The sequence below is a fragment of the Streptococcus infantis genome (assembly GCF_000963255.1).
In the GTDB taxonomy this organism is placed as follows: Bacteria; Bacillota; Bacilli; order Lactobacillales; family Streptococcaceae; genus Streptococcus; species Streptococcus nidrosiense.
Genome location: NZ_JYOV01000003.1, coordinates 1 through 115,343, shown reverse-complemented (window position 1 = coordinate 115,343; position 115,343 = coordinate 1). Strand labels below are relative to the sequence as shown.

General features: G+C 40.4%; 112 protein-coding genes, 2 tRNA genes, 3 rRNA genes, 1 other RNA gene and 6 pseudogenes (1 of these 124 running past the window's edge). 24 read left to right on the top strand and 100 right to left on the bottom strand.

Annotated features, from left to right (window positions below; all coding sequences use genetic code 11):
* The 7 genes and pseudogenes from TZ96_RS01295 to TZ96_RS01265 all read right to left on the bottom strand — a co-directional run.
* A protein-coding gene (locus TZ96_RS01295; protein WP_045762574.1) for a phage replisome organizer N-terminal domain-containing protein crosses the window boundary here: on the bottom strand, positions 1-347 show its beginning. Its footprint begins 511 nt before the window's first position; the window shows 347 of its 858 coding nt (coding positions 1-347); it begins with the start codon at positions 345-347; its stop codon lies off the left edge, out of view.
* A 10-nt stretch (positions 348-357) separates the two neighbouring features.
* Complete coding sequence (locus tag TZ96_RS01290; RefSeq protein ID WP_045762573.1) at positions 358-636, bottom strand: hypothetical protein; 279 nt, start codon at positions 634-636, stop codon at positions 358-360.
* On the bottom strand, positions 629-970 hold the full coding sequence (locus TZ96_RS01285; RefSeq protein WP_045762572.1) for a DNA-binding phage protein: 342 nt from the start codon (positions 968-970) through the stop codon (positions 629-631). Before TZ96_RS01285 ends, TZ96_RS01290 begins: the two co-directional genes overlap by 8 nt.
* A complete protein-coding gene (locus TZ96_RS01280) occupies positions 967-1,182 on the bottom strand; it encodes a hypothetical protein (protein WP_045762571.1) in 216 nt (71 codons plus the stop codon). The genes TZ96_RS01285 and TZ96_RS01280 overlap by 4 nt, the downstream gene beginning before the upstream one ends.
* Before the next feature lies 1 nt (position 1,183).
* Positions 1,184-1,693, bottom strand: coding sequence for a hypothetical protein (locus TZ96_RS01275; RefSeq protein WP_045762570.1), 510 nt, complete (start codon positions 1,691-1,693; stop codon positions 1,184-1,186).
* Positions 1,694-2,099: 406 nt separating this feature from the next.
* Positions 2,100-2,723: pseudogene (locus TZ96_RS01270) on the bottom strand (Rha family transcriptional regulator); the annotation flags it as partial.
* Between the two features lie 14 nt (positions 2,724-2,737).
* A complete protein-coding gene (locus tag TZ96_RS01265) occupies positions 2,738-2,938 on the bottom strand; it encodes a helix-turn-helix transcriptional regulator (RefSeq protein WP_000040966.1) in 201 nt (66 codons plus the stop codon).
* A 218-nt stretch (positions 2,939-3,156) separates the two neighbouring features.
* On the opposite strand from TZ96_RS01265, the gene TZ96_RS10895 reads away from it, so the two are divergent.
* From TZ96_RS10895 to TZ96_RS01225, 8 genes are all read left to right on the top strand, one after another.
* Positions 3,157-3,699, top strand: a complete 543-nt coding sequence (locus tag TZ96_RS10895; protein WP_239665537.1) for a helix-turn-helix domain-containing protein — start codon at positions 3,157-3,159, stop codon at positions 3,697-3,699.
* Between the two features lie 137 nt (positions 3,700-3,836).
* Positions 3,837-4,730, top strand: a complete 894-nt coding sequence (locus tag TZ96_RS01255) for a type II toxin-antitoxin system PemK/MazF family toxin (RefSeq protein ID WP_045762569.1) — start codon at positions 3,837-3,839, stop codon at positions 4,728-4,730.
* 329 nt (positions 4,731-5,059) lie between these two features.
* Positions 5,060-6,526, top strand: coding sequence for an ATP-binding protein (locus tag TZ96_RS01250; protein WP_045762568.1), 1,467 nt, complete (start codon positions 5,060-5,062; stop codon positions 6,524-6,526).
* A 131-nt stretch (positions 6,527-6,657) separates the two neighbouring features.
* Entirely contained in the window at positions 6,658-7,824 is a 1,167-nt protein-coding gene (locus TZ96_RS01245) for a tyrosine-type recombinase/integrase (protein ID WP_045762567.1), read from the top strand.
* A 171-nt stretch (positions 7,825-7,995) separates the two neighbouring features.
* Positions 7,996-8,940: a magnesium transporter CorA family protein gene (locus TZ96_RS01240; RefSeq protein ID WP_000815631.1), complete on the top strand. Its 945-nt coding sequence runs from the start codon at positions 7,996-7,998 to the stop codon at positions 8,938-8,940.
* An 11-nt stretch (positions 8,941-8,951) separates the two neighbouring features.
* Positions 8,952-9,626, top strand: a complete 675-nt coding sequence (locus TZ96_RS01235; RefSeq protein WP_006146142.1) for a DUF1129 domain-containing protein — start codon at positions 8,952-8,954, stop codon at positions 9,624-9,626.
* A 202-nt stretch (positions 9,627-9,828) separates the two neighbouring features.
* On the top strand, positions 9,829-10,092 hold the full coding sequence (locus tag TZ96_RS01230) for a SemiSWEET family transporter (RefSeq protein WP_000166358.1): 264 nt from the start codon (positions 9,829-9,831) through the stop codon (positions 10,090-10,092).
* Positions 10,093-10,242: 150 nt separating this feature from the next.
* A complete protein-coding gene (locus TZ96_RS01225; protein WP_045762566.1) occupies positions 10,243-11,280 on the top strand; it encodes a S66 family peptidase in 1,038 nt (345 codons plus the stop codon).
* A gap of 44 nt (positions 11,281-11,324) precedes the next feature.
* On the opposite strand, the gene TZ96_RS01220 is transcribed toward TZ96_RS01225, so the two are convergent.
* Genes TZ96_RS01220 through mutL form a run of 4 tightly spaced genes read right to left on the bottom strand, consistent with a single transcriptional unit; the run spans position 11,325 to position 15,128 of the window.
* On the bottom strand, positions 11,325-11,999 hold the full coding sequence (locus tag TZ96_RS01220; protein WP_045762565.1) for a CPBP family intramembrane glutamic endopeptidase: 675 nt from the start codon (positions 11,997-11,999) through the stop codon (positions 11,325-11,327).
* Positions 12,000-12,560, bottom strand: coding sequence for a DNA-3-methyladenine glycosylase I (locus tag TZ96_RS01215; protein ID WP_045762564.1), 561 nt, complete (start codon positions 12,558-12,560; stop codon positions 12,000-12,002).
* A 9-nt stretch (positions 12,561-12,569) separates the two neighbouring features.
* Positions 12,570-13,163: a Holliday junction branch migration protein RuvA gene (gene ruvA / locus TZ96_RS01210; protein WP_045762563.1), complete on the bottom strand. Its 594-nt coding sequence runs from the start codon at positions 13,161-13,163 to the stop codon at positions 12,570-12,572.
* A gap of 15 nt (positions 13,164-13,178) precedes the next feature.
* Positions 13,179-15,128: a DNA mismatch repair endonuclease MutL gene (mutL, locus tag TZ96_RS01205; protein WP_045762562.1), complete on the bottom strand. Its 1,950-nt coding sequence runs from the start codon at positions 15,126-15,128 to the stop codon at positions 13,179-13,181.
* 183 nt (positions 15,129-15,311) lie between these two features.
* Between mutL and tyrS the strand changes: the two genes are divergently transcribed.
* Complete coding sequence (gene tyrS / locus TZ96_RS01200) at positions 15,312-16,568, top strand: tyrosine--tRNA ligase (RefSeq protein WP_000546896.1); 1,257 nt, start codon at positions 15,312-15,314, stop codon at positions 16,566-16,568.
* Positions 16,569-16,645: 77 nt separating this feature from the next.
* On the opposite strand, the gene TZ96_RS01195 is transcribed toward tyrS, so the two are convergent.
* Together TZ96_RS01195 and TZ96_RS01190 are read right to left on the bottom strand one after the other, a co-directional pair.
* Positions 16,646-18,706 carry a heavy metal translocating P-type ATPase gene (locus TZ96_RS01195; RefSeq protein ID WP_000008777.1) on the bottom strand — a complete coding sequence of 687 codons (2,061 nt, stop codon included), beginning with the start codon at positions 18,704-18,706 and terminating at the stop codon, positions 16,646-16,648.
* 1 nt (position 18,707) lies between these two features.
* Positions 18,708-18,986 carry a DUF6110 family protein gene (locus TZ96_RS01190; RefSeq protein WP_000910910.1) on the bottom strand — a complete coding sequence of 93 codons (279 nt, stop codon included), beginning with the start codon at positions 18,984-18,986 and terminating at the stop codon, positions 18,708-18,710.
* Positions 18,987-19,137: 151 nt separating this feature from the next.
* Between TZ96_RS01190 and TZ96_RS01185 the strand changes: the two genes are divergently transcribed.
* Entirely contained in the window at positions 19,138-19,986 is an 849-nt protein-coding gene (locus TZ96_RS01185) for a putative RNA methyltransferase (RefSeq protein WP_045762561.1), read from the top strand.
* Between the two features lie 108 nt (positions 19,987-20,094).
* Here the strand turns inward: TZ96_RS01185 and TZ96_RS10890 are convergent, their stop codons facing one another.
* From TZ96_RS10890 to malQ, 3 genes are all read right to left on the bottom strand, one after another.
* Positions 20,095-20,301: a hypothetical protein gene (locus TZ96_RS10890; protein ID WP_045762560.1), complete on the bottom strand. Its 207-nt coding sequence runs from the start codon at positions 20,299-20,301 to the stop codon at positions 20,095-20,097.
* 269 nt (positions 20,302-20,570) lie between these two features.
* Positions 20,571-22,829 (bottom strand): glycogen/starch/alpha-glucan family phosphorylase, encoded by a 2,259-nt coding sequence (glgP, locus tag TZ96_RS01175; protein WP_045762559.1) that lies wholly within the window; start codon positions 22,827-22,829, stop codon positions 20,571-20,573.
* Between the two features lie 23 nt (positions 22,830-22,852).
* On the bottom strand, positions 22,853-24,370 hold the full coding sequence (gene malQ / locus TZ96_RS01170) for a 4-alpha-glucanotransferase (protein WP_045762558.1): 1,518 nt from the start codon (positions 24,368-24,370) through the stop codon (positions 22,853-22,855).
* A 418-nt stretch (positions 24,371-24,788) separates the two neighbouring features.
* On the opposite strand from malQ, the gene TZ96_RS01165 reads away from it, so the two are divergent.
* From TZ96_RS01165 to TZ96_RS01145, 5 genes are all read left to right on the top strand, one after another.
* Positions 24,789-26,060 carry an extracellular solute-binding protein gene (locus TZ96_RS01165; RefSeq protein WP_045762557.1) on the top strand — a complete coding sequence of 424 codons (1,272 nt, stop codon included), beginning with the start codon at positions 24,789-24,791 and terminating at the stop codon, positions 26,058-26,060.
* A 110-nt stretch (positions 26,061-26,170) separates the two neighbouring features.
* Positions 26,171-27,463 carry a sugar ABC transporter permease gene (locus tag TZ96_RS01160; protein WP_045762556.1) on the top strand — a complete coding sequence of 431 codons (1,293 nt, stop codon included), beginning with the start codon at positions 26,171-26,173 and terminating at the stop codon, positions 27,461-27,463.
* Position 27,464: 1 nt separating this feature from the next.
* A complete protein-coding gene (locus tag TZ96_RS01155) occupies positions 27,465-28,307 on the top strand; it encodes a sugar ABC transporter permease (RefSeq protein ID WP_004236955.1) in 843 nt (280 codons plus the stop codon).
* Between the two features lie 206 nt (positions 28,308-28,513).
* On the top strand, positions 28,514-29,314 hold the full coding sequence (locus TZ96_RS01150; RefSeq protein ID WP_045762555.1) for a DUF1189 domain-containing protein: 801 nt from the start codon (positions 28,514-28,516) through the stop codon (positions 29,312-29,314).
* A 9-nt stretch (positions 29,315-29,323) separates the two neighbouring features.
* A complete protein-coding gene (locus tag TZ96_RS01145; protein ID WP_045762554.1) occupies positions 29,324-30,310 on the top strand; it encodes a LacI family DNA-binding transcriptional regulator in 987 nt (328 codons plus the stop codon).
* 62 nt (positions 30,311-30,372) lie between these two features.
* On the opposite strand, the gene TZ96_RS01140 is transcribed toward TZ96_RS01145, so the two are convergent.
* The 13 genes and pseudogenes from TZ96_RS01140 to TZ96_RS01080 all read right to left on the bottom strand — a co-directional run bounded on the left by TZ96_RS01140 (position 30,373) and on the right by TZ96_RS01080 (position 40,583).
* Positions 30,373-31,314: a YitT family protein gene (locus TZ96_RS01140; RefSeq protein ID WP_045762553.1), complete on the bottom strand. Its 942-nt coding sequence runs from the start codon at positions 31,312-31,314 to the stop codon at positions 30,373-30,375.
* Positions 31,292-33,055, bottom strand: coding sequence for an aspartate--tRNA ligase (gene aspS / locus TZ96_RS01135; RefSeq protein ID WP_045762552.1), 1,764 nt, complete (start codon positions 33,053-33,055; stop codon positions 31,292-31,294). Before aspS ends, TZ96_RS01140 begins: the two co-directional genes overlap by 23 nt.
* A 148-nt stretch (positions 33,056-33,203) precedes the next feature.
* Positions 33,204-33,419, bottom strand: coding sequence for a hypothetical protein (locus tag TZ96_RS01130; RefSeq protein WP_045762551.1), 216 nt, complete (start codon positions 33,417-33,419; stop codon positions 33,204-33,206).
* Between the two features lie 18 nt (positions 33,420-33,437).
* Positions 33,438-34,079, bottom strand: a complete 642-nt coding sequence (locus tag TZ96_RS01125) for a CPBP family intramembrane glutamic endopeptidase (RefSeq protein ID WP_045762550.1) — start codon at positions 34,077-34,079, stop codon at positions 33,438-33,440.
* A gap of 9 nt (positions 34,080-34,088) precedes the next feature.
* Positions 34,089-34,802 (bottom strand): DUF3169 family protein, encoded by a 714-nt coding sequence (locus TZ96_RS01120; protein WP_241768460.1) that lies wholly within the window; start codon positions 34,800-34,802, stop codon positions 34,089-34,091.
* A gap of 55 nt (positions 34,803-34,857) precedes the next feature.
* A pseudogene (locus TZ96_RS01115) lies at positions 34,858-35,586 on the bottom strand (DUF3169 family protein).
* A gap of 7 nt (positions 35,587-35,593) precedes the next feature.
* Entirely contained in the window at positions 35,594-35,944 is a 351-nt protein-coding gene (locus TZ96_RS01110) for a PspC domain-containing protein (RefSeq protein ID WP_045762548.1), read from the bottom strand.
* Entirely contained in the window at positions 35,941-36,144 is a 204-nt protein-coding gene (locus tag TZ96_RS10885) for a hypothetical protein (RefSeq protein ID WP_045762547.1), read from the bottom strand. The genes TZ96_RS01110 and TZ96_RS10885 overlap by 4 nt, the downstream gene beginning before the upstream one ends.
* Positions 36,144-36,350 carry a helix-turn-helix transcriptional regulator gene (locus tag TZ96_RS01100; protein WP_001176235.1) on the bottom strand — a complete coding sequence of 69 codons (207 nt, stop codon included), beginning with the start codon at positions 36,348-36,350 and terminating at the stop codon, positions 36,144-36,146. The genes TZ96_RS10885 and TZ96_RS01100 overlap by 1 nt, the downstream gene beginning before the upstream one ends.
* 9 nt (positions 36,351-36,359) lie before the next feature.
* Positions 36,360-36,828, bottom strand: a pseudogene (locus TZ96_RS11075) (hypothetical protein).
* A 96-nt stretch (positions 36,829-36,924) separates the two neighbouring features.
* Positions 36,925-38,214: a histidine--tRNA ligase gene (hisS, locus tag TZ96_RS01090; RefSeq protein ID WP_045762545.1), complete on the bottom strand. Its 1,290-nt coding sequence runs from the start codon at positions 38,212-38,214 to the stop codon at positions 36,925-36,927.
* 80 nt (positions 38,215-38,294) lie between these two features.
* Positions 38,295-39,542 (bottom strand): transporter, encoded by a 1,248-nt coding sequence (locus TZ96_RS01085; RefSeq protein WP_045762544.1) that lies wholly within the window; start codon positions 39,540-39,542, stop codon positions 38,295-38,297.
* A 189-nt stretch (positions 39,543-39,731) separates the two neighbouring features.
* Positions 39,732-40,583, bottom strand: coding sequence for an Rgg/GadR/MutR family transcriptional regulator (locus TZ96_RS01080; RefSeq protein WP_045762543.1), 852 nt, complete (start codon positions 40,581-40,583; stop codon positions 39,732-39,734).
* Positions 40,584-40,714: 131 nt separating this feature from the next.
* Here TZ96_RS01080 and TZ96_RS01075 point away from each other — a divergent pair, with 131 nt between their 5' ends.
* Positions 40,715-41,284 (top strand): MptD family putative ECF transporter S component, encoded by a 570-nt coding sequence (locus TZ96_RS01075; RefSeq protein WP_045762542.1) that lies wholly within the window; start codon positions 40,715-40,717, stop codon positions 41,282-41,284.
* A gap of 219 nt (positions 41,285-41,503) precedes the next feature.
* Here TZ96_RS01075 and TZ96_RS01070 read toward each other — a convergent pair whose 3' ends face one another.
* The 15 genes from TZ96_RS01070 to tsaB form a co-directional block, all read right to left on the bottom strand.
* Positions 41,504-42,196 carry a methionine ABC transporter permease gene (locus tag TZ96_RS01070; RefSeq protein ID WP_004250431.1) on the bottom strand — a complete coding sequence of 231 codons (693 nt, stop codon included), beginning with the start codon at positions 42,194-42,196 and terminating at the stop codon, positions 41,504-41,506.
* A gap of 1 nt (position 42,197) precedes the next feature.
* Complete coding sequence (locus tag TZ96_RS01065) at positions 42,198-43,259, bottom strand: methionine ABC transporter ATP-binding protein (RefSeq protein ID WP_045762541.1); 1,062 nt, start codon at positions 43,257-43,259, stop codon at positions 42,198-42,200.
* Complete coding sequence (locus TZ96_RS01060; protein WP_045762540.1) at positions 43,252-44,625, bottom strand: M20 family metallopeptidase; 1,374 nt, start codon at positions 44,623-44,625, stop codon at positions 43,252-43,254. The genes TZ96_RS01065 and TZ96_RS01060 overlap by 8 nt, the downstream gene beginning before the upstream one ends.
* Positions 44,626-44,747: 122 nt before the next feature.
* Entirely contained in the window at positions 44,748-45,602 is an 855-nt protein-coding gene (locus TZ96_RS01055; RefSeq protein ID WP_000694516.1) for a MetQ/NlpA family ABC transporter substrate-binding protein, read from the bottom strand.
* A gap of 153 nt (positions 45,603-45,755) precedes the next feature.
* The gene (locus TZ96_RS01050) at positions 45,756-46,598 is read right to left on the bottom strand and encodes an amino acid ABC transporter substrate-binding protein (RefSeq protein ID WP_045762539.1); all 843 of its coding nucleotides are present in this window, start codon (positions 46,596-46,598) and stop codon (positions 45,756-45,758) included.
* Positions 46,599-46,700: 102 nt separating this feature from the next.
* Positions 46,701-47,024: an AzlD domain-containing protein gene (locus TZ96_RS01045; protein ID WP_045762538.1), complete on the bottom strand. Its 324-nt coding sequence runs from the start codon at positions 47,022-47,024 to the stop codon at positions 46,701-46,703.
* Positions 47,014-47,709 carry an AzlC family ABC transporter permease gene (locus TZ96_RS01040; RefSeq protein ID WP_045762537.1) on the bottom strand — a complete coding sequence of 232 codons (696 nt, stop codon included), beginning with the start codon at positions 47,707-47,709 and terminating at the stop codon, positions 47,014-47,016. The genes TZ96_RS01045 and TZ96_RS01040 overlap by 11 nt, the downstream gene beginning before the upstream one ends.
* 161 nt (positions 47,710-47,870) lie before the next feature.
* Entirely contained in the window at positions 47,871-48,545 is a 675-nt protein-coding gene (locus TZ96_RS01035; RefSeq protein WP_045762536.1) for a CPBP family intramembrane glutamic endopeptidase, read from the bottom strand.
* A gap of 120 nt (positions 48,546-48,665) precedes the next feature.
* On the bottom strand, positions 48,666-49,334 hold the full coding sequence (locus tag TZ96_RS01030; RefSeq protein WP_045762535.1) for a CPBP family intramembrane glutamic endopeptidase: 669 nt from the start codon (positions 49,332-49,334) through the stop codon (positions 48,666-48,668).
* Positions 49,335-49,345: 11 nt separating this feature from the next.
* A complete protein-coding gene (locus TZ96_RS01025; RefSeq protein ID WP_045762534.1) occupies positions 49,346-50,023 on the bottom strand; it encodes a CPBP family intramembrane glutamic endopeptidase in 678 nt (225 codons plus the stop codon).
* A 123-nt stretch (positions 50,024-50,146) separates the two neighbouring features.
* On the bottom strand, positions 50,147-50,815 hold the full coding sequence (locus TZ96_RS01020; RefSeq protein WP_045762533.1) for a CPBP family intramembrane glutamic endopeptidase: 669 nt from the start codon (positions 50,813-50,815) through the stop codon (positions 50,147-50,149).
* A 115-nt stretch (positions 50,816-50,930) separates the two neighbouring features.
* The gene (locus tag TZ96_RS01015; protein ID WP_045762532.1) at positions 50,931-51,794 is read right to left on the bottom strand and encodes an XRE/MutR family transcriptional regulator; all 864 of its coding nucleotides are present in this window, start codon (positions 51,792-51,794) and stop codon (positions 50,931-50,933) included.
* A 111-nt stretch (positions 51,795-51,905) separates the two neighbouring features.
* A complete protein-coding gene (gene tsaD / locus TZ96_RS01010) occupies positions 51,906-52,916 on the bottom strand; it encodes a tRNA (adenosine(37)-N6)-threonylcarbamoyltransferase complex transferase subunit TsaD (protein ID WP_045762531.1) in 1,011 nt (336 codons plus the stop codon).
* Positions 52,906-53,343 (bottom strand): ribosomal protein S18-alanine N-acetyltransferase, encoded by a 438-nt coding sequence (gene rimI / locus TZ96_RS01005; protein ID WP_045762530.1) that lies wholly within the window; start codon positions 53,341-53,343, stop codon positions 52,906-52,908. The genes tsaD and rimI overlap by 11 nt, the downstream gene beginning before the upstream one ends.
* On the bottom strand, positions 53,340-54,023 hold the full coding sequence (gene tsaB / locus TZ96_RS01000) for a tRNA (adenosine(37)-N6)-threonylcarbamoyltransferase complex dimerization subunit type 1 TsaB (RefSeq protein WP_045762529.1): 684 nt from the start codon (positions 54,021-54,023) through the stop codon (positions 53,340-53,342). Before tsaB ends, rimI begins: the two co-directional genes overlap by 4 nt.
* Positions 54,024-54,195: 172 nt before the next feature.
* Between tsaB and cibA the strand changes: the two genes are divergently transcribed.
* Complete coding sequence (gene cibA, locus TZ96_RS00995; protein ID WP_045762528.1) at positions 54,196-54,378, top strand: fratricide two-peptide bacteriocin subunit CibA; 183 nt, start codon at positions 54,196-54,198, stop codon at positions 54,376-54,378.
* Position 54,379: 1 nt separating this feature from the next.
* Positions 54,380-54,523 carry a bacteriocin gene (locus tag TZ96_RS00990; RefSeq protein ID WP_045762527.1) on the top strand — a complete coding sequence of 48 codons (144 nt, stop codon included), beginning with the start codon at positions 54,380-54,382 and terminating at the stop codon, positions 54,521-54,523.
* 368 nt (positions 54,524-54,891) lie between these two features.
* Here TZ96_RS00990 and TZ96_RS00985 read toward each other — a convergent pair whose 3' ends face one another.
* Positions 54,892-55,098 (bottom strand): hypothetical protein, encoded by a 207-nt coding sequence (locus tag TZ96_RS00985; RefSeq protein WP_045762526.1) that lies wholly within the window; start codon positions 55,096-55,098, stop codon positions 54,892-54,894.
* A 418-nt stretch (positions 55,099-55,516) separates the two neighbouring features.
* Between TZ96_RS00985 and TZ96_RS00980 the strand changes: the two genes are divergently transcribed.
* Together TZ96_RS00980 and rnjA are read left to right on the top strand one after the other, a co-directional pair.
* A complete protein-coding gene (locus TZ96_RS00980; protein WP_000639587.1) occupies positions 55,517-55,750 on the top strand; it encodes a DNA-dependent RNA polymerase subunit epsilon in 234 nt (77 codons plus the stop codon).
* Between the two features lies 1 nt (position 55,751).
* Positions 55,752-57,431, top strand: coding sequence for a ribonuclease J1 (gene rnjA / locus TZ96_RS00975; protein WP_045762525.1), 1,680 nt, complete (start codon positions 55,752-55,754; stop codon positions 57,429-57,431).
* 41 nt (positions 57,432-57,472) lie between these two features.
* Here the strand turns inward: rnjA and TZ96_RS00970 are convergent, their stop codons facing one another.
* From TZ96_RS00970 to TZ96_RS00935, 8 genes are all read right to left on the bottom strand, one after another.
* On the bottom strand, positions 57,473-58,510 hold the full coding sequence (locus tag TZ96_RS00970) for an aldose epimerase family protein (RefSeq protein ID WP_045762524.1): 1,038 nt from the start codon (positions 58,508-58,510) through the stop codon (positions 57,473-57,475).
* Positions 58,511-58,656: 146 nt separating this feature from the next.
* Positions 58,657-59,652 (bottom strand): tagatose-bisphosphate aldolase, encoded by a 996-nt coding sequence (lacD, locus tag TZ96_RS00965; RefSeq protein WP_045762523.1) that lies wholly within the window; start codon positions 59,650-59,652, stop codon positions 58,657-58,659.
* Between the two features lie 10 nt (positions 59,653-59,662).
* Positions 59,663-60,829, bottom strand: a complete 1,167-nt coding sequence (locus TZ96_RS00960; RefSeq protein WP_045762522.1) for an SIS domain-containing protein — start codon at positions 60,827-60,829, stop codon at positions 59,663-59,665.
* A gap of 99 nt (positions 60,830-60,928) precedes the next feature.
* Complete coding sequence (locus tag TZ96_RS00955) at positions 60,929-61,333, bottom strand: PTS sugar transporter subunit IIA (protein WP_000167443.1); 405 nt, start codon at positions 61,331-61,333, stop codon at positions 60,929-60,931.
* Positions 61,334-61,336: 3 nt separating this feature from the next.
* Positions 61,337-62,158 (bottom strand): PTS system mannose/fructose/sorbose family transporter subunit IID, encoded by an 822-nt coding sequence (locus TZ96_RS00950; protein ID WP_045762521.1) that lies wholly within the window; start codon positions 62,156-62,158, stop codon positions 61,337-61,339.
* Positions 62,145-63,050: a PTS mannose/fructose/sorbose/N-acetylgalactosamine transporter subunit IIC gene (locus tag TZ96_RS00945; RefSeq protein ID WP_045762520.1), complete on the bottom strand. Its 906-nt coding sequence runs from the start codon at positions 63,048-63,050 to the stop codon at positions 62,145-62,147. The genes TZ96_RS00950 and TZ96_RS00945 overlap by 14 nt, the downstream gene beginning before the upstream one ends.
* Before the next feature lie 26 nt (positions 63,051-63,076).
* Complete coding sequence (locus tag TZ96_RS00940) at positions 63,077-63,553, bottom strand: PTS system mannose/fructose/N-acetylgalactosamine-transporter subunit IIB (RefSeq protein WP_045762519.1); 477 nt, start codon at positions 63,551-63,553, stop codon at positions 63,077-63,079.
* Positions 63,550-65,337 carry a glycoside hydrolase family 35 protein gene (locus TZ96_RS00935; protein ID WP_045762518.1) on the bottom strand — a complete coding sequence of 596 codons (1,788 nt, stop codon included), beginning with the start codon at positions 65,335-65,337 and terminating at the stop codon, positions 63,550-63,552. Before TZ96_RS00935 ends, TZ96_RS00940 begins: the two co-directional genes overlap by 4 nt.
* 323 nt (positions 65,338-65,660) lie before the next feature.
* Between TZ96_RS00935 and TZ96_RS00930 the strand changes: the two genes are divergently transcribed.
* Positions 65,661-66,377 (top strand): GntR family transcriptional regulator, encoded by a 717-nt coding sequence (locus TZ96_RS00930; protein WP_045762517.1) that lies wholly within the window; start codon positions 65,661-65,663, stop codon positions 66,375-66,377.
* Positions 66,378-66,648: 271 nt separating this feature from the next.
* Positions 66,649-70,467, top strand: a complete 3,819-nt coding sequence (gene strH, locus TZ96_RS00925; RefSeq protein WP_045762516.1) for an LPXTG-anchored beta-N-acetylhexosaminidase StrH — start codon at positions 66,649-66,651, stop codon at positions 70,465-70,467.
* A gap of 46 nt (positions 70,468-70,513) precedes the next feature.
* Here the strand turns inward: strH and purB are convergent, their stop codons facing one another.
* The 26 genes and pseudogenes from purB to TZ96_RS00810 form a co-directional block, all read right to left on the bottom strand.
* Positions 70,514-71,812 carry an adenylosuccinate lyase gene (gene purB, locus TZ96_RS00920; protein ID WP_045762515.1) on the bottom strand — a complete coding sequence of 433 codons (1,299 nt, stop codon included), beginning with the start codon at positions 71,810-71,812 and terminating at the stop codon, positions 70,514-70,516.
* Positions 71,813-71,876: 64 nt separating this feature from the next.
* A complete protein-coding gene (locus TZ96_RS00915; protein WP_045762514.1) occupies positions 71,877-72,539 on the bottom strand; it encodes a hypothetical protein in 663 nt (220 codons plus the stop codon).
* Positions 72,540-72,558: 19 nt separating this feature from the next.
* Positions 72,559-72,645: pseudogene (locus TZ96_RS11095) on the bottom strand (hypothetical protein); the annotation flags it as partial.
* 154 nt (positions 72,646-72,799) lie between these two features.
* Positions 72,800-73,966 carry a hypothetical protein gene (locus TZ96_RS00910; protein ID WP_045762513.1) on the bottom strand — a complete coding sequence of 389 codons (1,167 nt, stop codon included), beginning with the start codon at positions 73,964-73,966 and terminating at the stop codon, positions 72,800-72,802.
* A 7-nt stretch (positions 73,967-73,973) separates the two neighbouring features.
* Positions 73,974-75,065 carry a 5-(carboxyamino)imidazole ribonucleotide synthase gene (gene purK, locus TZ96_RS00905; RefSeq protein ID WP_045762512.1) on the bottom strand — a complete coding sequence of 364 codons (1,092 nt, stop codon included), beginning with the start codon at positions 75,063-75,065 and terminating at the stop codon, positions 73,974-73,976.
* On the bottom strand, positions 75,052-75,540 hold the full coding sequence (purE, locus tag TZ96_RS00900) for a 5-(carboxyamino)imidazole ribonucleotide mutase (protein ID WP_045762511.1): 489 nt from the start codon (positions 75,538-75,540) through the stop codon (positions 75,052-75,054). The genes purK and purE overlap by 14 nt, the downstream gene beginning before the upstream one ends.
* 201 nt (positions 75,541-75,741) lie before the next feature.
* Positions 75,742-77,007 carry a phosphoribosylamine--glycine ligase gene (gene purD / locus TZ96_RS00895; protein WP_045762510.1) on the bottom strand — a complete coding sequence of 422 codons (1,266 nt, stop codon included), beginning with the start codon at positions 77,005-77,007 and terminating at the stop codon, positions 75,742-75,744.
* Between the two features lie 121 nt (positions 77,008-77,128).
* Positions 77,129-78,676, bottom strand: a complete 1,548-nt coding sequence (purH, locus tag TZ96_RS00890) for a bifunctional phosphoribosylaminoimidazolecarboxamide formyltransferase/IMP cyclohydrolase (RefSeq protein WP_045762509.1) — start codon at positions 78,674-78,676, stop codon at positions 77,129-77,131.
* Positions 78,673-79,377: a hypothetical protein gene (locus TZ96_RS00885; protein WP_045762508.1), complete on the bottom strand. Its 705-nt coding sequence runs from the start codon at positions 79,375-79,377 to the stop codon at positions 78,673-78,675. The genes purH and TZ96_RS00885 overlap by 4 nt, the downstream gene beginning before the upstream one ends.
* A gap of 3 nt (positions 79,378-79,380) precedes the next feature.
* Positions 79,381-79,935, bottom strand: a complete 555-nt coding sequence (purN, locus tag TZ96_RS00880; protein ID WP_045762507.1) for a phosphoribosylglycinamide formyltransferase — start codon at positions 79,933-79,935, stop codon at positions 79,381-79,383.
* Complete coding sequence (gene purM / locus TZ96_RS00875) at positions 79,935-80,957, bottom strand: phosphoribosylformylglycinamidine cyclo-ligase (protein WP_045762506.1); 1,023 nt, start codon at positions 80,955-80,957, stop codon at positions 79,935-79,937. The genes purN and purM overlap by 1 nt, the downstream gene beginning before the upstream one ends.
* A 36-nt stretch (positions 80,958-80,993) precedes the next feature.
* Positions 80,994-82,436, bottom strand: a complete 1,443-nt coding sequence (gene purF, locus TZ96_RS00870) for an amidophosphoribosyltransferase (protein WP_045762505.1) — start codon at positions 82,434-82,436, stop codon at positions 80,994-80,996.
* Positions 82,437-82,604: 168 nt separating this feature from the next.
* A complete protein-coding gene (locus TZ96_RS00865; protein WP_045762504.1) occupies positions 82,605-86,330 on the bottom strand; it encodes a phosphoribosylformylglycinamidine synthase in 3,726 nt (1,241 codons plus the stop codon).
* Between the two features lie 63 nt (positions 86,331-86,393).
* Positions 86,394-87,101 (bottom strand): phosphoribosylaminoimidazolesuccinocarboxamide synthase, encoded by a 708-nt coding sequence (purC, locus tag TZ96_RS00860; protein WP_045762503.1) that lies wholly within the window; start codon positions 87,099-87,101, stop codon positions 86,394-86,396.
* A gap of 168 nt (positions 87,102-87,269) precedes the next feature.
* On the bottom strand, positions 87,270-88,610 hold the full coding sequence (locus TZ96_RS00855) for a bacteriocin secretion accessory protein (protein WP_045762502.1): 1,341 nt from the start codon (positions 88,608-88,610) through the stop codon (positions 87,270-87,272).
* Between the two features lie 12 nt (positions 88,611-88,622).
* Positions 88,623-90,776 (bottom strand): peptide cleavage/export ABC transporter ComA, encoded by a 2,154-nt coding sequence (gene comA, locus TZ96_RS00850; RefSeq protein WP_045762501.1) that lies wholly within the window; start codon positions 90,774-90,776, stop codon positions 88,623-88,625.
* A 223-nt stretch (positions 90,777-90,999) separates the two neighbouring features.
* Positions 91,000-91,155 carry a hypothetical protein gene (locus TZ96_RS10825; RefSeq protein WP_198921486.1) on the bottom strand — a complete coding sequence of 52 codons (156 nt, stop codon included), beginning with the start codon at positions 91,153-91,155 and terminating at the stop codon, positions 91,000-91,002.
* Positions 91,156-91,365: 210 nt separating this feature from the next.
* Positions 91,366-91,542, bottom strand: coding sequence for a hypothetical protein (locus tag TZ96_RS10820; protein ID WP_186822188.1), 177 nt, complete (start codon positions 91,540-91,542; stop codon positions 91,366-91,368).
* Positions 91,543-91,596: 54 nt separating this feature from the next.
* Positions 91,597-91,776: a hypothetical protein gene (locus tag TZ96_RS00845; protein ID WP_045762500.1), complete on the bottom strand. Its 180-nt coding sequence runs from the start codon at positions 91,774-91,776 to the stop codon at positions 91,597-91,599.
* 286 nt (positions 91,777-92,062) lie between these two features.
* Complete coding sequence (locus TZ96_RS00840) at positions 92,063-92,230, bottom strand: class IIb bacteriocin, lactobin A/cerein 7B family (protein ID WP_001047582.1); 168 nt, start codon at positions 92,228-92,230, stop codon at positions 92,063-92,065.
* A gap of 8 nt (positions 92,231-92,238) precedes the next feature.
* Positions 92,239-92,439: a hypothetical protein gene (locus TZ96_RS00835; protein WP_045762498.1), complete on the bottom strand. Its 201-nt coding sequence runs from the start codon at positions 92,437-92,439 to the stop codon at positions 92,239-92,241.
* A gap of 27 nt (positions 92,440-92,466) precedes the next feature.
* On the bottom strand, positions 92,467-92,661 hold the full coding sequence (locus TZ96_RS00830; RefSeq protein WP_045762497.1) for a class IIb bacteriocin, lactobin A/cerein 7B family: 195 nt from the start codon (positions 92,659-92,661) through the stop codon (positions 92,467-92,469).
* A gap of 582 nt (positions 92,662-93,243) precedes the next feature.
* Entirely contained in the window at positions 93,244-93,480 is a 237-nt protein-coding gene (locus tag TZ96_RS00825) for an acyl carrier protein (RefSeq protein ID WP_000130002.1), read from the bottom strand.
* Positions 93,481-93,485: 5 nt separating this feature from the next.
* Positions 93,486-94,478: a phosphate acyltransferase PlsX gene (gene plsX / locus TZ96_RS00820; RefSeq protein WP_045762496.1), complete on the bottom strand. Its 993-nt coding sequence runs from the start codon at positions 94,476-94,478 to the stop codon at positions 93,486-93,488.
* Positions 94,475-95,245: a DNA repair protein RecO gene (recO, locus tag TZ96_RS00815; protein ID WP_045762495.1), complete on the bottom strand. Its 771-nt coding sequence runs from the start codon at positions 95,243-95,245 to the stop codon at positions 94,475-94,477. The genes plsX and recO overlap by 4 nt, the downstream gene beginning before the upstream one ends.
* Positions 95,242-96,411: a pyridoxal phosphate-dependent aminotransferase gene (locus tag TZ96_RS00810; protein WP_045762494.1), complete on the bottom strand. Its 1,170-nt coding sequence runs from the start codon at positions 96,409-96,411 to the stop codon at positions 95,242-95,244. The genes recO and TZ96_RS00810 overlap by 4 nt, the downstream gene beginning before the upstream one ends.
* A gap of 153 nt (positions 96,412-96,564) precedes the next feature.
* Between TZ96_RS00810 and TZ96_RS00805 the strand changes: the two genes are divergently transcribed.
* Positions 96,565-97,575 (top strand): YeiH family protein, encoded by a 1,011-nt coding sequence (locus TZ96_RS00805; RefSeq protein ID WP_045762493.1) that lies wholly within the window; start codon positions 96,565-96,567, stop codon positions 97,573-97,575.
* Positions 97,576-97,709: 134 nt separating this feature from the next.
* On the opposite strand, the gene TZ96_RS00800 is transcribed toward TZ96_RS00805, so the two are convergent.
* The 14 genes and pseudogenes from TZ96_RS00800 to tadA all read right to left on the bottom strand — a co-directional run bounded on the left by TZ96_RS00800 (position 97,710) and on the right by tadA (position 106,859).
* Positions 97,710-98,147, bottom strand: coding sequence for a CoA-binding protein (locus tag TZ96_RS00800; protein ID WP_045762492.1), 438 nt, complete (start codon positions 98,145-98,147; stop codon positions 97,710-97,712).
* A gap of 142 nt (positions 98,148-98,289) precedes the next feature.
* Positions 98,290-99,129, bottom strand: coding sequence for a class B sortase, LPKTxAVK-specific (srtB, locus tag TZ96_RS00795; RefSeq protein ID WP_045762491.1), 840 nt, complete (start codon positions 99,127-99,129; stop codon positions 98,290-98,292).
* 74 nt (positions 99,130-99,203) lie between these two features.
* Entirely contained in the window at positions 99,204-99,887 is a 684-nt protein-coding gene (gene abpA, locus TZ96_RS00790) for an amylase-binding adhesin AbpA (protein WP_045762490.1), read from the bottom strand.
* 300 nt (positions 99,888-100,187) lie between these two features.
* On the bottom strand, positions 100,188-101,156 hold the full coding sequence (locus tag TZ96_RS00785) for a ribose-phosphate diphosphokinase (RefSeq protein ID WP_000010179.1): 969 nt from the start codon (positions 101,154-101,156) through the stop codon (positions 100,188-100,190).
* A gap of 215 nt (positions 101,157-101,371) precedes the next feature.
* Entirely contained in the window at positions 101,372-101,866 is a 495-nt protein-coding gene (locus TZ96_RS00780; protein WP_045762489.1) for a beta-class carbonic anhydrase, read from the bottom strand.
* A 159-nt stretch (positions 101,867-102,025) separates the two neighbouring features.
* Complete coding sequence (locus TZ96_RS00775) at positions 102,026-102,721, bottom strand: TIGR00266 family protein (protein ID WP_045762488.1); 696 nt, start codon at positions 102,719-102,721, stop codon at positions 102,026-102,028.
* A 71-nt stretch (positions 102,722-102,792) separates the two neighbouring features.
* Complete coding sequence (gene radA, locus TZ96_RS00770) at positions 102,793-104,157, bottom strand: DNA repair protein RadA (RefSeq protein WP_075230442.1); 1,365 nt, start codon at positions 104,155-104,157, stop codon at positions 102,793-102,795.
* 10 nt (positions 104,158-104,167) lie between these two features.
* Entirely contained in the window at positions 104,168-104,683 is a 516-nt protein-coding gene (locus TZ96_RS00765) for a histidine phosphatase family protein (protein ID WP_045762487.1), read from the bottom strand.
* Positions 104,684-104,707: 24 nt separating this feature from the next.
* Positions 104,708-104,896 (bottom strand): annotated as a pseudogene (locus TZ96_RS10870) (cysteine hydrolase); the annotation flags it as partial.
* Positions 104,892-105,053, bottom strand: a pseudogene (locus tag TZ96_RS10535) (DNA repair protein RadA); the annotation flags it as partial. The pseudogenes TZ96_RS10870 and TZ96_RS10535, both read right to left, overlap by 5 nt.
* 10 nt (positions 105,054-105,063) lie before the next feature.
* Positions 105,064-105,603 carry a histidine phosphatase family protein gene (locus TZ96_RS00760; protein ID WP_045762486.1) on the bottom strand — a complete coding sequence of 180 codons (540 nt, stop codon included), beginning with the start codon at positions 105,601-105,603 and terminating at the stop codon, positions 105,064-105,066.
* A gap of 1 nt (position 105,604) precedes the next feature.
* A complete protein-coding gene (locus TZ96_RS00755; protein WP_000701995.1) occupies positions 105,605-106,048 on the bottom strand; it encodes a dUTP diphosphatase in 444 nt (147 codons plus the stop codon).
* A 213-nt stretch (positions 106,049-106,261) separates the two neighbouring features.
* Positions 106,262-106,359, bottom strand: an RNA gene (ffs, locus tag TZ96_RS10000) — signal recognition particle sRNA small type.
* A 32-nt stretch (positions 106,360-106,391) separates the two neighbouring features.
* Entirely contained in the window at positions 106,392-106,859 is a 468-nt protein-coding gene (gene tadA / locus TZ96_RS00750) for a tRNA adenosine(34) deaminase TadA (protein WP_045762485.1), read from the bottom strand.
* A gap of 308 nt (positions 106,860-107,167) precedes the next feature.
* Here tadA and TZ96_RS00745 point away from each other — a divergent pair, with 308 nt between their 5' ends.
* On the top strand, positions 107,168-107,707 hold the full coding sequence (locus TZ96_RS00745) for a hypothetical protein (RefSeq protein ID WP_045762484.1): 540 nt from the start codon (positions 107,168-107,170) through the stop codon (positions 107,705-107,707).
* 479 nt (positions 107,708-108,186) lie between these two features.
* Here the strand turns inward: TZ96_RS00745 and TZ96_RS00740 are convergent, their stop codons facing one another.
* The 7 genes from TZ96_RS00740 to TZ96_RS00710 form a co-directional block, all read right to left on the bottom strand.
* Positions 108,187-109,473 (bottom strand): adenylosuccinate synthase, encoded by a 1,287-nt coding sequence (locus tag TZ96_RS00740; protein WP_025171244.1) that lies wholly within the window; start codon positions 109,471-109,473, stop codon positions 108,187-108,189.
* 231 nt (positions 109,474-109,704) lie between these two features.
* Positions 109,705-109,941: a sigma(X)-activator ComW gene (comW, locus tag TZ96_RS00735; RefSeq protein WP_045762483.1), complete on the bottom strand. Its 237-nt coding sequence runs from the start codon at positions 109,939-109,941 to the stop codon at positions 109,705-109,707.
* Positions 109,942-110,323: 382 nt separating this feature from the next.
* Positions 110,324-110,397: transfer RNA gene (locus tag TZ96_RS00730), tRNA-Asn, on the bottom strand.
* A gap of 5 nt (positions 110,398-110,402) precedes the next feature.
* Positions 110,403-110,518, bottom strand: a 5S ribosomal RNA gene (gene rrf, locus TZ96_RS00725).
* Between the two features lie 78 nt (positions 110,519-110,596).
* Positions 110,597-113,500, bottom strand: a 23S ribosomal RNA gene (locus tag TZ96_RS00720).
* 125 nt (positions 113,501-113,625) lie between these two features.
* Positions 113,626-113,698 (bottom strand) — tRNA-Ala (locus TZ96_RS00715).
* Positions 113,699-113,748: 50 nt separating this feature from the next.
* A 16S ribosomal RNA gene (locus TZ96_RS00710) occupies positions 113,749-115,295 on the bottom strand.
* The 16S, 23S and 5S rRNA genes sit together here with 2 tRNA genes alongside, the layout of an rRNA operon.
* Between the last annotated feature and the right edge of the window lie 48 nt (positions 115,296-115,343).

The window sequence follows — 115,343 nt, the reverse complement described above, 5'->3', positions numbered from 1 at the left end:
ATATATGCCGCTTGATTTGTTTCTTGTTGTACCAAAGCTTTTGCTTGTGTTAACTCTGCGTTGTTCTCTTCATCAATTTGAATGAGACCGCACTTGGTAAAATAAGCCATAGTCATAGAAATATCGTCTTCAGAAACGTCTAATTTCAAAGCCAACTCTGCTTTTAGATTTTCTAAATATCCCTCATAGTATAAAATACAGTCACTTTCTAAACTTTCTAACATCAATCGGATATAAATCACGGTCATAGTATAACCGCCCGGAATATTTTTTAACCTCTTAATAAAAAGATTATCAAAAAATTTCTTATCAATTTTCAGCCAAAAGTAGATTTTAGTTTTTGCCATGTTTTACTCCTTATGATTCTTTATCAGCTCCCAGAAATATTAGGATATCATTGATTTTATAATAGATCTTCCTAGTATCTTCTAGTGGGGGCTGGTATCGTCTTAACCCAGCATCTTCCCACCTTTGCAAAGTCTTATATTTAATATCTAGCTCAATCATAGCTTCCTGGGCTGAGATTAACCCTGTCAGTCGAGGTTTGATTCTATCACGAACTTCAAGGTATTTTTCCACTACTTCCAGAATGCCATGAGTCAGGTCATGCTCACTTTCCTTGCTTAAACTAAACATATTCTTCCGCCCCCTTCAGTAGTTGCTTGTAGCTCTCTAAATCGGCATTCAAAAGGACAGTTAGGCGCTTCTGCTCCTCTTGTACTTGGTTATAGAATGCCTTTGCTCCATCCAGTAGCTCCTCTTTGTTAGCTGGGATAAAGTAGCCTCTGAAAGCTCCGTGACGTACCCCGATGATAGGAACACCGTAGCGCGTGATCAGACGGCTGATAATGTCCTGTACGGTTCTTTCTGCTAGCTTAGTGAGTAAGCTGATTTCTGCCCCTGTTATGGAGTTCTCAGCCCCCACTTTGATTAGTCTTAATACTCGTTTGTCATTCTCTGTCAGGCTCATTCAATTCCTCCCCATACGTCTACCCCTGCAAGCTGGATATATCGCCCATAATCAGGGTTTAAATCCTCGCTAGGTGTTTCTATCGTCTGTTTGCTTTCTCGCTCCATTTGGGCGCTTTTTTTGCGGTCTCGGTGGTTTAAATAAAGCAACAAGCCAATCAATACCACGGAAAAGATAACCGCCTGTGTATTGGTTAAATCTAGTTCATTCATGTTACCCCTCCTCATGAATCATCATGCCACGGGTGTACGCAATCGAACTTGTCCATAAGTCCAAGAGATTCTTTTTACCTCGTTTTTTCTTGGCAATATCAACTGCCAAAAGTTCCCATACATAATTTAATAATTGACTTTGATCCATAGGATAGTCATTCTCTTTAGTTATTTCCGCTAGATAAGTGTTTAAGAAAAGAAATCCATCAAATCTAGAAACTTGCTTTATAAAATCAGTGTTACCCCAATAATTTCCATAAAATGACCGTTCTTTCCACTCCAATTCTCCTATTACTTCAGCAATTACCCTCTGTTTCATCCTTTCCGTCTGTTCCTTTAGCGTTTGCTGTTGTTCATGGTATTCTGTGCTAGTTAGTTCATTATAAACATCATCCAAGTCATTCAACACCCTACTGATTGCTCTTTTAGCTATGATATTTCTAACCCCTGTAAGACTTCCTTGTATTTCTTCTAAATCTGTTGAAATAGCTTCTAATTTATCTGCTAACATGTTTTTTACCTCTGTTTCTATGTTTGTGTAATTGCCCTGATGGGCTTGTTCCTGTTTCGACAGCTTTTTAATGTCTTTCTTGCCTCTTACTACACCGACCGCCTCACGCTCAGACTCGCCAAAGTTTGAGAGCGTGGGGCTTTTTTGAGTTGTTTCTTATACATTGTTTCTTGTAATTGCTAGCCTCACGCTCAGAGTCGCCAAATTGAAAGCGTGAGAAAGTACCAGTTTAAAGAGTTGGCGCTCTCCGTATGGTCAAATTGCCCTAAATATGCTATAATCTAGGTATAAATCTTTACTAAAACCTCTTTAATAATAGCTTGCCTGCTTTTTGTTAAATTCGTTTTAGTGTTAGTGTGAAAGGCTTTGCGGTGTGGTTATTGCTAAGCCTTTTTTGTTGCTCCCACGCGCTTCTTTGGCGTGTTTTTTTATTTCTGAATGCCATGGCTTTGATTTCCTGATAACTCATATTCAAGCCAATCATAGCTATTACCATATCCTCAAATGCCTGATATTGCTCCAGCTCGTCACTGGTCAAGCTATCAATACCATTGTAGCCCCCACGTTCTTCCCTTAACTGCTTAGCGTTCCTGTCGGTTACTGCTTTCAGTAGCAAGTTGTTCATGGTGCTGTGTGCATGTTTGGGTGCATTCCTCCAAGTCTCTATACTGTCATGAAAGGTTTTTCTTTTTGGCTTTTCTAGCGCCCTCTGCATACGAAACTTAGAAAGTTCCTCACGCATCTCAAAGAATGCTCTTACTAGGTTTTTCTTAAACTCCTTTACGGGTTCTGTATTTCGTAAGTAAGTGATCAGCAATGTTGCTTGTTGCTCATTCAAAATATAATCCCTTACATTTTGCCCACTCTCTGAAGGTGAAATTTTAAATTGCACCTTTCCAAAGCTTTCAAAGTCCTCTCGGTGCTTATTCAGCAAAATCTTCAAATGTCTGTGCTTGATTTCTGCACATTCTGCCACAATACTGCTCAGTGTATACGGCTCTTTCTTGCCGTCCATGTAAACTAGTTCCATTAGTTTGCTCCTTTCTAGCTATAAAATAGTTCATCTATGGTTATATCTGATTTGATTTCTGCAACCATTGACTTAATTGCTAGGCGTTCTTTGTCATTGAATGGCGTTTTACCTAATTCTTTGTTGTTGTATGACTGCAAAGAAATTTTTAGCTTGTCCGCCATCTGTTGTTGAGTTAGCCCTAACATAACTCGATAGCCTCGTAGTTTACTCATAGCTTTCCCCCTTTCTAAAAAATCCCCCTCCATGAATAGATTGAAAGTGTGAAAGGTTGGAGGGGTCGTTAGGCGTCGTTTTATGACGTCTCCTAAACTTGAATTTTATTATAACGTCAGTTTTAGACGTTGTCAATAGTTTTTTTGATTTTTTTACGTCATTTTTTGACTTTTTTTAAACATAGGGTTATAATCATCTGTGAAAGGTGTGATAAAGCATGAATAGATTGAAAGAATTAAGACAAAAAAACGAGCTATCTCAAAAAGAAATAGCTGAAATTTTAGGATTTTCTTTAAGGTCATTCCAACGAATGGAAAACGGAGAAAGCCAAATCAAACCAGAAAAAGCCCAGCAACTAGCTGACTTCTTCGGGGTAAGCGTTGGATATCTGTTAGGGTATGAAGTTATAGACCTCATGGGCGCAACAGATCTTGAAGAATATATATTTTTTAACGGAGATTATAGCAATCCAGATAAAACCAGAAAGGAATATTTTGAAAAAATTTCTGAAAAAATCAAAACTTATAAAAAAGTTGCTGATTCTCTTAATGGACGATACAATAAAAATAAAGCTATTGAAGCAATCGAATTACTTGAAAATAATGGCGAAAATGATTTAGATGATATTTTTGAAATACTAAGAGACAAGATAGAACTAGCTCTTTTTAGAAATATGGTCCAATATCAATTGTTATCAACTAGATTTCATCACCCAGACTCAAAAGATAAGATTTTAGATAGTTTCAAAGGATTTGAATAAACAAAAAAATCCCCACGCTCTCAAAGTTTGGCCAGTCTGAGCGTGTATAGAGGGAAATAAAAAAAGCATCGTTAATGTGACAATGGTTAACGAAGATTTTTATAAATTAACTGGTAGTTAATGAGGAAGGAAAAACTATGGGAAGTAATAGAACAAACGAAGAAATAGCTGTTTACACTGCCACGATAATACAAGAACTAGAGGATTATCTTCATCTCCTCCAGAGAATGGACGATGAAGGGAATAAACGATCTGATAAAATAGCGCAGTGGATAGAAAATTGGGTAAAATACTTAAAGATAGAACAAGTTTTTAATCCGCGAAGTATTCAGGCTTTAAAAAGAGGAAGTATCGTTTATGCTGATTTTGGTTTCAATGTTGGTAGAGAATATGGAGGTCTTCATTATGCAATAGTTCTGAATAAAATAGATGCACGTTCAAACCATCTTCTTCATGTATTGCCTTTGACCTCTGTAAAAGAAACAACTGATATATCTAATTTGAAATATTTTCAACTTCCAATTGGCAACGAAGTGTTTCAATTACTATCAAATAAAGCTTTGAAAAAAGTTAGAGAGTTATCTGAATTGTATGATCGTTTTTCAAAAAAAGATGGTGAATTGCGCGAAAAAGTTGTAATGGTTGAATCGTTAATCGAAGATAATAAAAAAACTTTGGAAATACTTAAAAACTTATCGAGTTCTGATATAGACGATTCTTCTATTAAGCAAATACTAACCATCAATAAAAATATAGACTTCGCAAGTGATCAGGCGGAGAAAATACGACAGGAGGCAAAAGAAAATGCAATTTTACTTGCAGAACTTAATGAGAAACTGGAGTATGCTAATAAATTTATCCTAAAAACACAAAATATGAACAAAGATAGTATTGTTCTATTGAATCAGGTTACAACAATTAGTAAAATGAGACTCCGTGATCCAAAAAATAATAATTCAATTTTGAATGGTATTGTACTTTCCGATGATACTATGGACAAAATAGATGAGGCACTGAAAAATATTTTTTAAAATCCGAGTATTTTTATTGACTTTTCTTAAAATTAGGGTTAGAATAGAATCATAAGGTCGCTTGACGACAAAATATATGATACTGTCCCAGGAGGACAATTCTAGCCCTGCTCTTATGAGTAGGGCTTTTAGTTTATTAAAAATCCCTGGAACCTCATCCCTAATATTTTTTTTAGGGTGGCCGAAAAAGCCGATTATGCGACCTATAGCATACCACGCGCCACAATGTTCAACAATCCTGAAGCGCGTGGAATTTACTTAGAAAATAAAAAATAGTTGATTTAACAACGTTTTTAGCCTACTTGGAATTTACTTGGAAAATAAAAATTATGGAAAATAGAGATTCAGAAAAATTATTAAAGTTATTAACTAAAAATGAAGATGAAATTATTGAATATAAAGTAAATAATAATGATCATGAACGTATAGGTAAATATATATCAGCTTTGGCCAATTCATCAGCAATTTTAAATCGACAATTTTCGTACCTAATTTGGGGGATTGACGACGATTCAAAAAAGATTGTCGGCACGAAGTTCTACCCAAAAACTGAAAAACATGGTGGAGAACCATTTATTACTTGGTTAGAAAGAATGCTTGACCCTCGTATTACAATTCAGTTTGAAGAATATGATATTGATCAAAATCATGTTGTCGTTCTAGTTATCCATATGAATGCTGGTAGACCTGTTGCTTTTAGTGGTGATCGATATATCAGAAGCGGTTCATCTTTAAAAAATTTAAAGGATTATCCTGAAAAAGAAAGAGAGTTGTGGAAATCCTTTGAGGCACGATCATTTGAAAAAGAATATGCAAAAACTGCATGTACATTTGATGAAATCAAAGAATTACTTGATGTTAATTCTTATTTGAAAATGTTAGGCCATTTTGTCGGTTCAACTGACGAAGAAATTATTACCCATATGATAAACGACGGTATTGTAGAACCTTCTGGGAAAACTTTTAATTTGACCAATATGGGGGCATTTACTTTCGCAAAAAATCTTAAAAACTTTGAAAATCTATCATCACATGCTTTAAGAGTAATCAGATATGATGGTAATAATAAACTCAGTGCAGTAGCCGATAATACAGCTAGTAAAGGAGTTGCTGTTGGTTTTGATGGTTTGCTAAAATTTATCAATAGTCATTTGCCTAGAAAACCTGAGACATTAAAAGAAAACGGACAAATAACCTCTGATACGGATTATCCCCCTCTTGTTATACGTGAGATTGTTGCAAATCAAATAGTGCATCAGGATTTTTCTGTAAAAGGGAGCTCACCAATAATTGAAATCTTTGATAATAGAGTAGTATTTACAAATCCTGGTTCCCCTCTTAATCGTCCAGAAAGATTGCTTGACATGCCTCCATACTCTCGAAATGAAGATTTAGCTAATCTATTTCGAAAAATGCATCTAGTAGAATCGCGTGGTAGCGGTATAGACAAGATTATATTGACCCTTGAATTAAATCACTTACCTGCTCCCGATATCGCTGCTAAAGATAATTATACTGTCGTTACTTTACATCAACGACGAACAATCCAAGAAATGGGTAACAGAGAAAAAATAAATGCTATTTATTATCATTCCGCCATACTCTACATTGAAGATGATTTTATGACAAATAGCACACTCAGAGAAAGATTCGGATTGACAAATAAACAATCATCCGTTGCCTCTAAACTCATTTCTCTTGCATTAGAAAATAATAAAATAAAAATCTATGATGAAAATGCTGGCAAAAAGAATATGCAGTATATCCCTTACTGGGGCATTGGTTACAATGAATAATCTTAGCCAAGCTCCCCGAAAACCAATTAAAATAGGGGCAATCTGTGAAGCCCTAGCATGATATGAACCACAGTCTAAAACCTTTTTAATAATAGCTTGCCTGCTGATGTATTTTAGAAAGGTTTATCATCATGAAAATAACTGAAGTTATAAAAAAAGACGGTAGTAAAGTCTATCGTGCTAATGTATATCTAGGAATTGACCAGGTAACAGGAAAGAAAGTTAAAACTAAGGTAACAGGGCGGACACAAAAGGAAGTTAAGCAGAAAGCTACTCAAGAAAAAATTGCTTTTCAGAAAGACGGTTGTACTAGACAAAAAGCTAGTACCATAACAAGCTATCAAGAATTAGCCACTCTCTGGTGGGAAAGTTATAAAAATACTGTTAAGCCAAACACTCAAGGCAATGTTAGAAAGCTACTTGATAATCATATATTGCCTATTTTTGGCGCTTATAAGCTCGACAAGCTCACCGCTCCACTTATCCAGTCAATTATCAACAAACTTGCCGACAAGGCTAACAGAGGGGAAAAAGGGGCTTTTCTACACTATGATATGATACACGCTTTAAACAAACGTATCTTACAGTATGGCGTAACCATGCAAGCGATACCGTCCAATCCTGCCCGTGATGTTGTTTTACCTCGTAACACTCAGAAAACAAAGCGCCAAAAGGTAAAGCACTTTGACAATCAAGAATTAAAAAAGTTTCTTGTTTATCTCGATAATTTAGATAGCAATAGATATCGTTATTACTATGAGGTAACGCTCTATAAGTTCCTACTGGCTACTGGTTGCCGTATCAATGAGGCTCTAGCCCTTTCCTGGTCTGATATTGACTTAGACGGTGCCATTGTACACATCACCAAAACACTAAATCGGGATTTAGAAATCAATAGCCCCAAATCTAAGGCTAGTTATCGGGATATAGATATAGATCAAGCGACTGTTAGCATGCTAAAACAGTACAAGCTACGCCAAGCTAAAGAGGCCTGGAAGATAGGACAACGTGAAAGCGTGGTATTTTCTGATTTCATTCATGAATATCCTTGCAGTTCAAAACTTAAAAGAAGATTGCAAACACATTTTAAGCGTGCTGATGTTCCTAACATTGGCTTTCACGGATTCCGTCACACTCACGCTAGTTTATTGCTTAACTCTGGTATTCCTTACAAAGAACTTCAGCACCGTTTAGGTCATTCTACTTTATCCATGACCATGGACATCTATAGCCACCTCTCAAAAGAGAACGCAAAAAAAGCAGTCTCATTCTACGAAACTGCACTAAAAGCACTATAAGGGGAGCAAAAAGGGGAGCAAATTCAAAAATCAACGTTTCAAGACAAAGCAAGAAGCCAATAACAACGGTGTTTTTGTAAGATTTTATTTGAAAAAAGCCGATTTTGTAGTATAATAGTACGGTGTCAAAAATCACTGAAACACGGATTAGATTAGGAAAGGATCGGAGATATGAAACAAGTCTTTCTCTCAACAACAACTGAATTTAAAGAGATTGATACGCTCCAGCCGGGCACTTGGATCAATCTCGTCAATCCTACTCAAAGCGAATCGATGGAAATCGCCTCGGCCTTTGATATTGATATTGCCGACCTCCGTGCACCGCTCGATGCAGAAGAGATGTCTCGTATCACCATCGAAGATGAGTACACCTTGATCATCGTAGACGTCCCAATCACAGAGGAAAGAAATAACCAAACCTACTACGTGACTATTCCCTTGGGGATTATCATCACAGAAGAGGCTATTATTACCACTTGCTTGGAGCCTCTACCACTTCTTGATGTCTTTATCAATCGTAGGCTTCGAAATTTCTATACCTTCATGCGTTCGCGCTTCATCTTCCAAATCCTATACCGCAATGCGGAGATTTACCTAACTGCCCTCCGTTCGATTGAACGTAAGAGTGAGCAGATTGAGAGTCAACTTCACAAATCTACTCGAAACGAAGAATTGATTGAACTCATGGAGTTGGAAAAGACTATCGTCTACTTCAAAGCTTCACTTAAAACAAATGAGCGCGTGATTAAAAAATTGACCAGCGCAACTAGCAATATCAAGAAATATCTCGAAGACGAAGACTTACTGGAAGATACCTTGATTGAAACGCAACAGGCCATCGAGATGGCGGACATCTATGGAAACGTCCTTCACTCTATGACAGAGACCTTTGCTTCTATCATTTCAAACAACCAGAACAATATCATGAAAACCTTGGCACTTGTGACTATCGTTATGTCCATCCCGACCATGATTTTCTCAGCCTACGGAATGAACTTTAAGGATAATGAAATTCCTTTAAACGGAGAACCGCACGCTTTCTGGCTCATCGTCTTTATCGCCTTTGCTATGAGTGTTTCTCTCACTCTTTACCTCATCCATAAAAAATGGTTCTAACAGGAGTTATTATGTCACAGATTGATTTAAAAGAATTAACTAAGAAAAACCAAGAATTTATCCACATTGCAACCCAACAATTTCTCAAGGACGGAAAAACCGACGCTGAAATCAAGGCCATCCTTGAAGAAGTCATCCCTCATATCCTTGAAGAACAACCAAAAGGTGTGACCGCTCGTTCTATCTATGGAGCACCAACTCACTGGGCTCACAGCTTCAGCGAAAAAGAGCAATACGAGAAAGAACATCCAAAGGAAAATGACGATCCAAAATTGATGATGTTGGATTCAGCCCTTTTCATTACAGGACTGTTTGCAGTAGTTAGTGCCTTGATGAGCTTCTTCTCAAACCAACCCGTAGCTTACGGATTGGTAACACTTATCAGTGTAGGGGCCTTTGGTGGAGTTGCCTTCTACCTCCTCTATCACTTCATCTACCGCTACTACGGACCAGATACTGACCGTAGCCAACGTCCTCCATTCTGGAAATCACTTTTGGTTATGTTAGCGACTATGTTTGCTTGGGTCTTCATCCTCTTCTTGAGTAACTTCCTTCCACAAGCCATCAACATTAGTCTCCCACCACTTGTTTTGTTGGTGATTGGAGGAGCTCTCCTTGCCCTACGTTTCTACCTCAAAAAACGTTTCAACATCAAGAGCGCAAGTGCAGGACCTGCTAGATATTAAGATAAACAATGAAAGTAGTGTGTTTTGTAGACAGACTACTTTTTTTGTAGTTCCAAATCATTTATTGATTCGTCAAAATCATAAATAGACATTTTGTCTAAATTTACTTCAATGTAAAGTCTTCCCTTGGAATCCCGAGGTTTTATCCTTGAATCCAAGTTGTTTTTCTGTTATACTAATAAAATAATAAGGAGAAATATATATGACTAAACAGAGAATTAATCAAATTGTTGGTTCAATTGGTGCCTTTATTGGGATTATTGTATTTATAGCCTACATCCCCCAAATTTTTGCCAATTTACAAGGGAACAAAGCTCAACCATTTCAACCTTTATCAGCAGCAATCTCTTGCTTAATCTGGGTCATTTATGGATGGACAAAAGAGCCTAAGAAAGATTGGATTCTAATCATTCCAAACTCAGCCGGGGTTGTCCTTGGCGGACTGACCTTCCTTACTGCTCTATAAGAAATTAACTACTATAAAAAGCAACCACATCGAACGGTTGCTTTTTTACTACTTTCTCGATCTAAAAGCCTTTTTCTGATTCTAATTCTTGTTGTTTCCCCTCATCTTTTGTGATACAATAGCATCAATTTATTTCTAGGAGGATGAGATATGGTTTCTACTATTGGTATCGTAAGTTTATCTAGTGGGATTGTCGGAGAGGACTTTGTCAAGCACGAAGTGGACTTGGGGGTCCAACGACTCAAAGACCTGAGACTCAATCCTATCTTTTTACCCCATTCGCTAAAAGGCTTAGATTTTATCAAAGAACATCCTGAAGCTCGTGCAGAGGATTTGATTCAGGCCTTTTCTGATGATAGCATCGACATGATCCTATGCGCCATTGGTGGAAACGATACCTATCGCTTATTGCCCTATCTTTTTGAAAATGACCAACTAGAAAAAGTTATCAAACAAAAGATTTTTCTTGGCTTCTCGGATACGACCATGAACCATCTCATGTTGCATAAACTAGGAATCAAGACTTTTTACGGCCAATCCTTTTTAGCAGACATTTGTGAATTAGACAAAGAAATGCTAGCCTATAGCCTTCACTACTTTAAAGAATTGATTGAGACTGGTAGAATCTCAGAAATCCGCCCTAGTAACGTTTGGTATGAGGAACGGACTGATTTTAGTCCCAAAGCCTTGGGAACACCTCGTGTCAGCCATGCAAATACTGGTTTTGACTTGTTACAAGGAAATGCCCAGTTCGAGGGAGAAATCCTCGGTGGTTGCCTCGAATCTCTCTACGATATCTTTGACAACTCTCGATACGAAGACAGCACGGAGCTCTGCCAAGAATACAAACTTTTCCCTGACTTATCCGACTGGGAAGGAAAGATCCTACTGCTAGAAACCAGCGAAGAAAAGCCTAATCCTGAAGACTTCAAAAAGATGTTGCGGACTTTAAAGGACACGGGCATATTCGCGGTCATCAGTGGACTCTTGGTCGGAAAACCTATGGATGAAACTTTCTATGACGACTATAAAGAGGCACTATTGGATATCATTGACAGCAATATCCCAATTGTCTATAATCTGAATGTTGGACACGCAACTCCAAGAGCTATTGTCCCCTTCGGAGTCCACGCCTATGTAGATGCAACGGAGCAAGTCATTCGTTTTGACTATAACAAAGAAAGCTGAGATGAATTTCTCAGCTTTTTTCAGTATCGTTACTAGCATTTTCATCACATACTACCGATAGCTAAAATAATAAAGGATAGGCTATTGCCTAACATGTGAACAAGTAGGGGATAGTAGACATTCTCCTTTTCTTTCACATAAATAATAGAAAAGGCAAGGCCCCCACCTAAGTATCCGACTGCACTGACCCACTCTGATAAAGACAAACTGTGCATATGAGTAAGCGCAAAGGCAAGACTGACCAAAAAGACACTCAGCCAAGTTGGTAGACTTTTCCTCAAATATTTCAATAAAATTTGACGGAAAAAGAGCTCTTCCACTAAAGGTCCTATGACACAGGCAAAACCCCCTATCAGTAGTGGTTGTTCTTTAAAGGCAGTTTGTATATTAGCCTCGTTTAGTCCCTGTCCGCTTAATCCCAACACCTGTTTCACTATTTCCGATAGGAGCCCAAAGAGAATGGTTAAAAGGAAAAGCAAGCCCCAGCCTTTTAAAACCCCAAAGATAAATTTCCTTTTAGAATTTCTAACTTCTTCCCACTTTTGGAGCAATAGGGACTTAAATAAGAAGCAACCATACACAAACATGATGGTATAGACTAAATAAGTCCCTGCAGAAGAAGGTAATGGAGCATCAAATACTCGTATACCATCAAACACAAAGAGAATTGTATATAGGAGCCCAAAAATCAGAACTCCCTTATATTTGTTAGACATTATTTAATTCCCCTTCCATTCACAATCATTCTCATGGTCATCAACTAGACCTGCAGCCTGTAGAAAAGACAATACAGCAACTGGCCCAGTGAACTTAAAGCCTCGTTTTTTGAGATCCTTGGATATTTTTTCAGACAAAGGCGTTTTGGCTGGTGCTTGACTGTAGTCCGGGACATCATTGACCATGGTTTTTCCATCAACAAAAGACCAAAGATAAACATCAAAGGCGCCAAATTCTGCCTGGACTTGTAAAAAAGCCTGGGCATTGGCACGTGTCGCAAAGATTTTGGCACGATTTCGGATGATAGCTGGATTATTCATCAAAGCTTCCAGTTCTTCATCTGTCATGTCTGCGACGTGTTGAAGGTGGTAACCATGAAAAGCTTGACGGAAGGCTTGGCGTTTATTGAGCACCGTTTCCCAAGACAGGCCTGCCTGATAGGTCTCCATACACAACAACTCAAACAATGCTTGATCATCATGGAGGGGTTGGCCCCACTCTTCATCATGGTAGGCTACATACAAAGGGTTGTTCATTTTAACCCAGCCACAGCGTTTTGGCATAGACTTCTCCTATTTCACCAACATCTTAAGGGCCGATTTGATGTAGTTTTCAGCTGTATCAGAAGTTCCTTCAAAGAATTTCTTGATCTTCTTAAGCTCGGTCGCCTTGTAGCCCAAGGCCAACATGGCTTCCATGGCTTCTTCCAATTCTTGGTTGTCGTTGCTAGATGGAGTAGCAGTCTTAGCAGGGAGGTCATCACCTGCCACAACCACCTTACCTTCTAGGTCCAAAACCATCTGTTGGGCTGTTTTCTTGCCGATCTTCGGAAACTTGGTCAAGTAAGTGATGTTCTTGCTTTCGATAGCTTGGACAAGGCCTGCATTGTCATCCGCCGCAATAATAGCCAGAGCTGATACTGGACCAATGCCCGACACCGAAATCAAGCTGAGAAAGAGTTTTTTCTCGTCTTCTGAACGGAAACCGTAAAGTAGATGAGCGTCTTCTCGAACAACTTGATGCACATAGATTTGTGCTTCTTGGTTGACTTGTCCTGAGTAAGCATAGGGGTTGGCTACATGCAGGATGTAGCCGATACCGTTAGCTTCTAGAACAATGTATTTAGCAGTAATTTTGGTAATAATACCCTTTAGATATTCGTACATAATTTTCCCTTCAATTTAGTATTTTCCTAGTTCGCGTAGGCTTGTATGATTTTCTTGAATGCGACGGAACATCTTTTCCATGTCTGACTTGGTAAAATGCACCAAAACAGGACGTCCGTGTGGACAGTTGTAGGGGTTGTCACATTGAGAGAGCTGATAGAGGAGTTGTCTAGCTGAGTGGTCATCGATACGATGGTTGGCTTTGATTGAGCGTTTGCAGGACATCATAATGGCCAGCTCTGCTCGGTATTTCTTGATAGAAACTTCCTTGGTCAAGAGGAGCATATCACACATCTCATAGATACCTGACTCGATTTCCTCTTCTGCCATCCAAATAGGATGTTCCCTTAGGATAAATTGGTTCTCCCCGTACTCTGCTAGAAAGACGCCGACTTCCTCTAAGAGAGGCATTCTTTCCTTGAGACGAAGGGCATCATCTGCTGGAAATTCAAAGATGTAAGGCACTAGGAGCTGCTGCTGGCTCTGGTCAACATTACCAATGCTTTCACGGTATTCCTCATACTTAACCCGTTCCTGGGCTGCATGTTGGTCTATGATGTAAAGACCATCTCGACCTTGGGCAAAGAGATAGGTCCCGTGCATCTGCCCGAAAAATTCCAACTCTGGGAAGCTCGAAGACTCTTCCCGCTCCAGCTTGTCATAAGCCTTATCCAAACTAGCCATATCTAACTCTGGATGGTCTAGTTGATCGTAACTAACCGGTTTTCTCTCTGCAAAATGCAGTTTGGCCGGCTTGGTCAACTGATCCAATGTTTCCTTGGCGAAGAGGCTCAAATCCTGTTTCTCTTCAGTCAAGTCTACTTGACTGTCTGAAACCTCAGCTGGAATAGAGATTGTTGCTTCCGTTTGCTCGTAGTAGAGATTGTTTTCTTTAAGTGGGAGAATGGTTTGCTCTACTTTTTCACGATTGCGAACGGTAGACTTTGCAAGATTTTCCAAGGCATCTGGAATCAAGGTCTGTTCCTTGAGGCTCTTTGCGATAGCTTCTGAAACCAGCGCCATCAGTTCTCTTTCCTTGGAAATCCGCACTTCTTGCTTGGTTGGATGCACATTGACATCCGCTAGATAAGGGTCAATCTGGATATGAATCACAGCCAGCGGAAAACGCCCCACCATGAGTTTGCTGCCGTAACCGTCAAGAATAGCACGATTGAGCAGGAAATTTTTGATATAACGGCCATTGATAAAAAGACTGATATAGTTGCGATTAGCCCGCGTCAATTCAGGCAATGAGACAAAACCTGAAATCTCAAAGTCTAGGTCCGAATTCTCAATCTCAACCATTTTTTTGGCACTGGCTAAACCATAGATTCCAGCAATGGCTTGACGCAGTTGACCCGTACCAGCTGTTCGTGTCATTTCCTTGCCATCACTAATCAGGCTAAAAGAAATCTCAGGATGGGCTAGCCCCAGACGGTTGACAATATCAATGATGTGAGACAACTCTGCCTGCTGACTCTTCATATACTTGAGACGAGCCGGTGTGTTGAAAAAGAGATCCTCCACACAAACCTTGGTCCCAACAGGACTGGTCGCTGGAATGATTTCCTCAACTTCTCCCCCACGAGCCACTAGCTTGGTCCCGTGACTGGCACCGTCCACCGCTGTCAACAAAGTCAAAACACTGACAGATGCGATAGAGGGCAGGGCTTCACCACGAAAGCCGAGGGTCCGAATCCGAAAAAGATCCGCTTGATTCTTAATCTTACTGGTTGCATGACGGCGGAGAGCCAACTCGACTTCATCGTGGGCAATCCCGTGACCATTATCTGTTATTTGGATTTTCTTAAGACCAGCTTCTTCAATCTCAACGATAATCTGGCTTGAGCCAGCGTCGATAGCATTTTCAACTAATTCTTTGACAACGCTAGCAGGACGCTCGATAACTTCTCCTGCTGCAATTTGGTTGGCCAATACTTCTGGTAATTCAATAATATGAGACATTTTCCAGCCCCTTTCTCAACTATTTTTATCTATTTCTCTGAAAATAAGCTAGTGCTATTATACCATATTTCACTCGTTTCCAAAAAAGTCCGAGTAGCAACTTTCTTCCCGATTTTACTAGGTTATTTGCCAAGTTTGTGGTAAAATAGGTAGAAACAATATTTTAAAAAGGAGAAAAGACACATGCACATTTTTGATGAGCTAAAAGAGCGTGGTTTGATTTTTCAAACGACTGATGAAGAAGCTTTGCGTAAAGCCCTAGAAGAAGGTCAAGTTTCTTATTATACTGGCTACGATCCAACTGCTGACAGCCTTCACCTAGGCCACCTTGTCGCAATCTTGACAAGTCGTCGCTTGCAGTTAGCAGGTCACAAACCTTATGCGCTCGTTGGCGGTGCTACAGGTCTCATCGGAGATCCGTCCTTCAAAGATGCTGAGCGTAGTCTCCAAACAAAAGACACAGTAGATGGCTGGGTCAAGTCTATCCAAGGACAACTTTCTCGCTTTCTTGATTTTGAAAATGGTGAAAACAAAGCTGTCATGGTCAACAACTACGACTGGTTTGGCAGCATCAGCTTCATTGATTTCCTCCGTGATATCGGAAAATACTTCACTGTCAACTACATGATGAGCAAGGAGTCTGTTAAAAAACGGATTGAAACAGGGATTTCTTACACAGAATTTGCCTACCAAATCATGCAAGGTTACGACTTCTTTGTCCTTAACCAAGAGCACAATGTAACCCTCCAAATCGGTGGTTCTGACCAATGGGGAAATATGACAGCTGGTACAGAATTGCTTCGTCGTAAGGCTGACAAGACTGGTCACGTAATCACTGTTCCACTCATCACAGACGCAACTGGTAAGAAATTTGGTAAATCAGAAGGAAATGCTGTTTGGCTCAACCCTGAAAAGACTTCTCCATACGAAATGTACCAATTCTGGATGAATGTTATGGACGCTGACGCTGTTCGCTTCTTGAAAATCTTTACTTTCTTGTCACTTGATGAGATTGAAGACATCCGCAAACAATTTGAAGCAGCTCCACACGAACGCTTGGCTCAAAAAGTCCTCGCTCGTGAAGTTGTGACTCTTGTTCACGGAGAAGAAGCTTACAAAGAAGCCCTTAACATCACTGAACAACTCTTTGCAGGAAATATCAAAAACCTTTCTGTCAAAGAACTCAAACAAGGACTTCGTGGCGTGCCAAACTACCAAGTACAAGCAGACGAAAATCACAACATCGTTGAACTTCTTGTATCTTCTGGCGTGGTTAACTCAAAACGTCAAGCCCGTGAAGATGTTCAAAACGGTGCCATCTACGTCAACGGCGACCGTATCCAAGACCTTGACTATGTCTTGAGCGATAGCGATAAATTAGAAAATGAATTGACCGTTATCCGTCGCGGTAAGAAAAAATATTTTGTATTGACTTACTAAATTGTTCAACATTTACCTATAAACAAAGGAGTTAACCTCGATAAAGGTAACTCCTTTTTGCTGTGAATAGTCCCCACCTATCCCTTAATAGACAGGCTACGCAGTACAATGCGTAAGGTTGTTAGATTATGTAAGATAGAAAGATTTGAAGGGCTGAGCCAGTTAAACAAGCCAAAGCCAATCAAACTACTATTTACGACAACGGTATCTTGAATATTCTTCTTGATGAGTGTTTGCAAAGATGATGATAGCGAATCCAACTCTTGGAAGAAATCCAAGCGATTATCTAACAATAAGATATCACTCATCTGCTTAGAAATATCTGCACTCTCATTCATCACCACACCGATATCTGATAGGGTTAGAGCCGCTGAGTCATTCAATCCATCTCCAACCATCAAAATAGTGTGACCTGCTTTCTGCAGTTCCTCTACTAACTCAAATTTCCCATCAGGTTTCAAGTCTGTATAGACCTGATCAAAGGGCAAATCTTTGACTAATTCCTCTGTCCTAACCAGGGTGTCCCCTGTTGCCAGAATCAATTTTTTCCCTTGTGCCTTAAGTTTCTCCAAGGCTGCTTTTGCTTCTTTTCTCAAAGGAGTATGAATACAGAACATTCCAATCAATTCATTCTGGTAGGCTAAGAATAAGAGATTGTAGTGACTCTTGTACTCTTCAATTAAAGCATTTTGTTCTGAACTGATATGAATCTGCTCATCCTGCATCAAGACATAATTCCCAATAAGAACTGGTTGGCCATCTATATGAGATTTGATCCCCTTACTTGCGATATATTGGAGTTTCCCATGCATTTCCTCATGTTCAATTCCCTCTATCTCGGCTTGCTTGACGATGGCATTAGCAATAGGATGATAAATGTGTTCCTCAAGACAGGCACTGATTCTGAGAATATCTTCCTCACTATTGTCTCCAAAAGGTAACACCTTTTCAACTATCGGATAGCTAGTTGTGATTGTTCCCGTCTTATCAAATAAGAAAGTATCAACTTCCAGATATTTCTCCAGAACAGCCCCATCCTTAATCACCATTTCACGGTTCAACCCCTCCTTGATAGCTGTCAAATAAGCTACAGGAGTAGAGATTTTCAAAGCGCAGGAGAAATCGACCAATAGGAAAGAAATAGCCTTAGAAAAAGAACCTGTTAATAGGTAAGTCAGACCAGCCCCCAAGAAATTATATTTGACGACCTTATCCGCCATTTTGATGAAATAGCGTTGTTTCGTTTTCTTGTTTTCTTCAGATTTCTTCATCAACTCAATCAGTTGTAAAATCCGGCTGTTCATCTGATTATCGGTTACACGAATGCGTAACTCTCCAGTTTCTAATACTGTATTTGCACAAACCAAATCAGACTCTCTTTTTTCAACTGGAAAACTCTCTCCCGTCAAGGAACTTTCGTTGACCATACCTAAACCTGAAACTACTTGTCCATCAAACAGAATTTCATTTCCTTGAGATAATACCAAGACATCTCCTATTTGAACATTGGAACTCTTGATACTAACGACCGTATCACCCTGTACTAGGAATACATCGCTCTCTTTTGCAAGAAGACTCTGTTCTAAATCTGTTGCAGTTTTTTTCAAGGACCACTGATCTAAATGATTCCCCAAATCAAGCATAAACATGATATTGCTAGCTGTCTTGGATTGGTTCATAAACAAGGACAATAAAATCGCCGAACAGTCCAAGACCTCCATCGTTAGTTCCTTACGCGCTAGTGTTTGATAGGCTTCTCTAATATAACCCAAAGCCTGATAACAAGTCCATATATAGCGAATAGGATACGGCACAAAACTACGAAAAAGTACACGCTTAATCGCTGCACCTGAAACAATAGAATAAGCACTCTCTTCTCTACGAATGGGAAGAGTCATCAACTCAGAAACTTTCCCTTTATCAATTCTTTTTAAAAAGGCTTCTGCATTATCTAATACAGAAAAGCCTTCTTTTATGCGTAGAGTAAAGTGCTGTTGATCCATGTAAAACTGGATAGACTCAATCCCCTTTTCATCTCTCGCCAAGGAACGAAGATAGTCTTGAATATCCAAGGTGAGTGAAAAAGAAGATGATAGTCGGATATGTTGGTATCCTCTATGTAGCACTTTAAAAGACATATTATTCTCCTATAAGGCTATCTAATTGCTCTTCTTTTTTCTCTTGCTCGTACAAATATTTGGCATCTTGCAAGACATCGTCTCCATGTTGTTTCACAACAGAAACAGATGCATCTAGCCCGTCTTTCAACTTGTAAGCCTTAGCCAAAGCTTTAGAATAACCTTTTTTAGCTTCCTTACTTGCTAAGATTTTCAAACCAAGGGTACCAAATGCGACACCACCCAAAAAGAGTGATGATTTTTTCGCAACTTTTGCAACGGTTAGTACTTCTTTTAACATACTTATTTCCTCCTTATCATTATTATATAGCAATTTAGATATAAAAGCAATTTCATTCTATAAATTGGAGAATTAGTTTTATTTCTACTGAATCTCCCATTTACTTATTCCTAAAGTTGCTTTCATTTGCCTCTTTTGATACACTTAAACTATGAATACAAACCTCAAACCCAAACTCCAGCGCTTTGCTTCTGCTAGTGCCTTTGCCTGCCCTATCTGCCAAGAAAATCTGACCTTGGTAGAGTCTAGTCTTAAATGTGAGAATCGGCATTCTTTTGACCTAGCAAAATTCGGCTATGTCAATCTTGCCCCTCAAATCAAACAATCCGCCAACTACGATAAAGAAAACTTTCAAAATCGCCAGCAAATCCTAGAAGCTGGCTTTTACCAAACTATTCTAGATGCCATCTCTGATTTAATTGCAAGTTCAAAAACTGCCAAAACAATTTTAGATATCGGCTGTGGCGAAGGCTTCTACTCTCGCAAACTTCAGGAAGTGCACCCTGACAAGATCTTCTATGCCTTTGATATTTCAAAAGATTCGGTCCAAATCGCTGCCAAGAGCGAACCCAACTGGGCAGTCAATTGGTTTGTCGGTGACCTGACTCAACTTCCTATAAAAGACGCTAGCATGAATATCCTTCTTGATATCTTCTCTCCTGCAAATTATGGAGAATTTCAACGAGTTTTATCAAAAGATGGTATCTTAATCAAGGTCATCCCTACCGAAAACCACCTCAAGGAAATCCGCCAAATAGTACAGGACCAGCTGACAAAGAAGGACTATTCCAACCAAGATATCAAGGTACACTTCCAAGAATATTTCAGCATCCAATCTATCCAGGCTGCTTCCCTGACCAAATCCATCACCGCAGAGCAAAGACAAGCTTTACTCAGCATGACACCCCTCCTCTTTCACGTTGACCAAAGCAAGATTGATTGGAGCCAACTGACAGAGATTACCATCGAAGCAGAGATTCTGGTCGGAAAAGCACTGTAAATAAATTTTTGAGATACTACAAAGCCCGCACCTCTTCTTGAGATGCGGGTTTAAAAAACGATTTTTCACTGTCTTTCCGAAAAGTATAAAAAATTTTTACCTCTCCATTTATTTTCGATTTGAAATGACAAATTTATCAATAAATAGCAAGTGATATAAGGCAAGTGATGTCCCATAACAACATCCATGAAAAGAGATTTCTTGATGAGTCAGTGGAAACGAAGAACTATTACCCGTCAAGAGGCATGCTCCAATTACAAAAAGAATCCAAAATAAATCAGTCCATTTATATTTTGAAAAATATTTTTTCCACATAAAAACACCCTCTTTCTTTACTATAATACTATTATAATACTATTTGTAAACGAATACAAGAAATTTGAGGTACAGCTAAGAAGAACCTTAGACTTAATCAGCCTTCTTAGTGTTCTCTAGGTTTGATTTTTAAGGCTAGAAATTATTGACAAATTATTTTTTCTTTTGAGACCAGTCAACCTCAAGTCCATAACATTAAAAAAAAAGCGAATTTCAATTGAAACTCGCTTTTTTTGCTAGATAGTGTAATAACTATTAAATTGTATATCTTAGTTCAAGTGCCAGATATCTTCGTTATACTGAGCGATTGTACGGTCAGATGAGAAGAATCCTGCTTTAGCAATGTTAACGATGACTTTATCCAACCATGCGTCACGGTCTTCGTAGTCAGCAAGCATTTGCTCTTTCACTTTGATGTAGTCTTCCAAGTCAAGAAGAGTCATGAACCAGTCTTTGTTGATTAATTCGTTATAAAGACGTTCCAAACGTTCAATCTTACCAACTGCAAGAACAGCGTCGCTCACGATAAAGTCAACCAATGGTTTGATCGCTTTACGAGCGTAGAATTCGCTTGATTTGTAAGCTGATTTTGCGTAAAGGTCGATAACAGTTTCTGAATCTTCACCAAAGATGTAGATGTTTTCGTCTCCAACCAACTCAGCGATTTCCACGTTAGCCCCGTCCATAGTACCAAGAGTCAAAGCTCCGTTCAACATGAATTTCATGTTACCAGTACCTGAAGCTTCTTTAGAAGCAAGTGAGATTTGTTCAGAGATATCACACGCTGGAATTAAGAAGCTTGCTGCAGTAACGTTGTAGTTTTCAACCATTACCACTTGCAAGTGTGGAGCTACTGCTGGATCGTTGGCAATGACTTCTGACAAGCAAAGGATCAAGTGGATGATGTCTTGAGCGATAGTGTAGGCAGGAGCTGCTTTACCACCAAAGAATACTGTGATTGGACGAGCAGGGATGTTACCAGCCTTGATGTCCAAGTATTTGTGGATGACATACAAAGCGTTCATTTGTTGACGTTTGTATTCGTGAAGACGTTTGATTTGGATATCAAAGATAGAGTTTGTATTGATTTCCACACCTTGGTGCTCTTTCAAGTGACGAGCCAATTTACGTTTGTTGTGAGCTTTGATGCTTTCCAATTTTTCTTTGACAGCAGCCTTGTCTTCGTATGAAAGAAGGTCTTCCAATTTAGAAGCTTCATGGTGCCATTCGCGTCCAAGGATTTCATCCAAGTAGTGAGACAAGCTTGGGTTAGCATGCATAAGCCAACGACGGAATGTGATACCGTTTGTTTTGTTGTTGAATTTTTCTGGGTAGATGTCGTAGAAAGCTTTCAACTCTGAGTTCTTCAAGATTTCAGTGTGAAGAGCCGCAACCCCGTTTACGCTGTATCCGTAGTGGATATCCATGTGAGCCATGTGAACACGTCCGCTCTCATCGATGATTTGAACAGCTGGGTCTTTGTATTCTGCTTTCACACGACGATCCAATTCTTTGATGATTGGTACCAAGTGAGGAACCACTTCTTCCAAGAATTCAAGAGGCCATTTTTCAAGGGCTTCAGCAAGGATTGTGTGGTTTGTGTAAGCAGTCATGCTACGAACGATAGAGATTGCTTCATCAAGTTCGATACCACGTTCAGTCAAAAGACGGATCAATTCAGGAATCACCATTGATGGGTGAGTATCGTTGATTTGTACAACTGCGTAGTCAGCAAGGTCGTGCAAGTTGCTTCCTTTTTCGATTGCTTCATCGATGATCAATTGTGCACCGTTTGAAACCATGAAGTATTGTTGGAAGATACGGAGCAATTCACCTTGTTTGTCGCTATCGTCTGGGTAAAGGAAAAGAGTCAAGTTGCGAGCGATGTCTGTCTTATCAAAGTTAATGCCATCTTCAATGATAGATGAATCAACTGAATCCAAGTCAAACAAACGCAAGCGGTTTTTCGTAGCAGTTTTGTAACCAGGTACATCGATATCGTAAAGAGTAGATGTCAATGTAAAGTGTGCAAATGGCACTTGGTAGCTACGGCTTGAGCGAACCAACCAGTTTTGGTCAGTCAACCAAGCGTTAGGAATAGTTTCTTGTTGGTTGTTTTTAAGAACTTGTTGGAAAAGACCAAAGTGGTAGTTCAAACCAACACCGTCACCATTCAAACCAAGTGTAGCGATTGAGTCAATAAAGCAGGCTGCCAAACGTCCCAAACCACCATTACCAAGTGATGGTTCCAATTCTACTTCTTCGATTTCGATCAACTCTTTACCTGCGTCAGCAAGTTCTTTTTTAACTTCGTCATAAAGACCAAGGTTAATCAAGTTATTTGACAAGAGTTTACCAATCAAGAACTCAGCTGAGATATAGTAAACTTTTTTCTTACCAGTGTTGACTGGTTTTTGGCTGCTTGCTAGTTTGCTGTAGTTAAGAAGAGCAAGGTAAAGCTCTTCGTTGCTACATTCTGCGATAGATTTATTGTAACGATTTTGTACAAATTCTTTTAATGGTAACATTTTTTGTGTCTCCTGATAATGTCTTATTTCTTTAATTCTACCAAATTTTCATTGATTCGGCGATAAATTGTAGTCAAGTCAAGCAAAGTTTCTTCGACAGCAGGAGTCAATTGATCCTCTGTCATACGCCATGACCAGTTTCCACCAAGAGTAGATGGGAAGTTCATACGAGCTGAACCATCCAACTCTAGCAAATCTTGCATAGTTGCAATCGTCATGAAGCTTACTGATGAGAAGGCTGTACGAAGCATAGCATGTACTACTGTTTCATATTCCTTGCGGTTTGTGTAACGTGCCATGTACTCACGAGTTGGATCGTCGATTTCATTGCGATACCAACCAAGAACAGTGTTGTTATCGTGTGTTCCTGTGTACATAACTGAGTTGGCTGGTGCCAAGTGTGGACTGTCGATACTTTCGTGCTCTGGGTTGAAGGCAAATTGAAGGACTTTCATTCCTGGGAATCCAGTGCGTTCACGTAGTTCGATAACTTCGTCTGTCATGAATCCAAGGTCTTCTGCGATGATGTTCAAGTCACCAAGCTCCTCTTTAACCGCTGCAAAGAGTTTGTAGTCAGGTCCTTTCACCCATTTACCAGGTGCTGCTGTTTCAGAACCAGCTGGGATTTCCCAATAAGACTCAAATCCACGGAAGTGGTCGATACGCACGATATCGTAGATTTTAAAGCTTTCACGCAAGCGTTCAATCCACCATTTGTAACCATCGCGATCCATTGCTTCCCAGTCATAGATTGGGTTACCCCAGAGCTGACCAGTAGCAGAGAATTCATCTGGTGGGCAACCTGCGATGCAAGTCGCTTTCCCGTTGACATCTGTCTTGAAGAGATGTGGATTAGCCCACATGTCGCTTGAATCTTCCGCTACATAGATTGGCATATCACCGACAATCTCGATGTGGTTTTCGTTAGCGTACGCTTTCAATTTCAACCATTGTTGGAAGAAAAGGTATTGGGTTACGCGGTGGTAAACAAGCTTGTCAGCTAATTTCTCACGGTAGCTTTCAAGAGTTGAAGCTTTACGAGCACGGGCATCTGCATCTGGCCATTCTGTCCAAGCAAGATTATCAAAATGCTCCTTGATAGCCATATACTCTGCAAATAGTTCAAGCCATGATTGATTTTCTTGAGCAAATTTTTCGAAGTCTTTGACATCTCCGGCTTCAAGGAAACGTTTGACAGCTTTCTCTAGAAGCGGACGACGTGCATAGTAGATTTTAGCGTAGTCAACTTCAGTTGGGTTGCTACCAAAGTCCACACCTTCAAGATCACTTGCTTCCAACAAACCTTGCTCCACCAAGATATCAAGATCGATAAAGTGAGTATTACCTGCAAAAGCTGAGAATGATTGGTAAGGTGAGTCACCATAGCTTGTTGTTCCCAAAGGAAGGATTTGCCAGTAGCGTTGCTTAGTGCGAACCAAGAAGTCAACGAAATCATAGGTGCTTTGACCAAATGATCCGATTCCGTAAGCTCCTGGAAGTGATGAGATGTGCATCAACACACCACTTTGACGTTTCTTCATAATAGCACCTCAAGTGTTTTTTTATTAATTGTTCAGATTTGTGCGCAAACGTTTGCGCTATGTAAAGTATAACCCATTTCTAAAATAAATGCAAGCGTTTTTAAAAAAACTTTTTATTGTTTAATCTTTTTTGACAAACTTTCAAGTTACTATATTCTTATTTTTAATACCCTTTTAATCATCATCCTAATCATGCAATCGTTTCCCTTCAATTATTTTTGAATCGAAATTTACACGATTACATCTTTCTCTTCTATTATACAAACAATTTTAGGAATTAGCTAGTCACAAGCTTTTTAAATTTTTTTCTAAAAAAAGACTTGCAACCGTTTTCTGTTTGTGCTATACTAGGGTCATAAGGGAAAACGTTTGCGTTTCCTAGACTATAAAATTTGTTATTCTTTAGGAGGAATACACTATGTCAACTAAATTCATGAAGAGCGCTGCTGTACTTGGTACTGCTACTCTTGCTAGCTTGCTTTTGGTCGCTTGCGGAAGCAAAACTGCTGATAAAGCGGCTGATTCTGGTTCATCTGAAGCGAAAGAAATCACTCTTTACGTTGAGGACCAATACAAAGCTTTCGCTGAAACAGCTGCAAAAGCTTATGAAAAAGAAGCTGGCGTAAAAGTGACTATCAAAACTGGAGACCAAATGGGTGGTCTTGACAACCTTTCTCTAGATAACCAATCTGGTAAAGCTGCTGACGTTATGATGGCACCATACGACCGTGTAGGTAGCCTTGGTACTGACGGCCAACTTTCAGAAGTTAAATTGAGCGACGGCGCTAAAACAGATGATAAAACTAAATCTCTTGTAACAGCTGCTGACGGTAAAGTTTACGGTGCTCCTGCCGTTATCGAGTCACTTGTTATGTACTATAACAAAGACTTAGTGAAAGAAGCTCCTAAAACATTTGCTGACTTGGAAGAACTTGCTAAAGATAGCAAATATGCCTTCGCTGGTGAAGACGGAAAAACTACTGCCTTCCTAGCTGACTGGACTAACTTCTACTACGCATATGGACTTCTTGCTGGTAATGGTGCCTACGTATTCGGCCAAAACGGTAAAGACGCTAAAGACATCGGTCTTGCAAACGATGGAGCTATCACAGGTATCAACTACGCTAAATCTTGGTACGAAAAATGGCCTAAAGGTATGCAAGATACTGAAGGAGCTGGAAACCTAATTCAAACTCAATTCCAAGAAGGTAAAACAGCCGCTATCATCGATGGACCTTGGAAAGCTCAAGCCTTCAAAGATGCTAAAGTAAACTACGGTGTTGCTACTATCCCAACTCTTCCAAACGGAAAAGACTACGCAGCATTCGGTGGTGGTAAAGCTTGGATCATCCCATCAAGCACTAAGAACCTTGAAGCTGCTCAAAAATTTGTAGACTTCCTTGTTTCAACTGAAGAACAAAAAGCCTTCTACGATACAACTAACGAAATCCCAGCTAACACTGAGGCTCGTTCATACGCTGAAGGTAAAAACGATGAGTTGACAACAGCTGTTATCAAACAGTTCAAGAACGCTCAACCAATGCCAAACATCTCTCAAATGTCAGCTGTTTGGGACCCAGCTAAAACAATGCTATTTGAAGCTGTAAGTGGTAAGAAAGATGCTAAGACAGCTGCAAACGATGCTGTAACATTGATCAAAGAAACAATCAAACAAAAATTTGGTGAATAAAAAATTTGTTCAAGGGGGGTGGAAATCAAATCCCCCTTTGAATTTATCAATAGAGACACAAATAATTTAGCTTTCTTATAAAAAAGCAGTATCCTATGAAAGGAGTTATTATGGAAAAGCAACAACCTAGTAAAGCAGCCCTGCTGTCTATCATTCCTGGGTTAGGACAGATTTACAATAAACAAAAAGCCAAAGGTTTTATCTTCCTTGGTGTAACCATCGTATTTGTCCTTTATTTCCTAGCACTTGCAGCCCCTGAATTGAGCAATCTCATCACTCTTGGTGACAAACCAGGTCGTGATAATTCCCTCTTTATGCTGATTCGTGGTGCTTTCCATTTAATCTTTGTAGTTGTTTATGTACTCTTTTATTTCTCAAATATCAAAGATGCACATACAACGGCCAAACACATTAATAATGGTATTCCAGTAGCACTTACCTTTAAAGAAATGATCAAAGGAATCTATGAAAATGGCTTCCCTTACCTCTTGATTATTCCTTCTTACATTGCTATGACATTTGCAATCATCTTCCCGGTTATTGTAACCTTGATGATCGCCTTTACCAACTACGACTTCCAACACTTACCACCAAACAAATTATTGGATTGGGTTGGTTTGACTAACTTCACAAATATCTGGAGCTTGAGTACCTTCCGTTCAGCCTTCGGTTCTGTTCTTTCTTGGACTATTATCTGGGCTTTGTCAGCTTCTACTTTACAAATCGTAATTGGTATCTTCACAGCTATCATTGCTAACCAACCATTTATCAAAGGAAAACGTATCTTTGGTGTTATTTTCCTTCTTCCTTGGGCTGTCCCAGCCTTCATCACTATCTTGACATTTTCAAACATGTTTAACGATAGTGTCGGAGCCATCAACACTCAAGTATTACCAATCTTGGCTAAATTCCTTCCTTTCCTTGATGGGGCTCTTATCCCTTGGAAAACAGACCCAACTTGGACTAAGATTGCCTTGATTATGATGCAAGGTTGGCTCGGATTCCCATACATCTACGTTTTGACCTTGGGTATCTTGCAATCTATTCCTAACGACCTTTATGAAGCAGCTTATATTGACGGTGCCAATGCTTGGCAAAAATTCCGCAACATCACTTTCCCAATGATCTTGGCTGTTGCAGCACCTACTTTGATTAGCCAATACACCTTCAACTTTAACAACTTCTCTATCATGTACCTCTTCAATGGTGGAGGACCTGGTAGTGTCGGAGGGGGAGCTGGTTCAACCGATATCTTAATCTCATGGATCTACCGTTTGACAACAGGTACATCTCCTCAATACTCAATGGCGGCAGCTGTTACCTTGATTATCTCTATCATTGTCATCTCAATCTCTATGATCGCATTCAAGAAACTACACGCATTTGATATGGAGGACGTCTAAGATGAATAACTCAATTAAACTCAAACGTAGACTGACTCAAACCCTTACTTACCTTTACTTGATTGGCCTTTCAATCGTGATTATCTACCCACTGTTGATTACCATCATGTCAGCCTTTAAAGCAGGTAACGTCTCAGCCTTTAAACTAGATACTAACATCGACCTCAATTTTGATAACTTTAAAGGCCTCTTCACTGAAACCTTGTACGGTACTTGGTACCTCAACACTTTGATTATCGCCTTGATTACCATGGCTGTTCAAACAAGTATTATCGTACTTGCTGGCTATGCTTACAGCCGTTATAACTTCTTGGCTCGTAAACAAAGTTTGGTTTTCTTCTTGATTATCCAAATGGTGCCAACCATGGCCGCTTTGACAGCCTTCTTCGTTATGGCACTTATGTTGAACGCCCTTAACCACAGCTGGTTCCTCATCTTCCTCTACGTTGGTGGTGGTATCCCGATGAATGCTTGGCTCATGAAAGGCTACTTCGATACAGTGCCAATGTCTTTAGACGAATCTGCAAAACTAGACGGTGCAGGACACTTCCGCCGCTTCTGGCAAATTGTTCTTCCACTTGTTCGCCCAATGGTTGCCGTACAAGCTCTCTGGGCCTTCATGGGACCTTTTGGGGACTACATCCTCTCTAGTTTCTTGCTTCGTGAGAAAGAATACTTTACTGTTGCCGTAGGTCTCCAAACCTTCGTTAGCAATGTGAAAAACATGAAGATTGCCTACTTCTCAGCAGGTGCTATCCTCATCGCCCTTCCAATCTGTATTCTCTTCTTCTTCCTACAAAAGAACTTTGTTTCAGGACTTACAAGTGGTGGCGACAAGGGGTAATATACCCTCGCCACCCTTTTTTCATTTTGGAACTTGTCCTTACTTAGATAATCTGGTGAGAAATAAAAGTTTAAGGTAAGGCTTCTTGTTTGTGAACAATTTAAAGCAAAAGCCTACTTTCAACCAGCATTGTACCTCCCCCACTTGAAATTAAACACATTTCTCTATATAATACTCATATAGAAAAATGCCTTAGAAAGAGAATTATGTTGCCATATCCATTTTCTTATTTTAATAGTATCTGGGGATTCCGTAAGCCCCTATCTCAACGTTTTGGTCTCAACTGGTTTCAACTGATTTTTACCAGTTTTTTCTTGATTAGCTTGTCTATGGTACCTATTGCCATCCAGAACAGTTCTCAGGAAACTTATCCTTTAGAAACTTTCATCGATGATGTCTACACTCCTTTGACGGATAGTGTGGTTCAGGATTTGGCTGCCAATGCAAAGATTATAGATGGTAAGTTGAGCTACACTGGTTCAACCCCTCATCAAGCTTCTATCCAAATCGGAGACACTTCTAGTTCAAACTTCCCTGAGGAATTACTTCTGAACTTTGAACCTGAGAAACTCATCATCAGCAAGCAAGGAAAAGAATTGACCAGCATTCGCTATCACGCGATAACGACTGAGAGCTTCCAAAGCAAGGAAAGCTTAACACAAGCCATTTCTAAAGACTGGTATCAACAGAATCGCGTCTATATTAGTCTCTTTCTTGTGCTAGGTTCTAGCTTCCTCTTTGGACTCAATTTTTTCATTGTTGCTTTAGGTGCCAGCCTCTTGCTCTACTTTACGAAAAAATCACGTCTCTTTTCATTTAAAAGCTACAAAGAGTGCTATCATTTCATTTTGAACTGTTTAGGATTACCAACCTTACTTGCTATGATTCTAGGTCTCCTAGGCCAAAATATGGCAACTTTAATTACTGTTCAAAATATTTTATTTGTTCTATATCTGGTCACTATCTTTTACAAAACACATTTCCGTGATCCAGACTACCATAAGTAGGAGATTATTATGCCTGTTACGATTAAAGACGTGGCCAAGGCTGCAGGGGTCTCACCCTCAACCGTAACCCGTGTTATTCAAAACAAATCAACCATTAGCGATGAAACCAAAAAACGAGTTCGAAAGGCTATGAAGGAACTCAACTACCATCCTAACCTCAATGCCCGAAGCCTGGTTAGTAGTTATACCCAGGTTATCGGCTTGGTTCTTCCAGATGATTCAGACCTTTTCTATCAAAATCCTTTCTTCCCTTCTGTCCTTAGAGGGATTGCACAAGTTGCTTCAGAAAATCACTATGCTATCCAGATTGCAACTGGAAAAGACGAAAAAGAGCGCTTAAATGCAATTTCACAGATGGTTTATGGAAAGCGTGTAGACGGTCTTATCTTCTTGTATGCCCAAGAAAATGACCCCTTGGTTAAACTCGTTACTGAAGAACAATTTCCCTTCCTCATCCTTGGGAAATCACTATCACCCTTCATTTCGCTTGTTGACAATGATAATATTCAAGCTGGTTTTGATGCGACAGAATACTTCATCAAAAAAGGATGCAGCCGCATTGCTTTCATCGGTGGTACCAAGAAACTCTACGTTACGCAAGATCGTCTAACAGGTTACGATCAAGCCCTCCAAGAACACAAACTATCTCTTGATAGTCATCGTACCTTTTTCGCTGATGAATTTCTTGAAGAAAAGGGATATAAATTTAGCAAACAACTTTTTGAATACGATCCAAAAACCGATGCTGTTATCACAACAGATAGCCTCTTAGCTGAAGGTGTTTGTAACTACCTCAACGAACATCAGCTGAATGTCCCTGTTCTTAGCTTTGACTCTGTAAATCCAAAATTAAACCTAGCAGCATATGTCAATATTAATAGTCTGGCTCTCGGCCGCACTTCGTTTGAGACTATTCTTCAAATCATCAATGATGTCAAAGAAAATCGTCAAATCTGCTATCGTCAAGTCATTGCGCATGAAATCATTGAAAAATAAGAAAAACCAGCTCTAACATTTTTGCTTAGAGTTGGTTTTTTGTAATCTATTTTTATAATTGATTAGTTTTCGACTTCGACAAATCGGCCTAGGATATGAACATTTTCTGAAACAGAAACAAAGGCTGTTGGATCAACTTGCTTCATGATCAGTTTAAAATCATTGAACTCTGCACGAGTGATAACCGTAATCAAAACAGCCTTACGTTCGTGGTTATAAGTTCCTTCAGCATCATGGATCATAGTCGCTCCACGGTGCAATTTATGATGGATTTTCTCAATGACGGCATCTGGATTGCTAGTAACAATCATGGCCTGCATGCGTTTTTGTTTGGTGAAAACTGCATCTGTCACACGACTTGAGACAAAGATAGTAATCATGGAATAAAGGGCATATTTCCAGCCAAAGGTCAAACCTGCAATCAGCATGATTGTCCCGTTCACCAAGAAGGAGATGCTTCCAACGTTACGACCTGTCTTCTTACGAATGGTTAGGCTGACAATATCTGTTCCACCGCTGGAAATGTTATGGCGTAGCGCAAATCCGATTCCCAGTCCCATGACAACACCACCAAAAAGGGCATTGATGATTGGATCCTCTGTTAAGACCACCACCGGCACAAACTGGATAAAGAGCGAGCTCATGGATACCGTGATAAAGGTAAAAATCGTGAACTTATGTCCAATTTGATACCAAGCCAAAATCATGAGAGGAATATTGATGGCATAAAATGCTACTGAGATTGGGAAATGAAACCCAAACCAGTGGTTACTTAGAGCAGATATAATCTGGGCCAATCCTGTCGCACCACTTGAATAAACGTGCCCTGGTTGGAAAAAGAAATTGACGGCTACTGCTGATAGAAAACCATATACCAGAGAAGCTGAGATTTTTTCATCGTATTTTTCTCGAGAAATACTTTGTAAAACACGCAAAATCTTTACTCGATAAGCAAAGCGGCGAAGATAATGATTCCACTTTTTAGTTAGTTTCGTTTGTTTCATCTTGTTCTACTTGTAGATTAAGTTCCTCTAGTTGTTTAAGAGCTACTGTTGATGGTGCTTGCGTCATTGGGTCAGTTGCCTTATTGTTCTTAGGAAAGGCAATGACTTCGCGAATATTTTCTTCTCCAGCGAGCAACATGACAAAACGGTCAAGACCGATAGCCAAACCACCGTGTGGTGGGAAGCCATAGTCCATAGCTTCCAAAAGGAAACCAAACTGGTCATTTGCTTCTTCGGCTGAGAAACCAAGAGCTTTGAACATACGTTCTTGAAGTTCTTTTTGGTTGATACGAAGGCTACCACCTCCAAGTTCATAACCGTTCAAGACGATATCGTAGGCAATAGCACGAACCTTAGCCAATTCACCCTCGAGCTCATGAGCAGTTTCTGCTTGAGGAAGAGTAAATGGATGGTGGGCGCTCATATAACGTCCTTCTTCTTCAGACCATTCAAACATCGGCCAGTCAACTACCCAGAGGAAGTTAAATTTGTCGTTATCAATCAAGCCAAGCTCTTTGGCAATACGTCCACGAAGGGCCCCAAGTGTTGCATTTGCAACTTCAAGCGTATCAGCCACAAAGAGAACCAAGTCTTTATCTTCAAGACCAAGTGCTGCTGTCAAGTCTGCTTGAATGCCAGTCAAGAATTTAGCAACTGGTCCGTTCAATTCCCCATCAACAACTTTAACCCAAGCAAGACCCTTAGCACCATACTGTTTAGCTACTTCTGTCATCTTGTCGATGTCTTTACGAGAGTAGTTGTCTGCAGCCCCTTTAACTACAATGGCTTTAACGGTAGGAGCTTCTGAGAAGACTTTGAAATCTACACCCTTGACAAGATCTGTCAAGTCTTGAAGCAACATTTCAAAACGAGTATCAGGCTTATCAGAACCATAAAGAGCCATAGCATCATCATACTTCATTCGAGGGAATGGCAGTGTTACTTCGATGCCTTTTGTTTCCTTCATCACGCGCGCAATCAAGCCTTCTGTGATGTCTTGGATTTCTTGCTCAGTAAGGAATGAAGTTTCCAAGTCGACCTGAGTGAACTCGGGCTGACGGTCTCCACGCAAGTCTTCATCGCGGAAACATTTGACGATTTGGTAGTAACGGTCAAATCCCGCATTCATCAACAACTGTTTTGTAATCTGCGGACTTTGAGGAAGTGCGTAAAAATGCCCTTTATTGACACGAGATGGCACCAAGTAGTCACGCGCCCCTTCTGGTGTTGACTTAGAAAGGAATGGCGTTTCCACATCGATAAATTCCAACTCATCCAAGTAGTTGCGGATAGAATGAGTTACTTTGGCACGAAGTTTAAGGTTTTCCAACATCTCTGGACGACGAAGGTCAAGGTAACGGTAACGTAGACGCGTATCATCATTTGCTTCAATGCCATCCTTGATTTCAAATGGTGTTGTTTTGGCTGTGTTAAGTACAGAAAGAGCTGTTACATTCAATTCAACTGCACCAGTCGCCAACTTATCATTGGCCTGCTCACGTGCAGCAACTTGACCAGTCACCTCGATGACAAATTCACTACGAAGGCTTTCAGCTGTTGCCATCACCTCTGCAGATACTTTTTCTGGGTTGATAACCAACTGCATGATTCCTTCACGGTCGCGAAGATCGATAAAGATCAAACCACCAAGGTCACGACGACGTGCAACCCAGCCTTTCAAGGTAATTTCTTGTCCGATGTGTTCCTCACGAACACGACCAGCATACATACTACGTTTCATGTTTTCTCTCCTCTTTTATTCTGTTACTATTTTACCATAAAAGCGCAGGCTCTTCATGAAAATCATCAGAAAAGTTGAGAAGAATCCTGCTATAAATGAAAAAATCCAGCAAAGTCATTCGCTGGATCTTATTTTACTTGGAATTTCTTTATTTTTTACGCTTTTCAGCAATCTCTGCAGCCTTTTTCGGAAGAACAATCTCCGTTGCATAGGCTGTCGCAAATCGCATAATACCTGCGATTGGTGCAAAGATAACTGCTAAATAATTATAAAAGAAATCCCCTTTAAAAGCATAGGCAAGTGCTCCAATAATAAAGAAGAGAACAACTGCCTGAATCACTGCTAATAATAGTACTCGTTTCATGACTTCCTCCTGAGTCTATTATAGCATGAGAATCATTAAAAATCCGATTAAATTATTTAAAGCATGTAAAGCAATGCTGTAAGCCAGTCCACCCTTGCTGATATAAGCCAACCCCAAGCTCAAACCGAGGGAACCATACACTAGGAATTGTTGTGGAGTTCCAGGGAAATGAACAAGAGCAAAGATGATGCTTGTTACAAGTAGGAAGAGAGCTGTCTGCTTGACATTATCCTGTTGAGGGAAGACATAGCGGGCCAACATACCTCTAAAGGTTAACTCTTCTGTAAGTGGCGCAAAGACCACTATCATAAAGAACGAGAAGAGAGGTTGACTATGAGTCAATTGTTCTGCAGTCTGTTGATTGACTGATGGATCATTTGGCAAAAAGAATTGGGCAACAATGACAAGGGCCCATACCAAGGCAGGCAACCAGATGTATTTGTTAAGGCCTGTTTTTTCAATCGTAACGGTTCCTGTCTTATACCACTTGTAGGTAACGAAGGTGAAAATTCCTGCTAATAAGACATAAATTGGGACAGCAACATATTCAGGTGCACCCATTTTCATGGCTTCTAAGCCTACGCCCTGAATAAAACTATAGACCATAATAAATGATAAGAAAGTAAGACTATACCAGCCAATATTTTTAAGTGTTTTCATAAGATTCTCCTATTTAAAATAACGTTTTGTTTTTCGTAAATGTGCAACATTGATATAGATATGGATGACAACTAAAAGAACTAAGGCAACCACTTGTATTTCTCGTAAAACAACTGATAATACTATCAATAAAAAATAGAGTGATGGCAGTAAAATTTGATCCAGCCTAAACAGAGTTAAAAAGGCACTCTCCATCTCTGCCTGCTTTTCTCCCTCATCATAACTGTTAAGATAATCTAAAATATCTTTTGGAGTGTAATAAGCAGACAGTTTATAGTGTCGAACGATAAAAATAGTTCGCAACAAGTAATTGGCAACAATAATGTATAAGCATAATAGAATAAGAGCTGGAAGAATTAGCAAGGTATTCTTAAATATCGGAGAAATCAGTATAATCCCACTGGTCATCATTGCTATCATCAAAACATTGGAAGAAACCGAACCATAATCCAAGTAACGATAGGCTCTTACATAAGTCTGATCACTATCTTCTTCCTCTGTCCCCCTTTGATAAAGAGTATAAACTTCTCGACTCTTACCAAGATAATACATGGCTAAGATGAAGGAAAGTCCTCCAATAACGAGAGTAAGTCCATAAATAGTAGGTAAGACTTGTGACATTTGAATCTGTTCAACTATACCTCTAAGAGTGTAAGCAAAGACTCCTACAAAAGCACTTAACATACACACTCCCACTCTCCACCATCTACGATTATTATTCATTTTCTGGCCCCTATCTAAACCAACTAATAACTTTTAGTAGTTTCAGTGATTGTTCCTATTTGAAATAACGTTTCACCATAGGTATTTGCATTACATTGATATAAATATGGACTACCGCTACGGCTAAAAGAGCTAATAACTGAATTTCTCTTGTAAGCACAGAAACGATAGTAATAAAAATATACAAACCTTGTAAAATATATTGGTTTAATTGAAATAAAATCCGAAAACTCTGTTCCAAATTAGCTTGTCGCTCTCCTTCATCGTAAGAATTGACATAATCTAACACATCCTTTGGCATGGAGAAAAATGCCAAATCAAACTGACGAACAATAGAAATTGTCTTCAAAAGATGTTTTTGAACAACAAATAGCAACATCAACCCTAGAAAAGAGAGTGCTAAAGTTAGATAACTATTACCAAGTATAAGCACTTCAGTCGCCGATATAAAAAATGCTAACAAAGTCGTAACTGAAACTATGTTAGAAGCAATTGTTCCAAACTCAAGATTTCGATACATTTGCACATAATAGGTTTCATTCAGATTATCATCCATTTCCTCTTGATACAAGGAGTGAAATTACCTACTTTTCTTTAGGAAATTGAAAGCCAAAAGGATACTAATCAATGCCAATAATAAACTAGAGCCAGAAAACCAAGGAATCAAATCTGTTAGATTGAAACTGACTCCCATTGCCAAAGCACGTCCCATAAACATACCTGTAATAAATACTGATATAAACAATAATAAGAAATATAGCACTCGTTTCTTTTTCATATTCATACTCCCTCTAAACTAAACCAGCCAACCACTGACCAAAGGCTTTACCTGATTCAAAAATAGCTGTCAAACCTTCTGCTCCAAGCGACACCAAAAGCAAACAAACAACAAATAAGAGAATAGCTTGGTTTCTTGCTTTTTTCGCTCTATCTCCCAATGACTCTTTACCTAGCCAACCTGCTAGATAAGCATAGAGAGCCACTATTATAATCCCAATCTCCGTCGAAGAAAGAAACAAGAAGATCGTCACCAAACGAACGATATTGGTTTGGATGTTAAAATAGTTTCCTAAACCTGCACAGACACCTGCAAGTGCTTTGTCTTCAGTATCGACTTGAAAACCTGCTAAAAATTCTTTCATAATTTTTCTCCTTTTACGATCTCTTTAAACTTTATCTTTCTCTCTACCCATCTAAAGACTAATAGTAGAACTAAATTTATCCAGAAGAGATATTTACTTTCAACGACAGTAAACCAACCAAATAGGGTTCCAATCATAGCCAAAAGATTCACGATAAACACAACGATACATAGATAATAAATCACTTTATACTTGTTCATCACTCATCCTCCTCTAAGCGAAAAACTGACTCGACTGGCTCATTAAAGATCTGAGCAATCTTCAGAGCAATGACGATGGAGGGCGTGTACTCATCCCGCTCCAATAGACTGATGGTTTGCCTGGATACGCCTGCTAGCTTGGCCAGTTCAGTTTGATTCAGGCCATCGCGAGCCCGAAGCTCTTTTAGACGATTTTTTAGTTGCATGTTACACACCTACTCTCCGTCAAATTGAATCGTTTGAATATCCTCAATACGTTGTAGTTTGAATTTTTCTTTTCCCTTTTTATCTACACGTCGTAGCTTGATCCATTCCTCATCAACATCCACAACTTCCCAGTTATCTGTTCCAAATAATTGTCCAACGATGACCGGCGTTCTCCCAATCATTTCTTTTAATAATCTTGACATTTCTGTATTTCCTTTCTCTTTTCGCTCAAACTTTTTGATTTTATTCCCTAGTTTCTTGACCTTTTGAGAATGGTAGATACAAAACATAATCACAAGAGGTACAAATCCCAATGCCCACATAATCGTTCCTTTCTGCTATACTTTTCTTTAACTTGATTTCATTGTAACACATCTTTTTATTTTTGACAAGTATATTTGTCAAAAAGTTTAGGATTTTTGTCATTTTGCAAAAGAAAAAGGTCAGGAGTAAGATCCTGACCAGTTTATCTGTGATTAATACTCTTCGAAAATCAAATTCAAACCACGTCAGCTTTACCTTGTCGTACTCAAGTACAGTCTGCGGCTAGCTTCCTAGTTTGCTCTTTGATTTTCATTGAGTATAAAATCCTAATTTTGCAAAGATTTCTGAGAAGTTTTGGCTGATTGTTTCAAGTGAAACTTGAACTTCTTCTCGAGTTTGGTTGTTCTTGACTGTCACTTGTCCGCTTTCGACTTCGCTCTCTCCAAGAGTGATAAGAGTCTTAGCAGCAAAAACATCAGCTGACTTGAATTGCGCTTTGAGTTTACGGTTGAGGTAATCACGCTCTGCTTTGAAACCTTGTAGGCGAAGAGCTTGTACCAACTCCAAGGCTTTAAGATTTGCTCCTTCACCGAGAACAGCGATATAGACATCTAGGGCGTTTTCGATAGGGAGAGACACACCTTGCTTTTCAAGGATGAGAAGCAGACGCTCTACACCAAGTCCAAAACCAAATCCAGCAGTCTCAGGACCACCAAAGTAGGCAACCAAGCCATCGTAGCGACCACCTGCACAGACTGTCAAGGCATTGCCCTCAATCTCAGTGATGAATTCAAAAATCGTGTGGTTGTAGTAGTCCAAACCACGAACCATATTGGTATCGATGATGTAATCTACTCCAAGATTTTCCAGCATCTGACGGACGGCATCAAAATGAGCTTGGCTTTCTTCATCCAGGTAATCCAAGATAGACGGCGCATTCTCTACCGCCACCTTGTCTTCCTTTTCCTTAGAGTCCAAGACACGGAGAGGATTTTCTTCCAAACGACGTTGACTATCCTTAGACAAGGTCTCCTTAAGCGGTGTCAAGTAGTCAATCAAGGCTTGACGATAGGCCGCACGACTCTCAGGATTTCCAAGAGTATTAAGATGCAGTTTCACCCCTTGAATCCCGATTGCTTTCAAAAAGTGGGCTGCCATGGCGATGGTTTCCACATCTGTCGCTGGATTGCTAGATCCAAAGCACTCCACACCAATCTGGTGGAATTGACGCAAGCGACCTGCTTGTGGACGCTCATAGCGGAACATTGGACCCATGTAGTAGAACTTGCTTGGTTTTTGGACTTCTGGTGCGAAGAGTTTGTTTTCTACATAGGAACGAACAACAGGTGCAGTTCCTTCTGGACGTAGGGTGATATGGCGATCGCCCTTGTCGTAAAAGTCATACATTTCCTTGGTTACGATATCAGTTGTGTCTCCAACCGAACGACTGATGACTTCGTAATGCTCAAAAATAGGCGTGCGTACTTCTGCATAGTTGTAGCGTTTGAAGATTTCACGCACAAATCCTTCAACGTACTGCCATTTGGCAGACTCAGCAGGTAAAATATCCTGCGTTCCTTTTGGCTTTTGTAATTTCATAGGGAATCCTCTTTATAACTTAATAGTCCTATTTTACCATAAATGAAGGGATTGGGACAGTCTGAAAAGAAGACGAACACCTAAATTTCATTTTTGAGATTGAGACTTGTCAGAAGAATAGCTATCAGAGAAAGACCTACGAAAAGTATCCAAGTCAACTGTATATCCCATACCGCCACCAGTGAAAAACAGGCCGTCCCCACTGGTATGGATAGAGTAAACAACAAACCTAAAAAATTACTAGTGCGAGAGAGAACCTCTGGAGCAAGATTTTTCAGCAACATGGAACTAATTTTAGGGGAAATTTTACCAGAGATATACATGGTAAAAAAGACGAAAAGCATCCCGAGCAAAACTTGGTTTAACAAATTAGATAGACCAACTAGACTGGCTCCTAATGTGACCCACATCATCAACCTAGGTAGAGATTGCTTCCCAAAATAATCATTTCCCGTAAGACTACTGATGATAACTGCTAATAAGGTAATCAATTGTAAGATAAACAATGCATCCTTGTAGGAAAAATTCAGTAAGGAATGATTTAAAAGGAAGATGTTATAGATACCACCTAAGGCACCACCCAAAGCATTGATAAGCAAGATAGCAAAGAGCATAAAACCAAAGTTTTTCTGTCCACTTTTAAGAAAAACGAGACGTAGGTTTCGGTAAATCGTTAAAAACTGATCTTTGATAGAAAGCTTCTCATTTTTCAGTGATTTACTATCAGCAAATGGAGTTGATAAGCTTAATTCAGCCCTTCCTAAAAAGAGAATGAGAGCTGACATTAGGAAAAATATGGCATTGATTCCCGCTACAAGCGAAAAGTTCTGTGTTGACACCCCTAATAGCCAAACTCCAAAAGCTTGGCCGCCAATAGCAGAAATATAGGTGATAAACTGGGAAAATGAGTAAGCCTCCATCAAATCTTGCTCCGCGACCTTTTCTTTAACGAGAGGCATTCGCAAGCCACCCGCAAAATCACTAGCTACATCACTAATGACATTGATGAGACAAAGGGTCGAAAAGGCAAAGAAACTAGCTTGCTGAACAACTAGGGCTGCTAGAAAAAATAAAACCGCCTGAAATAAACCGACATAGGTCATCCATTTGACCTTGTCCTTGGTATAATCTGCCCGAATTCCCACAAAAACTGTAAAAAGAGTTGGAAGCATCATCACAACATTCGCCATTGCAACGGCAACAGAAGCCTCTGGCAAAGTCGAGGCATAGACCACAAACACTAAATTAAAAATGGAAGCTCCAAAAGCATTGAAAAATCGTGATAAACTCAAAACTCTGTAAGCTTGATTTCTTAGTAATAGTTTCATATAGATTCCTTTCTTTCTCACATTCTACTTTTATGGTAGCTCTAGTATAGCATCAAGAATCTTATGAGAAGATGTTTTTGAATATATGCAACAGACTAAACTGATAACGAAAACGATAGAATTTGTCTACTGCTAATAAGTATCTTCACAGTCCTATCGTTTCAAGTTATTTTATCTAGTTGCAGATATTCAACACTTCATGGCGCTTCTATAATAGTCAGCAGATCTGCTACAACCAATCATCTCGAAAATACGAATAGCGTCCTCCATCTTTCTCTGCCCTTCCTCTGCTCTTCCTTGCTTACTATCAAGCAAACCTTCTGCCCATAGGTAGACTATTCGAAAATAGGTTTCATTTTCTTCAAAGAAGTTCTTTTCAATTTGTTTTTTAAAATAGATGGCATTGGTAAAATCATCAATTTTAATACAGGCCATAAAACCATTGAGGAGCAAGGTATGCATCATATTTCGATTTTTCCCAACTCCTTGCAAGAAATCTGACTTCCGCAACATTTCTCGAGTGTACTTTGTAAAAAGCTGGACCGATAAAAGAGGAGAGCAGGAAGAAAAGAACAACAATTCATAGTGTCCCCAAATTTCGACAGAAAATAAATAATCATGTAGGACTCTTTCTTCTTCAGCGGTCAATGTAACCGTCTCATCAATAGCTTTCATATAAGATTTTATCAAAATCGCATTGAGAATGTGTTGCTGTCTATCTTTTGAAAAAGGAAGTTGTTGATATTCTCTCTGGTAAAGAGTGCGCAAGGAGGTCAAATCTTGAGGGTCAATAGCCTCAACTATTCTGTTTCTAAATTCAGAATAGGCATCCTGATGAAAACCTCTCGCCAAAAATAACAATTCTTCCATACTCGCATGAATATTCTCCAAAGCTGTGATTAACTTTGGAGCAGATATTTCACTCTGACCATTTTCAAAACGCGACAATAAGGATGCTGAAAAGCGTCCACCTGTTGCTTTTCTCAAGGAAATTTTTCTTGATTCTCGTAGCTCTTTAAAAACTTTTCCTAAATTCTTCATCCTCTTACCACTCGTCTTTTATTTTTTCCTATTTTACCACATTTCCTAATAAATACTAGTTCCAAACCAGCATTTACAATCTGCCACAGGCATGATACAATGAATAACATCAGATATATGAAGGAGAATTTATGAAAAAGAATATCTTGACGACCCTTGTAGCTGCCCTTGTCTACTTTCTCTGTATCGGAGTGGGTGTTCTACTAGGAAACCTTGTCGACCACACTGGAAATATGTTTTACGCCCCTGCCTTTTCTGCTCTTGTGGGCGGTAGCGTCTATATGATCCTTTTAGAAAAAGTGCCTCGTTTTGGAGCAATTACTACGATTGGACTTGTAATTTCTCTATTTTTCCTCGGGAGCAAGCATGGAGCTGGAGCCTTCCTGCCAGGAATCATCTGTGGACTTGTGGCAGATGGCATTGCTCATCTTGGCCACTACAAAGATAAGGTCAAGAACCTTCTTTCCTTCCTAGTTTTTGCTTTTGGTACTACTGGTCCCATCCTACTCATGTGGTTGACACCTCAAGCTTACATAGCAACCCTCGTAGCTCGCGGAAAATCTCAGGACTACATCGATCACATCATGGTCGCACCTAACCCTGCTACCATCCTCCTCTTTGTAGCAAGCGTCCTCATCGGTGCTCTACTTAGTGCCCTTATTGGACAAGCGCTCAGTAAGAAGTTTGCAGATAAAATGTGATAGAAAAAAGCCAGCCATCTCTCAGAACACAGACAAACTCTATCAGCAATTAAAAAAATTGCCCCTATAAAGGTTTGGCTACCATATAATGAAAACTCTTAGAAATGCTGATACATGCTATTTTTAAGAGTTTTTTATTTTCTCTAGTAAAAGAAAAAGATTGAAGAAAATTGTCCACAACGGACTTTTTCTTCAATCTAAGAGCCACTTGGCTCTTTTTTATTTATGACTTAATTTCTTGGTCAAGAAGTCGCCCAAGAACTGAATTGTAAAGATAATCAGGATAATGATGAGAGTCGCAAGGACTGTCACATCATGATTGAAACGGTTAAATCCATAGGCGATAGCTACGTTACCGATACCACCTGCTCCGACCGCTCCCGCCATAGCTGTTTCACCGACTAGTGAGATCAAGGTCACAGTTGTCACACGGATCAAGTCTGGTAGACCTTCTGATAGGTAAACACCTACGATGTCCCAGAAAGTAGCTCCGCTAGCTTGAGCTGCCTCGATGACACCGCCATCTAGCTCTGCCAAGACTACTTGCACCTGACGAGCAAAGAAGGCAAAGACTGCAAAAGATAGAGGTACAATAGCCGCATTTGGTCCGATACTTGTCCCTACGATTAGATGAGAGAAGGGTGACAAGACAGCCAAGAGAATGATAAATGGCACCGCACGGAAGATAGAGGTAATCTTGTCCAAAATCCAGAAAACAACTTTATTTTCCAAGACACCACCTGGAGCTGTCAAGACAAGGAAAAGCCCTGCAACCAGCCCTAGGAAACCTCCGATGATGAAGGAAAGAACCGTCATATAAAGGGTCAAGTAGATTGCCGTTCCCCAGCCAGCCTGACCAGACCAACCCATCTTATAGACGTTTGGTAAGTATGCTTTAATCAATTCTGCCATCTTACTGTCCTCCCTTCAATACTTTTAGTTGCACACCAGCCTGACGGATAGCATCTTGAGCACTTGCCAAGGCTTCTTTTTCCCCTGACAAGACAACCACAAGTTCACCCACAGGAGTACCATCCAAAATTTCAATGTTTCCATAGAGAATATTGGCTGTTACTTGGTAATGTTTGTACAATTCATTCAGAAGTGGTTCATCTGTAGAAGCGCCTGCATACTTGAGTTGTACCAAAATGCTGTTTTCAGATAAGTGCTCTACGATTTCTTGTTTTTCAATCTTGACCATTGCTTCATCAATACCTGTCGCAGTTGAGATAAAGTCCTGAGTCAATGGCTGCTTAGGATCTGAGAAGATTTCAAGAACGCTGCCCTCTTCAATCAAGCGACCATCCTGCATAACAGCAACACGGTTAGCAATGTCTTTGACAATCTGCATCTCGTGTGTAATCAAGACAATGGTCAAACCTAGTTTACGGTTTAGTTCTTGCAAGAGTGATAAGATTTGTTTCGTTGTCTTTGGATCAAGAGCTGAAGTTGACTCGTCTGAAATCAAGATTTTTGGATCATTGGCCAAGGCACGCGCAATAGCCACACGTTGTTTTTGACCTCCAGATAGTTGTGAAGGATAGTTTTCGGCACGGTCTGCAAGACCAACTAAGTCCAACAACTTAGCTACTTTAGCCTTCTTTTCTTCCTTGCTGAGGCCAGAGTGTTTGAGGGCAAAGGCTACGTTTTCCTCTGCTGTTTTCTGGCTCATGAGGTTGAAGTGTTGGAAAATCATCCCAATATCTTGACGTTTATGGCGTAATTGCTCAGCAGTTAAGGTAACCTTGCCATCAAAAATCACATCATTATCAATAGTAATCTTACCTGCAGATGGTTTTTGTAAGAGGTTAATAACACGAACTAGGGTTGATTTCCCTGCTCCAGAATATCCAACGATTCCGTAGATATCCCCTTCTTGGATGTGAATAGTCACATCCTTGACCGCTGTGATGGTTCTTTTCTTTTGGTGAAAAGTCACATCGATCTGATCTAACTTGATAATATCTCTACTCATAGCTTCTAATCAGCTCCTCTACTAATTCAATATGGGTGTAATAATCTGCGATTCGCACATTTTCATCTCCACCATGGTCTCGGCTATTAGCATTTCCTAGACCAAAGGCAACCATAGGTACTTCTAAGGCATCAAAGACCGTATGCATAGGTCCTGTCCCTGCAGTTGTTGGCAAGACAGATACGCCCTGTGGATAGAATTTCTTGGCCAACTCAATAACATTGAGAATGGCTAGTGCACTCATATCGCTTCGATAACTCATCTCACCCAAGGTATAGTATAATTCTACCTTATCAAAGCCGTTTTTGTCTAGTTGTTTCCGGATTTTATCCAAAACATCATGCGGGTCCAAGCCAGGAACCAAACGAACTTCTAGCTTGGCACTAGCCTCTGCTGGTAGAATCGTTTTAACACCTTGCCCTTGATAACCTGACTGGATACCCTCGATATTGAGGGCTGGCTCAAAGAAGAAACGTTTGAGAAAGGCTGTACGTTCCTCTTGTAAAAGTGGCAATTCCAAGCCATAAATCTGGCTGATTTCCTCTGGATTGCGTTGAGCATAGGTTTCAACCAAGGCTAACTCACGTTCGTTAGGCTCTTGGACCTCATCGTACAAGCCCTCAACTAAAATACGTCCATCTGCAGCTCGCAAACTGATCAAGGCTTGAATGAGATACCAAGGCGCTGACTCTACAATGCCGCCATAGCTAGAGTGGATATCCACATCGGCACTCTTGACCTTAGCATCAAAGGTTACAATTCCTTTGTTCCCACCAGAGATTTCTAGCTGTTCCAAGGCATTTTTGGTCCCTTGTTCCCAGACCAATAAATCTGCACCACGAAGCTTGTCCGCATGTTTTTCTAAATATTTGTCCAAGTCCATAGAGGCAGACTCTTCAGCTCCTTCCATGATGAAACTGATATTGACTGGTAGATCATCATGATGCTGCATGTATTTTCTAAGAGCACTCAAGCGGGCAGTGATATGTCCCTTGTCATCATCAACCCCGCGTCCATACATAATGCCATCACGCACAGAAAGCGTAAATGGATCCTCTGTCCAGACTTGGTCGCCATCCGCAGGTACGGTGTCATAGTGGTTGTAGAAAATGATAGTCTTGGCATTTGGGCGTAAACTTTTAAAATGCGCCATGACAAAGGGTGCCGTATAACTCTCATCAATCTCAACTTCTGCACCTACACGCTTGAAGATCTCGCCTAGATAACGAGCCACCTCTTTAAGGCCGACTTGTTGGGCAAAGACTGATTTTTTAGAAATCAAGGTCCGCAAAACTTCAAAGTAATGTTGCGCTACATGATCCTTTTCAAACTTTTCAATTTGTTCTTCTTGGCTAGTGAAAACCATTTTCTCTCTACCTTTCTACTAGGACTTGTACCTTTGGAATCAATACAAGTGGATGTTCCTTTTCTTTAGTCTCTATATAAAAGCAAGAGGTGGAAAAAATCTCTCCCACCTCCCTGTGTTTATTACCAAACTGGTTGATCCAAGCCGTCTGAAGTTTCTTCGATGACTTTTTTCACTTCATCAGTGTGGTAAGCTGCGATAATTTTCTTGATTGCATCAGCTTTAGGTGATGATTCCCAATCTTTTTTCGCAACGATGATGTTGTACCATTGTTTTGAGTTTTCGTCAGCTTGCTCTTTAAAGAGTGCTTTCTTGTAGTCCAATTTTGCTTCTGTAACAAAAGTGTTGTTTACAACTGCTGCATCAACTGAAGTCAATGAACGAGCTGTTTGGCTAGCGTCCAACTCAGTGATTTTCAAGTTCTTTGGATTTTCTTTGATGTTTGCGATGGTAGCAAGTTCAGTTCCTGAAACATCCAATTTAATCAAACCTGCTGATTGAAGAAGGTAAAGGGCACGGCTTTCGTTAGTAGCATCGTTTGGAATAGCAATTTCACCGTTGTTTGGGATTTCTTCCACTTTAGTGTACTTGTTTTCTTCCCCGTTTTTACCTGAGTAAAGGCGGATTGGTGAGATATAAGTATCTGCAATCGCTACAAGGTCTTTACCGTTTTCTTTGTTCCAGTTGTTCAAGAAGTTGTAGTGTTGGAAAGCGTTCAAGTCTACTTCACCATCAGCAGTTGCTTTGTTTGGTTGTGAGTAGTCTGTAAACTCTGTGAATTCCAATTTAATTCCGTCTTTTTCAACCAATTCTTGGACTTTATCCCAACGTGCTTCTTCTGAACCACTACGGTTAACAGTTGCGATTTTAACTGTAGTTGTGTTGTCTGCTTTCTTGTCTGAATTTCCGCAAGCTGCAAGTGCAAGGCCTGCTACTGTAGCGATAGCTGCTACGCCTAACCATTTTTTAATTTTCATGATTCGTTCTCCTTTAAAAATAATACTGTAATAGTATCTCACACTTTATTTGATTTCGCAAATTGTTATTAGATAGGCAGACATATAGTTTGAAACTATATGCCTAAAAGTTACAAAATCATCCACCTACGAGAGAATGGATGATTTACAAGCTTATTTGATGTCAGCTTCTGCTGGGAGGTAAGAACCACCAAAGAACTGTTGAGATAATTTTTCAAGAGTTCCGTCTTTGTATAGTTCCTGGATGCGTTTGTCAACAAATGATTTCAATTCATCTTGACCTTTTGCAAGAAGTGGGTAAACGTAAGGTTGCTGGTCACTTGGAAGTTCGATGACTTTCAAGTTATCCAAACCTTGGTTTTTGATAACTGTTTCTACACCGATTTTATCAAAAATCTTGTAGTCAAACTGTCCATCGCTCAAACGTCCCATGATTTGTTGGAAGTCAGCTTTTGTATAGTTAAGGACAGTTGGGTTATCTGCGTGTTGTTTGTTATATTCTTCCAATTGTTTAGCTGATGTTGTTCCTTGAACGACTTCAGTAGATTTTCCACCGATATCATCAAGCGATTTGATGCTGTTATCATCTTTCTTAACTACGAGAACGTTAGGGTTTTTAGCAGTTGGTGCTGCGTAAAGATATTTTTCTGCACGTTCTTTAGTGTAGCTGATGTTGTTAACCGCCATTTGGTAACGATCTGCGTCAAGGCCTGCAAAGATTCCTGACCATTCTGTCTTTTCAAACTTGACATCATACTTGTCAGAGTCTTTAAAGATAGCGCGAACAACCTCAATCTCAAAACCAGTCAACTCACCGTTTTCTTCATAGTTAAATGGTTTTGGTGACGCGTTAGTTGCTACAACGATTTCTTTTTTACCAGATGTTGCTTCTCCAGATGCAGCATCTTTCTTTTCACCACCTGAGCAAGCTGCCAATACACCTGCGGCTACAAGCCCTAGGGCAGCAAGTGATGAATACTTAACGATTTTTTTCATGATATTTCCTCCAAAATAGAATACAATCTTATCTTAACAGAAAAAAAGGAATTACGCTATTATATGATTTCTATATTTGTGATAGGTTTTCTTTATGGCTGATTAAAAGACCAAACGTAGGACTGCTATCAAGACCACCCCAAAGAGAACAGTCCCTACCAGATTGCGGTAACGAAAGGCTACAAAAGCCGTTGGAAAGACTGCTAAAAAGTCTAACCACTTTATCTGCGGAAGGCTTCCAACTTTTCCTGTCACCACACTTGAAAGAATCAAGGCAAAGATAATAGAAACTGGTAGAAATTTCAAAAAGCGCTCTACGATAGGCGGCAAACCCTTGTACTTGGCTAGGATAAAAGGAATCATTCTTGGAATCCAAGTCACCAAGCCAGAAAAGACAATTGCTAATAAAATATACTTACTGACCATCCAAGACCACCCCCATGGTACAACCTAGCAAGGTCGCAAACAAGACAGCTAATGACTGAGACACCACCGTCAAGAGCAAAAAGAAAGATACAGCTACAACTGCTAAAATTATGAAGAGATTGCGCAAAGGAATCCGTTTTTGCATAATCTGAAACTGGGAAGTAAAAATCCCAATAAACATCCCCACTAGGGCAAAATCTAAGCCAAAAATTTCTGGATTTGGTAGAAGTCCACCTAGAGCAGTTCCGACAACAGTTCCGAAAAACCAAGCTACATAGCTGTTAAGGTTGTTCCCGTGCATCCACATGGGGTTAACCTTATCCGTATGAGCCAACTCGCCCATCAAAACGCCATAGGTCTCATCGGTCAAAAGACTGGACATGCCGATATTGTGCCAAAGACTGGTATGACGAAAATAGGTCGACGCATGCAAACTCAGCAAGAAGAGACGCAGATTAATCAAAAAGACCGTCATCGCAATAGCAGCTACTGGAGCTTGAACTGCAATCAAGGCTATCATGGCAAACTGAGCGCTCCCAGCATAAACAAAAAGACTCATCAAACCCATTTCTACTGGCGTCACATAGGGCGAACCGATAATGCCACAGGCAAGACCGATGCTAACATAGCCCAGAGCCGTCGGCACCGCAGCCTGCACACCCTCCCAAAATCCTTTTTCTTTCATAGACTTCCTCACTAATCATTCCTTCAGTAACTACTTTCCAAACAGTCACAGCAAACATTATTATAACATATTCGTAAAATAGAAAAAAGTCTGCTGATTGACAAGAACAGAAAAAGACTGGGAGGCCAGTCTCATGATGCAACTTATAAACTATTTTAGATTTAATACCCAAATACCAATAAACTAACAACGATTAAAAATGTATTCCACAAGATATGAAGAGCCATTGGCCAATAAACTGAACGAGTATAACGAAATAGCATAGAAAGTATCAGACCTGCTCCCGCATAAACGATGAAATCTGTTAACACCCAGCCATACTGTAAAACATGGATAAGACTAAAGAGTGTGGAGGAGACGACGACATCTATATAGTGCTTTTTAAATTTGGATAGTGCTGTCATCAGAAGCCCACGAAAAACCAACTCTTCAACGATAGGAGCAGTGAGACTGCCATAGAGAATGCGCATTATAAAGTAACTAATTCCTGTCAAATTAGCTGCTTCTTTCATCATTTCGCTCCCATTTTGCGTGCTAGGAAAAATCAGAGTCGTTATATTTACCCACACAAACATCAGTATAAAGAAAAGAAAGAAGACACCCAGATAAGCCCAACGGAACTGGAAACGACCGCATTCTTTCCAACCTTGACTCTTTACAAGAACCACTGTAGCAGCAATCCCCTCAAGAACTATCAATAAAATTTGTAAGCCATAAAATCCAAAATCTGATAATTGGTTAACAAATTCTAACCTTGCTACAAAATTAAAAATCAAGTAATAGGTGGCTATTATCAAAACAGTCGTCAAGTAAAATTTCGTTTCTTTCCTTTTCATCGTTGATCCTTTAAAGTTTTAGTTACACCATCTTCCAGCTAAACGTACCCAAATCCCTTTTATCCAATCAAAAGCACCGCAATTAGGACTTTTCCCTTTATTTATGATTCTTAAAAACCTCTAAAACAACAAGGGCAGAATTTGAGCAATGGCATTATTAACTATATGCAATCCAATAGGCCAATAAATAGACTTTGTCACTCTAAAAAAGACTGCCATTATTAGACCACCACCCATATATACGAAAAAGTCTGTCAAGACCCAACCATGACTACTGATATGCAAGATTCCAAATAAAGCAGCCGAACCAAGCACATCCAGTCCCCACTTCTTCCCTTTTTCCAGAGCTGTCATCACCAATCCACGATAGATCATCTCTTCAAAAATGGGACCTGCAATCACTGGATAGAAAAAATACATCAAAAATGCAGTAGGACCTGTAAAAGTAGGAAGATCCAGTTGATAAGAAATTTCATTTTGGGTGGACGGGAAAATAAAAAAGGTAACGAAATTCCAAACAAAAAAAGATAGAAGAGCTAAAAAGAAATAGAAAAGATAGGACACTTTAAATTTTCTGCTATTGATTTGTTGCCATTTTCCTGACCAAATCATGGCAACAAGAGCAAGCAAAACCACAAGAAAATTCAACATCATATCCGAAAAATAATAGCCAAAATCAGATAGACCAGCAGCCAAGTCGCTGTGTAAAACCAGACGGATGAAGAACTGGTCCGCAATGATAAGTAGAATAGCTACAAACAAGTAGTAGCGTGAGATTATCTTTTTCATATATCACCCTTCTAAAATCCAAACACCAATAAACTGACAATGAGCAAGAAGGTATTCCATGAAGCATGTAAAGCTATGGCCCAATAAATAGAGCGTGTACAGCGAAACATCATGCAAAATATCAAGCCCATTACAAAGTAGAGTATGAAATCTGTCGTTATCCAACCATGCTGTAAAACATGCATAGCGCCAAATATGGCAGCAGAAACAAGAACATCAATATAGTAGTTTTTAAATTTAGACAAGCTTGTCATCAAAAAACCACGACACACGATTTCTTCTGCTATAGGTGCGATAAGACTACCGTAAAGTACACGCGTAATAAAATAGCTAATTCCTGTCAAACTGGTGGCTACTTCCACTACCGTACTTCCATTTTGCGTACGAGGAAAGATACGTGTTGCTAGATTTGCCCACACAAATAATAAGAAAAAAGAAAGAAAGAAAACACCCAGGTAAGACCAACGAAACCGGAAGCGACCACACTCTTTCCAATATTCACTTTTGACAAAAATAATTGTAGATACAGTTCCCAGGATAAGTACCAATAAAACCTGGAACACATAGTAGATCTCATCAGACAAAGCTACAGTAAAATCTAAATCTGGTATGACATTAAAAATGAGGTAATAGGTCAAAAGCAACAAGCCAGTTGCTAGGTGAAATTTCATTTCTTTCATTTTCTTCATTGAATCAACTCCTATAGTATCCTATCTTCTACTATGCTTAAACAACTCAACTGATGGATCCACAGCCCAATCAAAAGCACCACGATGAGGACTCTTCACTTGATTTATGATTCTCAAAATCCTCTAAAATAACAAAGGAAGTATATGCCCGATACCGTTATAGACTATATGCAGTCCAATAGGCCAATAAATAGACTTTGTTACTCTAAACAAGACCGCAAATATGATACCGCCACCCATATATACGAAAAAGTCTGTCAAGACCCAACCATAATCACTAATATGCAGAATTCCAAATAAAGCAGCAGAACCAAGCACGTCCAGTCCCCATTTTTTCCATTTTTCCAAAGCGGTCATCACCAATCCACGATAGATCATCTCTTCAAAAATGGGACCTGCAATCACAGGATAGAAAAAATACATCAAAAATGCCGTAGCGCCTGTAAAAGTCGGAACAGCGAGTTGGTAAGCAAGTCCATTTTGGGTAGGTGGGAATAGGAAAAATGTAACGAAATTCCAAATAAATAAAGCAAGAAAAGCTAAAAAGGAATAAAAAAGATAGGACCCTTTAAATTTTCTACTATTGATTTGTTGCCATTTTCCTGACCAAATCATGGCAACAAGAGCAAGCAAAACCACAAGAAAATTCAACATCATATCCGAAAAATAATAGCCAAATTTAGATAGACCAGCAGTAAAATCGTTGTTTAAAACCAGACCACTGAAGTACTGGTAAACAATAACAAGTAGAATGGCTACAAAAAAGTAGTAGCGTGAGATGATCTTTTTCATTCTATTTTCTCCTATACTATGGAATGAAGACAGTATAACACGAAAAATTCCATATTTTAAAAAATCGCATATTTGACATTTTTTCTGGTAGGAATTTCACATTTGCGATTTCTAACTAATCGATAAGTTCTTTATATTGCTGTAAGCGTAGTTCAAAAAGGGCTGATAATTGTGGGTTTTCTAATATTTGTAGAGATTGGATAAAGTGTTCAATCTCTTTTTGATTGCTTCCCTTGGTCTGAAGGAAAATACTCATTTTCTTTAAAAACTGCCACAGTAATTTCTCAAAAACATCGTACGGGCGAAGTATGCTCTCCAACTCGGCTTCAAAGATTGGGATGTAAGAGAAAAGTTTGCGCTCCATGAGCTCTGAGATGATATTTAGAAAGCAACTTTTCATATACAGTCTATTGTGTGCCAATTCTTTAAATTCCTTGGATTTTTCGAGTAAGGAGGTTGATAAAAATATCAAATCTTGGTTGCTCAAAAAAGGCATGGTATTGCAAAAGATATAGAGTTCAAACCAGGTCCAAGATTCGATAGCATAGAGATAGGTGGTTAAAAACTCACTATCCTCCTCTGCTAGTGGGTAGCTTTTATCCAGTGAATGGATAGCATCTTTAATCACAATAGAGTTCAAACGACGATAGGTCTGCGCCATCTGTTCTTGCTCAATTTCTTTCAACAATTGCTCTAAGCCAGCTATATCTTGATGGGCAAAGCAATCCACAATCCTTCTACCAAATCGCATATGTGGAGATTCTTGGTAGTTGTTGAGCTTGTGCCCAAACTCATCGAAGGTCATATTTATCCCTTGGATAGCTAGGATCAACTTATCCGCAGACAGCATGGACTGCCCCAGTTCGAACTTGGATAGCTGAGAGGCTGTTAGTCCAGCACAAGCCACATCTGACTGCTTAAGCTTTCTCGCCAGTCGCAATTCCTTGTAAAATTCTCCTAATTCCTGTTTTTCAATCATGAGCAAACTCCCTTTTTAAGATACTCTTTACTATTCTATTCGTAAAAAATTTTTACTTTTTTAACATATTATAAAATATTTTAGCAAAAAAGCCAGCTTCAAGCTGACTTTTTATTCCATAGTATCAAAAGCGAGACTTGGTTTGGCATTTAGCTCCAAGCCTGCAAAGTTTTCTTTGTTCCACTCGCTAACGCTGGCGTAGGCAATCATGCCTGCATTGTCTCCGCAAAGACGCAGAGGTGGAATGATGACCTTGACGTCAGTGATTTCAGCTGCCAAGCGTTCTCTTAATCCTTTGTTAGCTGCTACACCACCAGCCACGACAAGGGTTTTAACAGGGTATTTCTCCAGAGCTTTCTTGGTTTTAGCCATGAGAATATCCATGACTGCTGCTTGGAAGGAAGCCGACAGGTCTTCCTTGGACAAGCTTTCTCCCTTTTGCTCGGTATTGTGGTGAAGATTGATAAAGGCAGACTTCAAACCTGAGAATGAAAACTCCAGATTGTCTTCCTTAATCATAGCACGTGGGAAGTCATACACATCCTGACCTTGATGAGCCAACTCATCAATCTCCCGACCTGCTGGATAGGTCAAGCCCATGACACGTCCGACCTTATCATAGGCTTCACCAACCGCATCATCACGGGTTTCACCAACAATCTTATAATCACCAGCCTCAGAAACATAGACCAACTCTGTATGTCCACCACTGACTAATAGAGCTAGTAAGGGGAAGTCCAAAGGCTCCACACTTTGAGCCGCCATAAGATGACCAGCCATGTGGTTCACGGGAATCAGCGGAAGTCCATGTGCCCAAGCAAAGGCCTTGGCAGCTGACAAACCAACAAGCAAGGCTCCGACCAAGCCTGGTCCATAAGTAACCGCAACAGCTGTTACATCTTCTTCTGTAATCCCTGCTTCTGCCAGCGCCTCCTCAATACAGGCTGTAATAACCTCAACATGGTGACGACTAGCCACTTCTGGCACTACACCACCAAAACGTTTGTGACTCTCAATTTGACTAGCAATGACATTGGACAAGAGCTCGTCGTCGTTTTTCAATACGGCAACACTAGTCTCATCACAAGATGTCTCAAATGCTAAAATATATCTATCCTTCATCTATTTCTCTCTTCATGATAATGGCGTCCTCGACTGGATCATGGTAATAGGCCTTTCGCTCAGCGATGACTGCCATTTTTTCTTTCTTGTAAAATGCTTGCGCTCGTTGATTTGACTTTCTGACTTCGAGGAAAATCTCCTTATCTGGCGGTAATTGAGCAAATAAGGCTGACGCAATTCCCTGACCCTGATAGGTTCCTTTGACAGCGATTTGCAGGACTTCTGCCTCAAAGGATATTTCCTGAACGGCTAAAAAACCAATCACTTCAGAGCAATCGTAAGCTAGAGCATACCAGATCTGGTCTTGAGACAGGTCTGCTTGGATTTGTTCCAGAGTCCAAGGACTGACTGGGTATACATCTACCATGACAGCATAGATGGATTGAGCCAAGTCAGGTTGCTGTTGGATTCGTTTGATTTCTATCATAGACGTTTGATGTAAGACTCGCCAGACTCGGTGTGATTCTTAAGCCAGTTTTCCTCAGCTTCTACACGCTTGAGGTAATTTGGCACAAAGTCATGCAAGGAGTCTGCTTCCTTATCCCAAGCCCAGAGGGCTAGATTCGCTGCATTTGGCAAGGTTTCCTGATAGTTAGCCTGTGGTAGTTGTTCTTGAATCTGCTCCACAAAGGCTCCCACTTCACCAACAAAGGTTAGCTGGTCGGCATCCTTGACTTGCTCCAAGACTTCTGCAAAAGACAAGTGGGCTTCGGGAAGGACAGGATTTGCATTTTCATAAAATCCTGCATAAACATTGTTGCGACGCGCATCCATCAAAGGTACAACAAGACCTACTTGCTGGCTTGGTACCAGAGCCAAAAGGCTAGACATGCCAACCAACTCAATGTTTAGAGTATGAGCCAAGGTCTTGGCAGTCGCTACTGCAATTCGCAAACCTGTGTAGCTACCTGGCCCCTCTGCTACAACGATTCGATCCAAATCTTTGGGCGTCAAATCTAGACTGGTCATCAAAAAATCGATGGCAGGCATAAGGGTAATACTGTGATTTTTTTTGATATTGATTGTCGTCTCGGCAAGAAGCTGCTTGTCCTCTAAAATAGAGAGAGAAAGAGCCTTGCTAGACGTATCAAATGCTAATACTTTCATAACACATTCCTATCTTTTTGTCTGTTTACTATTATACTACAAAAGAAGGCGCATGGGAATTTTCTTTGTTTTGAAACAAAAATCATGGTGAAAAGAAATTATCAAAAACATTGCAACTTTTTACCTTCATTTCCGAATATAAAAGTGAACAAGAAAAAAGGAGGAAAGTTCAATGACAAATTTCGAAAATATTGACAATCAATTTGTATCGCTATCTGAAAATGAATTATCAGATATTGATGGTGGTCTCGCTCCCTTGGTTGTCTTTGGAGTAGCAGTATCTTGGAAAGCTATTGCTGGCGGAACAGCACTTGTAGGCTCTGGCTTGGCAGCTGGTTATTTTTTAGGAGGTTAGTATGATTAAAGGTTTAGACAAATATCGTGAAATTTCTAATAAAGAATTGCAAGAAATCAAGGGTGGTTTTGGTGCCGGTGTTGGTATAGCTTTATTTATGGCAGCTTACACCATTGGAAAAGATCTCCGTAAAAAGTTTGGATAAGTCATGCTAGATAAAAGACACATTTTTAGAAAGATAAATTTTATTTTCTTCATCTCTTACAGTTTGATCAGTATTCTCAATGATTTAAACATTACGACTATACCATTGCCAATTGATTTATCTGTTTGTATTGTTTTATTTTTATGCTTTAACTCTATTTTTGAACAGAACAAGCACTACTGTAAAAATAAGGATAAGGCCTGAAAATATGACCTTCGTTTGAGGGAAAATTGGACACCGAATTTGAAAAATCCACCCTATCTTAATAGTTGGGGTGGATTTTTTGTGTAGCTGAGTTCGCTATTTTTTTAAACCTATTTTAAAGATAGGCATTCGTTCAATCAGCAGATATAAATAAACAACTGAAGCTAAGCATTCAAACCAAAGTAAAATACAAGCCAGACCACATAGGTCACAAGAAGGAGGAAAATAGAATACAGTATTACAAAGAGAATTTTCCAGTGTATAGCTGTTTTTCTATGTTCCAACCGAACAAATAGTAGATTGCCACCGTAAACACAGGCAACAAAAACAGCAAATATCAAGAGACGAATCGCGATAGCTAGTTGAAACATAGAGAGCCTCCTTTCTCCAATTCTAAAGGCAAATATTTCAAAATCATCATCTAACGAAAAGGAGCAAATAGCCTCGAAAGGAGTCCAAGCAGTTGTAGCAATATGTAGAATTTCCATCCAAATAGGTGAAACACAAAATCAAACATAGCTAGTCCTCCTTAATCAAGAAAAACCTCTTTTCTAACTTTATTATAGCACTTGCATCGGATGTCTTCAAATACTTATACAAGGTAAAATGAAACCCATTTCAAGCTCCTTACTTTCATGTTTCCTGCTTTTACTAATTCCCCTTTTTATGTTATAATTGAGATAATTGTAACGAATCAAGGTCAATAAAGACAAAAGATGAACTGGAATCAAACCAGCTTCAAACTGAGCATTTTTGAATATAGCTGACCTGAAAGCAGAAAGGAAACATATGATTTACAAAGTTTTTTATCAAGAAACAAAAGAACGCAGCCCACGTCGTGAAACAACACGCTCACTATACTTAGACATCGATGCTAGTTCAGAACTTGAAGGACGTATCGCTGCCCGCCAACTTGTCGAAGAAAATCGTCCAGAGTATAATATCGAGTATATCGAACTCTTGTCTGACAAATTGCTAGACTACGAAAAAGAAACTGGCGCATTCGAAATTACGGAGTTCTAATATGGCCTACACTCTTAAACCAGAAGAAGTCGGCGTTTTTGCCATTGGTGGTCTAGGAGAAATCGGAAAAAACACATATGGTATCGAATACCAAGACGAAATTATCATCGTTGATGCAGGGATTAAATTCCCTGAGGACGACCTACTTGGTATCGACTACGTTATCCCTGATTACTCTTATATTGTAGAAAATATCGACCGCGTCAAGGCTCTCTTGATTACACACGGACACGAGGACCATATCGGAGGGATTCCTTTCTTGCTCAAGCAAGCAAACATCCCTATCTATGCTGGTCCACTGGCCCTTGCCTTAATCCGTGGAAAACTCGAAGAGCATGGACTTTTGCGCAATGCTACACTTCACGAAATCAACCACAACACGGAGTTGACCTTTAAAAACCTTAAAGCAACTTTCTTTAGAACTACTCACTCTATCCCAGAACCATTGGGAATTGTCATCCATACCCCTCAAGGGAAAATCGTCTGTACAGGTGACTTCAAGTTTGACTTTACACCAGTTGGTGAACCTGCAGACTTACACCGTATGGCAGCCCTAGGTGAAGACGGAGTGCTTTGCCTACTCTCTGACTCGACCAATGCTGAAGTGCCAACCTTTACAAACTCTGAAAAGGTTGTCGGCCAGTCGATCATGAAGATTATCCAAGGTATCGAAGGACGTATCATCTTTGCATCCTTTGCCTCAAATATCTTCCGTCTCCAACAAGCAACGGAAGCTGCTGTTAAGACTGGTCGTAAAATCGCTGTCTTTGGGCGCTCTATGGAAAAGGCCATTGTCAACGGAATTGAGCTTGGCTACATCAAGGCACCTAAGGGAACCTTCATCGAACCAAATGAAATCAAAGACTATCCTGCGGGTGAGATTCTGATCCTCTGTACAGGTAGCCAGGGTGAACCTATGGCGGCTCTCTCTCGAATCGCTAACGGAACCCACCGTCAAGTGCAACTCCAACCTGGTGATACCGTTATCTTCTCATCTAGCCCAATTCCAGGAAACACCACTAGCGTCAACAAATTGATTAACATCATTTCAGAAGCTGGTGTTGAAGTTATCCATGGTAAGATTAACAACATCCATACATCTGGACACGGTGGCCAGCAAGAGCAAAAACTCATGCTCCGCCTCATTAAGCCAAAATACTTCATGCCTGTTCACGGTGAATACCGCATGCAGAAAGTCCACGCTGGACTTGCCGTAGATACTGGCGTAGAGAAGGACAATATCTTTATCATGAGTAACGGTGATGTGCTTGCCCTTACTGCAAACTCTGCCCGTATCGCAGGTCATTTTAATGCTCAAGATATCTACGTCGATGGAAATCGTATCGGTGAAATCGGTGCAGCTGTACTTAAAGATCGCCGAGACCTATCTGAAGATGGTGTTGTATTGGCTGTCGCAACCGTTGACTTCAAGTCTCAGATGATCCTATCTGGACCAGATATTCTCAGCCGTGGATTTGTCTACATGAGAGAGTCCGGCGACTTGATTCGTCAGAGTCAACGCATCCTTTTCAATGCTATTCGTATCGCATTGAAAAACAAAGATGCCAGCGTCCAATCTGTCAATGGCGCTATCGTAAACGCCATTCGACCATTCCTTTACGAAAATACTGAACGTGAACCAATCATCATTCCGATGATTCTCACACCAGATGAAGAATAAGAAAAAATTCTCTGAAATCCTATGACTTCAGAGAATTTTTGTTATTTCACAACAAATTCGTAACGTGTTTTGCTGGTGAATGTTTCACCTGCTTTGAGGATGACTTGATCTTTAAGGTCGCTATGAATAGCATCTGGCAAAGCTTGCGCCTCAAGAGCAATTCCATTGTGCTGAATCATTGGCTGACCAGCGATGATGACACTCTCATCCACAAAGTTTGCTGTGTAGACCACAAAGCAAGGAGCCTCTGTCTTGAAGAGCAAGAAGCGACCTGAACCTTGGTCATAGAGGAATCCAGCATTGTCATGTCCTGCAGGAAGAGCAAATGGATGGTCCAAACCAGATACGAGTTGGATTTGCTCATCTTCTTCTGCAAAGATATCTTTCAACAAAGCACCATTGTAGATATGTTTGACCACATCACGGTTAGCATCTGGAGTTTTAGCTGGAACACCGTCAGGAGCGATTGGATAGATACCCTCTGTGTTCAGTTGGAAAACATGGCGGTCAACTGTCTGAGTGAAATCACCTGACAAGTTAAAGTAGCTATGGTTAGTTGGATTGACCAAGGTATCCTGGTCTGTCGTTACCTTGTAACTAACCTCGTAGGCACCACTTTCTTCCATGTTGTAACTAATCCAGATCTTAAGATTTCCAGGGAAACCTCCTGTACCGTCTGCTCTTTCTGTGTAAAGAGTCAAACCATGGTCACTCACTTCGACTAGATCAAACAAGCTAGAATCCCAACCAGTTGAGCCACTGTGGTTACAGTTGCTAGCGTTGTTGACTTCTAGTCCATAGGTCTTCCCATTGAGTTCAAATGTCGCACCTGCGATACGACCTGCTACTGGACCTACACTTGCTCCATGTTTAGGGCTATTTCCCACATAGCTTTCGAAATCGTCAAAACCTAGGATAACATTGGCAAAATTGCCAGCCTTATCTGGAGTTACATAACGTAAAATTGTTGCTCCATAAGTCATGATTTCCAGTTGGTATCCTGCCTCCGTCTCAAAACGGTAAGCGAGGACATCCTTGCCATCAACTTTCCCAAATACACGTTCTGTGTATGCTTTCATCCTTCTCTCCTTTTTCTATTTCAATTAAGTAAACAAACCATAGAAAGCGCATTCACGTTCTATGGTTTTATTGTATGATTTACAGATACCTTTGTCAAGAAACCATAAATATTTTCTTAACAAAAGTAGTTCCTTCTATTTCTATCCTATGCTTCTACACGTTCAGTCCATGAAGTAGCTGTTGTTTGAAGAACCTTATTAAGTTCATCAATGTTTTCAAATCCAGTTGTACGAAGCCATTCGCGAGCTGCTGCTTCACCATCTTTGATGTAAGCTTCAACTGATCCTGCCCATGTTGCACGTCCACAAAGAACACCATTGAAGTTTGCGCCTGATTCATGAGCAAAGACAAGAGTTTCTTGGAAGAGTTTAGCGGATACACCTGCACTCAAGTAGATGTAAGGAAGGTTAGTAGCTTCGTCTTGAGCTTTGAAGAAAGCAGCTGCTTCTTCACGTGTATGAACGATTTCTCCATCACCAAAGCCTTCAACGTATTTCACGTTAACTGGAACTTCTACTTTCAAGACATCAATGTTGAAACGTGGGTCTGAGAAGACTTTCATAGCACCGATAACCTTATGTGGTTTCACTTTAGCATATTCTGCAGAACCTGCATCAGCGATCTTTTCATCGTAAGCCAAGATTTCAAGGAAGAATGGAATATCTTCTGCCACACACTCAGAACCGATACGTTCGATGTAGGCTTGTTTTTGTTGGTTGAGTTCGTCAGAGCTATCTACGTCATAGTAAAGCAAGAACTTAACTGCATCTGCACCTTGTTCTTTGATACGTTTTGCAGACCAAACATCCAAGCAGTCTGGCAAGCGTTTGGTACTTGTTGTATCGTATCCTGTTTTTTCATAAGCAAGGAGAAGACCTGCATTTTGATCAAGAGCTTTTGTAGCTGGAAGTCCGTACTCAGGGTCAAGTAGCATAGATGAAGCGTATTTAGTCAATTCATCTGCTACCAATACTTTAAGTTCTTCCATTTGAGCTACTGTTGGCTCTTCTGTTTGGTACTGAGCCATAAGGCGTTTCAAAGCACCACGTTGGTCAAAAGCAAGAGCTGAGATGATACCATTCTCATCAGAGAGTTTTTGCAAGCAAGCGCGTTTATTTGGGCTTAATGTTAATTTACTCATAGATTCTTCCTTATTTTTCAAATTCGTGAATAATGACACCTTGAACGACACGGTTCACTGTACCTGTAGGTGATGGTGTATCTGGTCTATTTCCAACTTTAAGCGAAGTCAAAAGAGCAAATAACTGACCGTAAACGATATAAGGGAAGACACGGTAAACATCATTCAGAACTCCACCGCATCCAAGTGCTACTTCCTTCACATTTTCAAGTCCAAAGGCTTGATCACTCAAGAGAACAACACGTCGAGCAATTTGGTCGCCTGCAACTTCACGAACCAAGTCCAAGTCATACTTACGAGTATAGTCTGTTGTCGTACCAAAGACCAAAACGACTGTATCTTCGTTGATCAGAGATTTTGGACCGTGACGGAAGCCAACTGGGCTTTCATACATAGTCGCAACCTGACCAGCAGTCAATTCCAAAATTTTAAGCTGGGCTTCGTGAGCCAGTCCGAAGAATGGGCCCGCACCTAGATAAATCACTCGGTTAAAATCTAGGTCAACCAACTCTTTGACATCTGCCACATTGTCAAGAACTTTGCGAGCTAAACTAGATAACACGTCGAAACGTTCAGCTTTAACAGCAAAGTCTGTCGGATCAAATACCAAGAGCGCTGTCAACATCATTGAAGTGAAGCTTGAAGTCATAGCAAAGCCAGCATCGTTAGAAGCAGCTGGTTGCAAGAGCAAGAGGTTGCGGTCATCACCATGCGCTTGGAGAGCCAATTTCCCTTCAGCCGCACATGTGATTGTTACTTGATAAAGTTCATCAACCAAGGCCTTAGCCAAGTCAACTGTTGCCACACTCTCAGGTGAGTTCCCGCTTCGCGCGAATGATACCAAAATAGTTGCCACATCTTTTTTCAAATAAGTTTGTGGGTTTGCTACAATATCAGTTGTCGCGATAGCATTGAAATTCCATTTACGTTCATCATACACTTCCTTAAAGTAAGGAACCAGAGTATCACCTACATAAGCAGAAGTCCCAGCACCAGTCAGGATAACTTTGATGTAGTCATGTTTGTCAGCAATTCCTTGCAAGAAGGCTGCAATTTCATCACGTCGTGCTTGATAAGCTTCAAAAGCATCTTTCCAAACGTCTGGTTGTTGGTAAATTTCGCGAGTTGTGATTTCTGCCCCCAACTCAAGCAAATCTTCTTTTGTATAATCTAGCATTGAAAACCTCTAATCTAATATTGTTTCATGATTGAAAACATGGGAATGGGAGTCGCTCCCATTCCCATGTATATTTTCTATAAGATAGTTTGTTACATCTTATTCATCTTCATCGTCGTCGAAGCTTGCCAATAGATCATTAACTTTGACAATGCTTTCTGAAGCACGACTCTTATAATCTGCATCAGCGCCAGTTAGGCTCGCATTGATAAATTCAATCACCATTGGAAGATTCATTCCTGCATAAAGTTCAATGTCACGACCTTCCATAATCAGACGGCTCACCACGTTACATGGTGTTCCACCAAGGAGGTCCGCAAAGACTAGGAAATCATCCAAACCTTCGACAGCAGCTTCAAATTTCGCAGTGAAATCTTCTGGTCCATCTTCTGGAAGAAGAGCTACTGCATGAATGTTGTCTTGTGGACCCATAATCATCTCTGTGCTACCTTTAAGTTCTTCACAGAAACGACCGTGACTCACTAAAATCAATGATTTAGTCATAAATTATGCGCCCATTCCAAGTACAAATTTACCGATGAATGAAAGTCCAACTGCAAGAGCAATGATGATACCGATTGCTTTTGTAGAGTTCATACCTTTCTTACCAAGCAACCAGAAGATAAAGGCTGTGAAGATTGCTGGAAGCAAGCGTGGGAAGATTGAGTTCAAGATATCTTGGAAGTCAATCATTTTCTCACCGATTGGCAATTTGTATGAAATTTCAAAGTTGATCATTGTTGCTACAAGAGCACCCATCATGAACACACCAAGTACAGATGCAGCTTCAATCAAAGCTGTCAAAGTGCTTTGCATGTTGTTGATAAGGTTAACCCCTTCTTTGTATGCAAATTCCAATTGTTTCCAACGGAAGATGTCATACGCTACTGCAACTGCGATCCAAAGGAAGATACCCCAAGGTTGACCAGCGATAGCCATTGTTGCAGCGATAGATCCCATGATAGCAGGTACAAGTGAACCAAAGATAGTATCTCCAAGAGGAGCGAATGGTCCCATCAAACCTGTCTTGATACCGTTAACCGCATCTTTTGAGTCAACGCCATCTTTTTCTTCCATGGCAAGGTCAAAACCAGCGATGATTGTGTGGAAGAATGGTGAAGTGTTGAAGAATTGAGTATGAACTTTCATCATTTCTTTCAACTCAGGAGTTCCATCTCCATACATTTTACGCAATTGTGGCAAGATCATGTAAAGGTAACCTGATGCTTGCATACGTTCGTAGTTCCATCCCAATTGGAAAGTGAACAAGCTACGTTTGTTAATTTGATTAAAATCTTCTTTTGTTAATTTGTAATTAGAATTCGTCATCTTCAATTTCCCCACTTTCTGATGGTGTAGAAGGTGCTGCTACAGCAACTTTTTGGCTGTTCTTGAAGTGAACAACTGCAAGGAAGATACCTACGATAGAGACACCGATCATAGACAAACCTTTGAAGTTGTTGGCAAAGCCAATTTTTTCAGCAACGTCAGCAGGAAGAGTGCCAATGAGACCAGCAACTGCTCCACCAAGACCTGTTACGTATGAGTAAAGTACAGTCAACATAGCTGTCAAACCGAATCCCATAGCAAGGTAGTGAAGGTTACGTTTAACTGGAAGGTAACGAAGCAAGATAGCGAATCCAAGACCTGGAAGCATACGACCTGCAAGAGTCAAACCGTCTGCAACCCATTGGAATTCTTTAACAAAGTTTACAACTGCTTGTACGAATTCTCCACCGAAAGCTAGGGCGAAGAATACTGGAAGGGCACGAGAAGCAGCCCATGGAAGCGCACCAAGAAGGTAGTTACGTTCGATTCCTTTGTAGTCAAAGCGTTCGATCGCAGCATCAATACGGTGTGCGAAGAATGTAGTAGTCATACGACCAAGTACGTCGAAGTAAGTTAAAAGTGCCGCTACTGGTACAGCGATTGTAGTAATCGCAAGGTCAGTTTCAATACCTTGTGAAACTGAGAAAGCAGTCGCAAGAACCGCACCAGAAGTTGCGTCGATACGAGAAGCACCACCGAAGGTACCTACCCCAAGGACAAACAACTGCAAGCTACCACCGATAAACAAACCAGTTGTCAAATCTCCCATGACTAAACCAGTAATGAAACCAGCGAATACAGGGGAACCTGCAGAAGAAACGATCGTCAACTCATCACAGATTTGATAAGCTGAGTACAAAGTGAGAAGTAAAATTTGCCACCATTGTATCATAACAATGACCTCCTAAAAATTTTTTCCTATTTTAATAAGCTCAAAAAGTCTGAAACTGGATCATTTGGAACCATTTGAGCAGTAAGTTTAACACCTTTTTCCGCCAATTTGTGGAAATCTTCTACGTCTTTATCTACAACGTTGATTGAACGTGTGATAGAACGAGTTTCTGGTGTTTGAGACATGTTGCCGACATTGACTGTTTCAAGCGGTACGCCTGCTTCTACCAAACCGAGGAAACGGTCAGGTTTGCGTGCTACAATCAAAAGACGTTGGCTATCATATTTTCCAGCAAGGATATTGGCTGCAGCTTTTTCAACTGGCAAAATGCTAAGTTTTACACCTGGTGGTGTTGCAAGTTTCAATCCGCTCTTTTCAACATCGTTGTTAACAACTTCATTGTCAACGACCATGATACGTGAAACATTAAGTTTAGCAGACCAAAGGTTTGCTACTTGTCCGTGGATCAAACGTCCATCGATACGGCATCCTACAATTGTCATAAATTTTCCCCCTTTATATGTTTTAGTGTAGGTTTACGAGTTAAGTGTATGTGATCTTTATACTCCCCTTCAGTTTCAAAGATAATGATGCGGTTAGCACCTTCCTTGAGATAGCTGTGCGGAATATAAAGCGATAAGGTTGGACCAACATTCCAGAAACGTCCTAGATTACGGCCATTGACATAGGCAATCCCTTTACCAAACTCAGATAGTTCTAAGTAGGTGCCCTTCGGAGCCTCAACTTCAAAGTCATAGGCGTAAAAGGCAGGTTGTCCTTCTGTCCATCCTTTTGAGAAATCAATCTTTTCAGGATTATCTAGTGGAAGCGGATAGTGTTCCCAGTTCAACATGAAGTGTAGATCTTTGCAGACACCTGTACGAATCCCTTTTCGTTGTGTATCTGCTAGGAACTTATGCCCGTAATTGACACGCCCCATATTTTCTACCAGAACATCAAAACGAGAGAGCGCTTTCTTTTCTCCTTGATAGAAGATGTCCTCACCAATTTCTGTCTGGTACTGAGTTGCGACCCATTTACCATCTACAAATAGCTGAGCTCTGTCTCGACCGTCAATGATACGGATACGTTCTTCTTCTGCATCCCAACTAGCTTCTGTACGATAGAGTAGATAACCGTAGCTTTGTCCCAACTCTTCCATTTTCTTAGGATAGAGACTTTTAGTTGGACTTGTTAGGCTATCCAAGGTTTCAAATAGAGAAACTTTCTCGACCAGTGGAATGTTTTCAACTTCCATGCTCTCTTTGTAAAGCGGTTCTAATTGTGGATACTCAGGATAGTAAGTCGCCATCATTTTCTTAACTGCCATGTATTTAGCAGTTGGATTCCCAGCTTCATTAAGGAGAGCGTCATAATCATAAGATGTTACTTGTGGTAAATCAATAGTTCCTCGAGCTGAACAACCATTCATAAAACCAAAGTTGGTTCCACCGTGGAACATGTAAAGGTTGATAGAGCCTTGCTCTAGTACCTCATGTACGGCTTCTGCTAACTCCTCTGGCTCACGCGTGATGACTGGTTCTTTCCATCGGTTAAACCATCCATCCCAGAATTCCATACACATGAGTGGCCATTTCTTGCCATACTCATCAAAGAACTCTTGCATTTGCGAGAAGTTAAAGTTTGCTTTTGAACCAAAGTTCCCTGTCACAAAGAGATTATCTTCAATCAAGGTACCAGCTTTCAGAGTTGCTCGCCATGGACCATCAGATGTAAAGAGCGGACAAGTCACTGAACGTTCTTCCATCAATCGGCGAATCTCACGCAAGTAGGTTTTGTCCTCACCGTATGAACCGTACTCATTTTCAACCTGCATCATGAGGATGTTACCACCATTATCCAACAATCTTGAAACAAGACGTGGAAGTAAATGATCGTAGTAGCGTCCTACCATTTCTATAAAGGCTGGATCAGAGGAACGGATTCGCATGTCTTTATTTAAAAGCCATGCTGGTAAACCACCGAATTCCCACTCTGCACAGATAAAGGGAGATGGTCGAACAATAGCATACAAGCCTAAGTCCTGAGCTGTCTGAAGAAATTTTTCAATATCAAGATTGCCTTCAAAATTGAAGTTTCCTTCAGTTGGCTCATGCAAATTCCAAGCGACGTAAGTTTCAACAGTGTTGAAGCCTAAAGCCTTGAGATTGTACAATGAATGATACCAGTCTTCTTCAGGAATTCTAAAATAATGAATGGCACCAGATAAAATTTTGAATGGTTCCCCATCTAGGTAAAAATCATCCTCAATTTTAAACCTTGTCATTTTACCACCCCATACTTTTCGTTTGCGCTTTCATTTGTTGTTATATTAAATGATAAACTAATGAATCCATCTTGTCAATAGATTTTTCGAAAATTATTTAAAATTTTTCTTTTTTTTACTGAATTGTTTTCTAAAATTCTTGTAAAAAAATTTTTTCTTAAATATTTTCGATCTAGATAGCATAAATGTATGAGTTTTTAACCGTAAATAATATGTAAGTCAATCGCTTAGAATATTATTTTATTTTTTTACATTATTTACTATCATTTTCAAACTATTTATGGTAAAATCGAAGATGGAGAAGGAAAAAATGAGGTGAAAATATGGCAATTCCAAAGTATCAATATATCAAAGATGAATTGAAAAATAAAATCATTTCAGGTCAATTTGCAAGTGGCGACAAGTTCTACACTGAAGCAGAGTTGATTGCAATGTATGACGTAAGTTCAATCACTGTTGTTCGCGCCTTAAACGACCTTGCTAAAGACGGTTATATTGTCCGCCAACAAGGAAAAGGAACCTTTGTGGCTCGCGCTCGCAAGCACAAACTCGTAGAATTTTCTGATGTAGAAATTTTTGAAACCAAGGACGATAAAGTCACTGTTCTTTCTATTGAACGCGGTAACGATCTTAACTACTTAGAAAAATTGGGATTGCGTGGCGATCAATTTTATTACAAAATCGAACGTATCCGTGAATCTAACGGTGTTACTTATATCTACCACACATCTTATATCCCTGAACAATACATCAATGCAAACTATCCAAATCTTGAATACTATAGTTCTATCTATAATCGTTTCAAATTGGACTACCACATTCACATGAATGACGAGCATTTTGAAGAAATCAATGAAATTGTATTTCCAACTCCAGAACATGCTGCTTCTATCCTAGGAATCGACTCTCAGTTCCCAACTGTTCTCCAAACCAAGACAACTAAACTTGAGTCAACTGGCCAAGTGTTGGAATACATTGAAACTTACAAACGTTCTGATTTCTATAAGATTAAATTTATCTCATGTGATCGCGATCACTAAACATTAAAAAGTCTGAGACAATCGTTTCAGGCTTTTCTGTTTTTCATTATAGCACGCTAGCTTTTAGTAGGAAATATCAAATGACTTTAAACTATAATTTGGAGAAATTTTACTAAAAACAGAGTAAAAATTGAAAATTAGTTCAAATTAAATAACTTCTTATATTTTTTATAGGTATTTTATTAAAATACTTGACTTTACTAGTTTCAGATAATACAATAGAATCAGTTTGTGAAAACGCTACCAAAACAATAAATTAGGAGGTTATTTAATGAAACCAGAAAATAAACAGCGTTTCTCTATTCGTAAATACGCAATCGGAGCAGCTTCTGTCTTGATCGGCTTTGCCTTTCATGCGCAAGCTGTTGCCGCTGATGGAGTCGTACCTACTACAACGGAGAATCAACCTACTATCCAAGCTACAGGTGAATCGTCTCCACAGACCAGCAAAGAAAAACTTGAAACTAGTCCTACACCAGAAGCCGTAGCTCCTGCAACACCTGTAACAAACACTGAAGCACCAAAAGTTGAAGCTACTCCTGCACCTATCGTAGAAAAAACTGTTACAACCGAAGAAACTCCAGCAAAACCAGAAGTAACTGAAGAAGCTAAGCAGCCAGAACCAGAAAAGACAGAAAACAAAGAAGTTGCTACAGTTGAAGCTCCTGTAGTCGCTACAGAGAGAGCAGCTCAAGTCAATGAAAAACTGGCTAAAAAGAAAATCGTTTCAATCGATGCAGGGCGTAAATACTTCTCTCCTGAACAACTGAAAGAAATCATCGACAAAGCCAAACACTATGGCTATACTGATCTTCATCTCCTAGTCGGAAATGATGGCTTGCGTTTTATGCTTGATGACATGTCTCTAACTGTAGGGGACAAAACTTATGCAAGCGATGATGTCAAACGTGCTGTTGAAAATGGAACCAATGCTTACTACAACGATCCAAACGGCAATCATCTAACTGAAAGCCAAATGACCGACTTGATTAACTATGCTAAGGATAAAGGTATTGGACTTATCCCATCTGTTAACAGTCCTGGTCACATGGACGCTATCCTCAATGCCATGAAAGAACTGGGTATTGAAAAGCCTAACTTTAACTATTTTGGTAAAGAATCAGCGCGTACTGTTGACCTTGACAATGAAAAAGCTGTTGCCTTCACAAAAGCTTTGATTGATAAGTATGCAGGCTACTTTGCTGGTAAGTCTGAAATCTTCAACATCGGTTTGGATGAGTACGCTAATGATGCTACCGATGCCAAAGGATGGAGCGTTCTTCAAGCCTATAAATGGTATCCAGAAGATGGATTCCCAGACAAGGGTTATGACAAATTCATCGCCTATGCAAATGACCTAGCTCGTATCGTCAAATCTCACGGTCTGAAACCAATGGCCTTCAACGACGGTATCTACTATAATAGCGACACTACTTTTGGTACTTTTGACAAAGATATCATCGTGTCTATGTGGACTGGTGGCTGGGGTGGTTACGATGTCGCTTCTTCTAAGTTACTAGCTGAAAAAGGACACGAAATCCTCAATACTAACGATGCTTGGTACTATGTTCTCGGCCGTAATGCTGACGGACAAGGTTGGTACAACCTTGATCAAGGATTGAACGGTATTAAGAGTACACCGATCACTTCTGTTCCAAAAACTGAAGGAGCTGACGTTCCTATTATCGGTGGTATGGTAGCGGCTTGGGCTGATACTCCATCTGCTCGCTACTCTCCATCTCGTCTCTTCAAACTCATGCGTCAATTTGCAAACTCAAATGCTGAATACTTCGCTGCTGATTACGAGTCTGCTGAACAAGCTTTGAAAGAAGTTCCAACAGACCTTACCCGCTACACAGAAGAAAGTATTGCAGCCGTTAAAGAAGCTGAAAAAGCCATCCGTGCTCTCGATAGCAACCTTAGCCGTGCTCAACAAGATACTATTGACCAAGCGATCGCAAAACTCCAAGAAGCTGTTAGCAACTTGACCTTCACTCCAGAAGCTCAAAAAGAAGAAGACGCTAAACGCGAAGTTGAAAAACTAGCTAAGAACAAGGTAATCTCTATCGATGCTGGACGTAAATACTTCACGCTCGACCAACTTAAACGCATCGTAGATAAAGCCAGCGAACTCGGTTACTCTGACCTTCACTTGCTCCTTGGAAATGATGGACTTCGCTTCCTACTTGATGATATGAGTATCTCAGCAAACGGCAAGACTTATGCAAGCGACGATGTGAAAAATGCCATCATTGAGGGAACAAAATCTTACTACGACGATCCTAATGGAACTACTTTGAACCAAGCTGAAATCACTGAGCTTATCCAATATGCTAAGGACAAAGGTATTGGACTAATCCCAGCTATCAATAGCCCAGGTCACATGGATGCTATGCTTGTCGCTATGGAAAAATTAGGCATCGCAAACCCTCAAGCCAACTTTGACAAGGTTTCAAAAACAACTATGGACCTTGAAAACGAAGAAGCAATGAACTTTACAAAAGCCCTTATCGGTAAGTACATGGACTTCTTTGCAGGCAAGACTAAGATCTTTAACTATGGTACAGATGAGTATGCTAATGACGCTACCAATGCTCAAGGTTGGTACTACCTCAAGTGGTATGGTCTCTACGGCAAATTTGCTGAATACTCTAATAGCCTAGCTGCCATGGCTAAAGAAAAAGGTCTTCAACCAATGGCCTTTAACGATGGCTTCTACTACGAAGACAAGGATGATGTTGAGTTTGATAAAGACGTTATCATCTCTTACTGGTCTAAAGGCTGGTGGGGTTACAACCTTGCGTCTCCTCAATACCTAGCAAGCAAAGGCTATAAATTCCTTAACACGAATGGAGATTGGTACTACATTCTCGGTCAAAAACCAGAAGATGGCGGTGGCTTCCTCAAGAAAGCTATTGAAAATACTGAAAAAACTCCATTTAACCAGCTGGCTTCAACTAAATATCCTGAAGTTGACCTACCTACTGTTGGTAGTATGTTAGCTATCTGGGCAGATAAACCAAGCGCAGAATACAAGGAAGAAGAAATCTTTGAACTCATGACTGCCTTTGCAGATCACAACAAAGACTACTTCCGTGCTGACTACAAAGCGCTACGCGAAGAACTTGCTCAAATCCCTGAAAACTTAGAAGGATATAGCACAGAAAGTCTCGACGCTCTCAAGGCTGCTAAAGATGCTCTTAACTACAACCTCAATCGTAACAAACAAGCTGAATTGGATACACTTGTAGCTAATCTCAAAGCTGCTAGACTTGGTCTTAAACCAGCTGCCACTCACTCAGGAAGCCTCGATGAGAGTGAAACTGCTGCTACAGTTGAAAACCGACCAGAGCTTCTTGTTAAGACAGAAGAAATTCCGTTTGAGATTGTTAAGAAAGAAAATCCTAACCTTCCAGCAGGACAAGAGAAAGTCATCACTGAAGGTGTCAAAGGTGAACGGACTATCTATCTTTCAGTTGTGACTGAAAATGGCAAGCAAACAGAAACAGTTCTTGAAAAACAAGTAACGAAAGAAGCTGTCAATCAAGTTGTCGAAGTTGGAACATTAGCGACACATGTAGGAGACGAAAAAGGTCAAGCTCCTGTTGTAAATAAACCTCGAGTAGTCATCGAAGATGAAGAAATTCCATTTACAACCATCACTCGCGAGACTCCTTCACTACCTAAGGGACAAACTCGTCTAGTAACTGCAGGTGTCAACGGTCGTCGTAGCCATTTCTACTCTGTGACTACTGCTGCTGATGGATCTGAAGTTAAAACATTGGTTACAAGTGTTGTCGCTCAAGAACCAGTCGCTCAAGTGATCGAAGTTGGAAATCCTGTCACTCATGTCGGCGATGAACATGGTCAAGCAGCTATCGCTGAAGAAAAACCAAAACTAGAAATTCCAAATGAACCAGCTCCAGCAACTGTTCCTGCTGAGGAAAACAAAGCTCTTCCTCAAGGTCCAGCTCCTGTAGCAAAAGAAAATAAACTTCCTGAAACAGGAAGCCAAGGTTCAGAATGGTTGATTGCTACTGGTCTTATGACTGCTCTCACAGCTTACGGACTTAGCAAGAAAAAAGATTAAGCACAAATAAAAAGCGGGACAAAAGTCTCGCTTTTTATTGTGATTATTAGTCACCCAAACCGATGCGTTCGAAGATCTCATCCACACGTTTGGTATAGTAAGTTGGGTTAAAGATTTCGTCGATTTCTTCTTGAGTCAGGCGTGAAGTCACTTCTGGATCTGCTTCAAGAAGTGGTTTAAAGTCTACTTGGTTATCCCATGATTGAGCTGTCTTTGGTTGTACAAGGTCGTAAGCTTGCTCACGCGTCATACCTTTTTCAATCAAAGCAAGCATAGCACGTTGACTGAAGATCAAACCAAATGTAGAGTTCATGTTGCGGATCATGTTTTCTGGGAAGACTGTCAAGTTCTTAACGATGTTTCCGAAACGGTTGAGCATGTAGTCAATCAAGATAGTTGTATCTGGTGCAATGATCCGCTCAGCTGATGAGTGAGAGATATCACGTTCGTGCCAAAGGGCTACGTTTTCATAAGCTGTTACCATGTGACCACGGATAACACGCGCAAGACCTGTCATGTTTTCAGAACCGATAGGGTTACGTTTGTGCGGCATTGCTGAAGACCCTTTTTGACCTTTGGCAAAGAACTCTTCCACTTCACGTTGCTCAGATTTTTGAAGACCACGAATCTCAGTCGCCATACGCTCGATAGAAGTTGCGATGCTCGCAAGAACTGCAAAGTACTCAGCGTGAAGGTCACGAGGAAGGACCTGTGTAGAGATTTCTTGAGCACGGATACCCAATTTGTCGCAGACGTATTTTTCAACGAATGGTGGGATGTTGGCAAAGTTACCAACCGCACCAGAGATCTTACCAGCTTCCACACCAGCAGCCGCATGCTCGAAACGCTCGATGTTACGTTTCATTTCGCTGTACCAAGTCGCTAATTTAAGACCAAAAGTTGTCGGTTCAGCGTGCACACCGTGGGTACGCCCCATCATGATAGTGAACTTGTGTTCTTTCGCTTTGTCAGCGATGATGTTAAGGAAGTTTTCAAGATCCTTGCGGATGATGTCGTTGGCTTGTTTGTAGAGGTAACCATAGGCCGTATCTACCACGTCAGTAGAAGTCAATCCATAGTGAACCCACTTACGCTCTTCACCAAGCGTCTCAGAAACCGCACGTGTGAAGGCAACCACATCGTGACGAGTTTGCTGCTCGATTTCCAAAATACGGTCAATGTCAAAGTCCGCTTTTTCACGAATCAAAGCCACATCTTCCTTAGGGATTTCTCCCAATTCAGCCCATGCTTCGTCAGCCAAGATTTCCACCTCAAGCCAAGCACGGTATTTATTTTCTTCAGTCCAAATGTTCGCCATCTCAGGGCGAGAGTAACGTTCGATCATGTTGTTTCTCCTTTAATCTTCAATATTCATGTAATTTTTTATTTTATACTATGACGCTTCAAATTTAAAAACTAAGGTTCTTTAGGCTATGTTTTAATTTCTTCCAAAAGCCTTTGATTTCTTCATCTTCATCAATATAAAGACTACTTTTTAAAACAATAATTACAAATCTCCTATCATAGGTAAAAGCTTGAACAGTGAGGTAATATCCTAACAAAACAAAAATAATAACTAATAGCATCTGACCGATAAAGCTATTTTCTATCCCATTTTCATTACCCGACCAGAAAAATTTTAAAAGTTCTTCTTTAGTGATAATGTCTTTAAGAAAAGTAATATATGTCGTGCTAACAAAAATCGAAATAGTGGCCAAAATACCACAACTCCAATTTGCAAAACTGGCTATCTTTTTTAATGAAGACTCTATGTCATTAATTAACATTATTGTAGAATTTTCATCTAACACGTTTTCATTTTTAATGTATATTGCTAAATTTTTTATATTAATTCTCTCAAAAAGAATTATCAATCGGTAAAACACTCCCAAAAGTACCAAAAAAAGAAGTACTACTATATTATTTTCATTCAGTTCACCGTTTAGAATTAAAAAAAGTAAAGCCAAAATTCCATACAACAATATATACTTGAAGAATTTATTTGTAATAGAATCAATTAAGCTTATCTTATCTCTCAAAAATTTTTTTACTTCAAAATATTTTACCGGCATTTTATTCCTTTCTGGACTCTTACATATCATACGTGACTTCACTAAGCAAAGTCACGTGTTCCATATTGCGATTGTACTTCACTTCTAGTTTACCATATAAGTGTAGGTAAGTACTTGTTCTTTTTTTCTATTTTATAAAAAGACAAGTACCTTCATCCTGAACTCAGTTCCTAGGAAACTTTCTCTTTCATCAGATTTCTCTTTGACTTTCTTACATTTACTCCTACTAATCTTAAATTTTGTGTTTCAAAACGATAGATTTATTCATCATCTTCTTCACTATTTGGGTCATTGAGAGGGGTTGGTAAATCTAAATGCCCAATAGTATCAGATATAGCTTGAATAGACTTCAATATCCCAGTATCTATTTTAGGTACTTGAATATTATGGAACACTTCCATCATAGATTTGATCGCATTATTAAAATCAAGATTGTTAGCATAAAACCTATCCATTGCTGGTCTTATCGCTTCTGATACTGTTTTTGATAAAGATGATAAGCTAGCCAGAAACTCCTGATCAAAAATATCATTTGTAAGTTTTCTAGTTGCTTCAAAATCCCATCTCGCAAGCATGTTATATTGAACCTTTTTTAATTCTTCGATTACATCTGATAATAACGAATCTATTTTTTTATAACGTTTATAGGTTAGCATGTGAAAATGCATAACGTCATTTCTGTAGTCTTTAATACTATTGTAGCTGTTTTTGAGCACATCTGCTCTCTCATTATCGGTGAATGGTACAAAATGCTTTTCCCATATAGTGATTGGGAGGGCTTTTTTTATCATCTGTTTCAGATGATATTCGCTTTTGTCTTGAAAATTTTTAAAATGATTAGTTAGGTTGTTAACTGGATTTATATTTATTTCAAATATCAATGAATGGAGTTCAGCTATTTGCAGTCTTTCAATATGCTCTATTGTATGAATTTTTGATAAATCTAATTTATCATTAGTCTGTTTCTTAACAATCCTTACAATATTCTCGTCCTCTAGTGGAGACAAAGCTAATACAAAAATTTTTCGTAATAACGATTCATATGTTTGAAACTTAGGATAAAGCCTATTCGAAAAATACATAGACAAACTATTAGATAGAATTGAATATTTCAAATGATTTTTTCCTAAAAATTCTCTAAATTTTGAAAGAAACTCACCAAATTTTTCTGCCGACTTCAATTTATAATTACTATATTCATACCTAAGTGAAATTTCGACTATCCCACTTCTAAATTGTTGGGTATTTATTGTAAATTCATCATTTTCGTAAAAACACTTATAGTCAATCGAACACTCCGCTAAGTTCTTATCACCAACTGCACCTTGCTTACTAGAAGTAATACTAATTATCTCTGAACTAAGAAATAATTCATCAAGTTTGACAATGCTTATATTTTTAGTTAATAACTCCACCTCAAATTTCATATTTCTCCTAAAAATCAATCCCTTTCCCAAACTCCTCCACCTCATCCGGCGCATCACTAAACAAAGTCACATGTCCCATTTTGCGGTTGTGCTTCGCTTCTATTTTACCATATAAGTGGAGGTGGGCGCTTGGATTTTCTGTGACATATGTTTCAGCAGCCTCGACGTGTTGGCCGAGAACATTGAGCATAACAGCTGGCGCATGAAGGTTAATCGCTGGAAGTGGTGCTCCCAGAACACCCAGAATATGAGTGTCAAACTGAGAAAAGTCGCAGGCTTCAATCGAGTAGTGGCCTGAGTTGTGTGGGCGTGGTGCAATTTCATTGACAATGATGTCGTCAGCAGTCGCAAACATTTCCACACATAGCGTTCCAGAAAGGTTCAGTTGTTCAGCGATTCGTACTGCCATAGCTTTGGCTTTGTTTGCTAGACTTTCAGAAATGCGAGCAGGCACAATAGTTTTTGAAAGAATGTTGTTACGATGGATATTCTCCTGAATAGGGAAGACTGTCACATCCTTGCCATTTCCTGACACGATGACAGAAATCTCAAGGTCAAAGTTGACAAATTCTTCCAAGACACAGTCTGCTGAATCAGCTAGTGCATAGGCTTCTTCCAAGTCTGCTTCTGAACGAATAACCTTTTGTCCATGACCATCGTAACCACCAGTCGCCGTCTTGAGAACATAGTTTTTCGACAAGTCGATATCTTCCAAGTCTTGGCTATATTTCACAACCTTGTAAGGAGCCACAGTGACTTGAGCCTTGTTAGAAAGAAAGTCCTTCTCAAAGATTCGATTTTGAGAAATGCGGAGCAAGTCCGTTCCTTGAGGAAGCTGACCATCCTTGATGACAGCGTCCAAACCATCGGCGTCGACATTTTCAAATTCATAGGTAAGAACATCACAGCGCTCCGCCAATTGACGGAGGGCATCCACATTATTATAAGGAGCCACGATAATCTCCGCCACGCGAGAGGCCGGACAATCCGCCGCAGGATCCAGCGCGATAACCTTATGCCCCATATAGATAGCAGAAATGGCCATCATCTGACCAAGCTGACCACCACCGATGATTCCGATTGTTTTAGATGAGCTCATTTGTAGACTCCTCTGCGATTTTTCCTTGTTCTTCAGCAAAATTAGCAAGTGCTGTCGCAATAGCCTGGTCCTCTACTGAGAGGAGACGGAGGGCAAAGAGAGCAGCGTTGGTCGCACCTGCTTCACCTATAGCCATAGTTGCGACTGGTACGCCTCCCGGCATCTGAACGATAGAGTAGAGAGAATCCACACCGCTAAGCGCACGTGATTTGACGGGCACACCAATGACTGGAAGGGTTGTTTTTGCAGCAACCATCCCTGGCAAGTGGGCAGCGCCACCCGCACCAGCGATGATGACTTTAATGCCACGACTACGTGCTTCTTCCGCATGTTTGAACATGAGGTCTGGTGTACGGTGTGCGGAAACAACTTTCTTTTCGTAGGCTACACCGAAGCGGTCTAGGACTTCTGCTGTTTTTTGCATGGTTGCCCAGTCGGATTTTGAGCCCATGATGATGGAAATTACTGGTTTCATAGTTAATAATATCCTTTTCTTTTTTGATAATGGTCTTAGGTGGTGGGGACGGAAGCAAACCTTCGGTTTCATTCCTAAACTTTGAGCCTAAGGTCTCAAAGTTTCCCCCGACCAGAACATTCACTGTTCTGTCCTTTCACCACGGCGACCATTATCCTATTCTAGCTCGCTTTCGCTCGCCAATGACAACTATAATATCTGTTAATCTTTGATTGCTTTACTACCAATGTCATTTCGGTAGAACAACCCTTCTGTGTTTTGTTTGTTAAGTTCGCTGTAGATGGTATTTTGGGCTTCTTTGACGGTATCTGCTGTGGTGACCAGCATGTAGACACGTCCGCCGTTTGAAAGAAGGTCTTGTCCATTTTCAGCAAATTTGGCACCGGCATAGTAAGTGATAATATTGCCCTCTGTCTTGGCTGGAAGCTTGACACCCTTCTCATAAGCGAGTGGGTATCCGTTTGAGGCTACAACCACGCCCAGTGTCACACCCTTGTCCGTCCAAGTGATCGCTGGCTCTTTGCCATCCAAAATGTCAGTGATGTTTTCTGCAAAGTCAGAAGTCAAACGAGGCAAGATAATTTGTGTTTCAGGATCGCCAAAACGAGAGTTGAACTCTATGACTTTAGAGCCATCAGCTGTCAAGATAAGCCCCGCGTAAAGGACACCAAGATACGGACGCCCTTCTTTGATCATGCCTTCAAGAACTGGATTGACAATAGTGTCAACCGCCGTGTCAACCACGCTCTGTGGCAAGTGAGGAACTGGCGCATAGGCACCCATCCCACCAGTGTTAGGACCTTTGTCGCCATCGTAGGCACGTTTGTGGTCCTGAGCAGTTGGCATAATGTAGAACTTGTCCCCATTGACAAAGGCAAAGAGAGAGAACTCTTCCCCATCAAGGAATTCTTCGATAACCACACGCGCACCTGAGTCACCGAATTTATTGTCCAAAAGCATCTCTTGAGTAGCTTCGACGGCTTGCTCAACCGTCTCCGCAACAACGACACCTTTCCCAAGGGCCAAACCGTCTGCCTTGACGACGATTGGAGCGCCTTTTTCTTCGATGTAAGCCTTAGCTTCCTCGAAATCTGAAAAGGTGCCATAGGTTGCTGTCGGAACGTCGTATTTAACCATGATTTCCTTAGCAAAATCCTTAGACCACTCCAGCTCAGCTGCAGCTTTAGTCGGACCAAAAGCTTTGAGACCAGCTGCATTGAAATCATCTACAATACCTGCCGCAAGGGCATCATCTGGACCGATAAAAGTCCAAGCAATGTCATTTGCTTTTGCGAAGTCAATCAGCTTAGAATGTTCGGAAATAGAGATATTTACCAAATCCAAACCATCTAAGGTCATCCCGTCATTTCCAGGTGCCACGAAAACTTTCTCAACGTCTTTAGACTCTAATAACTTCTTGGCAATCGCATGCTCACGACCACCTGAGCCAACAACCAACAGTTTCATCTCTCAACCTCTTTTGCGAATTATTTACTATCATTATACCACAAACGTTCGTTTTAATCTTGTTTCGTTTAGCTTTTTAATCAAAAAAAGGAAAGAAACTGTTTTCTTCCCTTTTATTTTCTTAATGTCTAAAATGTCTCACACCTGTGAAGATCATAGTCAAGCCATGTTTATCAGCCGCTTCGATTGACTCTTGGTCACGGACTGATCCACCCGGTTGGATGATAGCTTTAATACCTGCTTTGGCGATTTCTTCCACGTTATCTGCAAATGGGAAGAAAGCATCTGAAGCAAGAACAGCACCGTCAAGACGGTCTTTAGCTTGGTCAATAGCAATACGGACTGAAGCCACACGGTTGGTTTGACCTGGGCCAACACCAAGTGTCATGTGGTCATTAGTCACGATGATACCATTTGATTTGACGTACTTGATAGCTTTCCAAGCAAACTCAAGAGCTGTCGCTTCTGTCTCAGTTGGTTGACGTTTGGTCACCACTTGCCAGTCAGCTGGACTTTCTTTGACCACGTCTTGGTTTTGAACGAGGAGACCACCAACAACACCAGTGTATTCTGCTTCTGCTTCACTGGCATCTTGAGCATCGAATGGCAAAGCTAGGATGCGCAAGTTTTTCTTCTTAGTTGTCAAGATTTCAAGCGCTTCGTCAGAATAGCTTGGCGCAATGATGATTTCAAGGAAAACACCATGCATCTTCTTAGCTGTCGCAGCGTCAACTTCACGGTTAAGAACGACGATTCCACCGAAGATTGACACTGGGTCAGACTCATAAGCGTAATCCCAAGCTGTTTCGATATCATCAGCTTGACCAATCCCACATGGGTTCATGTGTTTGAGAGCCACAACTGTTGGACGGTCTTTGAAGTCACGGATGATACGGATAGCAGCATCAGCATCACGGATATTGTTGAATGACAATTCTTTGCCGTTAAGTTGTTTAGCTGAAGCAATTGAGTAAGCTGTTGGCAAACCTTTTTGATAGAAGTCTGCGTCTTGTTGAGGGTTCTCACCGTAACGCATTGGTTGCTTAAGGTCATAAGTCAAAGTAAGTTTTTCAGGTTTTGTTTCACCCACTTGAGCTGTGAAGTATTCTGCAATCAAGGCATCATAAGCCGCTGTGTGACGGAATACTTTAGCTGCCAAACGTTGGCGAGTTTCGTAAGAGGTTTCGCCGTTTGCTGCCAATTCGTCAAGCACAACAGCATAATCAGCTGGGTCTACCACAACTGTTACGCTAGCATGGTTTTTAGCTGCTGAACGAAGCATTGATGGCCCACCGATATCGATATTTTCAACCGCATCCGCGTAAGTTACGTCTGGTTTGAGGATTGTTTCCTTAAATGGGTAAAGATTTACTACAACAAGGTCAATCAATTCGATATTATTATCCTTAGCAGCCTCTAGGTGACTATCAAGGTCACGACGAGCGAGGAGGCCTCCGTGGATATTTGGGTGGAGAGTCTTCACACGACCGTCCATCATTTCTGGGAAACCAGTCACATCATCGATGGCAATGGTATCTACCCCAGCATTGTCAAGGGCAACCTTGGTCCCACCTGTCGAGATGATATCCCAACCGAGTTTTTTGAGTTCTTGGGCAAATTCAACGATGCCCGCTTTGTCTGAAACACTAATTAGTGCACGTTTAGTCATTTGTTCTCCTTTTCCAAAACCATATATTTAACTTCATATAAAATATCTATTAGATACACTTCTTTTGAAGCTTTACCCCATATGGGGTATTTTATAATATTTTTTATTCCACTATCTATGAAATTAATCAACCATACTATTATAGCTACGATTAAAATTAAACCCAAAAATGTTTCAACAGGAATAGCTGTCTCATCTGCAACAAATAATTTATTTAAAGCCAAAGTGATAAAAGCCGTTACCAAAATTATACCAACTATGCCTACTGACTTTACTAAACTTTCATACTTCTTAATTTTATTATCCTGTTTATCTGTCAAATCAGCTATTAACAACTTCACAGCATAACTAGCTTTTTCCCCATACACAAGAATCAATTCATACTTTATTTCTCTACATAGCTCTTCAAATTTATTAGGTTTTCCATCTGAAATTTTATCAAATTTTCGACTGAGATAAATAAAGCCCCCAAAAGAAAGTACAGTAAAAATAAGAGAAACTATTTTAACACACAAATCACCAAAATTCCAGAACCAAAGTACACAACTTGTCAACATTAAAATAATAAATACAATTAAGCTAATTAGAAATAAATTTCTAATTTTTATTACTTTAGGGTAAAATTGTTTTTCATACTCATTAAAAAAATCTTCAAATTCTTTAACTTTATCTAGTAAAGTCTTAATAGCTTTATTATTCAAAATTTACTTTCTCCTTAATTTCAAACTATCCAAGACTTCTGGATAAAGTTTGTACTCTGTTTCGTGGATGCGAGTTTCGAAAGTATCAAGGGTATCCCCTTCAAGGCGTGGCACACGGACCTGTTTGATGACCTTACCGGTATCAACACCAGAGTCCACCCAATGAATAGTCACGCCAGACTGGTCCACACCCGCATTCCAAGCATCCTCAATACCATGAGCTCCTGGGAATTCAGGGAGATAAGCCGGATGAATATTGATGATACGGCCTTCATAAGCTGCTAGCAAGGTGGGGCCGACGATTTTCATATAGCCTGCGAGACAAACCAAGTCAATCTGGTGTTCATCCAAGAGCTCAACAATGGCTCCTTCGTAGTCCGCCTTGTTCTCAAACTCTTTGAGTTCGAAGGCATAAGATAAAACCCCTAGCTTTTCGGCACGTTCTAAGACATAGGCATCCCGGTGATCTGAAAAGACAAATTCTACTGGAAATTGTTCCGCAATCACCTGAAAGTTTGAGCCGTTACCAGAGGCAAAAACAGCAATCCTTTTAGTCATTATTTAATCACCACACTTGCATCTGTCTTCTTCACAATACGACCGATTTCATAAACTGGTTCGTCAAGAAGTTCTTTGACACGTTCAACATTTTCTGGTTTTACCGCAAGCATGAGACCAATACCCATGTTGAAGATTTCAAACATTTCTTCATGTTTGATTTGGCCATATTTTTCAAGAGCTTTGAAAATTGGAAGAACTGGGACTTTGCTTTCGTCAATTTCAGCAGCCAAGTCATCTGCGAACATACGTGGCACATTTTCGATGAAACCACCACCTGTGATGTGAGCGATTCCGTTGACCAATTCTTCTTTGATGAGTGGCAAAGCTGCTTTGACATAGATACGAGTTGGCTCCAAAAGAACGTCTTTAAGTTTCTTCCCTTCCAATTCTGGGAGGACTTCTTCACCTGTGTAATCAGCAAAGACACGACGAACAAGTGAGTAACCATTTGAGTGGATACCGCTTGAAGCAAGCCCAAGAATCACATCCCCTTCAGCTACTTTTGAACCGTCGATGATTTGAGATTTTTCTGCAACACCGACTGCAAAACCAGCCAAGTCATAGTCGTCTTCACCATACATACCAGGCATTTCAGCTGTTTCCCCACCGATGAGGGCTGCACCAGCTTGCACACAACCTTCAGCCACACCAGCAACGACTTGTTCTAGTTTAGCTGGTTCATTTTTCCCAGTTGCGATGTAGTCCAAGAAGTAGAGAGGCTCTGCACCTGCAGCGATGATATCATTGACACACATAGCTACACAGTCTTGTCCGATGGTATCGTGTTTGTCATACTTGATAGCCAGCATTAACTTAGTACCAACACCATCTGTACCTGAGATCAAAACTGGCTCTTTGACACCTGTTTTTGAAAGGTCAAACATCCCACCGAAACCACCAAGAGCTCCCATGACACCCGCACGCTCTGTACGTGCCACGTGTTTTTTGATGCGTTCAACAACTTCATAACCCGCTTCAACATCTACACCCGATTGGGCATAAGCATTTTTATTTGTCATTTGTTTTTTCCTTTTCCTTTCCTTCAATGGGATTTTTTATTCGTAAAAACTTGTTTTTTCTCCTAAACTTCTACGATATTCTTCTTCATAATCATAGAGAGGAGTTGGATAGTTCCCATCAAAGTAAGCCACACAGAGACCGCCATTTGGTGCATCTGTTTCAATCCCAATAGAGTCAATCAAGCCATCAATAGAAAGATAAGTCAGACTATCCGCACCAATGATTTGGCAAGTTTCCTCGACGGTATGATTAGCCGCAATCAACTCCTGACGTGTCTGGATATCAATCCCGTAGAAACACGGATAGGCAAGAGCAGGACTACCAATGGCAACGTGCACTTCTGATGCCCCCGCTTCTTTCAAGAGTTGGACAATACGACGAGATGTTGTTCCACGTACAATCGAGTCATCAATCATGACCACACGTTTGCCTTTCACGACACCAGAAACGGCAGACAGCTTCATTCGAACTCCTTGCTCGCGCAATTCTTGAGTCGGCTGGATAAAGGTCCGTTGTGTATATTGGTTCTTGATAAGACCCATTTCATTTGGTAGCCCAGACTCTTCCGCAAAGCCCATAGCTGCACTGAGTGAGGAGTTTGGCACACCGACCACAATGTCAGCTTCATGCTTGAACTCACGTGCTAATTGAGCTCCCATTCGCTTACGAGCCGTATGGACATTGACACCATGGATATTGGAGTCAGGACGGGCAAAGTAGATATACTCCATGGAACAGATCGCCAACTGAGTATCGTTTGTATAGCTGTCATACTGGATGCCATTATCATCAATGATGACAATCTCGCCTGGTTTCACATCGCGAATCCACTCAGCACCGATTACTTCAAAGGCACAGGTCTCAGATGAAACCACTACTGCTCCATTGGCCATTTTCCCGATTGACAGAGGACGGAAGCCGTTTGGATCAAGGGCTGCTATTAACTTATCTTCAAACATCAAGAGATAAGCGAAACCACCTTTAACCAGACTGAGCGCTTCCTTGATTTTACCCATCAGATTTGGATTGTGGCTACGGCGAATCAAGTGAGCCAAGATTTCTGAATCAGAGGTTGAACTGAAGATTGCCCCTCTTTGTTCTAATTCTTGCTTGAGCGATTCTGCATTGGTCAAATTCCCGTTATGAGCCAAACCAAACTGCATATCGTGAAAGCGGAAGAGGAAAGGTTGGATATTATCTACAGAAGCTTCTCCCGCAGTCGCATAACGCACATGTCCAATCGCTCCGGTTCCTGTCAATTTATCTAAATTAGCAGGATTTTTGAAGACTTCTGATAAAAGTCCCATATCACGATGACGCTTCAATTTCCCTTGGTCATTGGAGAGGATTCCTGCCCCCTCCTGACCACGGTGCTGAAGACTATGAAGTCCAAAATAGGTCATTTTGGCAGCATCTGGGTGGCCCCAGATACCAAAAACACCACATTCTTCATTAAGAGATTTTACTTCGTATGTCATTTTATATACCTAATTTTTATTTCTGTATCATTCCTTAGCGATACTACAGCGGAATGATACGGTAGAAGCTCGTTTCACTCGCAACAACAAATCATTTGCAATTATCGCAAGTTACATCTACTTGATTTTACATTCACTGATGGTTATCTATTAAAAAAACTGCAAAGCTTATTTCCCAGTAAAGTATTTAACCGCTGATGCAAAGAGATGTTGATCTTTATTTCCTGGAATATTTTGGAAGAGACCGTCTTCGAAACGTTCTGAATGCCCCATCTTACCAATAATTTGACCGTTCTTGCTTGTGATACCTTCGATCGCATTGACAGAACCATTTGGATTGTATTTTGAATCCATGCTTGGTTTACCTTCGAAGTCAACATATTGGGTAAAGATTTGACCATTGTCACGAAGCTCTGCAAATTCTTCAGCTGTCACGACAAATTTACCTTCACCATGTGATACTGGGATGGCATGGATATCACCAACCTCAACTCCGGCAAGCCATGGTGAGTTGGTATTGGCAATACGTGTTTCAACCATCTTCGCCACGTGCTGGTTGGCATCATTGTAGAAGAGGGTTGGACTCGTACTGCTTGCATCTTCAAAGTTACCATATGGAAGAAGACCTGATTTAACAAGGGCTTGGAATCCGTTACAGATACCAATGATTAAACCACCACGTTCGATGAAACTATCAATGGCTACACGTACTTTTTCATTGAGCAAGATGTTAACGATAAATTTAGCAGATCCGTCTGGTTCATCGGCTGCTGAGAAGCCACCTGCAAAGAAGATAATGTTAGCTTTTTCGATATTGTCAACCATAGTGTCAACAGACTTGACAATCGCTTCTTCATTCAGTGTTACAAATGGTACCAAATTGACTTTTGCACCTTCTTTTTCAAAGGCCTTAGCTGAATCGTACTCAGAGTTCGTACCTGGGAATACTGGTATGTAAACCACTGGAGTCTCAACTGTTTCTTTAGCTTTGATCACAGCATCAGATGCCACAGCAGGTACTTCTTCCAACTCAGTTGCTTGTGCAAATTCCGTTGGGTAAACCTCTTCCAATTTACCTTGGAAGGCACTGTCAAGCTTGTGTCCATCAAGCGTTACATCATTGACAGAAAGTGTAAAGTCAGCTACTGTTCGTCCAATCTTGGCAACACCTGCAATGTCTTCAGGCGATGTGAAGACGAATCCACCCAATTGAGCTGTCAAGCTAGTGTCAAGGTCTGCTAATTCGACGTTTGCACCAATATGGTTACCAAATGTTGCAAGGGCAAGAGCTTCAACCACACCACCATATTTGACAGCTGATGCAGATGTGACTTTATGGTCAGCTTGAATTGCTTCAAATTGAGCAAAGTTAGACTTGATAAGATCAAAATCAATTTCTTGTGCCAAAGATTGACCTGGAATATAGTAAATATTTTCACCAACAGCCTTAAATTCTGGAGATAGGACCTTACGGCTATCTGCTGTTGTCACACCAAAAGCAACCAAGGTTGGTGGTACTGTCAATTCTTCAAAGGTACCAGACATAGAGTCTTTACCACCGATAGATGGCAAACCAAGTTGAATCTGAGCTTCAATGGATCCAAGGAGAGCAGCCACTGGTTGACCAAAACGCTCTGCTTGTTTATCCATTCGCTCGAAGTATTCTTGATAAGAGAAACGAGCCTTAGACCATTTTGCACCAGCAGCAACCAAACGAGCAGTTGCTTCGATGACCGCATAAGCCGCACCATGGTATGGAGACCATTCTGCTACATAAGGGTTGAATCCTTGCGCCATGACAGAAGCAGTTGTTGTCACACCATGTTGAACTGGCAATTTCTGTACAGAAGCTTCCGTTGGTGTGATTTGGTAGCGACCACCGAGTGGATGATTAACTGTTGAACGACCAACTGAGCTATCAAAGATGGTTTGTAAACCTTTTTGACTGGCATGGTTAAGGTCAGCCAAGACTTCAAAAGTATCAGCTTCAAGGGTTTCAGCAGATGTTTGACGTTCTTCTGGAAGCTTGACATCCTTGTCAACCACCTTAGCATCTACAACCACACGTACACCGTTTGTATCAAGGAAACGACGTTCCAAATCAACAATGGTTTCACCATTCCAGTGCATGACAAGATTTGGTTTTTCAGTTACTGTCGCAACGACAACAGCATCAATATTTTCTTTGTTACATGCTGCAATGAAGGTATCTACATCTTCTGGACGAACCACTACAGCCATACGTTCCTGAGATTCAGAGATGGCAATTTCTGTACCGTTCAATCCTTGATATTTCAATGGCACTTTGTCTAGATCAATTTCAAGACCATCTGCCAATTCACCGATAGCCACACAGACACCACCAGCACCAAAGTCATTTGATTTCTTGATAAGACGTGTCACTTCTCCATTACGGAAAAGACGTTGAATCTTACGTTCTTCGATAGCATTCCCTTTTTGAACCTCAGCACCAGCTGTTTCAACAGATTCAACGGTTTGAACCTTAGAAGAACCTGTCGCACCACCGACACCGTCACGTCCAGTCTTACCACCAAGCAAGATAATCACATCGCCAGCTTCAGGCTTTTCACGGACAACATTTTCCTTAGGAGCCGCACCGACAACTGCACCTAGCTCCATACGCTTAGCAACGAAACCTGGGTGGAAGTATTCACGAACGTAAGTTGTTGCAAGACCAATTTGGTTACCATATGAAGAATAACCGTGAGCCGCTGTTTTAGAAATCACTTGTTGTGGCAATTTACCAGCACGAGTTTCTGAAATCGGAGCTGTAATATCACCAGCACCTGAGATACGCATGGCTTGGTAAACGTATGAACGACCTGACAATGGGTCACGAATAGCACCACCGATACAAGTAGCCGCCCCACCAAATGGTTCAATTTCAGTTGGGTGGTTATGAGTTTCGTTTTTGAACATGAGAAGCCATGGTTCTTTGACACCATTGACATCCACTTCAATTTCAACAGAGCAGGCATTGATTTCATCAGACACTTCCATGTCATCCAAACGACCATTGGCACGCTCATAGCGACCAAAAATAGTCGCCATATCCATCAAGGTTTGAGGTTTTTCTGTGCGTCCCAACTCATCACGCATGGCAATATACTTGTCATAAGTCGCTTGCAATTGTTTTTCAAATTTAGAAGCTGAGAAGTCGATGTTTTTCAACTCAGTCTCGAAAGTGGTGTGACGGCAGTGGTCAGACCAGTAAGTATCCAAAACCTTCAACTCAGTCTCAGTTGGCACCCGTCCAATGGATTTGAAGTAATCTTGAATGAAGAGAAGGTCATCCACTTCCATGGCCAATCCTTGCTCCGCCTTATACTGTGCAAAATCTTCTGCCGTATAAGTTTCAAAGAAATCCAAAGTCGGAATAGTTTTGTCAGACTCAGAGAAATCCTGCTTCGCAATGCCAACAGTGATATCTTTGAAACGAGAATCCACTGGATTCAAGAGGTAATTTTTGACAGCTTCCAACTCATTCGCATCAATATCCTTGTTAACCAAGTAAAGTTGCGCTGTATTCACTGTTACATCATTTGAACTACCAAGCAAAAGCAAAGCTTCTTGTGAAGATGCCGCCCGTTGGTCAAATTGACCAGGCAAACTTTCAATGGCAAAGAAAGCATACTTCTCAAGATCAGCATGAACCGCAGCTTCATCCAAAACAGTATCGGTCACCTGCTCAGAGAAGATATGTTTTTCTGCACGAGCAAACAGGTCATCTGCCAAACCAAAGACATCGTAAACCTGAACGATACGAAGATCATTCAAGGTTTTCAACTGAAGATTATGCTGTAATTCTTTTACTAAAGAGTCAGATTTGACACGAAAATCAGCTTTTTTCTCAACGAAAATACGTTTATCCATTTTAGTTCCTTTATTTCTATTCAAATAGGTTATCGAAGACGAAGGGGTTCCGTTCCAAAATGATTACTTCAATCCCTGCAATTTCTCCAACACAACCTTGTACACATCCGTTAAACTGCCCAAATCTCTACGGAAAACATCCTTATCCATATGGTGCCCTTCCGCATCCCAAAGACGGCAGTTGTCTGGTGAAAATTCGTCTGCCAAGATAATCTTGCCATCCTTATCAAAACCAAATTCCAATTTGAAGTCAATCAAGCGAAGACCAATTTGTGAAAACCAATCTTTCAACAATTCATTGATATGACGTGTTTCTTCCTTGATATAAGCAATTTGCTCATCATTGGCAATATCCAAAAACTTCACATGCTCATCATTGATGAATGGATCATCCAACTCATCGTTCTTGTAGTAAAATTCAACGATTGGAGTCTCCAAGTCCAAACCTTCTTCCACACCAAAACGTTTTGAGAAAGAACCTGCAGTTACGTTACGAAGCACAACCTCCAAAGGAATGATTGTCACTTTTTTATTCAATTGTTCTGTGTCAGAAATACGTTCGATAAAGTGTGTCGCCACACCAGCAGCATTCAATTTTTCAAAAATAAGAGACGAAATCTGATTATTCAGCACACCTTTACCCTCAATGGTCTCTTTACGAGCTCCATTCAGCATGGTTGCCTGGTCCTTGTAGACCGACTTAATCACATTTTCGTCTTCTGTAGTATAGATATCTTTAGCTTTTCCCGTATAAATAAGTTCACTGGACATTTTCTTGTTCGCCTTTCGTATTACTTTACATCATTCTAACACAACAGACACTAAAAATCAAATATTTCACGAACTATATTTGATATCATATCTGAAAAAGTACAGAAAAATCGCAAATGATTTTTCATTTGCGATTTTCTAAGATTGATTTGAGTTAAAATGAGAACTTTATTCTTGTTTCAAAAAACGATCAAGATAGTAGCGTAAAAAACTCTTCCTACCTGTAATCATAGTCAAACGACCTTCAAGTCCATAACGAAGTTTTTCTGCTTGTTCAGCATTCAAATCCGTCTCTGCCTCTAATTTAAAGAAATTGCCCTTTTCTGTCTGAGTCGCACTGGTATCGATATTCGTAATCTTGGAGGTCAATACTAGCTGCTTATTGGCATCCGTTACCGTTGTAAATCGTACCTCATTTCCATGCTTGAGACCAGCCACTTCCTTAGAACTGATATAAGCTGTTAGTTTTGCTTTTCTCTCTCTAGCCAACTGCGGAAAAAGGTGAGCGAGGATAGTTCCTTCTGGAATGATGGTAGATCGACTATGCTCAGGATTCAAATGTAGAACACCATCTTCTGTTGCTGTAATTTTCCCCTTGTCTAAAAGATTTCCTTGAATCTTTTTCCCTGACTCCGCTTCAAGAATTTTCTGATCCAAGAGCGTTAATTCCTGGCCTACCTTGGCTAGTTGCTGAGATTTTAATGACTCCAACTGACTTCCCAAGCCAGATGCATAAGCTTGCTGGGCTCCTGAACCTGCATACTGTACTCGATAACCTGCAAGAGTTGACTCCAGCTGAGTGATTTGAGCATCTAGCTGAGATAAGGCCTGCTGTTTGGTTTCCGATCCTTGCTCCTTTGTCGACTGATAAATAGCATAAGCTGGATGATCACTCTCTAAGTGTCCATCACCCTGAATAGCAGACTTGGCTTGCTGATATTCTTTAATTTTGGACTGGGTTTCACCGATGAGATTGCCTAACTCTGCCTGACTACCACTAGCTGCTGCATTTTGAGATGATATACTAGCATTTTGTTGCTCAACCTGACTTCGCAGACTAGCAGCTTGATTTAGATAATCTAAAAAACTATGCTGATAGCCAAATTTATCTGCTTCTGGAAATTGATCACTTCCTGCTTGTAGGCTTGCTTTTAAATACTCCAGTTGAACCTTCTGATCCTTGAGCATTTCCAACTGACTAGCATAATTCTCAGCCTGAACGGCTTCTGCTCCCTCTTGGTATTGAACGAGAAGATCCCCTTGCTTGACAAACTTATTTTCAGCCAAATGATTCGCCACAATCTTACTATTACTACTAGACTGAATGGTAGCAATGATACGAGCAGGTTCTACCGTAGCTCCAGCTGTCAAGCTTATCTCCTTTTGTGCAAAGATTGAAAAGAGTAGCAGGAACAAAAACAAGATAAAACTTGGAAAAATCACATAACTAGAAAAATTATGGTAACGACGATTGTAAAACTCAGCACTTTCTAAAAATTCTGATTGCATCTTTTCTCCTCTCTAACTATTCACCAAGTGGGCATAAAAACCACCCTGAGCCAGTAATTCCATATGTGTCCCCTCTTCGACAATCTTGCCCTGATCCAAAACGACAACCTTCTCTGTCCGCTCAGCAATGGTCAAACGATGGGCGATGAAAATCAAGGTCTTATCCAAAGCCATCAGATTATCAACAATTCGCTTCTCGGTCAAAATGTCCAGACTGCTGGTCGCCTCATCCAAGATCAAGACAGGCGCATCGGTCAAGAGAGCACGCGCCAGAGCGATTCTCTGACGTTGCCCACCTGAAATCCCTGCCCCATCCGAAGTCAATTCTGTCTGGTAATTCAGTGGCATACGCTCAATATCCTCCCGAATCTCTGCCAACTCCACTGCTCTCAAGATATCCTCCTGGGTCGTCCCCTCCTTAGCTCCAAGGAGAAGATTCTCCAAGATCGTTCCATTAAAAACGTAGGGTTGCTGAGGCAGATAGTTGATATACTGGCGCAGAGCCTTTTTATCTATCTGATTGATATTAACGCCACCCAGACTAATCTCCCCCTGACTTGGATCGTAAAAATTAACCATCATCTTAGCCAAGGTCGTCTTACCTGATCCTGAAATTCCCACAAAAGCCACTTTAGAGCCTTGCGGAATGGTTAGATTGATGTCCGACAAGACATCTCGACCATAGCCATACTTGTAGTGAACCTGCTTGAAAGTCATATCTCCTTCTAGCAAGCTCAAATCTGAGACTGTTTTCTTTTCCTCAAACTCAGATGCAACCAGATAAACTTCATTCAGACGGTTATTGGCTACCTGCGCTGTCTGAAGTTTGGTTTGCAGATTGATGATATTCTCCAAAGGATTTGTAAAGTAAACAAGCAAGGTATTATAGGTAATCAACTGGCCCAAACTCATCTTATTGTCCATAACTAGGAGAGCCCCCATCCAGAGAATGCCAACATTGAGCAAGAGTTGGGCAAGCTTTTTCAGAGCCTTTTGCTGACTCTCTACCCGACTGTAGGTAAAAGATTTTTTCAGATAATCCACAAATTCCTTGTCAATCTTTTGGTAGCGCGAGCTTTCACTGGTCAAGGACTTGATAGTCTCAATACCATTGATGTCCTCAATGATCGAAGAAGACAGAACCGCATTGGCTTCCATGGTATCCCGATTCATCTTTTCAAAAGGCTTCATAAAAGCAAAGATAATCACTGTATAGATAGGAAGGGCTAGTAAACTCATGAAAAAGAGATTACTATTCTGCGAAAATAAAACTACTGAAATAATCAAGACAGTAGATACATCCAAAAAGATTGACAGAATAGTCGAAGCTAGCGCATCGATGATACTATTTGCATCCGTGAAACGAGACACGATTTCCCCTGTACGACGTGTCGCAAAAAAGGACATGGGCAAATGAAAAACGTGCTTGATATAGGACAAAATCACATCAATTGACAAGCGTTGCCCCAAAACAAGTAAGAGATACTCCTGAGCATAGGACAAGATTTGCTGGAGAATATAAACGATGACCAACCCAATAGAAATAATCCCTAGCGTCGAGCGCATCTGATCTGGCACATAAGTGTCAATGATTGATTGAAGATAATAAGAACCCACAATGTTAATCAAGGTTACCAAGAGTGTTGCCAAAACGATATTGACAATCAAGCCACGCTGTTTTACTAGTATAGGGATAAAGGATAGCAGACCATTTTTTTGTTCCTTATGAGGCTTATAACTCGGAGATGGAGCCATAAAAATAGTGATTCCTGTCCACTCCTTGGCAAATCGCTCACGAGAAATCTTGGTCAGCTTAACACTAGGATCTGGATCAGCGATATAAATGCTGTTCTTGTCCTTCCCAGTCACCACATAATAATGAAGCAATTTCCCTTCCTTAAGCACATGAGCTACAAAAGGAAAGGTTACATCCGGCAAATCAAAGAGCGTCATATCCGCCTTAATAGCTCGCGTCTCAAAGCCAATCTCCTCTGCCACCTTGACCAAGCCCAAAGCCGTCGTCCCATCCATGGTCGTCTTGGCCAATTCTCGCAAGTGAGCCAAAGAATAATAACTACCATAATAACTAAAGACCATGGCTAATGAAGCTACACCGCAATCCATCTGGTCTACCTGAGGACGATAATGCCGTTTACTAAATTTCATATCCTACTCCTTTTCCTAACAATCTCCAAAGAAAACTTTGTAAGATTATTTTATACAAACAAAGAAGCAAAAAGAAAATTATTTCTAAAAAAACAATAACTGCACCTGAACAGCACTTTTTCCTAAATAAAAATAGGTAGAACAAACGTCCTACCTAGAAAATATAATGATTAATATTTCTTACCTTTTTCAATTTTTTTACGATTTACCACGAATTTTTAAATTAACGTCTACTTCCTAGATAACGTCCAAACATATAAGAAGTTCCTCCTAAAACACCCCAAGCTACTGCTGTAGAAGTAGTAACAATGAAACCTCCCTTAGTTACAGCCAAGTCTTCCTCTGTCATAATAGCAAATTTTTCATCCAGTTTCTTCATCTTTCATCTACTCCTTTTTAAATAATACTAGCTAATCCAATAGCTACTCCAACCAAAAGTCCTACTATTCCTGAGGCTGATATAATTATTGCCGCAAATTCTTCTGAGATATTCATTTATTTCTCCATTCTTTTTTAGTTCTTATTCAATTGATAACAACTAAAAGATGATTATTCAATAGCATTTGCCACATACTAATAATAGTTCTATTTAAACCTTGTCTTTACCTGAATCTAAATAACTCATCATCAAAATAAGCATCGGAACAAATAACTCTGTTTGGAAGTATTTTTCAACATTAAAGGTAATTACATTTAAATCTCCTAATATGCAAAGCACTCCAAAAATAATTAAAAAGGCTCCCATTACATTTTTTAGATTTTTCATACAAGTTCACTTTTATTCCTTTTTAGTTCAACTTAATGATTAGTTTATAATTGATCATTTTTTATTTTCTGAACTACACTTATACCCTACATAAAACAGACCAAGCAGAATTGGATAGGTTTCTAGATAAAACAAGGTATTGATCGGTTTTTTCAAAATCAAATACGTTACAATATAGATAATGACTGACACGATAAAATAACCTTCAGCAAATCCCAATAAAAATTTTTTCATAGCAGACTCCTATTTATCTGACAAGAATGGCAGAGTTTTTTCGCCATTCACACGCACAAAATCCTTTTCATTCAGATTCATCATTTATAGTTTGGATTATCTTTTGACAAATCGTTGCAAAAAATCCCAAAATAGCCTGAGGCAATCAATCCAACTAAATACCATTTCCAATCAAAGGATAATAACGAACCTGTACGAATTACATGAAGCACGAGATTGAGACCTATTGCCACCAAAGGAACTATGGTAACAATGTATTGAGATCAGTGTTGCGATTGTTCATTATCTAACGCCCACGACGAGCAAAATCTGAACCAAATTTGTAACCAGCATTAAAAATTTGTACAGCAGCATTCAGTACTCCTGCAATCCCAACTGCTTCCGCAAGACCAAAACCACCTTTTGTTCCCACTAATTCATCGTCAGATAATTGATAAAATTGTTCTAAGTTCATGTTCATCATTACTCCTTTGTATTATATTTTATTGCTATATAAATGATTAAAATGAGTATTGGATAGGTAAATACTTCTGAAATATCCATAAAATTTACACTATACTGTCCAGGTAATATTTTATAGTCAATTAAAATTTGAACAATAGTAAAAATAATACGTAGCGATAACAATACCCCTAATAATATCACTTCTTTTTTTAAAAACATAGAAATGCCTCTCTGACTACAATCAGATTATGGTCTATTTGCATAATACCCCAAAGCTGCTCCTCCAGCAAAAAGCGCTGTTGCTCCACCTGCTACTGCCGCACCTACCTTCCAAATAGATACTCCAGCGAGTACAAGAGGCAGTGCTCCCCCATCCACTTCCATCAACTCTTCTTCCGTAAGAGCTGCAAAGTTCTGTTCCATTTTGTCAAAGTTTGTCATTTGTTTTCTCCTTTATTTTTATAGTTTTTTTGTTTGTGATTGTTAACCTTTAAACCATTTTAAAAGCCAAATTGGATAAATAACTGAAATCATTTTTTCTCTCCTTCCTTATCTTCTCACTTGTCTATTCGAGAAATCATTTTAAAATAAACAGCTAAATCAAATTTATTTTAAGAACCACTTAATGAACCATGGATACATGATTGGCATAAACATGAAGCAATCTCCTTACTCTTCTTCTCACTTATCTATTCGAGAAATCATTTTAAAATGAATGAATAAATTTAATTTATTTAAAATACAATTTGATAAACCATGGAAGTAAAATTGGTAAATACATTAATCAAACTCCTTTCCTTTTCTTCTTACTTATCTATTCGATAAAATAATTTCAAAATAAACAACTAAGTCAAATTTATTTTAAAAACCACTTGATCAACCACGGATAAAGACCGGTCACATACATCAGTAATCCTCCTTTTTTGTTCTCATCTCTTTATTCGTAAACTCAACTATAAAACTTCAACATCTTATCTTTTTTCGAGAAATAAAAAAACAACATGACTTGCATGTTGCTTTATGTTAGATTTTATCTTTAATGGCTTTTAATACATCTGCTACACTTTGGAGGTGATCGATTTCTTCATCACTAATTTCGATTCCGAATTCATCCTCAATGGTTAGTACGAATTCCATCAAATCTACCGAATCAGCATCTAAATCATCCTTCAAACTCAAGGCTTCTGTTACTACGAAGTCTTCCCCTTGACGTTCTTGGATAATGGTCACGACGCGGTCAAAAATTTCTTTATCTGTCATATATATTATTCTCCTGAAAATTCACGCGCAGTTTGAGCAACTACGTCTGTTTCTAGCATAGTACGAATCTGACGAATCGTACTATACACAGCCTTGGCATCACTTGAGCCATGAGTCTTAACAACCGGCGCCTTAACACCAAACAAAACTGCACCCCCAACATCTGAATAGTTGAGCTGCTTTTTCAAGCCTTTAAGACTATCCTTAAGAAGAAGAGCACCAAGTTTTGCTCGAAGTCCACCACCTGTAATAGCATTTTTTAGCAAGCCCATGATCCCCATGGCTGTTCCTTCAATGGATTTGAGCACAGCGTTTCCCGTGAAACCATCTGCCACGACCACATCTGCAACGCCATTCATCAAATCACGCGCTTCCACATTACCGATAAAGTTCAAACTCTCATCAGCTGCTAGCAAGTCATAAGTTTCCTTGCGGAGTGGGTCTCCCTTACTGCTCTCTGTCCCGTTATTAAGCAAACCAACTCGTGGTTTTGCAATTCCACGAACATTTTTGGCATAGAAAGAACCTAAGATGGCGTATTGATGTAAGTGATGGGCTGTGTTTTCTGCATTGGCACCGAGGTCCAGCATATCAAAACCTTTCCCATCAACTGTTGGTAAGGTTGACATAAGCCCTGGACGATCGATATTCTTGATGCGACCTACGATGAAAAATCCTGCCGCAAGCAAAGCACCTGTATTTCCTGCAGAGAGCACGGCATCAGCCTCACCATCTTTGACAGCCTTAGCAGCCAATACCATACTGGCATTTTTCTTCTTACGAATGGCTTTTGTCGGTTCATCATCCGAATCAATTTTTTCATCTGTATGGATAATGCTGACGCGTTCTGTAGCTGTTAGATATTGCTTGATTTTGCTTTCGTCTCCGTAAAGTTGAATCTCAATATCTAAAAAGTCAGCAAGGGCTTGATTAACACCCTCAACGATGGCTTGAGGTGCGTAATCGCCACCCATTGCATCTACTGCGATTTTTTTCATTTGTCTTCCTCTTTTAGTAATTGTCCCCAATCAGCTAGGGAATCAATAAATTTCTTTGATTTTAGGTGAATTCCGACGTACTCTTCATAAATTTGATCCATGAACTGACGCAATTCTTGCTTGATTTCAGACTTGAGCGAAATAGTCTCTAAAGTCTCAAAGTTAATAGCTTGAAATTGATTGAGCAGATAGGGAATGTTTGGATTCAGATGACAACGTTTCTCGTCCTCATGGTAATGCTCAGGACATAAGCAAGCACCATATTTGAAAGAAAAATCAAAGGCCTGACCCACCCGATGGCAAAAGACACACTCATTAAAATTAAGACTAATCCCAAAACGGGTTAAGATCTGAATTTCAAAAATATTGGTCAAGACCTGATAATCTAAACCCTCTTCCATCAACTCTAAAGTCTTTTGTAAAAAAGCAAACAAGGGAGCATCTTGGTGATTGTCCTGCAAACTAGCATCTGCCAAAGCTGCCACATAGGTCGCATAGGCCATGACAAAGAGATCACTATTGATTTTTGGAAAGGTCATCACCTCATGATAGTCTTCGATATAACTAAGTCCATCATCATTGATTCGCAAAAGAAAACGAGCCAGCACCAAAGGTTGAATAACTGGAGCCAGTTTGGACTGACCGGCATGTTTGACAAAAAACATCCGCTTGCCGACCTGCTCTGTAAAAATCTTGACTAGCTTGTCATCCTCACGAAAATTACGATTGTAGAGCACCAACCCCTGACTCGTAATAGACTGAATCATGCTTCTCTCATGTACTCCTCAAGACGTTTCATAGCTTCTCTGATGGTTTCCATGCTAGCTGCATAAGACAAGCGCACATAACCTTCTCCATATTGACCAAAAGCTGCACCAGGGATAAAGGCAACAGCCTTCTTGTGAGCAAAATCTTTTAGAAAAGCAAACGAATCTTGATTGTAGCCTGTTGGAATCTTAGCAAAGATATAAAAGGCACCGTCAGGTTTGATAATCTCAAAACCAAGATTAGTCATTTTCTCGATAATGTAGTCCCGACGTTGGATATACTCCTTTTTCATCGGCTCTGCATCGTTCTTACCAGCCGTCAAAGCTTCCACCGCAGCATGTTGCGCCATAGTATTCGCAGCAGTTACCAAGTACTGGTGACTCTTGATGAGTTGGACTGTGAAGTTTGCTGGTGCGAAGATAAAGCCTAAACGCCAACCTGTCATAGCATGTGATTTGGATAGACCGTTAATGATAATGGCCTGATCTCTCAGCATTGTTCCCAAAGAGACATGATTTTCCCCTGTATAAGTTAATTCTGAGTAGACCTCATCACAGACAACGAAAATCTCATACTTGCGTAAAACGTCAGCCAAGGCTTCCAACTGTTCGCGACTATAAGTAATTCCTGTAGGGTTGACTGGATAGTTAAGAATAACAGCCTTGAGCTTGTCACCCTGCTCCAGAATTGCCTTCTCCAGCATTTCAGGAGTCAAGACAAAACCATTTTCAGTTGTATCAATCTCGACAATCTCTGCGCCAACTAGATTGACAATTGGTTCATAACCTGGATAGGCAGGAGCTGGCAAGAGAACCTTGTCACCCTCTTCTAAAATAGCTGTCAAAGTAGCAGATAGGGCTTCTGTCGCACCGATTGTGACCAAGATTTCATTTTCAGGATTATAGTCTAGCTGGTATTTTTCTCTTACAAAATCACTAGCTGCCTGGCGTAAGGTCATCAAACCACTCATCCCTGTATAGTAGGATTGGTTTTGGTCAATGGCTCGCTTAGCTGCCTCCTTGACATGGTCTGGAGTTGTAAAGTCAGGCTCTCCCAATGTCAGACGTAGAACCCCAGGAATCTCAGAAATAGCCTGGTCAAACTGACGAATCAAGGAAACTTGAATCTTATCTAATTGTTTATTAAAGCGCTTGGTTAAGTCCATAGATACCCTCCTTGCTTAAAGAACATATGTCTATTATACTACAAAAGCTCTCTGACCGCAAAATTCCATTTAATGACAGCCTAATTCCTACTTTCTATTTACTTTTTTTCAAGATAAGACTATAATAAGAAGTGCTTATTTTAGGAGGTTTTTATGTCATTTCTATCAAAAAATGGGGCCGGACTTTTAGCCTGTCTTATCATTTCCATCATCTCTTGGACCTTAGGGAGCTTCTTGCCTGTTGTTGGGGCACCTGTTTTTGCCATCTTTATCGGTATGATTCTCCACCACTTTCTCAGTTCCTATAAACAACTGGATGCCGGTTTGACTTACAGCTCCAAGAAATTGCTTCAGTATGCTGTTATCTTGCTTGGGTTTGGGCTCAATATCTCACAAGTCTTCGCAGTCGGAAAATCTTCCCTTCCTGTCATTCTATCTACCATTTCTATAGCCTTGATTGTAGCTTATCTTTTCCAACGCTTTTTTGACCTAGATACAAAGCTAGCTACCTTGATCGGTGTTGGTTCCTCTATCTGTGGAGGTTCTGCCATTGCAGCGACCGCTCCCGTCATCCATGCCAAAGAAAAGGAAGTCGCCCAAGCCATTTCCGTTATCTTTTTCTTCAATGTCTTAGCAGCGCTTATTTTCCCAACCCTAGGAACCTGGCTTCACCTATCAAACGAGGGCTTCTCCCTCTTTGCAGGAACTGCGGTCAATGATACTTCCTCTGTAACAGCCACTGCCAGCGCCTGGGATAGTCTTTACCACACAAACACTCTTGAGTCTGCTACTATTGTCAAATTGACCCGTACCCTAGCTATTATCCCTATCACTCTCTTCCTCTCTTACTGGCAAAGTCGTCAACAAGGCAACAACCAAGGAGTAAAACTAAAAAAAATCTTCCCTGTTTTCATTCTCTACTTTATCCTAGCTTCCTTGCTAACCACCGTCCTTACTTCCTTCGGTGTCAGCAGTAGCTTCTTTTCACCTCTCAAACAACTCTCCAAATTCCTCATCATCATGGCTATGAGTGCTATTGGTCTTAAAACCAATCTCATTGCTATGATTAAGTCCAGTGGTAAATCCATTCTTCTTGGCGCCCTCTGCTGGATTGCCATCATCCTGACTAGCCTGGGTATGCAAACGCTCATCGGTATTTTCTAATACTCTTCGAAAATCAAATTCAAACCACGTCAACGTCGCCTTGCCGTACTCAAGTACAGCCTGCGGCTAGTTTCCTAGTTTGCTCTTTAATTTTCATTGAGTATAACACAAAAGGTAGCCCGCAAGCTACCTTTTTATTGTTCAAGAATTAAGCGTGTATGTTCTCTCTTGATGCAACGATTCATCACGATATCATCGCAACCTCCAGCACGCAAGATTTCTTCCGCTTCTAGACTTTCAAGTCCTAGTTGCGCCCAGAAAATCTTAGCATCTGCCTTGAGAAAATCACGAGCTACATCAGGCAGAAACTCACTACGACGATAGACATTGACGATATCTATAGGGAAAGGAATCTCAGCTAGACTGGCATAAGCCTTTTCTCCCAAGATTTCCCCACCTGCAGCCTTAGGGTTTACTGGAATGATTTTATAGCCACGAGCCTGCATTTCCTTTGTCACTCGATTGCTCGTTGTTTCCTCACGATCAGATAAGCCCACTACTGCTAGAGTCTTACTAGTTGCTAGATACTGACGGATCACACCATCACTTGGATTGATAAATTCTTGAGTCATAAAAATCCTCCTTTTTCATCAGTATAGCATATTTTGAAAGGGTTTGCAGAAGTTTACTATAAAAACAAAAATCAAAAAATCCTCCCAAAATTAAACTATTTCATTTAATCTGAGGAGGATTCATAATTTTTTTATTTATAGATTATTCTCTTGTTGGTTTATACTGAAGGCTTTCTCCATGTTGTTTGACAAAGTCACTCATCTCTGAGTCAGGAATTTGTCGAAGGTAGAGATTGGCACGAATCGTATCATCTTCTTCACGACAAGTAGAAAGAACAAGATATTTATCCTTAGCTGATACCTTAACATTTGGTTTCTTAACCTCTGCAGTATCATAAATAATATTTAGCTGTTTCTCAAAATCCGCATCATCATCAAAAGAAGTACGGTAAAAAGCTGTTTCTTCTGGAACAATAATCATGGCAACAGCTTCATAATAATACTTTCTTTCTGGAGTTTCAATGACTACATAAGGATGTTCATCAAAATATTCTTGGCGACTGAAGTAATTCACATCTTTAAACATACGATGATCAGGAACTTTACTACCACGAGCGTGACCAAATAACCAAGTCAATCGATCACTAAAGTCCTTCTTGTTATCGGCGTCCATAAAGACTGCCCCCATTAAAGGCTCGTTAACACCATCAAAGCGCTTATCTAAATAAGTCGCATTATCCGTTGTTTGAACAACTGGTTCATCCAACTGTGTGCCAGGAATATATACATAACCAACTGTTTCAGAGTTTGTTTCGAGCAAGCCTTTAAATTTATTTGCGAGATATTCCTTTTCTTCTGCGCTAGCAGTATAGGCTTGTTTTGGAGCTTCCTGAGTAACCTTTGCATCATTTAGCTTATCTCCACTTGGAGCTAGAAAGCTCTTATAGATAAAGAAGCCTCCCAAAGCAACGATAGCTACTGCAACGATTGAAGCAATTATTTTAGTAATTGGTGATTTCTTTGTCGTAGAACGTCTACTCATCTTTTCCTCCCTCATTTTTTACCAAAAAAATCACTGAAACCAAGTTTCAGTGATTGGCTACTTTTTAAATAAAATTATTTAGCAGCGTGTGTTTTTGGAAGGGCTTTTTGACCTGCTTTAGCATTTGCTCCTGCTTTTTTAGCAGCTGCGTCTGCTTTTTTAGCTTGGTCTACAGCACCTGGTTTACCATCTTCTGGTTTAGTTGCAGCTTGGTCAGCTGCTGCTTGTTCTTCTGTTACTCCACCGTGGTTAAGAGCTTTATCTTCTGCATCGCGCATTTCTTTAGTTTTGTTGTCTTGAACACCAGTTGGATCGTTCCAGTATTTACCTTCACGTTGAGCTGCTTCACGGTATTTTTCTTGCAATTTTTGAACGTAACGGTTACGAACAGTATTGTAAATTTCGTTATAAGCTTGCTCACCTTTAGCTTTAGCTGCTGCAACTTCAGCTTCTAGAGCGTTTTTCTTATCAGTAAAATCATGGCCTGAGTATCCTGAGTCCAAGAAAGCTTTCAATTTAGCTTCAGCTGCTTTAACTGCTGCTGCTGCTGTTTGATCAAATTGACGTTGTGCCTCTTCACGGATTTCAGCGTCATGTGCTGCTACTTGTGTATTAGCTTCATCTGCAATATCACGTTCAGAAACATAATGTTTTTGAATCAATGCGTTTGAGCTATATGAATTGTCAGATGCAAATGCTGGAGCTGCTGCTGAGAATACTGCAAGAGCTACTACTGATGACAATAAAACTTTTTTCATTGTTTTATCTCCTCTTTAAGTTTAATTTTAATTATAAGGATAATCCTTATTAACTCAAATTATATCACATATATTTAAGTTGTCAAGATTTTTCTTAAATTATTTTTAAAATTTCTGGTAAAAAACGAGTAAAATTTATTATATTCTTAAAAAACAAGCAATATTATCGAAAGATTAAGGAAAAAAATGGACTAAAAAACGAACAATTAGTGAAATTTTCACATTTTCCTGATCTAATTAAGAAAACTCCCAACAAGGCCTATCACTTTGTTAGGAGTTTTGTCTGATCCAACGAATTCGTTAGATTTTTTTCTCAATACTAAATAATGGAGATAGAGGACGTTTTTCGTGGATACGAATGATAGCATCCGCCAAGAGATGTGCAATAGAGATTTGCTCGATCTTATCAATCAAACGCTCTTCTGGTAGGTAGATAGTATCCAAAACAACCAATTTTTTAATAGCTGATTTTTGGATATTATCCATAGCAGGCCCTGAAAGAACTGGGTGCGTACAGCTTGCGTAAACTTCGACAGCACCAGCTTCAGCAAGAGCATCCGCCGCATGGCAAATAGTTCCAGCTGTATCGATCATATCGTCAATCAAGATACAAGTCTTGCCTTCTACCTTACCAATGATATTCATCACTTCACTGGTATTCATCTTGTCTACGCTACGACGTTTGTCAATAATAGCAATTGGAGTTTTCAAAAACTCTGCTAATTTACGTGCACGAGTCACCCCACCATGGTCTGGGCTGACAACTACATAGTCAGAACCAACCATGCCACGACGCTCAAAGTAGTCTGCAATCAAAGGAGCACCCATCAAGTGATCGACAGGAATATCAAAGAATCCCTGAATCTGTGCAGCGTGCAAGTCAATCGTCAGCAAACGATCCACTCCAGCTACTTCAAGCATATTTGCTACAAGTTTTGAAGTGATTGGCTCACGCGCTCTCGCCTTTCTATCCTGACGTGCATAACCATAGTAAGGCATAACAACGTTGACAGATTCTGCACTGGCACGTTTCAAAGCATCTACCATAATCAAAATTTCTAGCAGATTGTCATTTACAGGTGAGCTAGTTGATTGTAGGATAAAGACGTGTTTTCCACGGATTGATTCTTCGATATTAACTTGAATTTCTCCATCTGAAAATTGACGTACAGTCGATTTTCCCAACTCTATCCCAATCTCTTGCGCCACACGCTCTGCCAATTCTCTATTTGAAGAAAGGGCAAACAGCTTTAAATCAGAAAAAGACATGATTTCCTCCAGTATTTATGTATCGCTTGTGTTTTTTCACAATATTTTCCAACTACCATTGTAGCGCTTTTTTCTTGATTTTTCAATAAAAAATAAGACAAGAGTAGACATTTATACCTTTGCCTTGTGCTCATTTATATTCCTTATATTCAAGCAAAAATGTGACAACTTAGACATTCTATCTCATAGGAAGATAGGAACTCACAAAGGAAAAGTTAGTATACCTCTCTCATACTACCTGTATCCACGTCATAAACAGCCCCTGAAATAACGACATCATCTGGAATCAGTGGAGACTCTCGAAGTAACTGCATATCCTCACAAACACTCTCCTCAACATCTTGAAAAGGGAGAAAATCTTGACCCGAGACATCGACTCCTAATTCAGCTTTTAAATGTTCTTGAAATTCTTCATTTTGAAAAGTCTGTGCACCACAGTCTGTATGATGAAGAACCACAATCTCTCTTGTTCCCATTTGTTGCTGGGAAATCACGAGTGAGCGAATCATATCGTCTGTCACTCGACCGCCCGCATTCCGTAAAATATGAGCATCTCCAAGTGCTAACCCCAAAGCTTGTGCAACGTGCAGACGTGAGTCCATACAAGTCACAATGGCTACTCTTGTTTTAGGCTTGATTGGCAGATTTAACTGACCATGCAGGGCAACATAAGCCTGGTTGGCTTGCATAAACTGTTCAAAATACGACATGACAACACACTTTCTTACTTTTAAGGTAATTTGAAAACCAAATTATTTATCCTCTATCTTACCATCTTTTCTTCGTCTTGTCAGTTTTCAACTTCCATATAAAAAACTAGAACAGAGATTTCTAGCATCTAGCTTAGGTCCCTATCCTAGTTTTTATTGTTATGATTCTTTTTGGATATACTTGTTGAGAGAACCTGCAAAGCTTTGAAGATTGAGACTTTGTACATAAACCTCACCAGTACCTCGGAAGGTATTTACCACTCCTTCGCCTGTACCAATAGATTGCCAGAAACCATTTTCTAAGTGGATATGATAGTCCAAAGATTGACTCCAAGCCACCACATGGGCATTGTCAATAGTTATTTCTTGGTTTTGAAGCTCAATTTTCTTAATAGATCCAAAAGCATTAGCCAAAAGAGTTCCCTGACCTTGGGTTGTCATCACAAAGAGACCGCCTTGCCCTCCGAACAGAGCCTTCCCAATAGACTGGCGCTCCATTGTATAGAAAGCTGTACCATCAAGAGCTAGAAAGGCTCCATCATTCAATCGATATTGCTTTTCTCCTAGCTCGAGAGCAATCACTTGACCAGGAGTATCGGGTGCTAAAGCAAGGTTGCCGTTGTCAGACTCTGCAACTGCTTGAGTAATGAAGGTGCTTTCGCCAGAAACCATAGAACGTCCCACAGCTTTGACAAAACGCCCCAAACCAGAACCACTAGCATTGAGCTGGGTATTGAGGCTTACGTTAGGCGTGTGGTAGACCATACTACCTCGCTGGATATAGACGGTTTCTCCTTGATTGAGTGACAACTCTACCAAAGGAAATTGCATTTGACTATCCATAGAAAATTTCATCAGAAATTCCTCCTTGTTTTTAATAAATATTAGCTATAAAGTGTTTTGCAATCTAAAACTGAGTAAGACTATTAGGCAAATACTTTTTTCAAGACTTCTCCAATAGTGGTCACTCCAATCACCTGAATTTCTTTAGGTGGTTTGATTCCAGTCAAGGAATTTTTCGGTACATAGATTTTTGTAAAACCAAGTTTCGCTGCTTCATTGATCCGTTGCTCGATACGATTTACGCGCCGAATTTCTCCAGTCAAACCTAATTCTCCTACAAAACATTCCTGAGGATTGGTTGGCTTGTCCTTGTAGCTCGAAGCAATGGCGACTGCAACAGCTAAGTCTATCGCAGGCTCATCTAATTTGACACCACCAGCCGATTTGAGATAGGCATCCTGATTTTGAAGCAAGAGACCAGCCCGTTTTTCCAAAACAGCCATAATCAAGCTAGCACGATTGAAATCAAGCCCGGTCGTCGTACGCTTAGCATTCCCAAACATAGTCGGCGTCACCAAGGCCTGCACTTCAGCAAGAATTGGACGTGTCCCTTCCATAGTCACCACGATTGACGATCCAGTGGCTCCATCTAAACGTTCTTCTAGGAAAACTTGACTCGGATTGAGCACCTCAACCAATCCACCTGATTGCATCTCAAAAATCCCAATTTCATTTGTCGAACCAAAACGGTTTTTGACCGCCCTCAAGATACGGAAAGTATGGTGGCGTTCCCCCTCAAAGTAAAGCACCGTATCCACCATATGCTCCAACATACGAGGTCCCGCCAAGGTTCCTTCCTTGGTCACATGCCCGACGATAAAGATAGCGATGTTATTAGTCTTAGCCAACTGCATGAGTTCTGCAGTCACCTCACGCACCTGAGACACAGATCCTTGCACTCCTGAAATCTCCGGAGACATGATGGTCTGGATAGAGTCGATAATGAGGAAATCTGGCTGGATGCGCTCCACCTCTGCGCGAACACTCTGCATATTGGTCTCAGCATAGAGATAAAACTCACTATCAATATCACCCAAGCGCTCTGCTCGTAGCTTGATTTGCTGAGCAGACTCCTCCCCACTGACATAGAGAACTGTCCCCACTTGAGACAGCTGGGTTGAAACTTGTAAGAGCAGGGTTGATTTTCCAATCCCAGGATCTCCACCTATAAGGACAAGACTTCCTGGTACCACACCTCCACCAAGAACTCGGTTAAACTCCTCCATCTCAGTCTTGGTTCGATTGACATTGATGGAAGTTACTTCAGCCAGTTTCATGGGCTTGGTTTTCTCACCTGTTAAGGACACACGCGCATTCTTGACTTCTGCAACCTCGACTTCCTCAACAAAAGAAGACCAAGACCCACAGTTTGGACAACGTCCCAGATATTTAGGGGAATTATACCCACAATTTTGACATACAAATGTCGCTTTTTTCTTTGCGATGATAAACCTCTTTCTATATCTCTATCTCACACTCAATCACTTGGCAAAAATCAATCTTCTCATCTGGTACAAATTGGCTCATGAGCATGCGATGGGCTACAACTACCACAGTTTGATGTTCCCGATACTTAGCCATGCATTCTAGAAAACGAGACTTCATCTCTACAGCTGTCTCATATTGAATAGGACTATTAGGAGGTAAGGATCCATTATTTCCTAGAAACAGAGTACGAGCTTTTTCAAAATTCTCTACGCCACTTTCATAGACTTGCCATTCATGTAATAATGGCTCCACTCTCAAAGGAAGTCCAGTAGCACAAGCCACATAGCTAGCAGTCTCTAAAGCTCTTGTGACTGCAGAAGAAACTAGTAGATCAGCTGAGTGTAGCAAAGAATTTTTGCTCAGTTCCTGAGCTTGCTGCCATCCCTTCTCAGATAAAGGCGCCAAATCCATCCCGAATCCAGTATAGGAACGCTCCTCTAACTCACGATAATCTGGCTCTCCGTGACGGATAAAAATAATTTTCATATTAAGATCCCCATAAAACTATTAATTCTCCTTGGTAGCTGCCAAAACGGAAGCCTTAACACAGCCATTGCCATCTACCCCTATAAACTCTATGCTTTTAGCACCGTTTTCCTCTAAATCTGGATTAGTAAAGCAAGAAGCCCGACGCTTCTCAAAGATACGAGAAGATACAAGCAGCAAGCCGGTCGCAAATTTCTTCTTTCTGTCTTTTCTCCCCCGTCAAGGACACACGCGCATTTTTGACCTCTGCAACCTCAACTTCCTCCACAAAAGAAGACCAAGATCCACAGTTAGGACAACGCCCCAGATATTTAGGGGAATTATATTCACAATTTTGACACACAAATGTCGCCTTTTTCTTTGCGATGATAAACCTCTTTCTAAATCTCTATCTCACATTCAATCACTTGGCAAAAATCAATCTTCTCATTTGGTACAAACTGGCGCATCAGCATTCCGTGAGTTACAATGATAATAGTTTTATAATTTTTATATTTTTCCAAAGCACTTAAAAAACGATGACGCATCTCTAGACCAGTTTCATAGCGATAAGGAGAATCTTCAGATAAACCTCCTTGATGTTTTAGATAATATTCATGAGCTACCAATACACTAGTTAAATCAGAGTTAGTACCATCTAAGTCTGGACGCCACTCATGAAAAAACGGCTCCACAAATAAATCCAATCCTGTTTCAACCGCTATATAATGTGCTGTTTCTAAAGCCCTCGTCACAGACGATGAAATAATAATCTCTGCCTTTCCAAAACATGCAGTTTTAGCAACTTCTTTTGCCAGACTGCGACCTTTTCCTGTCAATGGTGCTAAATCACGACCAAAACCACTATAGAGTTGCGGATTTTCAAGTTTATCAAGCATACTATAATCTGGCTCCCCGTGACGTACAAAGATAATCTTCATCTTAGTGCCCAGTTGATCCAAATCCACCAGTCCGAACACCATCTGCCGCATCGCCATCCGCAATCAAAAATGGAGCAAAGACAGCCTGAACCACGCGTTCCCCAACTTCAAGAATCACTTCTTGATCAGTAATGTTCTTCATCTGTGCAAAGATATGCCCTTCATTTCCTGGGTTACCATAATAATCTCCATCAATGACACCCACAGAGTTAATCAAAACCAAGCCCTTCTTACGAGGGTTTGAAGAACGATCATAGAGGTAGAGAACCTCAGTCGGTTGCATATAGGCTTTAACCCCTGTTGGAACAAGGACAATCTCTCCTGGAGCAATGACTGTGCGCACCGCAACCTTTAAATCATAACCAGCCGCATGCGCTGTCTCACGCTTTGGTAGCAAACTCTCATCTGTAAAACTAGAAACTAATTCAAAACCACGAATTTTCATATTTTCCCTCTTTTTAATCTTTCATTCTAGGCTATTTTATCTTATTTATTCGAAAAAAGCACGAAAAATCTTCTATATAAAATAAAGAAAAGTGTCCTATCAAAAAGCAAACAATAAAATCATACAAAAAAATTTAAAGACATTTCAAATGTCACTTATTTTCCCTTTTATTAACAAACTCATTCTTTTTTAGCCACACTTAAACTGTTTTCTTTAAAGCACAAAAAAAGAGCACACAATTCACTTCGCTTAGGGCTGCTGGATTCCTCCCCTGACCCGCTTCACGCAGAACTGTTGCTCCATTAGTTATTATACCACATTTCCAAAGATTTTAAAAGAGAAATTATTTTTTCCGTCGATTTCTGAAAAATTCCTGCATAATGCCTGCACATTCACTCTCTAAAATACCTGTTTCAACCTCTACACGATGATTGAGGCGCTCATCTGTCAAAATATCATACAGACTTCCAGCTGCACCAAATTTCTGATTTTTAGCCCCATAAACTACCTTAGGGATACGAGCAAGCCCAATCGCCCCGCTGCACATCACACAAGGCTCAATGGTCACAAAAAGTGTGCAGTCCAACAAACGCCAGCTCTCTTCCCTCAGATTCGCATTCTCGATGGCCATAATTTCCGCATGCATGACCGCACGTTGCAACTCCTCACGTGCATTGTGCCCCCGACCAATGATTTCTCCATCCTTGACAATTACGCAACCTATTGGGATTTCATCATGTTCTAGAGCAATCTCTGCCTCCTTTAAGGCCTCTCTCATAAATACTTCTTTTTCTTCAACTGTATAATCCATAGCTTCTCTCTTTCCACGCCTATCAATTCTATCATTATAGCATGTTTTCCTAGACAAAAAAAGAGCTCTGTAATATTTGCAGTAACTAACTTTTCTATAGATAGTAATCTATCTCTGGATTGTAGAAATAAAGTTTTAAAAAGAGTATAATAGTAGCAAAATTTAGAGAAACACTAGAAATCATGAACTGAGAGTAATGGAGACAACTGATACAGAATGTCTAGATCTGTCGGAAGATTTTTAACTATAAGTCTCCAAGAGATGATTATCCTGAGATTTAAATAATAAACAAGATGAAAGGGTAAATAATGAAATTAGAATTTTTACAGGATGAACCAAAACTTATCTTGATGTCCCCTTACAAAGATACATTTAATAGAGTAGGAGGGCCATCCATAATATCTTTATCTGTTATGGTTCTCTGGATTCTAAAGCACCTGATGGCTTATAATACTGATTTTTCAGACAAGATTGTTATGGCGATAGTGCTAATTTATGCTCCCCTCCTTATATGGTTTATGGGGTATTATCTCTTCATAAATGGAGTAAAATTAGAAATTTATAAAAACAATATTGTTCAGTATTATACCTATAGCAGTAGAGGCCACAGCCTATTACATTATCAATTTGGACTTCAAGATATCGAACAAATAACCATTAAAAAGCGTCCTTTTAATTGCGTAAAGTTAAGCATAAAAATTAGAAATCCTATTTTTTTAGAAGGACATGAAAAAAAACTAAATAAGCTAGTCAGAGTCAGTATCATCACAGACAAACTAAAAGCAGATGCTTTTATGCACGAAATAAAGCAATTTCAAAGTGATAAATCAGATAATCAAGTAAGCTGATTCAGAAAAAATTCAAGTTTGTCTAACTTACAAATTCTCAAGAAAATAGTTCACTGAAGAGGCTGGGATCAGAAATCCCAACCTCATTTTTTCTTAGTTATGCGCCTTTGATGTGATGGCAAATTGAACGATTTGTTGGTATTTGAGAATTCAAAAAGCGTCTTTTACCAAAACTTCTTTTCTCAATTCACAACTTTAACCAATTTACCCAAATGTTGAAACCTCACAGATCTGGGTGTACCAAATCGAGAGTTGGTCTAAAGATTTCTGTCCCACTGTTTTTTTCTTTGTCTTAAAAGTAAAGAAGCCACCTAAATATGACTTAAAAGCTGACAAAAAAAGCCACCGAATGCGGTGACTTTATAGGGAGATTATTATGAAAAAGAAAAGTTTAGGATATTTGTTACAACAAGTTAGGAGGTCTTCTTGTAACTGTCTATAGTGTAGCTGAACTATCTTAAACAAATCTTAAAAATCTCTTATGACCAAACACTTTCTAAAATATTTGTTTGTTCACGACCAGGACCGACTGAGAAAGTAGAGATACGAACACCAACCAATTCGCTAACACGACGAACATAGTTACGTGCATTTTCAGGAAGATCTTCCAAAGTACGTACTCCAGTGATATCTTCTGACCAACCTGGTAATTCTTCATAAATAGGTTTACAACGTTTCAATTGTTCAAGACTAGCTGGATAGTAGTCAATGCGTTGACCGTCAAGATCATAAGCAACACAGATTTTAACTGTATCCAAACCACTCAAAACATCGATAGAGTTCAAAGAAAGATTCGTAATGCCAGAAACACGGCGACTATGACGCATAACCACTGAGTCAAACCAACCTACACGACGTGGACGACCTGTTGTAGTACCATACTCATGACCTACTTCACGAATGCGTTCTCCCACTTCATCAAACAACTCAGTTGGGAAAGGCCCATCTCCTACACGACTTGTATAGGCCTTACATACACCTACAACCTTGTCAATCTTGCTTGGACCAACACCAGAACCAATTGTCACACCACCAGCAACAGGGTTTGAAGAAGTAACAAACGGATAAGTTCCTTGGTCAATATCTAACATGACCCCTTGTGCACCTTCAAAAAGAACACGTTTGCCATTATCAAGTGCATCATTCAAGATAACAGAAGTATCTGTTACATATTGCTTGATTTGTTGGCCATACTCATAATATTCTTCAAAAATATCATCAAATGAAATAGGTTCGCTATCATACAATTTTACAAATTGACGATTTTTCTCAGCAAGATTGCGTTCTAAACGTTCACGGAAAATCTCTTTATCCAAAAGATCTGCAATACGGATTCCAACACGAGCAGCCTTATCCATATAAGCTGGTCCGATACCCTTGATAGTAGTACCAATTTTATTTTCACCCTTAGCTTCTTCTTGCAGACGGTCTAACTCGATGTGGTACGGCAAAATAACATGCGCACGATCAGAAATACGTAGATTATCTGTTGTAACACCTTCATCATGAAGATAGCTCAACTCTTTCACAAGTGACTTAGGATTTACAACCATCCCATTCCCAATGACAGAAATTTTTTCAGGGAAGAAAATTCCAGAAGGAATCAAGTGCAACTTAAATTTCTTTCCATCAATCACAATTGTGTGACCAGCATTATCACCACCTTGGTAACGTGCAATCACTTCTGCATTAGCTGAGAGGAAGTCTGTAATCTTCCCTTTACCTTCATCACCCCACTGGGTACCTACAACAACAACTGAAGTCATAATCTTGTCTGAGCCCTTAGGCTCTTCCTTTCTCACATACATGGCAGGAATCTCACCTGCAATTATATCTTACAATTTATTATAATAAAGATTCTCAATTTTTTCAAGACCAAAGACTAGAAACATTAGGGAATTAGAGAAAATTAGAAAATTAATATTTAAAAAATATTGTAAATTTATATTATGAAAAGAAAAAACTATAAAATCGTTCGGAAATATGAAAATTATAAATTATCCCCCAACCCAGTCATTTGAAATCAATAACTGTTCAATGTACAAACGGTAGCAAGCTCTATAGTGGAAAGAAAATAAAGGATGCATAATATCAATCTTGTACCGAACTAAATAATATAGTAAAAATCGAAGATGAAAAACTTCCCATTCTAAATCATTATCTACTAAATAACTATATTCCTTTTCAATAACATCATAAAAATCAAGATATTGTTCATAAATCTGTTCAATCATTTTATTTAACTCCATTTCTATTGATAAAATGAGTATAACAAAAAAATAGAAGAACCTGGGAAGATACTTCTATCATGTACTATAATGAATATCCAAATAAATAACAGATAAAAAAATTGACAGTTCAGCTCAACAATCCTACATTTCAAAAAAGATCTAAAATTTCTATAATGAAAAGAAGTCACTGTCTAAACTATGATGGCAAGATCACACAATCTATTAAAGAATTACTTATAAGACCTATTAAAAAGACTTATAATAAAGCACTCAAATCTAAAAAACTTATAAAAGATATTAAATATTAATAAAGAGCTAAATAAAAAAAGGATCAAGATGACCCCTGAAAGATAAATAAAAAAACGTTCCTTAGAACGTTTATATACTCCGCCAGTAGGACTCGAACCTACGACATCATGATTAACAGTCATGCGCTACTACCAACTGAGCTATGGCGGATTAAAGCTAAGCGACTTCCTTATCTCACAGGGGGCAACCCCCAACTACTTCCGGCGTTCTAGGGCTTAACTTCTGTGTTCGGCATGGGTACAGGTGTATCTCCTAGGCTATCGTCACTTAACTTTGAGTAATACCTACTCAAAATTGAATATCTTTCAAATTTCACTTAAAATAATCACGCTTCGTATTCTCAGTTACTTTGGATAAGTCCTCGAGCTATTAGTATTAGTCCGCTACATGTGTCGCCACACTTCCACTTCTAACCTATCTACCTGATCATCTCTCAGGGCTCTTACTGATATAAAATCATGGGAAATCTCATCTTGAGGTGGGTTTCACACTTAGATGCTTTCAGCGTTTATCCCTTCCCTACATAGCTACCCAGCGATGCCTTTGGCAAGACAACTGGTACACCAGCGGTAAGTCCACTCTGGTCCTCTCGTACTAGGAGCAGATCCTCTCAAATTTCCTACGCCCGCGACGGATAGGGACCGAACTGTCTCACGACGTTCTGAACCCAGCTCGCGTGCCGCTTTAATGGGCGAACAGCCCAACCCTTGGGACCGACTACAGCCCCAGGATGCGACGAGCCGACATCGAGGTGCCAAACCTCCCCGTCGATGTGAACTCTTGGGGGAGATAAGCCTGTTATCCCCAGGGTAGCTTTTATCCGTTGAGCGATGGCCCTTCCATACGGAACCACCGGATCACTAAGCCCGACTTTCGTCCCTGCTCGAGTTGTAGCTCTCGCAGTCAAGCTCCCTTATACCTTTACACTCTGCGAATGATTTCCAACCATTCTGAGGGAACCTTTGGGCGCCTCCGTTACCTTTTAGGAGGCGACCGCCCCAGTCAAACTGCCCGTCAGACACTGTCTCCGATAGGGATCACCTATCTGGGTTAGAGTGGCCATAACACAAGGGTAGTATCCCAACAGCGTCTCCTTCGAAACTGGCGTCCCGATCTCATAGACTCCTACCTATCCTGTACATGTGGTACAGACACTCAATATCAAACTGCAGTAAAGCTCCATGGGGTCTTTCCGTCCTGTCGCGGGTAACCTGCATCTTCACAGGTACTAAAATTTCACCGAGTCTCTCGTTGAGACAGTGCCCAAATCATTACGCCTTTCGTGCGGGTCGGAACTTACCCGACAAGGAATTTCGCTACCTTAGGACCGTTATAGTTACGGCCGCCGTTTACTGGGGCTTCAATTCATACCTTCGCGTTTCCGCTAAGCACTCCTCTTAACCTTCCAGCACCGGGCAGGCGTCACCCCCTATACATCATCTTACGATTTAGCAGAGAGCTGTGTTTTTGATAAACAGTTGCTTGGGCCTATTCACTGCGGCTGACTTAAAGTCAGCACCCCTTCTCCCGAAGTTACGGGGTCATTTTGCCGAGTTCCTTAACGAGAGTTCTCTCGCTCACCTGAGGCTACTCGCCTCGACTACCTGTGTCGGTTTGCGGTACGGGTAGAGTATGTTTAAACGCTAGAAGCTTTTCTTGGCAGTGTGACGTCACTAACTTCGCTACTAAACTTCGCTCCCCATCACAGCTCAATGTTATAGAACTAAGCATTTAACTCAATTCACACCTCACTGCTTAGACAGACACTTCCAATCGTCTGCTTTAGTTAGCCTACTGCGTCCCTCCATCACTACATACTCTAGTACAGGAATATCAACCTGTTGTCCATCGGATACACCTTTCGGTCTCTCCTTAGGTCCCGACTAACCCAGGGCGGACGAGCCTTCCCCTGGAAACCTTAGTCTTACGGTGGACAGGATTCTCACCTGTCTTTCGCTACTCATACCGGCATTCTCACTTCTATGCGTTCCAGCACTCCTCACGGTACACCTTCTTCACACATAGAACGCTCTCCTACCATACCTATAAAGGTATCCACAGCTTCGGTAAATTGTTTTAGCCCCGGTACATTTTCGGCGCAGGGTCACTCGACTAGTGAGCTATTACGCACTCTTTGAATGAATAGCTGCTTCTAAGCTAACATCCTAGTTGTCTGTGCAACCCCACATCCTTTTCCACTTAACAATTATTTTGGGACCTTAGCTGGTGGTCTGGGCTGTTTCCCTTTCGACTACGGATCTTAGCACTCGCAGTCTGACTGCCGACCATAATTCATTGGCATTCGGAGTTTATCTGAGATTGGTAATCCGGGATGGACCCCTCACCCAAACAGTGCTCTACCTCCAAGAATCTCTAATGTCGACGCTAGCCCTAAAGCTATTTCGGAGAGAACCAGCTATCTCCAAGTTCGTTTGGAATTTCTCCGCTACCCACAAGTCATCCAAGCACTTTTCAACGTGCCCTGGTTCGGTCCTCCAGTGCGTCTTACCGCACCTTCAACCTGCTCATGGGTAGGTCACATGGTTTCGGGTCTACGACATGATACTAAGACGCCCTATTCAGACTCGGTTTCCCTACGGCTCCGTCTCTTCAACTTAACCTCGCATCATATCGTAACTCGCCGGTTCATTCTACAAAAGGCACGCTCTCACCCATTAACGGGCTCGAACTTGTTGTAGGCACACGGTTTCAGGTTCTATTTCACTCCCCTCCCGGGGTGCTTTTCACCTTTCCCTCACGGTACTGGTTCACTATCGGTCACTAGGGAGTATTTAGGGTTGGGAGATGGTCCTCCCAGATTCCGACGGGATTTCACGTGTCCCGCCGTACTCAGGATACTGCTAGGTACAAAGACTATTTTGAATACGAGGCTATCACTCTCTTTGGCTGATTTTCCCAAATCATTCTTCTATAATCTTTGAGTCCACATTGCAGTCCTACAACCCCGAAGAGTAAACTCTTCGGTTTGCCCTCCTGCCGTTTCGCTCGCCGCTACTAAGGCAATCGCTTTTGCTTTCTCTTCCTGCAGCTACTTAGATGTTTCAGTTCACTGCGTCTTCCTCCTCATATCCTTAACAGATATGGGTAACAGGTAGTACCTGTTGGGTTCCCCCATTCGGAAATCCCTGGATCATCGCTTACTTACAGCTACCCAAGGCATATCGTCGTTTGTCACGTCCTTCTTCGGCTCCTAGTGCCAAGGCATCCACCGTGCGCCCTTATTAACTTAACCTTATTTTTCTGACCTTTCAGTCATAAACTCTTATTAATACTACAGCGTTTTCGGTTTATTTTCTTGTTACTATTTGATATAGATATTCAATTTTCAATGTGCATTACTTGGTGATCTCTCACCAATGGAGCCTAGCGGGATCGAACCGCTGACCTCCTGCGTGCAAAGCAGGCGCTCTCCCAGCTGAGCTAAGGCCCCACAAGACCTCTCAAGACTAAACAAGACCAATGTGCATTCCTTATCCTTAGAAAGGAGGTGATCCAGCCGCACCTTCCGATACGGCTACCTTGTTACGACTTCACCCCAATCATCTATCCCACCTTAGGCGGCTGGCTCCTAAAAGGTTACCTCACCGACTTCGGGTGTTACAAACTCTCGTGGTGTGACGGGCGGTGTGTACAAGGCCCGGGAACGTATTCACCGCGGCGTGCTGATCCGCGATTACTAGCGATTCCGACTTCATGTAGGCGAGTTGCAGCCTACAATCCGAACTGAGACTGGCTTTAAGAGATTAGCTTGCCGTCACCGACTTGCGACTCGTTGTACCAGCCATTGTAGCACGTGTGTAGCCCAGGTCATAAGGGGCATGATGATTTGACGTCATCCCCACCTTCCTCCGGTTTATTACCGGCAGTCTCGCTAGAGTGCCCAACTGAATGATGGCAACTAACAATAGGGGTTGCGCTCGTTGCGGGACTTAACCCAACATCTCACGACACGAGCTGACGACAACCATGCACCACCTGTCACCTCTGTCCCGAAGGAAAACTCTATCTCTAGAGCGGTCAGAGGGATGTCAAGACCTGGTAAGGTTCTTCGCGTTGCTTCGAATTAAACCACATGCTCCACCGCTTGTGCGGGCCCCCGTCAATTCCTTTGAGTTTCAACCTTGCGGTCGTACTCCCCAGGCGGAGTGCTTAATGCGTTAGCTGCGGCACTAAACCCCGGAAAGGGTCTAACACCTAGCACTCATCGTTTACGGCGTGGACTACCAGGGTATCTAATCCTGTTTGCTCCCCACGCTTTCGAGCCTCAGCGTCAGTTACAAGCCAGAGAGCCGCTTTCGCCACCGGTGTTCCTCCATATATCTACGCATTTCACCGCTACACATGGAATTCCACTCTCCCCTCTTGCACTCAAGTTAAACAGTTTCCAAAGCGTACTATGGTTAAGCCACAGCCTTTAACTTCAGACTTATCTAACCGCCTGCGCTCGCTTTACGCCCAATAAATCCGGACAACGCTCGGGACCTACGTATTACCGCGGCTGCTGGCACGTAGTTAGCCGTCCCTTTCTGGTAAGATACCGTCACAGTGTGAACTTTCCACTCTCACACTCGTTCTTCTCTTACAACAGAGCTTTACGATCCGAAAACCTTCTTCACTCACGCGGCGTTGCTCGGTCAGACTTCCGTCCATTGCCGAAGATTCCCTACTGCTGCCTCCCGTAGGAGTCTGGGCCGTGTCTCAGTCCCAGTGTGGCCGATCACCCTCTCAGGTCGGCTATGTATCGTCGCCTTGGTGAGCCGTTACCCCACCAACTAGCTAATACAACGCAGGTCCATCTGGTAGTGATGCAATTGCACCTTTCAAGCAGATATCATGCAATATCTACTGTTATGCGGTATTAGCTATCGTTTCCAATAGTTATCCCCCGCTACCAGGCAGGTTACCTACGCGTTACTCACCCGTTCGCAACTCATCCGGAGAAGCAAGCTCCTCCTTCAGCGTTCTACTTGCATGTATTAGGCACGCCGCCAGCGTTCGTCCTGAGCCAGGATCAAACTCTCATTAAAAGTTTGAGTTCTCACTCATTTCTGTCACTGACAGATTTATTGTTTTTT

What these genes read in the sequence shown, in the direction of transcription:
- TZ96_RS01290 (WP_045762573.1), bottom strand. Translation starts at nt 636, where the DNA reads ATGTTTAGTTTAAGCAAGGAAAGTGAGCATGACCTGACTCATGGCATT.
- TZ96_RS01285 (WP_045762572.1), bottom strand. Translation starts at nt 970, where the DNA reads ATGAGCCTGACAGAGAATGACAAACGAGTATTAAGACTAATCAAAGTG.
- TZ96_RS01280 (WP_045762571.1), bottom strand. Translation starts at nt 1,182, where the DNA reads ATGAATGAACTAGATTTAACCAATACACAGGCGGTTATCTTTTCCGTG.
- TZ96_RS01275 (WP_045762570.1), bottom strand. Translation starts at nt 1,693, where the DNA reads ATGTTAGCAGATAAATTAGAAGCTATTTCAACAGATTTAGAAGAAATA.
- TZ96_RS01265 (WP_000040966.1), bottom strand. Translation starts at nt 2,938, where the DNA reads ATGAGTAAACTACGAGGCTATCGAGTTATGTTAGGGCTAACTCAACAA.
- TZ96_RS10895 (WP_239665537.1), top strand. Translation starts at nt 3,157, where the DNA reads ATGAATAGATTGAAAGAATTAAGACAAAAAAACGAGCTATCTCAAAAA.
- TZ96_RS01255 (WP_045762569.1), top strand. Translation starts at nt 3,837, where the DNA reads ATGGGAAGTAATAGAACAAACGAAGAAATAGCTGTTTACACTGCCACG.
- TZ96_RS01250 (WP_045762568.1), top strand. Translation starts at nt 5,060, where the DNA reads ATGGAAAATAGAGATTCAGAAAAATTATTAAAGTTATTAACTAAAAAT.
- TZ96_RS01245 (WP_045762567.1), top strand. Translation starts at nt 6,658, where the DNA reads ATGAAAATAACTGAAGTTATAAAAAAAGACGGTAGTAAAGTCTATCGT.
- TZ96_RS01240 (WP_000815631.1), top strand. Translation starts at nt 7,996, where the DNA reads ATGAAACAAGTCTTTCTCTCAACAACAACTGAATTTAAAGAGATTGAT.
- TZ96_RS01235 (WP_006146142.1), top strand. Translation starts at nt 8,952, where the DNA reads ATGTCACAGATTGATTTAAAAGAATTAACTAAGAAAAACCAAGAATTT.
- TZ96_RS01230 (WP_000166358.1), top strand. Translation starts at nt 9,829, where the DNA reads ATGACTAAACAGAGAATTAATCAAATTGTTGGTTCAATTGGTGCCTTT.
- TZ96_RS01225 (WP_045762566.1), top strand. Translation starts at nt 10,243, where the DNA reads ATGGTTTCTACTATTGGTATCGTAAGTTTATCTAGTGGGATTGTCGGA.
- TZ96_RS01215 (WP_045762564.1), bottom strand. Translation starts at nt 12,560, where the DNA reads ATGCCAAAACGCTGTGGCTGGGTTAAAATGAACAACCCTTTGTATGTA.
- ruvA (WP_045762563.1), bottom strand. Translation starts at nt 13,163, where the DNA reads ATGTACGAATATCTAAAGGGTATTATTACCAAAATTACTGCTAAATAC.
- mutL (WP_045762562.1), bottom strand. Translation starts at nt 15,128, where the DNA reads ATGTCTCATATTATTGAATTACCAGAAGTATTGGCCAACCAAATTGCA.
- tyrS (WP_000546896.1), top strand. Translation starts at nt 15,312, where the DNA reads ATGCACATTTTTGATGAGCTAAAAGAGCGTGGTTTGATTTTTCAAACG.
- TZ96_RS01195 (WP_000008777.1), bottom strand. Translation starts at nt 18,706, where the DNA reads ATGTCTTTTAAAGTGCTACATAGAGGATACCAACATATCCGACTATCA.
- TZ96_RS01190 (WP_000910910.1), bottom strand. Translation starts at nt 18,986, where the DNA reads ATGTTAAAAGAAGTACTAACCGTTGCAAAAGTTGCGAAAAAATCATCA.
- TZ96_RS01185 (WP_045762561.1), top strand. Translation starts at nt 19,138, where the DNA reads ATGAATACAAACCTCAAACCCAAACTCCAGCGCTTTGCTTCTGCTAGT.
- TZ96_RS10890 (WP_045762560.1), bottom strand. Translation starts at nt 20,301, where the DNA reads ATGTGGAAAAAATATTTTTCAAAATATAAATGGACTGATTTATTTTGG.
- glgP (WP_045762559.1), bottom strand. Translation starts at nt 22,829, where the DNA reads ATGTTACCATTAAAAGAATTTGTACAAAATCGTTACAATAAATCTATC.
- malQ (WP_045762558.1), bottom strand. Translation starts at nt 24,370, where the DNA reads ATGAAGAAACGTCAAAGTGGTGTGTTGATGCACATCTCATCACTTCCA.
- TZ96_RS01165 (WP_045762557.1), top strand. Translation starts at nt 24,789, where the DNA reads ATGTCAACTAAATTCATGAAGAGCGCTGCTGTACTTGGTACTGCTACT.
- TZ96_RS01160 (WP_045762556.1), top strand. Translation starts at nt 26,171, where the DNA reads ATGGAAAAGCAACAACCTAGTAAAGCAGCCCTGCTGTCTATCATTCCT.
- TZ96_RS01155 (WP_004236955.1), top strand. Translation starts at nt 27,465, where the DNA reads ATGAATAACTCAATTAAACTCAAACGTAGACTGACTCAAACCCTTACT.
- TZ96_RS01150 (WP_045762555.1), top strand. Translation starts at nt 28,514, where the DNA reads ATGTTGCCATATCCATTTTCTTATTTTAATAGTATCTGGGGATTCCGT.
- TZ96_RS01145 (WP_045762554.1), top strand. Translation starts at nt 29,324, where the DNA reads ATGCCTGTTACGATTAAAGACGTGGCCAAGGCTGCAGGGGTCTCACCC.
- TZ96_RS01140 (WP_045762553.1), bottom strand. Translation starts at nt 31,314, where the DNA reads ATGAAACAAACGAAACTAACTAAAAAGTGGAATCATTATCTTCGCCGC.
- aspS (WP_045762552.1), bottom strand. Translation starts at nt 33,055, where the DNA reads ATGAAACGTAGTATGTATGCTGGTCGTGTTCGTGAGGAACACATCGGA.
- TZ96_RS01130 (WP_045762551.1), bottom strand. Translation starts at nt 33,419, where the DNA reads ATGAAACGAGTACTATTATTAGCAGTGATTCAGGCAGTTGTTCTCTTC.
- TZ96_RS01125 (WP_045762550.1), bottom strand. Translation starts at nt 34,079, where the DNA reads ATGAAAACACTTAAAAATATTGGCTGGTATAGTCTTACTTTCTTATCA.
- TZ96_RS01120 (WP_241768460.1), bottom strand. Translation starts at nt 34,802, where the DNA reads ATGAATAATAATCGTAGATGGTGGAGAGTGGGAGTGTGTATGTTAAGT.
- TZ96_RS01110 (WP_045762548.1), bottom strand. Translation starts at nt 35,944, where the DNA reads ATGAAAGAATTTTTAGCAGGTTTTCAAGTCGATACTGAAGACAAAGCA.
- TZ96_RS10885 (WP_045762547.1), bottom strand. Translation starts at nt 36,144, where the DNA reads ATGAACAAGTATAAAGTGATTTATTATCTATGTATCGTTGTGTTTATC.
- TZ96_RS01100 (WP_001176235.1), bottom strand. Translation starts at nt 36,350, where the DNA reads ATGCAACTAAAAAATCGTCTAAAAGAGCTTCGGGCTCGCGATGGCCTG.
- hisS (WP_045762545.1), bottom strand. Translation starts at nt 38,214, where the DNA reads ATGAAATTACAAAAGCCAAAAGGAACGCAGGATATTTTACCTGCTGAG.
- TZ96_RS01085 (WP_045762544.1), bottom strand. Translation starts at nt 39,542, where the DNA reads ATGAAACTATTACTAAGAAATCAAGCTTACAGAGTTTTGAGTTTATCA.
- TZ96_RS01080 (WP_045762543.1), bottom strand. Translation starts at nt 40,583, where the DNA reads ATGAAGAATTTAGGAAAAGTTTTTAAAGAGCTACGAGAATCAAGAAAA.
- TZ96_RS01075 (WP_045762542.1), top strand. Translation starts at nt 40,715, where the DNA reads ATGAAAAAGAATATCTTGACGACCCTTGTAGCTGCCCTTGTCTACTTT.
- TZ96_RS01070 (WP_004250431.1), bottom strand. Translation starts at nt 42,196, where the DNA reads ATGGCAGAATTGATTAAAGCATACTTACCAAACGTCTATAAGATGGGT.
- TZ96_RS01065 (WP_045762541.1), bottom strand. Translation starts at nt 43,259, where the DNA reads ATGAGTAGAGATATTATCAAGTTAGATCAGATCGATGTGACTTTTCAC.
- TZ96_RS01060 (WP_045762540.1), bottom strand. Translation starts at nt 44,625, where the DNA reads ATGGTTTTCACTAGCCAAGAAGAACAAATTGAAAAGTTTGAAAAGGAT.
- TZ96_RS01055 (WP_000694516.1), bottom strand. Translation starts at nt 45,602, where the DNA reads ATGAAAATTAAAAAATGGTTAGGCGTAGCAGCTATCGCTACAGTAGCA.
- TZ96_RS01050 (WP_045762539.1), bottom strand. Translation starts at nt 46,598, where the DNA reads ATGAAAAAAATCGTTAAGTATTCATCACTTGCTGCCCTAGGGCTTGTA.
- TZ96_RS01045 (WP_045762538.1), bottom strand. Translation starts at nt 47,024, where the DNA reads ATGGTCAGTAAGTATATTTTATTAGCAATTGTCTTTTCTGGCTTGGTG.
- TZ96_RS01040 (WP_045762537.1), bottom strand. Translation starts at nt 47,709, where the DNA reads ATGAAAGAAAAAGGATTTTGGGAGGGTGTGCAGGCTGCGGTGCCGACG.
- TZ96_RS01035 (WP_045762536.1), bottom strand. Translation starts at nt 48,545, where the DNA reads ATGAAAAGGAAAGAAACGAAATTTTACTTGACGACTGTTTTGATAATA.
- TZ96_RS01030 (WP_045762535.1), bottom strand. Translation starts at nt 49,334, where the DNA reads ATGAAAAAGATAATCTCACGCTACTACTTGTTTGTAGCTATTCTACTT.
- TZ96_RS01025 (WP_045762534.1), bottom strand. Translation starts at nt 50,023, where the DNA reads ATGAAGAAAATGAAAGAAATGAAATTTCACCTAGCAACTGGCTTGTTG.
- TZ96_RS01020 (WP_045762533.1), bottom strand. Translation starts at nt 50,815, where the DNA reads ATGAAAAAGATCATCTCACGCTACTACTTTTTTGTAGCCATTCTACTT.
- TZ96_RS01015 (WP_045762532.1), bottom strand. Translation starts at nt 51,794, where the DNA reads ATGATTGAAAAACAGGAATTAGGAGAATTTTACAAGGAATTGCGACTG.
- tsaD (WP_045762531.1), bottom strand. Translation starts at nt 52,916, where the DNA reads ATGAAGGATAGATATATTTTAGCATTTGAGACATCTTGTGATGAGACT.
- rimI (WP_045762530.1), bottom strand. Translation starts at nt 53,343, where the DNA reads ATGATAGAAATCAAACGAATCCAACAGCAACCTGACTTGGCTCAATCC.
- tsaB (WP_045762529.1), bottom strand. Translation starts at nt 54,023, where the DNA reads ATGAAAGTATTAGCATTTGATACGTCTAGCAAGGCTCTTTCTCTCTCT.
- cibA (WP_045762528.1), top strand. Translation starts at nt 54,196, where the DNA reads ATGACAAATTTCGAAAATATTGACAATCAATTTGTATCGCTATCTGAA.
- TZ96_RS00990 (WP_045762527.1), top strand. Translation starts at nt 54,380, where the DNA reads ATGATTAAAGGTTTAGACAAATATCGTGAAATTTCTAATAAAGAATTG.
- TZ96_RS00985 (WP_045762526.1), bottom strand. Translation starts at nt 55,098, where the DNA reads ATGTTTCAACTAGCTATCGCGATTCGTCTCTTGATATTTGCTGTTTTT.
- TZ96_RS00980 (WP_000639587.1), top strand. Translation starts at nt 55,517, where the DNA reads ATGATTTACAAAGTTTTTTATCAAGAAACAAAAGAACGCAGCCCACGT.
- rnjA (WP_045762525.1), top strand. Translation starts at nt 55,752, where the DNA reads ATGGCCTACACTCTTAAACCAGAAGAAGTCGGCGTTTTTGCCATTGGT.
- TZ96_RS00970 (WP_045762524.1), bottom strand. Translation starts at nt 58,510, where the DNA reads ATGAAAGCATACACAGAACGTGTATTTGGGAAAGTTGATGGCAAGGAT.
- lacD (WP_045762523.1), bottom strand. Translation starts at nt 59,652, where the DNA reads ATGAGTAAATTAACATTAAGCCCAAATAAACGCGCTTGCTTGCAAAAA.
- TZ96_RS00960 (WP_045762522.1), bottom strand. Translation starts at nt 60,829, where the DNA reads ATGCTAGATTATACAAAAGAAGATTTGCTTGAGTTGGGGGCAGAAATC.
- TZ96_RS00955 (WP_000167443.1), bottom strand. Translation starts at nt 61,333, where the DNA reads ATGACTAAATCATTGATTTTAGTGAGTCACGGTCGTTTCTGTGAAGAA.
- TZ96_RS00950 (WP_045762521.1), bottom strand. Translation starts at nt 62,158, where the DNA reads ATGACGAATTCTAATTACAAATTAACAAAAGAAGATTTTAATCAAATT.
- TZ96_RS00945 (WP_045762520.1), bottom strand. Translation starts at nt 63,050, where the DNA reads ATGATACAATGGTGGCAAATTTTACTTCTCACTTTGTACTCAGCTTAT.
- TZ96_RS00940 (WP_045762519.1), bottom strand. Translation starts at nt 63,553, where the DNA reads ATGACAATTGTAGGATGCCGTATCGATGGACGTTTGATCCACGGACAA.
- TZ96_RS00935 (WP_045762518.1), bottom strand. Translation starts at nt 65,337, where the DNA reads ATGACAAGGTTTAAAATTGAGGATGATTTTTACCTAGATGGGGAACCA.
- TZ96_RS00930 (WP_045762517.1), top strand. Translation starts at nt 65,661, where the DNA reads ATGGCAATTCCAAAGTATCAATATATCAAAGATGAATTGAAAAATAAA.
- strH (WP_045762516.1), top strand. Translation starts at nt 66,649, where the DNA reads ATGAAACCAGAAAATAAACAGCGTTTCTCTATTCGTAAATACGCAATC.
- purB (WP_045762515.1), bottom strand. Translation starts at nt 71,812, where the DNA reads ATGATCGAACGTTACTCTCGCCCTGAGATGGCGAACATTTGGACTGAA.
- TZ96_RS00915 (WP_045762514.1), bottom strand. Translation starts at nt 72,539, where the DNA reads ATGCCGGTAAAATATTTTGAAGTAAAAAAATTTTTGAGAGATAAGATA.
- TZ96_RS00910 (WP_045762513.1), bottom strand. Translation starts at nt 73,966, where the DNA reads ATGAAATTTGAGGTGGAGTTATTAACTAAAAATATAAGCATTGTCAAA.
- purK (WP_045762512.1), bottom strand. Translation starts at nt 75,065, where the DNA reads ATGAGCTCATCTAAAACAATCGGAATCATCGGTGGTGGTCAGCTTGGT.
- purE (WP_045762511.1), bottom strand. Translation starts at nt 75,540, where the DNA reads ATGAAACCAGTAATTTCCATCATCATGGGCTCAAAATCCGACTGGGCA.
- purD (WP_045762510.1), bottom strand. Translation starts at nt 77,007, where the DNA reads ATGAAACTGTTGGTTGTTGGCTCAGGTGGTCGTGAGCATGCGATTGCC.
- purH (WP_045762509.1), bottom strand. Translation starts at nt 78,676, where the DNA reads ATGACTAAACGTGCACTAATTAGTGTTTCAGACAAAGCGGGCATCGTT.
- purN (WP_045762507.1), bottom strand. Translation starts at nt 79,935, where the DNA reads ATGACTAAAAGGATTGCTGTTTTTGCCTCTGGTAACGGCTCAAACTTT.
- purM (WP_045762506.1), bottom strand. Translation starts at nt 80,957, where the DNA reads ATGACAAATAAAAATGCTTATGCCCAATCGGGTGTAGATGTTGAAGCG.
- purF (WP_045762505.1), bottom strand. Translation starts at nt 82,436, where the DNA reads ATGACATACGAAGTAAAATCTCTTAATGAAGAATGTGGTGTTTTTGGT.
- TZ96_RS00865 (WP_045762504.1), bottom strand. Translation starts at nt 86,330, where the DNA reads ATGGATAAACGTATTTTCGTTGAGAAAAAAGCTGATTTTCGTGTCAAA.
- purC (WP_045762503.1), bottom strand. Translation starts at nt 87,101, where the DNA reads ATGTCCAGTGAACTTATTTATACGGGAAAAGCTAAAGATATCTATACT.
- TZ96_RS00855 (WP_045762502.1), bottom strand. Translation starts at nt 88,610, where the DNA reads ATGCAATCAGAATTTTTAGAAAGTGCTGAGTTTTACAATCGTCGTTAC.
- comA (WP_045762501.1), bottom strand. Translation starts at nt 90,776, where the DNA reads ATGAAATTTAGTAAACGGCATTATCGTCCTCAGGTAGACCAGATGGAT.
- TZ96_RS10825 (WP_198921486.1), bottom strand. Translation starts at nt 91,155, where the DNA reads ATGAAGAAACTGGATGAAAAATTTGCTATTATGACAGAGGAAGACTTG.
- TZ96_RS10820 (WP_186822188.1), bottom strand. Translation starts at nt 91,542, where the DNA reads ATGAAAAATCTAAAAAATGTAATGGGAGCCTTTTTAATTATTTTTGGA.
- TZ96_RS00845 (WP_045762500.1), bottom strand. Translation starts at nt 91,776, where the DNA reads ATGAAAAAATTTTTATTGGGATTTGCTGAAGGTTATTTTATCGTGTCA.
- TZ96_RS00840 (WP_001047582.1), bottom strand. Translation starts at nt 92,230, where the DNA reads ATGAACTTAGAACAATTTTATCAATTATCTGACGATGAATTAGTGGGA.
- TZ96_RS00835 (WP_045762498.1), bottom strand. Translation starts at nt 92,439, where the DNA reads ATGTTTTTAAAAAAAGAAGTGATATTATTAGGGGTATTGTTATCGCTA.
- TZ96_RS00830 (WP_045762497.1), bottom strand. Translation starts at nt 92,661, where the DNA reads ATGACAAACTTTGACAAAATGGAACAGAACTTTGCAGCTCTTACGGAA.
- TZ96_RS00825 (WP_000130002.1), bottom strand. Translation starts at nt 93,480, where the DNA reads ATGACAGATAAAGAAATTTTTGACCGCGTCGTGACCATTATCCAAGAA.
- plsX (WP_045762496.1), bottom strand. Translation starts at nt 94,478, where the DNA reads ATGAAAAAAATCGCAGTAGATGCAATGGGTGGCGATTACGCACCTCAA.
- recO (WP_045762495.1), bottom strand. Translation starts at nt 95,245, where the DNA reads ATGATTCAGTCTATTACGAGTCAGGGGTTGGTGCTCTACAATCGTAAT.
- TZ96_RS00810 (WP_045762494.1), bottom strand. Translation starts at nt 96,411, where the DNA reads ATGGACTTAACCAAGCGCTTTAATAAACAATTAGATAAGATTCAAGTT.
- TZ96_RS00805 (WP_045762493.1), top strand. Translation starts at nt 96,565, where the DNA reads ATGTCATTTCTATCAAAAAATGGGGCCGGACTTTTAGCCTGTCTTATC.
- TZ96_RS00800 (WP_045762492.1), bottom strand. Translation starts at nt 98,147, where the DNA reads ATGACTCAAGAATTTATCAATCCAAGTGATGGTGTGATCCGTCAGTAT.
- srtB (WP_045762491.1), bottom strand. Translation starts at nt 99,129, where the DNA reads ATGAGTAGACGTTCTACGACAAAGAAATCACCAATTACTAAAATAATT.
- abpA (WP_045762490.1), bottom strand. Translation starts at nt 99,887, where the DNA reads ATGAAAAAAGTTTTATTGTCATCAGTAGTAGCTCTTGCAGTATTCTCA.
- TZ96_RS00785 (WP_000010179.1), bottom strand. Translation starts at nt 101,156, where the DNA reads ATGTCTTTTTCTGATTTAAAGCTGTTTGCCCTTTCTTCAAATAGAGAA.
- TZ96_RS00780 (WP_045762489.1), bottom strand. Translation starts at nt 101,866, where the DNA reads ATGTCGTATTTTGAACAGTTTATGCAAGCCAACCAGGCTTATGTTGCC.
- TZ96_RS00775 (WP_045762488.1), bottom strand. Translation starts at nt 102,721, where the DNA reads ATGAAATTTTCTATGGATAGTCAAATGCAATTTCCTTTGGTAGAGTTG.
- TZ96_RS00765 (WP_045762487.1), bottom strand. Translation starts at nt 104,683, where the DNA reads ATGAAAATTATTTTTATCCGTCACGGAGAGCCAGATTATCGTGAGTTA.
- TZ96_RS00760 (WP_045762486.1), bottom strand. Translation starts at nt 105,603, where the DNA reads ATGAAGATTATCTTTGTACGTCACGGGGAGCCAGATTATAGTATGCTT.
- TZ96_RS00755 (WP_000701995.1), bottom strand. Translation starts at nt 106,048, where the DNA reads ATGAAAATTCGTGGTTTTGAATTAGTTTCTAGTTTTACAGATGAGAGT.
- tadA (WP_045762485.1), bottom strand. Translation starts at nt 106,859, where the DNA reads ATGGATTATACAGTTGAAGAAAAAGAAGTATTTATGAGAGAGGCCTTA.
- TZ96_RS00745 (WP_045762484.1), top strand. Translation starts at nt 107,168, where the DNA reads ATGAAATTAGAATTTTTACAGGATGAACCAAAACTTATCTTGATGTCC.
- TZ96_RS00740 (WP_025171244.1), bottom strand. Translation starts at nt 109,473, where the DNA reads ATGACTTCAGTTGTTGTTGTAGGTACCCAGTGGGGTGATGAAGGTAAA.
- comW (WP_045762483.1), bottom strand. Translation starts at nt 109,941, where the DNA reads ATGATTGAACAGATTTATGAACAATATCTTGATTTTTATGATGTTATT.